The following is a 115,343-nucleotide window of genomic DNA, read 5'->3' as shown; positions in this document are numbered from 1 at the left end:
GGACATTGGACAACATCCCGCCAAAAGTGGTGAAATAAGCATTCTTATGGTCATCCGGTTCTCCTTCTACAATCAGGCCGTTATCCTGGTCGCTCCAGAGCGTAGCTTCCTGTCTGCCAGCGCTGCCAAATACAATAAAGGAATAGGCGCAGGGAGGCAGGCCGTAGCCCGCCTCCTTCATCTGCGCCTCACAAATGTTTACCGCCGTCTTAGCAATCAGATCGTGCATCGCGTTGACACGGTCCATCCATTCCTCAATTGGAATAACGTTCAACTGTTCCAGAAGTACTCGCTGGCAGGCCGTGCGCCTGCCCTTAAGTTCCTGCGGCGAACCGGCCGTTGCGATGGACAAGTATCGCTTATCTTCGTTCCAGTCTGTCAATTCCATCGAAGCCAATCGGTCCGCCCCCCCGTCAGTAATGTTATCCGTTATTTTCGGGTTTTGGATTCCGATTCAGCAATCAGTTTCATTTGCTCAGGATAACCGTAAGTACCATGCTCACTGATATCCAGACCCATCAATTCTTCCTCTTCTGTTACACGCAGGCCGATAACCAGCTTGATTACATACAGAATGATGAAGGACATTACAGCCACGAATACGAAGGTGCCGGCTACACCAAGCGCCTGAACGCCGAGCTGGTGGAATCCGCCGTCATAGAACAGACCAGCTTTACCTACAAGCGCACCTTTTTCAATCAGATCCGGATCAGCGAAGAGACCAGTGGACAATGCGCCCCACATCCCGGCAATACCGTGAACAGAGAAGGCATAAATCGGATCATCAAGACCAGCGCGTTCCAGCCATTGCGAGGTCATGAATGTGAATGCTCCTGCAACCAGACCGATGATGATAGCTGCCCAAGGCTGTACATATGCACAGGCACCTGTGATGGCAACAAGCGCAGCCAGTACGCCATTCAGCATAGCCGGAATGTCAGACTTGCCAAAGTACAGCCAGGAAGCAATCAATGCAGCCAGACCCCCGGCAGCCGCAGCAATGTTAGTTGTCAGGGCTACGTGTCCGAAGAACCCGCCCATTGGGGACAAAGCACTACCTGGGTTAAATCCGAACCAGCCGAACCAGAGGATGATTACACCGAGTACGGTGAACACTTGGTTGTGGCCTGGAATAATAACCGGTTTACCTTCTTTGTTGAACTTGCCTAGACGAGGTTTAAGCAAGATTGTAGCAACAACCGCTGCCGTTGCACCTGTAAGATGGACTACTGTGGAACCTGCATAATCCTGCATGCTGAGTTCAGCCAACCAGCCGCCGCCCCATACCCAGTGAGCTACGACAGGATAGATGACTACAGAGAACAGAATACCGAAGATAATGTATACGCTCAGCTTAGCACGTTCAGCCATACCACCGGATACGATCGCCAGGGAAACTGCTGCAAAAGCCATTTGGAACAGGAATTTAACGTTAAGGGTTACATCGGAGAATCCGAGGGCGTTATCAAACGATGCAGCTTGTGTATCCCCACCGTACCAGAAGCCTGTAGTTCCGAAGAAGCTGTTGCCGTTACCAAAGCCTAGACCGAAGCCGAGTGCCCAGAAACACAAACATGCAATTGCCAGTGTCAGTACCGTTTTACCGGCAACGTGACCGGCGTTCTTCATCCGGACCGAACCAGCTTCAAGCATTGCAAACCCAGCTTGCATAAAGAATACTAAGATAAATGCCAGAAACGTAAACGCCGTATCCAGACCGATCTGTAAATCCGGTGTTGCCGGTCCATCAGCAGCAAATGCACTGACAGGATAGATCATCAGCGTGATCATGGCCAGAAACATCATCAACATCTTTTTCTTCATCTTAACCCCACTCCCCAATGTTATATTTTCTAACAAATCGTGAAACTCTTAATGTCATTATAATCAGAAGTCAGGTAAATTGACAAGACTATTTTTTTGAATGCATTTAATTTATTTAGAATGAAGATGAACTCTACACTATTTGACCATATTTACACTTTATTGCTGATAAATGAATGATTTTCGCCCCATCCACAGACCACTTCCCTGCAAACGGATACAGTCACTTCACCTTCTTTAATGTATTTTTATTAGCTCTTCGTCTTAAACATGCTCCTCTATGTTAAATAATCTAATCCTTTCTTTCTAATAAAGTGAGTAACCAATATAAGTTAACAACGGCTACCAATTTTCATAAAGACAAGTCCGTCAAGAAAATGATTACCACCTAAAAATGTCACATAACATGTTATATTCATTCTGATACGAGCTTCATCCCGCTCTTTCATCTCCCAACTCGCACAGGTTCATTGGAATCCTGAAAGAAATTGTATCGCTATGCTGTATGCAGAATCTATCCGCCCCGCTTTGCATATACATAAAGTAAGTATGACGTTTGACTGTACGGTTCGTCATTTGGTATCATTTGATATAGAAGTATTTAGTCAAATAATTGCTGTCATTCGAGCTGAATGAATTCGCAAGCGAGGTGAAATAGCATGGGGATATGATCCTATACCGGATTGGAGAACTTGCCAAGGCTGCTAATATAAGTGAACGAACCATTGATTACTATACAAAACTGGGGCTTATCGCTCCGGAATCAAGAAGCATGAAGAATTACCGGCTGTATAGCCATGAAACTTTAATTGCCTTGGAACGTATTAATCAACTTAAGCAAGAGAAATATACATTGGAAGAAATTAAATCCATGATGACCAAATGGAATTCAGCTACTCCTGAAACTGATGTTTCGGACAAACTTGTCCTGCTGGAGCTTCAGATGCAGCGTCTGGAACGTGAAGTAAAAGCACTGGAACCGATGATCAGCGGTTTAAAGCCAGTACAAGCCAAACGTGCACTTGCCGCTCTGATTCCGCAAGGTGTTGCCTGCATGGAAGCGATCCGGCTTCTGCTGACACAGGGGCCGCCAATGTAACTTAACTCACTTACATTACTTGGAGGAATGAAAGATGGCTTTAATGTATCTATTAGTAATTATTGCATTTCTATTTTCGTTGTGGGCCCAGTTCCGGGTAAAGGGCAATTTTAATAAATGGGCTAAAGTGGCCAACATGAACGGCTTAACCGGATATGAAGCAGCACGTCGCATGCTCGATGCCCACGGTCTATATGACGTTCCCATCGAACCGGTCCGCGGAACATTGTCCGACCATTATGATCCGATCCACCGGGTCGTCCGGCTCTCCGAACCAGTCTATTACGAGAGCTCTATCGCGGCTGTCTCCGTGGCCTGCCACGAGATCGGTCATGCCATCCAGCATAAAGAACATTATCCGATGCTGGCACTCCGCCACCGGATGTTCCCGGTCGTTAATTTTGCTTCTGGCGTAGCCCCTTTCATGCTGCTTGCAGGTTTTCTGTTTAGCTCCATGAATCTGGTGGGTCTGGGGATTATCTTCTTCTCTGCTGCTGTCGCATTCCAGCTGGTAACACTTCCGGTTGAATTTAACGCCAGCAGCCGCGCCCGCCAGGTGATGGTCGAACAAGGCTTCATCCGTAACGAGGAGGAACGCGGTGTGGCTAAGGTGCTGAATGCAGCCGCCTTGACTTATGTCGCTGCCGCTTTGGTATCGCTGCTTGAGCTTCTGCGCCTGATCATGATGTTCCTCGGCAACCGCGACTAAGCTTTTTCCAGCTTTCACACATCACGGCACAAACAATACCCCGGAAGGCTACGAGCCTACCGGGGTATTGTTGTTTTTGTCTTTGAAATAAGTGAGCAGGAACGTAAGGAAGGATCTGGCTACCAGCGGCAGCTTCCCTTCACTCCGGTGAATGATACCCACGGTGCGGGTTATCGTCGGCTCCACCACCCTAACCTGGGCAGGCTGCATCGGGTTCGTCTGATACAGTGCCGTTTCCGGAAGCAGGCTTACCCCCATCCCCGCAGCCACCAACCCGCGGATCGTGTCCGTCTCTCCGCCCTCAAAGGCAATCTGCGGTTTAAACCCCGCCTGAACACAGGCTTGCCATACGATTGGCCTTAAGGAATATCCTTGGCTAAACAATACGAATTTATCATCACGCAGCTGTTCCAAGCGGATTACCTCTTCTCCAGCAAGCGGATGATGCTGCGGCAGAATTGCGAACAGCTCCTCGGTCATCACGATATCTCCGGCGACATGACCATCATTTTCCGGAAAAGGGGAAATGAACGCCAGATCCACCTCGCCCGATATCACATCTTTGATCAAAGAAGAATAAGTCCCTTGTTTGAAACGGAATCTGACATTAGGATACAGCCGCCGGAATTCCGCTACAATCGAAGGTATCAGATGAGTGCCAAGGCTGTGCGGAAAGCCGATGCGGATTTCACCGAGCTCCGGGTCCAAAAATTCATGTACCTCAGCCACCGAGCGCTCCAAATCCTTCAGCAGCGACTCTACCCGCTTACAAAAAAGCTGCCCGACCGGGGTAAGCTGCAGATTTCGGCCCTTTTGCATAAACAAGTCCACCCCAAGCTCCTGCTCGAGCTGATGAATCTGGCGGCTTACCGCAGATTGGGCTACATGCAGCTCTTCTGCCGCTCTGGTGACATGCTCTTTTTGGGCAACCTTCAAAAAATACTGCAGCTGTCTTAACTCCACTTCCCCACCCTCTCCTATCTTCTGCGTCTTTTGAAAATACGGATAATCAGACCATACAGGAAAAATCCGGCCACTAAACCGCCAAGATGGGCCATCCAATTAATATTCGGCGTAGCAAAAGACATTACAATCCCCACGACTAACAGCCCGTAGAGTGTTTTACGCGAGCCTTCATCCATCATCCCCCGCTGTATCGCGGCAATATATAAAAACGCACCATAGATCGCATAAATCGCCCCTGAAGCGCCGACAGATACCGTGGCCGTATACGGTTCAGGCGTACCGCCCAGAGCAACCGAAAGAATATTAGCCAGAAAACCGCCGATCACATAGAGAATTGCATACCGCCACCAGCCCAGCAGGCGCTCCAGCGGAGGAGCAAACACCAGCAGTGAAAAGCTATTAAAGAACAAGTGAGCAAACCCGTTATGTAAAAAGGTCGCAGCAAAATATCGCCACAGTTCTTCCTTCTCCGGACCGTTGTCCACTACAGCTCCGAACTTCACAAGTGTATCCAGGTTGGTTGAACCGCCGTTCAGTGAAACAATGACGAACATTAGTACATTTGCCAGCAGCAGAATAACCGTAACTGGATAATACCGCAGATAGCTTTTCCAATTCTCATAACGTATAAAGATCATCGCACCCATCCTTTATGTATGTTGTCCGTTGGACTTTAACCTTCTAAAAAGATTATAATTTATTCTGGCAGTAACAATCCAATAATGCAATTCAAGGAGGAAACAAGGACATGACGCAAGAAAGAACAGGCGTAGCCACATTTAAAGGCAACACGATTACTCTCGTGGGCCCTAAGCTGCAGGCCGGAGATGCCGCACCGGATTTCGTGGTAAGCAAGAACCTGCTGGAGGATAGCTCCCTCAGTGATTACGCCGGCAAAATTAAGCTGATCAGTGTTGTACCTTCCCTGGATACAGGCGTATGCGATGCCCAGACCCGCCGTTTCAACAGCGAAGCCGCGGAGCTCGGTGACGATGTGGTCATCCTCACCATCAGCATGGACCTGCCATTCGCCCAAGCCCGCTGGTGCGGCGCTGCCGGCATTGACCGGGTTATTACCCTCTCGGATCACAAAGAAGCGGCGTTCGGACAAGCTTATGGCGTGCTGATCAAGGAATTCCGCTTGGATATGCGCTCCATCTTCGTCGTCGACAAAAACGACAAATTAGCTTACGTAGAGTACCTGAGTGAGATGGCCGAGCATCCTAATTATGAAGCTGCCATCGCTGCTGTGAAGGAATTACTGTAATCACCTCAGCGCTCATTTTGACACATAACCATACTGTTATCTATAAAAAAGCGGCAGAAGGTCATCCTTCTCCCGCTTTTTGCTATAGGCAACCTTATTTATTATTTTTTTGTACAGTCTCAGCATTTTCCGAAACCGCATACAATCTCTGAACAACGAAGACCGGTCTGAACTTATTCGGTCTTGTATTTGCCCAGCTTCTTATCAAGCGACTCAAAGAGACGTTGAATGACGCGGTAATTGGCACCCAGATCGCCAAGCGATCCTCTGGAGGCAGAGTACATATCCACACCACAACGCACCGGCGAGGTGCTCAGGACGGATACGGTAATGTCCAGCGTTCGGCCGAATGCCGTTCTTTTCTCCAGGGTAATCTCCCCTACAGATTGCACTTCATGAAGCACCTTGAAACCAGGAACCTTCTTCAGCGTTGACGATACTTCATCCCACGCCTTGTCTTTAGAAAGATTGTAATAACGTGTCTTTAAGGCCGGGTCTTTCGCACGGTCGCTTGTTCCGTCATGACTGCGGAATAAACCGACCAAGGTTCTTTTGAGCGACAAAATATTTCCCCCTCTTCAAATCCCAAGTTCATTATTATCAGTGTAACATTCTTATCACAGGAACAAAAGAGCATAGCTCACTTTCCTGTCCTTCTATGTAGTAAGAGCAGTATCACATACCCTCTCAAAGAAGCCAAAAACCTCAAACAAAAAGGTACCCCGTCCCCGCGGATAAGCGGGATACAGGGCACCTTGTCAAAATCAGTAGAAAACCCGCTTATGCCGTCCGGCCACAGTGTCTTCTGAACCTGCTATAGCAGGTGGGTGACCGCAGAAGTCGTTTTTGAATTCCCCAAGTCGTATAGACAGGGCTGTTCAGCCGCGCTTCGTAATAAGTCTCCCAAGACATTATCATTGGTTCAAAACAACGAGCAACCGTAACGTACATCGCAGGATTTATAACTATTATATTGCGTTTTGACGAAAAAGTAAACCTGTATGCGCTTTAATTAACACTGGAATAATATTCTCGTCTCTTTTGCCGAAGATTGTTCAGAACATGTTAAATCCTCTTAGGCTCTTTATCCGTATCGTTGATATCGTCCATATCCTCATCGTCATCATCATCGTCATCGTCATCATCATGGTTCATGAGCCGTTCCGCCGCTTCTCTTTCCGCAGCCTCTTGTGCTTCCAGCTCCTCCTGCTTCTTCTTCTCCACCTGCAGCTGCAGTTTGTTATAAGTGGCGTAGAAGTTGAAGAAGGCGAACATGGCGATTAAGGTAGGAATACATATTGCGTATAATACCGTGTACCGCAGACCTATATAAACAAGCACCGCTGCACCGATTAGCGTAGAGAACACTCGGATCGGCCGGGCAATCGTCAACAGTACAGAATTAGTCACTACTTCTTTGAAGGTCATTTGATAATGAACTACGATGGAGAAGAAATTAAACATGGAGACGAACAAAATAATCATCAGCACCAGCATCAGGATCCCAACGATCTTGAAGTTGGCCATTTGTGTCATGTATACGGTCACATCGACGTACATCACAACAAATAGCACGGTATAGATGAGTCCCCCAAGCATGCTCTTGAAATAATTCTCTTTGTACCCCTGAAAAAAAGTACGGAACGTGCTGACATCCGTATTTCCCATAACCCACTTGCGTACAACTGTGAACAGGGCGGCCGTAGCAGGAAACACAGTGAACGGAGCCAGAATCCCCAGCGTCCAGTTCAGTGTAATCTGTTCATTCGGTCCACCTGCACCCGAACCTAACATAATCATTTTCATAACTGCCATAAACAGAAATGGAATCGAACAAATTGCCCATAAAATATTACTGAAAGCAATCCGTGAAATCCATTCCGTGATGCGGTATAAACCGCCCATAGCTCCCTTAAACTCCAATTCCCTTCCTCCTGTCTGTCTCGCGCATACTGCGTATCTTAACTATACCTTTTTGCCCGGAACTTTTCCAGCGCCCAATCCCAGGAATCTGGGTTAGAGTCTAAGCATCCCCGCCGATTCGTCCATATATTAGGATCGTAACCTTAATTCCACCCCATTCTAAAGGAGGTTGACCTCATGTCCACACCTGTCGGCTACGGCCTCTGGACTTCTACTGGTACTATTCTCGTTTTGTTCATTCTGCTTGTAATCATCACCCGTACTTTTGTAGTCTAACATCCGGAGCATTTAACACTACTCTTCATATCCGCACCAAAAAGAAGACGAGAGCCGCTAAACGGTCTCTCGTCTTCTTCTGTATTACCAAAGCATGCTGCTTAGATATCGTAATCTTCGCGTTTAGCCGGACGTGCACCTGTGCTGCTTGGACGTGACTGTGGCTTGCGGTCTGCGCTGCGACCTGCATCATCACGGTTGCCCTTGTAGCCGCCGGTGCTGCTATTGCCGCCGTAGCCGCTGCTGTATCCACCGCGGGTGCTGCTGCCGGTGCTGCTGTCACGGTTACCTTTATAGCCGCCGCCATAGCTGCTGCCGCCGTCACGGTTGCCGCGGTATCCGCCGCCGCTGCCGGAGCCGGTACGGTTACCGCCATAGCCGCCGCTAGGCTTGCGTCCGCTGCGAATATCGTTCTTGCCGCCGCGGCGTTTAGCGCGGATTGGATCTTCCGGAGTCAATTCAACCTGTGCATCCTTACTGTCGCCGGTAAGCAGCTTCATTGCTGCAGACAGCAATTGTACAGAATCATATTGTTCCAGAAGCTGAATGGCGATGCCTTTGTATTCGTTCAGTTCTCCAGCTTCAACCATTGCCAGCAGGCGTTCTGCTGTAATGCGTTGTTTACCTTCAATGGCTTCAGCCATGGTAGGCAGCGGTTTACGGGTAATCCGGTGGCGTGTAACACGCTCAATTAGATGCAGGTGATCCATTTCGCGAGGTGTCACGAAGGACCATGCTGTACCTTCTTTACCCGCGCGTCCGGTACGGCCGATACGGTGTACATAGCTTTCCGGATCCTGCGGAAGGTCAAAGTTGATAACATGCGTTACGCCGGATACGTCGAGTCCGCGTGCTGCTACGTCAGTAGCTACCAGAACGTCGATGCTGCCATCGCGGAACTTGCGCATTACCGCATCACGCTGGTTCTGGGACAAGTCGCCATGCAATCCGTCCGCGGAGTAACCGCGTTTCTGCAAACCTTCAGCAAGTTCGTCAACCCGGCGCTTGGTACGGCCGAAGACGATTGCCAGTTCAGGGGATTCCATATCAATCAGACGGCTTAGTGCTTCAAATTTCTGGCGCTCAGGCACTTCAATGTAAGCCTGATCGATCAGCGGTGCACTGATCTGCTTAGGAATTACGGAAACATGCTGCGGGTTCTTCAGGAACTGCTGGGCAAGGCGTTGAATGTTGGGAGGCATTGTAGCTGAGAACAGCATAGTTTGGCGTTCTTCCGGAACAAGCTTGAGGATGGATTGGATATCTTCCATGAAGCCCATATCCAGCATTTCATCAGCTTCATCCAGCACGATGGTCTGAACATCATCCAGACGGATGGTCTTACGGTTAATGTGGTCAAGCAAACGGCCTGGAGTACCAATAATAATTTGCGGTTTTTTCTTCAGTCCGCGGATTTGACGACCGATATCCTGTCCGCCGTAAATTGCCAGCGAACGAAGTCCTTTGAAGCGGGTCAGTTTGCCGATTTCTTCTGCAACCTGAATGGCCAGCTCACGGGTTGGCGTCATAATAAGCGCCAGGATCTTTTCATCTTCACGGGCGATCTTGGAAATAAGAGGAATACCGAAAGCAGCTGTTTTACCTGTACCCGTCTGGGCCTGACCGATCATATCTGCTCCTGTCAGTGCGATGGGAATCGCCTGCTCCTGAATCGGTGTTGCTTCCTCAAATCCTAGCTCTGTGATTGCTTGTAGCACTTTTGGCTCCAAGCCGAATTCTGCGAATGTTTTCAAATTATTCATGCTCCTTCTATACAGTGGACATTCCACATGCTTGTCTGTATTCTTAAGTAGCGGTAAACACATTTATAGGCTGTCCAATCATGCCGTAATTTCTGCATGGTTTACGCGTATTGGGACGAAAAGATGTCCTAAGATCAGGTCTCTAACGGCCTGAACAATTGTAGCTTCACATCCGAAGCAATGCAAAAATACCATTGTAACGTTCTACTCAAGAATATCCTATACATTATATCACAAACCCAATTAGGAATACCAGTGTATTCCTTTCTTTCATTACTTACATTAGAAGTCAGAGGTGAACATGCTTGTTAAGACTAAGACAAATCGGGAATTACCTTGCCGTCATCTTGGGTTCTGCGATGATTGCATGCGGCTTTAATCTGTTTTTGGTGCCCCACCGGCTGCTCAGCGGCGGGGTTTCCGGACTGGCTATGTTAGTGGGATATTTCACCCCGTTTAACATCAGTCTGATGTATCTGCTCTTCAATGTTCCGCTGCTCGTTGCAGGCTGGTTTCAGTTGGGACGCAGATTCATTATCCTTAGTATCCTGTCCGTAGTTGCAACTACCTGGCTGATGGCGCTGATTCCAACAGTGACTGTAGCTTCGGATATGCTGCTGGCTTCCGTTTTCGGGGGAGTGCTAGTAGGCGTTGGTGCGGGTATCTCCTTCCGTATGGGCGGATCCTCCGGCGGATTTGATATCCTCGGTTCCATCATTACCCGTTATCGCGACTTTCCAATCGGGAGCGTACTGGTCGGCTTGAATGGTCTCGTCATTTTGGCCGCAGCTTATTTTGACAACAATTGGAACCTGGCGCTTGCTTCCATGGTTTCTATCTATGTCACCGGCAAAGTTGTAGATCTGATCCATATCAGCCATATCAAGGTCACTGTATATATTGTAACAACGCGGACCGACGAGCTGCTTCAGCAGCTTCTCCCGCTGCAGCGCGGCGTGACCAAGATCAAAACAGAAGGTGCTTATTCTCATGTTGAACGGGATATGCTAATGACAGTGACAACACGTTACGAACTCGCAGAGCTCAAACGTATCATTAAAACCAGCGATCCCCAGGCCTTCGTGAATATCGTGGAAACAGTTGGTGTCATGGGTTCATTCCGTAAAAGATCAAATTGAAAGAAATGCGCATACTTTAAAATTGTGATATATTAGACTCACGCAGGACCTAACAATTTCATGAAGATTGTGCTTTACCCCTCTTTTTTCCAGGCACTTCGCTTTACGGATGTACCCTGAATTTAAGTTCAGTACCATTCGAAAAAGGAAAGGGTGATTTTTGTGGAAATGGAAACGGTAAAACTGTCAGCAATCGTCATGAGGTGGTATCCTGATATGATGCCCTTTCTCAAGCAGAACGAATTGAATTCCGTAATCGTGCTGCGCGACGGCCTGAGTATTCTGGAACCGGCGGATGCCATGGATATCATCCATTACAGCATTTGCGAGCATCAGAATCCTGCGTATCTTCAATAAGCAAAACCGCTTGATGGCAAGTCTTCATAGTTGCCGCTTTGAGTCCGGCCCAGTGCCGCTCTGAGCGGCATTTACTTTTTAATGTGGAGGTTTAAAAACTGAACATCCCGTTTATAAACACAGGGAACGGTAAATTTTATGCACCCAAAAATTACAGGGATTGTTACAAGTCTGTTCTTTTTGGAAGCAGCCGTTCCATTATACTTTAAAGGAATGTACATAAAGGGAGAGAAAAACACAATGAACATCACCTGGGCATTACTCATGATGGCTCTGGGGGGCGTCGGCGTCCAGCATAACGGGCACGACGCCGATGTGGCAGCCGCCTTGCAGTCCGCTGTCAATCCACCCATTACCGCAGAGCACACCGGATCACCTACACAGAACGCCACAGGCGGCACTTCATCACCCGCTCCATCTCCAAGCGCTGCGCCGGGAGCTGCGGAAAATGTAATTCAAGCTGACCCCCAGCCGGATGCACCAAAAGTAAAAGGTATCTATGTAACAGCTTACAGCGCCGGAGGCTCACGAATGGAACAGCTGCTGGCCCTGCTTGACAAAACTGAGCTCAATTCCATGGTCATCGATATCAAAGACGATGCCGGATATATCACATATAAAACGGATAACGCCGAGCTTCAGCAAATGGGCAAACCCCAGAACTTCATCGGCGACATCAACAAGCTTATGACACGCTTACAAAAGCATGAAGTATATCCGATAGCGCGGATTGTTGTGTTCAAAGATTCCGTGCTGGCTAAGAAAAACCCGGAATTATCATTTGTAAATACTGACGGCAGTGTCTGGAAGAACAAAGGTGGAGACAGCTTCGTAAATCCGTATAATGAAGCGGTATGGAAATACAACGTGGACATCGCTAAGGAAGCGGTCAAACTCGGCTTCAAAGAAATTCAATTTGACTATGTACGCTTCCCTGAGGGCTTCGAAAAACGAGCGGATACTCTGAAATACACGAAGAGTAACAGACCCCGTGTCGAGATTATTGCTGATTTCGTCAAATATGCCAAAGCTGAGCTTGCTCCGCTAGGGGTCAGAGTATCCGTTGATATTTTCGGTTATGCGGCTTCTGTACCCGCTGCGGAAGGAATCGGCCAGGATTTCGTGAAGATCTCCAAGAATGTGGATGTGATTAGCCCGATGGTGTATCCAAGCCACTATTCCACCGGCTGGTTTGATGTAAAAGATCCGGATAAAGACCCGTACGCTACCATCAAAGGCTCCATGGTGGATACGCATAAGAAGCTCGACCCGCTGGGCAGCTACAAACCGGTTATCCGGCCTTGGATTCAGGACTTCACCGCCAGCTGGCTGGGAAGCGGTCATTATGTGAAATACGGCAAACAACAGGTTGAAGACCAGATCCGTGCCCTAAAAGATCAGAATGTGGATGAATACCTGCTCTGGAACGCCAACAACCGTTATACCTCAGGTGTAGATTACGAACAATAAAGCATCCAGCCATTATTCAGATTCATTAAACAGCATTCATTAATTCAACTTATTGATTAAGGACCCGGCGTCTGCCGGGTCTTTTATTGGGGCTATAGATCATTTCAAATTATAGATAACGAGGCATTTATCAATGAAACAAACCTATTCGCTCAAACAAAAGGCAGGACAGTTTCTGCATATCCTTTTTCCGATTCTAATCACACAAATTGCTTTATCTTCCATTACCTTCTTTGACACCAACATGTCCGGTAAATTCGGTACAAATGATCTGGCCGGTGTTGCGATCGGCACCAGCCTGTGGATTCCGATTCAAACCGGTCTTAGCGGTATTCTAATGGGTATTACCCCCATCGTCTCCCATCTGCTCGGCAGCAAAAAGAATAAGGATGTGGCCTACCAGGTTACCCAGGGCATGTGGCTTTCCCTGTTCATTTCTGTTCTGGTGCTATCCATCGGCAGCCTGATTCTGTCTCCGGTGCTGAATTTCATGAATTTGGAGCCGCAGGTGCGTAACATTGCTTTCCGGTTCCTTTGTGCGATTTCGTTCGGTATTATTCCGCTGTTCGGTTATACGGTATTGCGCAGCTGTATCGATGCCTTGGGCCAGACCCGCATCTCGATGCTGATTACCTTAATCGCCCTTCCGGTCAATGTCGGTCTGAACTATTTGCTGATTTTCGGGAACTTCGGATTTCCCCGGCTCGGTGGTGTAGGCGCAGGGGTAGCTTCTGCGATTACCTACTGGGTGATTTTTGGGATTGCCCTGTCCTTCATCTACCGGTTTGAGCCGTTCAAGAGCCTTCAGCTGTTCCGCAAGTTCTACTCCGTGTCGTTATCCAGCTTTAAAGAACTGCTTAAGATAGGCGTACCGATCGGCTTTTCCATCTTTTTTGAGACGGCTGTATTCTCGGCGGTGACGCTGCTAATGAGCCGCTTCGATACGGTGACGATCGCAGCGCATCAGGCGGCTATCAACTTTGCGTCCACTCTCTATATGATTCCGCTTAGTATTTGCATGAGCCTAACGATTCTCGTCGGATTTGAGAGCGGATCAGGCAGATTGAAGGATGCCCGCCAGTACAGCATCATGGGCATCGGTTCCGCGGCGGCACTTTCGCTTTTGACAGCTCTGGTCCTGCTGTTCGCCGGCAATTCTGTTGCAAGATTGTACTCGGATGAATCTGAGGTGATCACACTCATTCAACATTTCCTGATCTATGCAATCTTTTTCCAAATATCAGATGCTATTGCTACGCCTACCCAAGGGGTGCTCAGAGGCTATAAGGATGTCAACCCGGCGTTTATCATCTGCTTCGCGGCATACTGGGTTATTGGACTCCCTACCGGCTATCTGCTGGCTACCTATACGGATATGGGGGCTTACGGTTACTGGGTCGGACTGATTACAGGTCTGGCTATCGGAGCGATCCTGCTTCTCTCACGGCTGGTTAAGGTTCAGCGGAGCTTTACTGTTCAGTCCGTTGATATGACAGGATAAATACCTTTACTTCATATCTCCCAAAAAAACGGACCCGCTCTCCACACTAAGTATTGTGGAAAGCGGGTCCTTTTTAGAATCAGCGGCTTAGATAAATAAATTAACTCCGGAATCTTCAGCGGCTCCAAGATAACTTGCCACTCCGCCATAATCAACGCCTGTGATCAGCTCTTCCTGTTTGATTCCCATGATATCCATACTCATCGTACAGGCAATCAGCTTTACGCCGGCTTTCAGCGCCTCATTCATGAGCACCTCAAGAGAGTCCACATTTTTACGGCCCATCGTATGACGGATCAATCTGGCTCCTAAGCCGCCCATATTCATTCTGGATAACGGCAGCTTCCGGGTGCCTTGCGGCATCATCATTCCGAACATCTTGTCGAAACCCTTTTTCTTCACTCCTGAAGCCTCTCCCTTGCGCAAAACATTTAACCCCCAGAAAGTAAAGAACATCGTGACCTGCTTGCCCATAGCGGCTGCACCGGAGGCAATAATAAATGAGGCAATCGTTTTGTCCAGATCACCGCTAAACACGATCATCGTCGTACCGTCCTTGTCGGCAGATGCCGGAGCGGAGGGTTTTTCGCCAGTTTGTTGGCCTAAACCTTTGCGGAGCAGCGCCCTCACTTTGCCTTCGGAGACATCAACTGATTCCAGGGTGTTGTCCGTAGAAAGACACCACTGCTTAATATCCGCGGCAAACCCGAAATCCGTCGCTTCGATCTCCAGCTGCTGTCCCTCCTGCATGGAACTCACAGTCTCATAGACCTTGCGTATAGGACCGGGGCACTGCAAACCGCAGGCATCCACAAAAAGCTGACTCGCTGCACTATAATTCTCATTGCCACCGACAGCTGTAAGAGTGTCCGTTGCTTCAGTATCTGCTGCTTTTGCAGTTTCCCCTGATGCTTTTGGCTTTGAATTAGTCCCACTGCTGTCTGCTGCCATTACAGAATACGTTTTGTAGCCTCCGTCCACATTCTTCACCTTATAACCAAGCTGGGTTAACATTCTTGCAGCAATATAACCTCTCAAGCCTACCTGGCAGGATACAGCCAGTTCCCGGTCCCGGGGAATCTCATCCAGCCGCTCTCTAAGCTCCGGAAGCGGAATATTCACGGAACCGGGAATAGTTCCGGCCAGCAGCTCTACCGCATCTCTGACATCAATTAAAAGTCCCCCTCCGGCAGTGAACTTATCCACCTCATGCCATTGCATAAGAGAGACCAGTCCATCCATCACATTAGATGCTACATATCCGGCCATATTGACGGGGTCTTTAGCCGAAGAATATGGCGGAGCATATGTCAGTTCTATATCTGCCAGCTCGTTCACCAGCAGATTTCCGCGAATGGCGGTCGCTATGACATCAATTCGCTTGTCTACACCGGCTGCCCCCACAGCTTGAGCACCGTAGATTGCTCCTGTGTGCGGATTAAACAGCAGCTTCATGGCAATTGGAGTGGCTCCCGGGTAATACCCGGCATGTGAATTCGGGTGAATATGAACCGCCTCATACGGAACGTTAATCGATTTGAGCGTCTTTTCATTATTACCTGTAACAGCAGCGGTTAGGGCAAACGTCTTGATAATCGCGCTGCCTAACGCCCCGTCATAAGAGATTGCTCTGCCATTGATATGATCGGCTGCCAGCCGGCCTTGGCGGTTTGCTCCCCAGGCCAGAGAGACCATAGTGGCAAAACCATGGTTACGGTCCTTCACCTCGATAGCATCACCAACTGCATAAATATGAGGATCGCTCGTCTGCAGCGATGCATTTACCTTAATTGCTCCGGCGAATCCAAGATCGAGGCCGCAATCCCGGGCCAATCCGTTCTCCGGGGTTACTCCGATTGCCAGGATAATCATATCGGTTCTGAGCTCGCCGCCTGATGACAACCGCAGTAATTCCCCTGCCTGCTCAAAGGCCTCAACCCCTTCGTTCAGTCTGAGCTCTACCCCATTCAGCTTAAAGTGATCCTCTATTAGCCGTGCCATTTCCGGATCAAGCGGGTTCAGGAGCTGTCTCCCCCGGTCAATCAGCGTTACCTCAAGCCCTCTCTCCCGCAGATTCTCCGCCATTTCCAGCCCGATAAAGCCGCCGCCGATAACAGTTGCATGCTTGGGCTGCTTATCGTCTACATAGGCTTTGATCCGGTCAGTATCCGGGATATTTCTTAAGGTGAACAAATTCCCGGCTTCAGCGATACCCGGAATGGTCGGAACTACCGGTCTGGCACCCGGTGACAAGATCAGAATATCATAAGAGACTTCCCCTGCTTCTCCAGTACGCACATTCCGGAACCGTACAAGCTTCTGGTCACGGACAATCTCAGTCACTTCATGAAATACTCTCACATCGATGTTAAACCGTGCTCTAATTCCCTCAGGTGTCTGAAGAAACAATTTCTCGCGTGAATTAATGGATTCCCCAATATAATAAGGCAGGCCGCAATTGGCAAAGGATACATGCTCACCACGCTCCAACATCACAATCTCATCCTGCTCATTCAGTCTGCGCAATCTCGCAGCAGCAGAAGCTCCTCCCGCTACTCCACCTATAATGACAATTTTTCTGTTCATGTTTACCCTCCTAGTTATATACCCTATGGGGTTTATAGTATACCGGTGGGGGTATATTGTCAAATGTAAAAAACCGCCTATTTCTAGGCGGCTGCGGTTCAGAACTTATTTTATTGGGACAGGCGGGAAGCCAGCTCGTACAATTCAATATCGAAGCCCTTCTTCGTGTTAACAACCGTATCGATATCAGTAAGCGTTAATTCGCCTTTGATGATTCCGCAAGCTTTATCGGATTCGCCTTCAATCAGTTTGCGTACCGCGAAGTCACCTAAACGGCTGGCCAGGTTACGGTCTGCTGGAGTTGGCGTACCTCCGCGCTGGATGTGACCAAGAACGGTTACGCGTGCATCGAGTGTCGAGTGACGGTCTTTGAGGGCTTGCGCTACATCTTCACCTTTGCCTACGCCTTCAGCAACAATTACGATACTGTGGCGTTTGCCTCTGGCAAAATTGTCTTTCATCCGGTCTGCCACTTCGTTAAGATCGTATGGCATTTCCGGCACCAGAATCGTTTCCGCGCCGGAAGCCAGTCCTGCGTGCAGTGCGATATCTCCGCAGTGGCGTCCCATTACTTCGACAATGGAAGAACGCTCATGGGAGGACATCGTGTCACGGAGCTTATTGATTGCATCTACAACCACACCTACAGCTGTATCAAAGCCGATAGTATAGTCTGTGAAAGAGATATCATTATCAATCGTTCCCGGCAAAGCCATCGTCTTGATACCTAGCTTGCTGAGTTTGTTAGCTCCTTTGTAAGAGCCGTCACCGCCGATAACTACCAGGCCGTCGATTCCCATTTCATTCAGGATATCTGCGCCCTTCTGCTGTCCTTCCGGTTTCACGAATTCAAGACATCTTGCAGACTGCAGGATGGTTCCTCCGCGCTGGATAATATCGCCCACGCTACGCAGATCCATCGGGAAAATATCACGGTTCAAGAGGCCTTGGTAGCCGCGTTGAATACCGAATACTTCAATACCGTAATAGATTGCACTGCGCACAACCGCGCGAACGGCCGCGTTCATGCCCTGGGAGTCTCCTCCGCTGGTTAATACTGCGATTCTTTTTACATTTGCCATCCTGTTAGTTCCTCCTTAAAATTGTGTGAAGCTTAGGGTTCCGGAAATGGAATAGCCGCTTCACAGCATTTAATACATGTGTTTGCGTATCCAGCGGCTGTTAACGAAGAAGAACAGTCTGGTCAGCGGACTTCTTCTCATTAAACGCTTGGATACCGAACGAACTTCCCGCTGTTCGCTGACTTTTGGATCGGATAAATAAAGTGCCAGAAGCCCCTCGATGACCATACGATGCATTGAGGTCTCAGGTAAGTTCTGGACATCCTTGCGGGCCCACTCCACGATGGAAGCGATCCGATTCAGCATGGTATCAGTATTGTCATAATAATTGCAGAAATTGAGGTCACCGCCGGCCCGGTCTTCGTCCTGATCAATCAGATAATCGAGCATGATGTGCAATCCGCAAAGATGCGGAAAGTACGCTGCACGAATCGAAGCCGCTTTCGAAGTGCTTAGCCGGGGGTCGCAAGAGGCCAGGAAAAGCATGAACACTCCCAGTGTAGAACCGGTAGCCGCAGCAAATTCATTCCAGTGAAGATGCGGAGCACGCTTTCCTTCCACCGCCCACCATTCCTTCAGGGCAGCTTCCCTGAGTTCGGGGCGGATGTGCTTGTACACCTGCAAATCCGTATACAGTACGGCAAGATCATGAATCTCCGCAGCTGCCGCAGCATAGCCTGGTAAGCGCGCAGTCATCTCCTGGCATTTGCGGACAAGCCTGTGAAGATATCCGCCGTCATTCTGCTCACTGCGCAATGCATAATAATTGACGGGTTCAGCCTTAGGATTAATGGCGTCCAGCATGGATTGATGCAGCAGCCTGAAATCGGCCGGATCTAGTGAGGTACTGCGGTCACACAGATTGTCCAGATAATCACTGATCGTTTGATAAGCGACAATAAGCGGAATCAGTATATGTCTCATCGACAAATTGCCGGCAGCATAAATACCGCCGCCTTCACAATGAAACTGTTTGGTCTCAATGCTGGCAAGCGCTTGTTTCCGGAGTTCGGGATCGGGAATCCCTTCCGCATCTTGGCGCCAAAAGTGAAGACATTCCCGCACTTCCGGCAGCACGTACTTATAGACCCTGCTCATGAGCCCTATCGGGCTTCTGGGGCTTAGGTAACGGCCTTGCTCAAATTCATTCAATGACAGTGCCTCCACATTGTTGTCTCCTTATCCAAATCATCATTATTATAATATGCAGAGCGTATTTGTACAAACAACAAAATCACTTTCGCAAATCGTTGAAAGATTCAGAAATAGCATATTTTTAACAAGCTTTTAACAAACACCGTGACTTTCCTTTATGATATACTACTCGTATTTGAAACTTAAGGAGTGCAATTTCATGGAATCCGTACGGACCGGCGGGCAGTATAGTGATCAAAACTGGCTGCGTTCCTTTATGTTTACGCTATATGGCACAAGTGTGCTGGTAGTTTCTTATTTCCCGTTATTTTATACCCATCTCGGCTTTAGCAGCCCTCAGGTAGGCCTGTTGTATTCCCTTGGACCACTGATCTCAATTCTGTCCAATCTGTTCTGGAGCATGATGAGCGACCGGCTGGGAACCATCAAAAAGATTATGGCTATTCTGCTTGCAGGTCAGCTTGTTACCGCAATTATGCTGGCTAAAGCCACGGACTTTGGGTTGGTTATGCTTATTTTAACCCTTTTCTACTTCTTCTATTACCCTGTTTTTCCTCTCGCAGACACGATGGCCATCAAAATTGCACAGCGTCATGGGCGGAACTTTATTGCAATTCGTGTGTTTGGCTCGCTGGGATATTCCTTTTTTGCGCTTACGATCGGATATGTGCTGAGAGCACTCGGCTCTTCTTACAGTATTGGTGTATGTATTGTAATAGTAGTAGCTGCACTTTTCATCACCCTCGGACTGAAAGATGTAAAGCGGACCGAAGGAGAACCGGACAACAGTAAGGGTTCTGCCAAAATAAGCGCAAAGGGCGGCGGGCTTAAAGAAATTCTGCTGCAAAAAGAAGTGCTGTGGTTCTTTAGCTGCGTCTTTGTACTGGCACTTGGCCACCGGATGAATGAAGCCTTTCTTACGCTTAGTCTAAAGAGCATGAATGCAGGTGATGAGATCATCGGCTGGGCACTGCTTGCTTCTGCGCTAAGCGAAATCCCAATTTTCTTTCTGCTTAGCAAATACGGGGAACGGTTCAAGGAGCTTCCTCTGCTCGCTTTTGCCAGCCTGATGTATGGTCTTCGTTTTCTCTTCATGTCGCTTGCGGATGTGCCCGGTGCCATTATTGCCATCCAGGCCATGCACAGCATTTCGTTCGGCATTTTTTATGTAACAGCCGTCAGGTATATCACGCGTATTATTCCCGACCATCTCCGCGCGACCGGGTTGGCGATTTTCACAGTAGTCTGGTCCAGTGTGTCAGGATTGCTAAGCGGTACCTTCGGAGGGCTTATATATGAGGATTCCGGACGGAGTGTCTTTTATCTGGTCGCCATGGGCTTTTCGGTATTCGCATTCATCGGTTTTCTCATTAAGCATCTGATGGATATCGGCGGATCTTCAAGCCGTTATTTTAAGAAAAAGTCACTCCCGGAGGCGGCTCCTGCAGAAAAGGCTTCGCTCTAATTCTTAGCTGACAGATTAACAAAATAAGACCTGCACTGCTCCTTACGGGGCGGTGCAGGTCTTTATTCAAGTACAAAAAAACACAGTTCCCGAAAGAACTGTGTGCTGTGTAAGTTGCTGGTTACCACTCTTGCAAGTGCCTGCCATAAATCAAATATATATTGCAGCCGACAGATGATCTGTCCAGCCGTGTCTTATAATTTAACTACGTTAGCTGCTTGTGGACCGCGGTTACCGTCAGTGATATCGAATTCAACCGCTTGGCCTTCATCCAATGTTTTGAATCCGTCGCCCTGAATAGCTGAGAAGTGAACGAATACATCTTCGCCGCCTTCTACTTGAAGGAAACCATAACCTTTTTCTGCGTTAAACCATTTTACTGTACCTTTCAAATGAACAACCTCCTAAAAATACCGCCATATATGGCGTATGCTTACATTATACTCCAGCTAATTCTGCAAAGCAATCCATCATTTCCCTTTATTAATGAATTAATTTGCTTTTCACTTACCCGGTGCGTTATCATTGACCCAAAAGCCAAAAATCGCCAGGGTGGTAATGACAATGATCAAAAAACATGAAATATACAAAACAGACAAATGGAATATGATGACCGTTGAGGTTCAGGGACGCTACATTATCCTCCGGGAAATTTCCGATCAATGGGGAGAAGAAACGCATACTTTTATGAGCCGGCCGGCCATGATGCAATGGGTCAATAACCGGTTTAACAAAGAATCCTATAAAGATAACGAAGAAGAATACAAGAATATCATCGCAGCGTTCAAACAGGTATAGAGGGGCATGGATAACGAGAGTCTGGTCATATTCGTTATAGTAGTCCTCTGTCTTGGTGCCGTGCTCATTATGGGCAAGGAAAAAGTGCCGCCGCGCCTCAAGCGCGGCATGGCGCTAACCGCTGTAATTCTGATTGCTCTAGCTTTTATCTTCATTATTTATAGCTTGCTGGCATAACTCTCTAAGAAGCTCATACATCAGAATTTGGCAGGGCATACTAAGCCGACTTTAAGATCCAGGAGGCACAGGTCATGTCCTTAACCGTCAAATCTCTATCGCTTCTATTAGCGCTGTGCCTGCTTCCGGGTGATTTCGCAAGCGCTGCAGCACAGAACAATATGCCTGCTACATCTCATCATTTAAGGAGGATTTCTATGGAACAATTATTGAAGAGAAGTGAAGTGCCCGCCGAAAACCGCTGGAAGCTTGAAGATATGTTTGCATCGCAGGCGGAATGGGATTCTGAATACAGCGAAGTCAAAGAGCTGATTAAAAAAGCCGCCGCATTCCAGGGCAAGCTGGATACGCCGGAAGAGCTTAAAGCTTGCTTTGAGCTGGATGACCAATTGTCGCTGCTGACAGAACGACTCTATGTCTACGCACATATGCGCCAGGATGAGGACACTGCCGCACCGACCTATCAGGCACTTACGCAAAAAGCGAAAAAGCTGAGTGTCGAAGCTGGTGAAGCTCTTTCTTTTGTAACCCCTGAAATTCTGGCTTTGCCTGTGGAGAAGCTGGATCAGTTCATCGCTGACCCTGCCCTTTCCGCCTATACCTTTACCTTAACAGAAATGAAGCGTGAAAAGGCGCATGTCCTCTCCAAAGCGGAGGAAGCTCTGCTCGCTCAGGTGGGAAACATCTCCCAGGCACCGCAGAATATTTTTGGCATGCTGAACAACGCCGATCTCAAGTTCCCCAAGATCAAAAATGAGGAAGGCAAGGAAGTGGAATTGACTCACGGGAGTTATATTCAGTTCCTGGAGAGTCCGGACCGCGAAGTGCGCAAGAACGCTTTTAAAGCCGTCTACGAGACTTATGCCAAGCAAAAAAATACCATCGCCGCTACACTTAGCGCAAATGTAAACAAAAATGTTTTCTACTCACGGGTCCGCAAGTATCCGTCCGTGCTGGAAATGTCGCTCTACGGCGATAATATTCCCAAGGAAGTCTACACAAACCTGATCGACACCATTCACGAGAGTCTGCCGCTCATGCACCGTTACATGAAGCTTCGCCAGAAGCTGCTTGGCGTTGATGAACTACATATGTATGACCTGTTCGCTCCTCTGGTAGATGAATATAAGCTGGATATTACTTTTGAAGAAGCAAAAAAGATTACCAAAGAAGGTCTTAAGCCGCTCGGAGAAGACTACCTCAGTGTGCTGCAGGAAGGTTACGACAAGGGCTGGATCGATGTCTACGAGAATGAGAACAAACGCACCGGAGCTTACAGCTGGGGAGCCTACGGCACCCATCCGTATGTGCTGCTGAACCATAACGACAACCTGAACAGCATGTTTACACTAGCGCATGAAATGGGTCACGCCCTGCATTCGTACTATTCGGATAACGCGCTGAAGTACCGTGATGCACAGTACACGATTTTCCTCGCAGAAGTGGCGTCTACAACGAATGAAGCGCTGCTGATGGACTATCTGTTAAAGAAGTCAACCGATCCGAAGGAGAAAATGTATCTGCTCACCTACTACGCTGACCAGTTCCGTACAACGGTATTCCGCCAGACCATGTTCGCCGAGTTCGAAAAAATGATCCACCAGCGTGCAGAAGACGGCGAATCGCTGACTCCGCAGGATCTGTCGGCCATCTACTATGACCTTAATGTGAAGTACTACGGCAAGGACATGGTGGTTGATAAAGATATCGAAATGGAATGGGCACGGATCCCTCATTTCTACAACAGCTTCTATGTTTATAAATATGCTACCGGCTTCTCTGCAGCAACCAGCTTCTCCAAACAGATTCTGGAGGAAGGCAAACCGGCGGTGGACCGCTACCTCGGCTTCCTGAAGAGCGGCGGCAGTGATTATTCGATCAATATCCTGGCCAAAGCCGGTGTAGACATGTCTTCTCCGGAACCGATCCGTGAAGCAATGAGTGTCTTCGAGAGCGTTATTGAGCAGATGGAACAGTTGACCAAATAAAATAGACAGCTTAGGATTGAGGTAATCCCTTGCCCCTCGCGGGCAGGGGATTTATACTGTTACACTGTCAAAGTGGGAGGATATTATATGAAACTGCAATGGTCGCTAATTTTAGGTTTAATCTTTGCGCTGCTTACAGCTGTATTCGCAGTGATCAACGTAGATCCGGTTCAGGTGAATTTCGGCTTCGATCAGATCGAGCTCCCGCTTATTCTTGTTATTCTGGGCTGCGCGGTTATCGGCGGGGTCATCGTCGGCTCCTACGGTATTTTCCGCCAGTACAAGCTGCAGAAGCAAATTAAAGTACTGAACGCAGAGCTGTCCAAGCTGCGGGATGCGGGAAACGCGTTCGATCCCTTATCTCCTCAAGCCCAGCATGACAGCCTGGCTGAGGAACCGAATATGGAGCGCTAAGTTTTTTACCACCTATTCTAAACCAAGTATGAACTGGAGGGCTTAATCTTGCTTACAATTCAGCCAAATGAAGACTATATTCTATCCGTTCTCAAAAAACTGCTCGATACCCCCAGCCCCAGCGGCTTCACCGCTAAGGCTATGCGGCTCGTAGCCGAGGAAGCAGCTTCGCTGAACGTTCCGCTCAGCTGGAACGAGAAAGGCGGCATCATTCTCAGCGTACCCGGGCTTGATCCTTCCCGCACCATCGGCATTAGCGCGCATGTGGACACGCTGGGTGCGATGGTCCGCTCCATTAAGCCAAACGGCACGCTCCGCCTGACCTCTGTCGGCGGTTTTACAATGAACAGCATCGAAAATGAATACTGTGTCATTCATACCCGCAGCGGTCTGACTTATACCGGCACCATTCTAACCAGTCATCCCTCGGTGCATGTCTATGCCGATGCGCGTGACTTCAAACGGGCTGAGGAGAATATGGAAATCCGGATCGATGAGCTTGTCTCTACCAAAGATGATGTGCTCAAGCTCGGTATTGCTGTCGGTGATTTCATCTCCTTTGACGCCCGCGCGGTTATTACTCCTAGCGGCTATATCAAGTCACGCCATCTGGATGACAAAGCCAGTGTAGCCGCCCTGCTCGGCCTGCTGGAAAGCATCAAGCGTGAAGGCTGGAAGCCGCTTCATAACCTGTCCCTCCTGATCTCCAACTTCGAAGAGGTCGGCCACGGTACAGCATGGATTCCAGGCGAAATCAGCGAATTCATAGCGGTAGACATGGGCGCCATGGGGGATGACCTGAGCTGCAAGGAAACAGATGTATCGATCTGCGCCAAGGATTCCTCCGGCCCTTATGACTATGCTATGACCAGCCGTTTGATCGATCTGGCGAACAGCCTGGCGATTCCATTTGCGGTTGACATCTATCCGCAGTATGGCTCAGATGCCTCAGCTGCGCTGCGCGGCGGCAACAACATCCGTGCTGCACTGATCGGTCCGGGGGTGCATGCCTCCCACTCCATGGAGCGCACACATAAGCAGGCCGTCCTGAATACGGCCAAGCTGCTTGCCGCCTATGTCGGTGCAAACTGAAGCCGGAAGCGGTAAATTGCGGCGGATATGGATCCACAAGCGACGGCAGCTTAGCATTGCCCTGCTCGTCCTGCTTGTTCTGGTGATCGTGATACCGGCAGTTCTGCTGAACAAGCCGGAGAAACAAGTGCGTGAGGCCTTCAGCGGGCTCCCGCATGAATATGAATATCTCGAAGCAGTAAGCCCCGGTCAGGTTCAGATGCATATGATGGCAGTCGCTCCGGAAAACATCATTCTAAGGACCGCAGGTTCTGATTTGCGCAAGGTTCCCGCTTACGGTATTAACGGCGGCTTCTTCTATGGTACAGATCTCCTGTCGGTGGCGGTTATGAACGATGTCCCGGTTAATGGCGCCAAGGGCGCATATGGCTCCGGCTGGTTCAACGCCAAATATCCACGCGGCACGCTGGTCTGGGACGGAACTGCCGGCAGGCTGTCGGTGCAGATCGTCTCCTCGGGCGATGAGCTGTCTGTCAGCGACCGGAGTCATTACTGGGCCCAGGGCGGCATCAGCATGAATCTGCAGCAGGACGGGCTGTGGGCAGCCGCCAGTGCTGCCGAGCATTTGCCTTACGCAGACGAGCAGCGGATGCGCTCCGGACTAGTCTATGACGAAACCGGGAAGCTGTGGCTGATTGTCACGCCAACACTTTGTACGGCAGAAGAGTTCCGTACAGCTGTATTGCAAACCGTTCCCGGTAATGAACGGGAGGGCATCTTCCTCGACGGCGACGGCTCCTCACAGATGAATGCGGACGAAGCTGTCCTTACCGGAGACTCCCGCCCAGTCGTGCAGATGATTGCCGTGGCAGGTGGCAGATGAACGAATACAAAAGAAGCAGAATCAGCGGGATTCCCGTGCTGGCTCTGCTTCTTTTTCATATGAATGTTATCCTGGCCTTCCGCATCTGGCAAAACGCTCATCCTTCTTATTTCGGTCCAGGACGCGAAGCCCCGTTCCGGTTTTGCCGATCAGGTATTGAACCACCATAGTTTCCTCATCGTAATCCTCACTCATGGATAGGACAGCTGTAACACTAATTCTGGTTGCCGTACGGCTGGTCACCCTTACTCTTCTAGGGATCGTGGTAAATATACCAGGATCGCCCGCAATAACATACAATCTGTTATTTCGCTTAATCGTATACAAATTACAGAACATTCTATTGCTCATAGTTACTCCCCAGAAACGCCTGAAGTAAGTGATCACCTTTTCCTTTGTACTGAATTTGAACGGCAGAAGATAATACTCCCTATCGCCCACGGTAATCGCCTCATTTAAGTCCCCGGAATAAAACACCTCGAACCAGACACCTTCCGCTGCATCAATCAAAGCTTTTAGCTCACCGGGTGATTGTCCTGTTTGCGCCATTTATTCGCCTCCTCCGTACAGCGTATTGCGGCAGACAATAAATGCCCGGGTGATTGTCCACGGGGAGAGAACTTTTTTGCAGCATTAACTTGATTCAGTTTAGTGCGTTATTCCTGGAGTTTAAAGCTTGTTCTGATTAGATCAATGTACGAAACCAGTTTGTGATACTCCGCTGTCTGCTCTTCATTCTCCGGATCATATTGCACATCGCCCGGAAGAATAATCGTAAACACCTTGTTTCCCTGCTCACCGAGTTTCCAGATTTGCGCAACCTCCTGAGTCATCGCGCCTTGCTCTTTCCATTCTTGTTCAGTCCACACCAGGATTGAAAATATAATTCCGCCCTGATTGGTCACAAAATGAATGCTTTCCCGGTCTGAAGCTGCGTTTACGGAAGACTCTACCTTGTATCTCCCCTCCCAGTAAGCTGGAAGCTGCAGCGTAAAATTATATTTGGAATTCTTGTAGATGAAGGAGACAGGCTTGAGAGCAGGCTTGTCATTCACAGCATCGACATGCAGAATAGCCGTGGTATAGGCTCTGAAATCTCCCGTTCCTTTGGCTGTAAAGGCTTGGGCTTCGACTCCAAACTGATTCCCTTTAATCAGAACTTCACCTATCTTCCTGTTGCTGTCATTGTAAAATGAGAGTGTGGCAGAGATTTTATTCTTACTGTTGCCTACCCCGGCAAATATTAGCTGGCCCGTGACTATGGAATTCCCGCCCGATGGGGTCACAATGAGATTACCGGCTCTTATGCCTGCGTAATCCGGGTCTTTAAGATTCAGCTCCCTGTTCTTGACAATAATTCTCTGCAGCTCCGCATCATAGCCCACTGTAGCACCCAGATTCTCTGCGATAAAACGCAGCGGCACATAGGTGGAGCCGTTCACATGAAGCGCCTGGACACTGCTGCTTGGCGTCACCGTACTGCCGTTAATTTCGAAGCTTGCCGGGAACAATAAAGCCTTGATAGAGCCTGATGCGAAGGCAACGGATGAACTGGCAATAACCAGGCCGCATAGCAGGCCGAGTATAAATTTTCTCAAAATCCCACCTCTTTCCTGTATAAAAGTTTTACTCTATATATCCGGATTAGTTTCTATAATTTAGGAGGTTGATTTTTTTAATAAAAAAAGCAAGCCGACTCCCGGATTGCCCGGTTTCAGCTTGCTTATGAATGAAAGGTAGAGACCATTACGGCCAGATCTGATCCAGCTTATCCGAATAGAACGAGATCGCTTTGCTGTAATCTTTAATTCCCGGATCAGCAGAGGTTTCAGCAAGCAGCTTGAGCAGAATCTCCATCGCTTCATGATGCGCTCCCAGATTGTGCAGTGCCATCGCGAGAAATGCCGGGAACTCTTTGCGCTCCGGATATTCCCGGGCTCCTAGCTGGAGCACCTCCCTGGAACGGGAGTACTCTCCAAGCGTTCTATAGGTACTTCCCAGTCCTAGCAACGCTCCCGCCCGCTGATCCTGAGGCAGCCCTAATGCAAGGCTCTGTTCATAATAGGGAACAGCCTCCCGTTCAAGGCCCAGGACATCATGTGTCCAAGCCAGCTGGTACAGCAGCTCTGCATTCTCCGTGTCCTCTGTCAGCAGATTGAGCAGTATTACCCTCGCTTCTTCCGCTTGGCCCGCGCTGCGAAGTGCTACGGCATCCTGCATGGTATGTTTCAAAGGCCGCCACCTCCTGACTATGGATTGAATTCATGCAATTAAAGCTAAGCCTTGCCGGCAATCCTCTCTGCGAGCTCATTTAGATACGTCCAGCGCTCCATCAGACGTTCCAGCTCCGCTTCACCCTGCCGCTGCTGTTCGACCAGCTCCTGCAGTCTGCCCGAGTCGGCAAAGGCCGCTTCCATCTGCGCAGTAATATCCACGAGATGCTGTTCCGCCTGCCCGATCATCTCATCAATTGTTTCATATTCACGCTGTTCCTTGAAGGTGAATTTGACCTTTTCTCTGGCCGGAGGGGCTGCCGCAGCAGTCGCGGCCGGCTCCTGAACGGAGTTCTGTTTACTGTTCAGTTCTTTATCGGCGCTGCTCTGCGCAGTTACATTCTTAGCCAGCCATTCTTCATATTCACTGTAATCCCCGACATGTAACCGGATTTGGCCGTTCTCAAATGCGATCAGCTTATCGATGGTACGATCCAGAAAATAGCGGTCATGGGATACGGTAAAGACGACACCAGGGAATTCATCGAGGTAGTCTTCGAGTACGGACAGTGTGCCGATATCTAAGTCATTGGTCGGCTCATCCAGCAGCAGCACGTTCGGTGCGCCCATCAGGACGCGTAGCAGGTACAGACGTCTTTTCTCGCCGCCGGACAGCTTGGAAATCGGCGTCCACTGCATGGCCGGAGGGAACAGGAAGCGTTCCAGCATCTGGCCTGCCGTAATCACACTGCCGTCAGCGGTGCGGATCACCTCTGCCTCTTCCTTAACGTACTCAATCGCCCGCATACTGTCATCCATATCCTGATGCTCCTGGGTGAAATAGCCCAGCTTGACCGTCGCACCCAGCTGAACTTCGCCGCTGTCCGGCTGCAGCTTCCCGGCAATCAGATTAAGCAGCGTGGATTTGCCGCTGCCGTTCGGACCGACGATGCCCACCCGGTCCTGTGGTACCGCGATATAGGTCAGGTCTTTAATCAGAGTCCGCCCGTCCATGGATTTGGTCAGGTCCTTCAACTCGATGATCTTACGGCCCAGCCGTGTCGAAGCCACCGAAATGTCCAGTGATCCCGCCGAGCTTCCTCCTGTGCTTTCCTTGAGCTTCTCGAAGCGGTCAATTCTGGCCTTCTGCTTGGTCGAACGGGCCTTGGCTCCGCGCCGAATCCACGCCAGCTCGGTGCGCAGCAGGTTTTTGCGCTTCTGCTCCGCTGAGGCCTCACGCTCTTCGCGGTCGGCTTTCAGTTCCAGGAACCGAGAATAGTTTGCTTCGTACCGATAAAGGCGTCCGCCGTCCAGCTCCAGCATCACGCTGGCTACCCGCTCCAGGAAGTAGCGGTCATGCGTAACCATCAGCAGAGCGCCACGACGTTTCTGCAAATATTGTTCCAGCCAGGCCACCGAATCGGTATCAATATGGTTGGTAGGCTCGTCCAGAATCAGCAGCTCAGAAGGCGTAATAAGTGCAGCCGCAAGCGCTACACGCTTGCGCTGACCGCCCGATAGCGTTCCCATTTGTGCATCAAAGCGGGTGATGCCGAGCTTAGTCAGCACCGTTTTGGCTTCACTCTCCAGATGCCAGATGCCGGCCGCGTCAATCTTATGCCCGATCCGGACCATTGCTGCTTCAAGTTCTGCATTGCCCGGGCTCTTGTCCAGCTCAGCCAGGATCTCCATATATTCACGCATTGTACGAAGGTCCGGATCATCCCCGGCAAATACCTGCTGCAGTACGGTATTGCCCGGCTCGTACGGCGGATTCTGCGCCAGGTACTGCACCCGCACATCGTTGCCGATGGCGATTTGTCCTTCATCGGCAGTATCCAGACCTGCGATAATTTTCAAAAAGGTAGATTTCCCTGTTCCATTCACACCGATAACGCCGATCTTATCCCGGTCATCCATCCCGAACGATGCATCCTGGAACAGTGTTTTCTCTCCGTAGCTTTTGGATAGATGCTCCACAGTCATAATATTCATGCTTTGTCCTCGCTTGCCTTATATTTTAATAGCGGGTTACGCTTCTTCCTGATGATCTTCATGCAGAGTATGTACCGCCTGCTCATTCTGGCTACCTAATGCGCCGTGGATAAAGAGTCCAGCAGCAAATTCTGCCCGCTTATGCGCATCCGCCTCCGAAAAACCGGGACGCAGCATAATATCCATCTTCAGCCTGTCCAGCATGCCGATATAAGACTCTGCCAGCAGCTCCGGTTCGGCGGCACCGCTCTCCTGCATAACCTTCATTACAGACTGCATGTATTCTTCCATGAAGCGGGTCATGTAGGCCATCAGCTCCGGATTGTTATTCGGGGCCCGGAAGAACAGTTTAGTATGCTGCTTACGCTCATAATAGTACAGCAGGTGATGTCCGGCAATGGCCGACAGCTTATCCGCGAGGGTGCTGCAAGCCTGCAGAAGGTTTTCAAGCCGCTGGAGGAAGTCCTCACAGTCACGGCGTGTGACAGCCATGAACAGCTCTTCCTTGCTTTTGAAATATAAATAGACCGTGCCTTTGGCAATTCCCGCACGTTCTGCCACTTCCGACATCTTTGTCTCGTAGAAGCCTTCCGAACCAAAAAGTTCATACGCGGCATCCAAAATGGCTGTATGCTTGTGACTTACTGTGCCGCCCAAACGGTTCACCTCCAATTAATGACTCTATATATTGAACTTGTAATTCTTATTTTTGGGATAGGTCGTGACTACAGAGAATGTTTGGACTTTCGGACGCTAACGCTCCTACAGTTCCAAAATTCCCCTCCGCCACTTTTCCCTAAATGTGTATTTCAAGTTCAATTATGTGATTGATTGGCTCAGCCGCCTTCTTACAGCAAGCTAACCAGCAAGGCGGCTGCACCGCCAATGATGGAACTGACCGCATTGACGGCATCATTGTCCATCCAGCGCCAGCCTCTTGCGAATGCCGTAGGCTGACCGCAGTGCCGAGATGCCTCCACCTCGCGGCCGCATACGGTGCAGCGGTTCATCCGCTGCACCGTAGCACCAAGGATTGAGTCGGCGAATGCGCCGGCGAGTCCGCCGATAAGACCGGCCAGCGTCAGCAGCAGGAAGGAATGTTCTTCCATTCCGGAAAGCGCCCGAAGCAGCCAGGAGGCAGCGCCGATCAGCGCTCCACCCGCTGCAGCGGCAAGTGTGCCCGGCAGCGATACGCCGCCCGAGGTTCCCGCCGGCAGCACTTTGCCTGTCAGCACAGAACGGGGCGGTTTCTTCGCCAGGGTGCCGATTTCCGTGGCCCATGTATCTGAGGTTACGGTCGCCATTACGCCAATGAAAAGAAATCCCCAAAGCTCCAGCGGATAAACCGCGTTCAGCAAGACGAGCAGCATGCCCATTCCGCCGTTCGCGAAGACCTGCCCCGCATCACGCGTGCCGGTCTTATCATACGTCAGTTCAAGCTCTGCTTTGTTCTCGTGATGGAGCTTCGAGAGGAGACTTGAGGAAATAAAAAAAAGCAGAAGGATACCGAACCAGAAAGCATTGCCTGCTCCAAAATAAACGGTACCCATTACAAAAGCCGCGATCAGCCCGGAGAAGCTCAGCGAACGCTTCCGGTAAGCTGCTCCGGCAACCAGCAAGGCGCCGCAGGCGCCTAATATCCACAGCATATCATTCAGCTCCCGTTAACCGATGAGGCAGGTGCCTAAAAGCTTGTCGCCCCAGAACAGCTCGAAGGAGTCTCCTGAAACGACCGGCCCCACCCCTGCCGGGGTTCCGGTAAAAATCACATCATCTTTACCAAGCCCATACCGCGCAGCTATGAATTCGACGATTTTTTGCAGTGAAAAGATCATATCCTTCACATTCCCCCGCTGCACCTCGACACCATTCTTGAGAACAGTGAAGTCTGTAGCCTCAAGTTCTTCTTTTTCTGGAAAGGCAATATAAGGGGTGAGCGGGGCGGCGTTCTTGAAGCCTTTGGCCGGCGTCCAGGGCAGCCCCTTCTTCTGCAGGTCATTGTGCACATCCCGCAGTGTGAAATCGAGGCCCAGCGCCATGACATCCACCAGCTCATCGACACTCATGCCCGGCACATAATCCCGGGCGATACGCAGGACAAGTTCTCCCTCATAGTGGATCAGCCCGGCGTCCTGGGGAAGATGAATGATAGCTTTATCGAGCGGAACAGCAGCATGGGAGGGCTTCAGAAAAATCAGCGGTTCTGCAGGAACCTTGTTCCCCAGTTCCTCCGCATGCAATCTATAATTACGTCCAACACAGTACACATTATTTACATCAGCACACATCGAAGCTTCAGCTCGCTTTCCCGTCATATTTAAATGCAGTCAGACTTCCAAAAAAGTGTCACCCCATATATCCGGGCGGTTCGTACAGATCATGATATCCGAATGCATCTCAGCCAGGCGGCGCATCTCCTTCGCCTTATCTACGGTCCAGGCCATAGTCTTCACTCCGCGTTCAGCCAGCAGCTTGGCCAGCCCCGCATTGATTCTAGTAAAGCTGATTGACAGAAAGGAGCAGTCCAGCTCCTTCACCTTACGTGCAGGATCCCCTGAACGGGAGTCATAGATCAGCCCGGTACGAAACCGGGCATCCAGTTCTTTTACCCGTTGAAGCACCCCTGCATCGAAGGAGGTCAGCACTACCTCATCGCGCATGCCTTTGGCAGAGATCAGATCCATGACCGCCTTCTCCAGACCCGGATACATGTCGCCGCTCGTCTTCAGCTCAATATTCAGCTTCAGTCTCCCGGAAGCAAGATCCAGCACCTCTTCGAGTGAAGGAACCTTTTCCCCGCGGAAGGCACGGCTCTTCCAGACTCCCGCATCCAAGCGCCGCATAGGCTCAAAATCCATATTTTTCACTTTCCCGTGGCCGTTGGTTGTCCGGTCCAGTGTGAAATCATGAATCACAACCGGCACGCCGTCCCTGGTCAGCTGCACATCGATTTCCATCCAGCGGACATAGGGCAGCGCAAGTGCCATCCGGACGGCGGCGAGTGTGTTCTCCGGGGCTTTACCGGAAAACCCGCGATGGGCAACACATATATTTCTCATCATAACCACCTCCAGCAGAAGTATGATCCGTCTCGGGCTGCTTACAATTATAAAGCCCTGCTCCGGCTTATCTACCGGCTTTCGGTAACGCGGCCGTCACTGCCGATCTTGACTAAACCGGAGGATAGGGACTGAACCTTGTTCAGCAAAAGCTGTCCGTCAGCATCATTCATTGGCACCGGCTGGCCTAATTCCGCATCCATCGGATGCAGAGTAAGCGAACACTGGCCTGTAATGCCGCATTCCGCCTGAAAGACAGCCGTCTCCCAGGTGGCTGCAGTCGTTGAGCGTGTAAAAATGAAATTCCCAGTGCTGTAGGCAATCCACTTGCCTTTGTAAGGTTCGATCCCCTGCAGTACATGCGGATGACCGCCCATGACAAGATCTGCTCCGGCATCAATGAAGCTGCGGCCCAGGGTCTGCTGGGAAGCGTCATACTGTTCCACCCGCTCTTTGCCCCAATGGACAACTACGACAACCAGATCCGCTTTTTTCTTGGCGGCTGCAATGGTCTTCAGCGCTTCCATACTGTCATAGACGCTGGCTACCCCCGGCTTGCTTGCCCCCGCCATCCAATCACTGTGCGGAATGACACGGGTAAAGCCGAGGAGTGCGATCTTGATCCCGTTCCGTTCAAAATATTGGGCGGTGTATGCTTCTCGGCTGTTCTTACCTGCGCCTACATAAGGAATCCCCCGTGTGTTCAGGTTGCTCAGTGTATCCAGCAGCCCCTGCTCTCCCTGGTCCAGCGTATGATTGTTGGCCAGATTGACCGCATCCACACCTGCTGACTTGAGCGCATCCAGCGCTTCCGGGGCTCCCTTGAACACATACTGCTTGTTCTCTGCACCTACGCCACCAGTGGTAATCGGGGTCTCCAGATTTACTACGGTCAGATCATCCTTCTGGAACATGCCGTCCAGCGCAGAGTAGGAGTAATCATAGCCCTTCTTCTGAAGCAGATCGGCTACTTTACCCGAGAAAATGACATCCCCGGCAAAATTGAGCTTAACGGTTGCCCCTGAAACATCCCCGGGCAAGCCGGAAACGTCCTCTGAACTGTTATCACCTGTACCGCTGCTCTCAGGCGAAGAGGCTACAGCAGCCTCCTCAGATGGAGAAGGTGTTGGTGAAACCTCCGGAGTAGGAGTAGCGGAAGGCGACGGTTCAGGTGTAGCAGTAGCTTCCGGCTCAGGTGTCACCGTTGCGGAAGGCTGGGCAGCATTAACCGTCTCCGGGGATGGGGATGGCGAACCTGTTGTCTCCGTTAACTGTGGCTGCGAGGCCAGCCCGCCGCTAGAGTCTCCAATAAAATAATAGGTTAACATGGCAGTAATCATTAATAATAAGCTTACATTAATCCATGACCATACCGTTCTGCGTCGGCGTTTACTGCTGCGCTTATTCTTCTCTCTTTTGCGTGATCGCGGCGGATACATGGGTACTAAGAATCTCCTTTGTATTAAAAGTGTTTCTATTATAGCATAACTCACGCTCCCCCCTCCAAACCGCAGGGAGTATTGCTGCTGTTAACTTCACTATCCGGCAAAAAAAACGGTGAAGCGGGATCATCCCGGCTCACCGCTCTTTTATTAAATGAATACAGCTTCAGCTTCCGGCTGTTTCTTCAAGCCGGCCGCAGCGCTTTCGGCTGCTTCCTTAGCCTGCTTAATGCAGTCCGGCAAGCCAATAGCATCATAGCCTGCGCCAAAAGCATAAACGCCAGGCAGCTTCTGTCCCAGCTCACGGCGGAAACCGGCTATTCTGGCCGGATGCCCGACAGGATATTGCGGCATCGAATGCTTAAGCCGGGTAATTTCGGCAAACAGAGGTTTAGCTGTAATGCCCATGATTTCCCGCAGATCCTTCAGCACCAGTTCCGTCAGCGCCTGATCCGGCAGCTCCACATTCTGCTCATCACCGGAACGCCCGACGTAGCAGCGCAGCAGTACTTTGTCATCAGGGCTGGTGTGCAGCCATTTCGTGGAGGTCCACGTGCAAGCTGTAATATTGCGTCCTTCCTTACGTGGAACTAGAAAACCGGAGCCGTCATACTCGGTGACGATGTCCTTCTTGGCAAAAGCCAGCACTACATTCGCAACCGATACATAATTAACGTTCTCCAGCGGAGATACATCAACATACGGACGGAACAGCTCCGCTGCAGCAAAATCCTGTACAGTGACATAAATATCATCCGCCTGCAGAATTTCACCAGTCTCCAGCTTCACCTCATACCGCGGGGCATCAGTGGCAGTATTGTTCAGCACCGTAATCCCCGCTGCTGCCGTTCCAGTCCGCTGCTCCACATCATGCAGTTCACGGATTAAGGCCTCCACAAGGCTTTGCAGACCATTACGGAAGGTCAGGAAGGCACTTTTCTTGGTACCCGTATGCGTCTCGACGGGCTTGCGGCCGGTAGTCATTCCGCGGATCAGGCTGCCGTACTTGCGCTCAACTTCACCGAATTGCGGAAAGGTGGCCTGAAGGCTGATCTTACGCATATCGCCCGCATAAATGCCGGCGAGCAGCGGTTCTGTCATATTCTCCAGGACCTCTGTTCCCAGGCGACGCTCGATCAGCTCTCCGAGGGACTCATCTTCGCTGCTCCGGCGCGACGGAATCACGAAATCGAGCATCGCCCGCATTTTACCGCTGAAGGATACCAGGCCGCTCTTGAGGAACGGCTTCAGCTCGGTAGGAATGCCGAGAACCAGCCCGGCCGGCATCGGGTGAAGCTTGCCCCGCTGCAGTATGTACGTCTTCTTGGCATTCGGATTGGTTGTTACCAGCTCATGATCCAGCTTAAGCTCCTTGGCCAGATCACTCATCACTGTTTTGCGGGCCAGAAAGGAATCCGGCCCCTTCTCAATGACGAAGCCGTCGCGGTGCAAAGTTTCAATTTTGCCGCCGAGCGCAGTTTCCTTCTCGATCAGCACAATATCAGGCCGGTATCCGACTTCCCGGTAAAATTTACGGACATAAAACGCGGCGCTGAGGCCGCTGAGGCCTCCGCCGATAATAACGATCTTCCGGGGCATACCGGTCATGGCTGAATCACCTTCAGCTGACTTGACTTGGTGCGGACTACATCGCTTAGCACAGACATATACGCCGGATCACTATTTAACGAATCAATCCGCATCAGCCGCAGATCCAGCTCGGAAGCAAGCGCCTGGGCTTCGATATCAAGATCGTACAGCACTTCCAGATGGTCGGACACGAATCCGATTGGAGCAGACAGCACATACTTCACCTGGCTTGTGGACAGCTCACGCAGTGTATCCAGAATGTCCGGGCCCAGCCAAGGTTCAGCCGTTCTGCCTGCACTCTGCCAGGTGAACTGCCAGGAGGTGACTCCTGCCCTGTCAGCGATTGCCTTGGAGGTTTCGAGCAGCTGGTCCCGGTAAGGATCGCCCATGGCAAGAATCCGTTCAGGCAGGCTATGCGCGCTGAATAAGACCTGCACATCTCCGCGGGCTGCGCCGGTCTCTTCAAATTGATCCAGCTTTGCTGATACCCGTCTGCTGAGCACGTCTATCAGTTCCGGATGCAGGTGGTAGCTCTCCACGAATTCCATCCGGATTCCGCTGGCATCCGCTTTTTCTTTTGCCCGTTTGATGTATGTGCCTACACTCATTACAGAATAATGGGGGGCAAGTACAATGCCGACCGCCTGGGTAATGCCATCCCGCACCATAGCTTCAACGCCGTCTTCAATAAAAGGCCGGGCATGCTTGAGTCCCTGGTAGCACACATATTCCACATCCCCGCCGCTGCGGTTCAGCATCTCCTGAAGAGCCTCCACCTGATGGTCCGTATTCTCCCGGAGCGGGAACACGCCGCCGACAATCGCTTCGTAGCGGTCCTTCAGCTCTTTAAGCTGCTCCGGGGAAGGCGCGTTGCCGCGCCGGATATGAGTGTAATAGGCTTCCACACCCTCCAGACTTTCAGGCGTGCCGTAAGACATCACAAGTACACCAATTTTAGCTGTCACGGAATCCATCTCCTTTTGTGAATAATGTTCATACCAGTCCTTGCGGTATTATTATTTCTGTGCAGCTGCTTGTTTCAGAGCCTGCTCTGAATACGCATGGATGTACTCCGTCAGCTCTCTTAGCGTGTCCAGCGAAGCTTCCGGAAATAAGCCGTGACCCAGATTAAATATATATCCAGGCTCCTGAATGCCCTCATCAATCAAATCCTTCGCCCGTTCCTTGAGCAGATCCATTGGCGCTGTCAGCAGATAAGGATCGAGATTGCCCTGAATGGCAAAACCTCCGCCGGTTCTGCGTCTGCCTTCAGTAAGACTCACGCGCCAGTCCAGTCCAATGACATCAGCCTGCAATTTGGTAAGGCTTGGCAGCAGTTCCCCGGAGCTTACGCCCGGGAAATAAATCTTCGGTACATCAAGGTCCGACAATTCGGCAAAAATACGGGAAATCGTAGGCAGCACATACCGTTCGAAGTCACGCGGTGCCAGTGCACCCACCCAGCTGTCGAACAGCTGAAAGGCTTTGCCGCCGCTCTTCACATGGGCACGCAGATAAGCAATTACCATATCGCCCAGCTTATCCATCAGCTTCTCCCATACGCGGGGCTGGCTGAACATCATTTCTTTGGTACGGTGATAACTCTTTGAAGGCCTGCCTTCAATTAAATAACTGGCAATCGTAAACGGGGCACCGGCGAATGTAATCAGCGGTACATCCAGCTCCTTGTCCAGTATGGCGATAGTCTCCAGCACATGGCTGAGGTCGCCTTCTACATCAATCGGTTTCAGCCGATCCACATCGGCAGCTGTCGCAACCCTATTCTCGATAACCGGGCCAATATTCTTCACGATGTCAAACTTCACACCGATGGAAGCCACCGGGTTCATAATGTCGGAATACAGGATAGCCGCATCCACACCCAGCTTGCGCACAGGCATCAAGGTCACTTCCGCTGCAAGTTCCGGCTGGCTGCAAATTTCCAGCAGCGAATATTTTTCCTTGATTTTACGGTACTCGGGATCATAACGGCCGGCTTGCCGCATGTACCATACGGGAACGTGGTCCGTGTCCTGCTGTCTGCAGGCGCGGATAAAAGTATCATTGTAGGTCATGATAAGATCTCCATTAGTTTGATAGGATAGTTGCTGACGCATATAACTTATTATGCCCCTTTTAAAAGATGGTAACAACCGTTCTCAGGTCAACGGAATGACAATCCAATGACATTACTATGACAAGTGTTGCACCGGACAGCCAAAAATATATGATATACTGATAGAATGTCAATTTTTCGTGAATTTTTCAGAATAGAAATCTCTGAAAGGAAGTGAAAGCACTTTGAAGAATTGGGAGACTTGGAAGGTCAACCTCATGGTGCTTTGGTTTGGCCAATTTCTGGTAAATGCCGGCATGACGATGATTACCCCGTTCCTGTCTCTTTATCTCGCCAAGGATCTGGGTGTAACCGGTGATCACGCTATCGGAATGTGGGCAGGCCTTATTTTTGCCGCAAACTTTTTGACCTCGTTCTTATTCCAGCCGCTGTGGGGCAAGCTCGCCGACAAATACGGCCGCAAAATCATGCTTCTGCGCTCCAGCTTCGGTATGGCCATCGTCATGGTACTGATGGGCTTCGCGCAGTCACCGATGCAGCTCCTGCTGCTGCGTCTGTTAAACGGGACGATTTCCGGCTTCAACCCGGCCTCCATCGCGCTGGTATCCGGTACAACACCCAAACCCCGTATGGGCTTTGCCATGGGGCTGATGCAATCCGGGTCGGTGGCCGGAACGATTCTGGGACCGCTGATCGGCGGGGCGCTGGCTGACTGGATCGGCTTCCGCCCGATTTTTTATGTCGTCGGTGCACTGCTGTTCGTCGCTTCGCTGCTCGCTTTATTCCTCGTGAAAGAGAAATTCAACCGGGTCGAAGCCGCAAAAGTGCCTCAGGTCTCCGTCCTCGAAGGATTTAAAGAACTGGCCAAGGTACCGCAGCTGCCGGCACTGTTCGGTGTGACCTTCCTGCTGCAGTTTGCGATGATCAGCCCGATGTCCCTGCTGCCGCTGTATGTGGAGAAGCTGCATGGCTCAGCCGTAAATATTGCATTCTGGGCAGGGATGGTCAGCGCAGTTACCGGTATATCCAACATGCTGGCTTCTCCGCTTCTCGGCAGGCTGAGCGACAAGGTCGGCGCCCATCGTATCTTGACTTATGCACTGATCGGCGCGTCGCTGTTCCTTATTCCGCAAGCCTTTGTAACAAGCGTCTGGCAGCTGATCATCATCCGTTTCCTGATGGGAGTGTTTATGGGAGGGCTCCTGCCAAGCGTGAACGCACTCATCCGTTCCTATACTCCAGACGGCAAAGAGAGCAGGGCCTTCGGCTTCAACAGCAGCACGCTGGCCCTGGGTAATATGCTTGGAGCAGTTATCGGCGGATTCTTATCGGGTTATATCGGGATTGAAGGCTTGTTCATTATTTCCGGCGGATTCCTGCTAATCAATACAGTCTGGGTACGGCTCAAGCTGTACAAGCCGACGCGGCATCATTGGTTCCGCTGACACCCGGGGACTCCAGCTTACTTCACCATGGCTAAAGCCAGTCCATCGTACGCTGGCAGCAGCGTGCTGGTCAGCCGCTCATCGCTGGCGATCATCTCGTTGAACCGGCGCATCGCCTGTACTGCGGGTCCGTTCTTATCTGTATTCAGGGTGCGGCCGCGCAGGAAAATATTATCCCCGGCGATAATGGCCCCCGGTGATGCCAGACGGATTGCATACTCCAGATAATTCGGATAATTCTCTTTGTCCGCATCAATGAAAAAGAAATCAAATGTCCGGCCCTCCGCTTCGAGCCCCTTCAGGCTGTCCAGCGCAGGGCCGATTTTGTATTCAACGGCTTCGCCGAAGCCTGCTTTGGCTAAGTGGCTATGTGCCAGTCCGGCGTATTCTTCCTTCAGCTCAAGAGAGGTCAGCTGTCCGCCGGAGGCCAATCCGCGGCATAAGCATATACCGCTGTATCCCCCAAGCGCACCAATCTCCAGAATGCGGGTGGAGCGGGACAGACGGACCAGCATCGAGAGCAGCCGCCCGTACCCCGGAGCGATGGAGACCTCAGGCATCCCGTGATCTGCAATCGCCTGTTTGACCTCAAGCAATAATTCATCCTCTGTATAGAGCATTTCACTGTATTCTTCCTGATTAGGCATATGTATTCTCCTTTGATATTGTGAAGTCCCGCGCATTCACCTATACTTAGAAGGATCGGCTAGGCCAAGCTTTACTAAGCGCATGCACAGAATGAAGGCGATGCACAGTGTCGTTGTTACTTCTCTGCTTTTCTTATTGTACTGGCTAGGAGCAACCATCTACAAGCTAAACGGAGTTGAGCGCATTTGGGTAAATTACAATTGATCGCCACCGCCCCTATGGGACTGGAGGCTGTAGTAGCACGTGAACTAAACGAACTGGGTTATGAGACCACAACCGAGAACGGACGGGTCCTATTCAGCGGGGATTATATCGATATCTGCCGCTGCAATTTATGGCTGCGTACCTCTGACCGGGTCCTGGTCAAAATGGGCCAATTCCCGGCCAAAACCTTTGATGAGCTGTTCGAAGGCGTCAAAGCGATCAACTGGGAAGACTGGATTCCCGAAAACGGGGAGTTTCCGGTAGAAGGACGGTCCCACAAATCCCAGCTTACCAGCGTACCTGCCTGCCAGGGGATTGTCAAGAAAGCGATTGTTGAGAAGCTGAAGCAGTCATACCGCACCGAGTGGTTCCCGGAGAACGGCCCGCGCTACGTGGTTGAAGTGATTCTGCTGAACGACATCGCCCTGATTACTCTGGATACCACCGGTCCTGCACTGCACAAACGCGGCTACCGCCGCCAGGCGACAGAAGCGCCGCTGAAGGAAACCATGGCTGCCGCCCTCATCCAGCTTAGCCGCTGGAACGGCCACCGCCCATTGTTCGATCCGTGCTGCGGTTCCGGCACCATCCTGATCGAAGCGGCAATGATTGCCTGGAACATCGCGCCCGGACTGCGGCGTTCGTTCCCGTCTGAACATTGGCCGGAGATTCCGAAGCGTCTGTGGGAAGAAGCCCGTGACGAGGCCTTCGATGCCGTACGCGACGATTATCCGCTGCAATTGACCGGTACCGATATTGATCCGGCAGCAATTGAAATTGCCGAAGCAGCTGCCAAAAGCGCTGGGCTGGCCGGAGAAATCACCTTCAAGCATCTCGCGGCTGCCAAAGCCCGCCCTGAAGGCGATTACGGCTGCATCATCACGAACCCGCCTTATGGTGAGCGGATCAGCAATGACAAGGAAGTGGAAAAGCTGACCCGCCAATTCGGCGAGATGATGCTGTATTTGCCGACCTGGTCCTTTTTTGCGATCAGCCCCTACAAAGAATTCGAGCAATACTACGGCCGCAAAGCAGACAAGCGCCGCAAGCTGTACAACGGCCGGATTGAATGCCAATATTATCAGTATCTGGGCCCGCTCCCGCCGCGTAATCCGCAATAAGCAGCATGCAAATAGCCTTAAGCCCATACAGCAGCGCTGTAAGGAGCTTAAGGCTATTTATGTGTCTATACGTTCTAGAACAGCAGGTTATCCGGATTCGTGCCGATCCGCTCTCCGGCATCCAGCCCGCTAATCGCGCTAACTTCATCCGCTGACAGCTCAAAATCAAAAATCTCGCTGTTTTCTTTGATCCGCGAAGCCGTAACCGACTTGGGAATGATGACGATGGAGTTCTGCAGCCCCCAGCGCAGAATAACCTGGGATACCGTCTTGCCGTGTTTCCCGGCGATGCCCTGCAGCAGCTCGTTATCCTGCAGTCTTCCCTTCATCAGGGGTGCCCACGCTTCAATCTGGATCTGATGCTGTGCACAGTAGTCATGCAGCTCCTTCTGGATAAACCGCGGATGCAGCTCCACCTGATTGACTGCTGGAACAATACTGCTCTCCTTTTTCAATTCCTCCAGATGATGGATCTGGAAATTGCTGACCCCGATCGCCCGCACACGGCCTTCCTCGTACAAACGCTCCAGGGCACGCCAGGTGTCCTTATATAGGGTCTGGCCCGGCCAATGGATCAAATACAGATCAATGACATCCAGCCCGAGCTTTTTGCAGCTGGTTTCAAAGGCCCGCAGAGTTGTATCATATCCCTGATCGGTATTCCACACTTTGGTAGTCACGAACAGGCTGTCCCGCGCTACACCGCTTGCGGCTATCGACTGGCCGACCTCTTCTTCATTGCCGTACACGGCTGCGGTGTCGATGCTGCGGTACCCCAGCTCGAGTGCGGTTGCTACCGCCTTGGCCACTTCAGCCCCTTCCGCTTTGTAGGTCCCAAGACCAAACCAGGGCATATGCACACCGTTATTCAATATCGCCGTGTCTGTTAGATGCTTCATCTCATTTTCCCTCCTGCCTATGTATACGGTGAAACAATATGCACATTATACCATGTCCCTATTGCCAGACCCAAACCTGCTGGATGGCGGCATGCAAAAAAGCCTCCACACAAGTGCGGAGGCTGCTAAACCCGTTAATATGGTACACTGGCGAATACTGCTGCCAGGTATCTGATTTAGTCTTTGGCCACCGGCCGCTTTACAAAAGCTTCCGCCTTCGCCAGCACTTCATCCTCAGTTGGAGCACTGACATAACGTCCATTAATATAGATAAAGGCCCGTTTGCCGCAAGGTCCGCAGTAGGACTTACAGCCGACTTTGATCTCGGCGTCCGGCGCCATTTTGCGCAGCTTGGGCAGGATGGTTTTCATTCGGGTGTGATTGCATTGATCACAAATTTGTATTTCGTTAGCCATGGAGCAACCCTTCTTCTTGTCCGTTAGTTATCGGCGAATTTTTAGTGGTCGCCATGATTACCTTTTGACGGATTAGTAATGACAAAGCCTTCTTCCGGGAAGTACAAGTAGTCGATCTTCACACCGTCCAGCAGCGGCTGGTTCGGATCAAGAATGACATCGATATCTTTATCTGTAGAGATTACAACATCAGTTTCTTTAGGCGTGTCCAAATCCAGACCGTAGTGGGCATGGTCGCCGTGAGCATGTGTAATCGCTACGCGCAGCTTCAGTTCGCTGTTTCCCTCAAGCTCCATGGTTTTTTTTATCACTTTAGCCGCATTGCGGGTAATTTTGACGTTCATTCCTCATCCATCTCCCAGGCATCTATATTTTAAAACCTCAATAATTTATTTTAAGGAAAGTGGCATGTAAAAGCAACCACCCTGGGATAAATAGATCTGGAATCAAGTGCAAAAGATTCTTTAAACTTTCAACTTCCGCTCTTCAGTGCCGGATATTTGCGGTCCATGCGTGACACGAACCAGCCCATCAGCAGCATCGTAAAGCCAATATCGTCAATAGGCATAAAAGGCATGATATCAGGCAATACCCAGTACAGCAGCACCGGAATGGTAAAGAGCAGCTTGTCCGCAAGCGTTACAGAAGGTGAAATAACATATTGCCAGGAGCTGCGTAATATATGAGACCACCGCTTCAGCGACAGCAATTTTCTTAGTTTCATAGGTATCCTCCTCTTTACATAAGAAAAGGATACAGCCGCGAAGCAATTGCAGTTGTGGTTGCGGCCGTACCCTTTGCTGTTATATTACGCAAATTTGCAGGATGTGTTTCATTTTTATTTAAAATTCGAAAGAATCGTTGCTAAAATCCAGCCTGTTTCCAGGGCCATATCCTCATAATCAGCCAGCGGCAGCGGGTTCTTGCCAATTCCCAGCTCTGCCGTAAAGCCTGGCTTTCGGAACCGCTGGATGAACCAATCCTTATACCCGGCGTCACTGCCGGTCAGCTCAACCGCGCGGTAGCCGCTGGCCGCCGCCATACGGGCGGCCAGCTCTCTGCTCTCCGGCGGCTCATACCCGCGGTAGTTCCAGTAGATTTCACCACCCTGGCTGTGCAGCGACACTGCTGCCTCCCCGGGATATTGTTCAGCCAGCGCCGCGAGGGCTGCTGCTTCCGGCTCGCTTAGCGGGGAGGGGCCGCTGTAATCGCGGGGGGCCGGACCGGTTATTCTGCGCCGGGCAACCTCCTCCTCCCAGTGAGCCGGGAACTGGTCGCCGAGATCCACACCGCGGGCGTTAGCCTTCCAATGCCGGAAGCTATGCCTGCCGCTGTTCCATTTCAGGAGCTCTTCATAATAAGGATGCCCTGGCAGTACGCCTTCCTGTACCAGTTCAACACCATCGGGGTTAGCCATCGGCACCGCCAACATTGTCCAATTGCGGTACCAGAGTGAAGGATCATGTCCGTTCCAGTCTCTCCCCTCCGCGTAAGCTGAGGCATATTGTTCTATAAAAGACATCAGACAAGGTGATGTCAGCCATTCATTGGCGTGCAGAGCGGCGTTCACATGCAGATACCGGGGGCCGCTCCCAATTCGCAGAACATGCAGCGGTTTGCCGAGCACACTGGTTCCGATGCTGTTTTTTTGAATGAAGGGGTATTTATCCGTTAGCTGCCTGATATCCTCCTCCATATCCGCCGGTCCGTATTCACTGTTAACAGCCACCCTGCTGCTGGACAACGGCTGGGGGATGACCAGCACCTTACCCGGGATACATTGGCGTGCGGAGGTGACGCCGGGATTCAGAATTTCAAGCTCCTCAATGCTCACTCCGAATAGAGCGGAGATGGAAGCTGCATCGTCCCCCTGCTGCACGGAGTAACGCTTGCGCGGTGCAGAGGGCAGAAAAAGAATCTGCCCCGGGTACAGGTAAGGCTGTCTCCCTGCCCACGGATTCCCTTGGATGACATGCTCCGGTGTAAGTCCATGCCTGGCGGCAATGCGATTAACAGTGTCTCCCCTGCGGGTAATATATTGCTGCATATGTCTCATCCTCTCAAACCCTCTAGTTGCCGTCATCCCCTGCAAGACTCCGGGACACAGCCTCACCTTATTGTATGCAGCCCCTACTGCTCCGCATGAACGAAAAGAGCCTGCCCATGCCTGACTACACGAAAAAATGTAACCGCATACAAGTATAGTGAGGCTTGAATTCTGAGGCCCAACAGGTGGAGTAAAAACCAACGGGACTTTTCCCTTTGGTTTCACAGCTTTGCTCATTTACGCGAAATTCAACGGGACTTTTCCCTTTGATTTCACAGCTTTGCTCACTTACACCAAATTCAACGGGACTTTTCCCTTTGATTTCACAGCTTTGCTCACTTACACCAAATTCAACGGGATTTTTCCCTTTGATTTCACAGCTTTGCTCATTTACGCCAAATTCAACGGGATTTTTCCCTTTGATCTTACAACTTTGCTCATTTACGCCAAATTCAACGGGACATTTACCTTTGATTTCACAGCTTCACTCATTTACGTCAAATCCAACGGATTTTTCCTTTAATTCCGAGATTTTCTAATTATGCATACGCCGGATTCCGTGGTCTCCACCCCGCTCAGCGCTTGAATCACCATATTCAAGTTACATAATATACCCCTAATAAAAAAAGAAACCAGGAGCAACGCTCCCGGTTCCCGGACAATCCCCGTTACGGGGGTTGTCCCTATTCATCTCACCACAGTAAATCTACAACGAGGATACCTGCCAGACGACAGGCGTGCGTTTAAGCTGCTCACCAAGCCAGTCGCGGGCGATCCGCTGGAACATTTCGGCATCCCCGCTGCAGAAAAACTGGTGAATCGGGGTTTCATCCCCCTTGGCCAGCTGGCCTTTCTCGTAGAGGATGGTGCTAATTTCCCGCGCAGTCTCATCCGCCGAGCTGATCAGCTTCACTCCCGGCCCCATTACTTTGCCTATCGGCTCTACCAGAAACGGATAATGTGTACATCCGAGAATCATAGTATCGATGGGCTCATATTTGATTCCGTTGAGCGATTCAGCCACTGCGATATGGCTTTCCTCTGAGCGGAACATGCCTTGCTCCACAAAAGGGACAAGCGCCGGACAAGCCTGGCTGACCACCTCGACAAACGGGGACAGCTGCTTCAGCGCCGCTGTATAAGCTCCGCTCTTAATCGTTCCAATGGTGCCGATGACACCGACACGGCCTGTTTTGGTAGCACTGATGGCGGCGCGGGCACCGGGATGGATGACTCCGATTACCGGGATGGACACCTTTGCGGAGATATAGTCCAGCGCTGCCGCTGTTGCGGTGTTGCAGGCAATAACAATCATTTTAGGATTAAATTGAATTAAGTAGTCCACAATCTGTTCAGTGAACAATTTCACTTCTTCGGTTGAACGGGGTCCGTATGGGGCACGGGCAGTATCTCCAAAATAAATGATTTTCTCCCTGGGGAGCTGTCTCATTACCTCTTTGACAACCGTAAGTCCCCCCACACCTGAGTCTAGTATAGCTATAGCTTGCTGCACGAACACACCGCTTCCTTTAACTTGTTTTGTGTAGCTTATGTAAGGTCAAAACAAAGTGTACCTGACTTTGAGCCCCAATTGCAGATATTACTCTTTTTGCGGCCCCAATTCAAGGAAGTATTGAAAAAACCGCCTCCCGCCGGAAGCGGAAAGCGGCTGTATGCCTGCTAGAGCCTTATATATTCACCATTCATTCTTTATCCACAACAGCTTCCGCGCTGTTTCCTGCTTCACCGATACCGGCATCCGCCACATCCTGGGCATCCTCAATGGCTGCGGCAATAATTTCTGCCGTTTCTGCTTCGTCCAAGCTTACCGGAGCTTCTTCTGCGGCGATTCCGCTGACCACGGCAAGCTCCTCTTCCGTATCCGAATGGGTATACTGCTTGCTCCATTCCTTTACTTCACTCACCACAGACTCTACCGCGTCCTTGGCTTTGCCGTACAGCTCCGATCCTTTATCCCCTGCCTGGGCGGCAATTTCCTGCACTTTATCAATTGCGCTATTCGTTCCGTCAACAATATCCTTGCGCAGTTCTTTTCCCGGCTTGGGTGCCAGCAGCAGCGCCGTCACTGAACCCACTACGCTACCCGCCAGAATTCCCCACAGCAAGCTTTTGCTATCCTTTTTCATCGTCCATCTCTCCTTTGGATTCAAAGTGCCTCTGCCCGGCCATCCGGGCTATCGCCTAGTTCTGCTATATCATAAGCGCAGAGAGTTTGTCCTGTGATTACTTCAGGAAGTTTTTTCAGGAGGATTGTCCTGTCTGTTTGTCGGGTTAGGAGTGATGGCATACCGGCAGCATTGTCCGCCCTCCGCCATACATTCCGTGCGTGTCACCTTAGCCCCGAGCAGCTCCTCAAAAAGACTCTGTTCACATTGGCAGGCTTTGCGGTATTGGGTAGCCACCTGACGGATGGGACAATTATATTCCCGCATCACATATGAGCCGTCATCCCCCTTACTCCATTCAGCCATATACCCCCCGGAGTTCTGGATCGAGGACAGCTCAGCTACCCGCTCCTCCAGATTACGGTTCTCCATCATCGGGGTGTATTGGGCAAGCATCCGCCTCCGCCGGCCTTCAAACAACACATTCACAGCCTCCAGCCCGCTGGTGTGATCGAGCTCCCGCAGCAGCTCCAAGGCCAGATTGTGATACGTTTTGGGAAAATGCTCTTCCGCCCGCTCGGTCAGCGAATACACATGCAATGGCCTGCCCATCGCCTGGCGTACTACCTTGGTCTTGGCCAGCGACTCCTGCTCCAGCTGCAGCACATGACGCCGTACGCCCATCTCGGTAATCCCGAGCTCTTCTGCCAGCGCGCCGATCGTCAGCGGCCCTTTCATTTTGAGCAGCGTCATTATATTGCGTCTTGTCGATCCGCTCTCCTGACCCTTCTTCATGCTCTGGAACCTCCTCTCCTTACGGCTGCCGTCCGTGTAATGCCTCCGGTCTACCTGATTACCATTCTATTAAACCGGCTGCTCCGCTCCCAGCTCCTGATCCAGATACCGGTGCACCTCTGCGGCAAAACGCTCCAGAACGCCTGGAAGAACCTTCGTTAGCGGATGCAGCGTGCTGCGATCCCAGGAATAATAATCCTGCACAAGCGGCTTACGGAGTGCTACCAGGCTAATGAGCACATCGTAGATCCCGCTGTCTCCAAGCACCTTCTCCTCATGAATAATCGAGATGATATCTTCATAACTACCGGCATCACGCATAATGAACCCGTCGATCAGACAGCTCCCAACGTCGGTAACGACCTCTATAGCCAGATGTAGGCAGCGTTCCTGCACCAGACCCATGACAATGCTTCCATCCCAGGAATCCGCAGCGCCCCGCAGACCGGTCCCGATATCGGGAATCTGCCCCAGTATATTTTCAATTTGCTTCCGGTTAACATAGTACACAGCTGACCCTCCAAGTCTGGTAGTCTAAATGAACGGCAATGATTAAAATTTATTTGCCGCGCCTGCCGCGGCGTTTCAGCCAGAACAGCATGATGAAGCTGGCGGCCAGAAAAACGATCAGGTAGGTTAACGCTTCCATCGGATACTCAAGCTCACGCATTTACATCACCGCTTCCGGAATAGATTGGGAACTCCTGCCGCTCCCGGCAGCCTTAAATTTCGTAGTCTACGGCGTAGGACACTTCCTTGACCTCGTTGATGTGCGCTATTACTTCCTTATGGGCGGGATGCACCTGATATGCCTGCAAATCCTCCAGTGATGCAACTACAGTTACCAGCGCAATGTCAAAAGAACGGTCCGAACGAACGACATCGGCACCAACCTCGATGGAAATCAGCTGGGGGATCTTCCCTTCCATATTCCGCAGAACTGCTACTGTAGCAGCGATACTTTCCGGTGTCCGGTCTTTTAATTTGAAAAATACGATATGCTTAATCATCTATTTCGCTCCCTGCCCTGATTATTGTAATTTGTTTACTAAAAATATATCATAACGGCAAGACTTCTGAAAGAAACTTAAACCTCATGTCAGCAATTACAGCATTAACCATTGCAGCGTACCCGAAAGTATTGTAGTATAACGTTAAAAATTCGGAGGAAGTATGCCTAAGAATCAACAAGAATCTCATAAAATCCAGGCCTGGTCTCTGATCAACCGCAAATATCTTGGACAAGGCGTACGGGTCAAACGGTTCCGGAGGCCTAAACGCAGCCAGATCCGCAACCGCGTTCTGCTTGCTATCCTGATGGCTAAGGACATCAAATTATCCAAGCTTGCAGAAGAGCTCGCCGTATCCTCGCGCAGTGTGAGCGCCTGGGTATACGAAGGACGCATTCCTTCCAGGAACAATCTGGAGAAGGTCTGCCGCCTGCTAGGCTATCCGTCCCATATCCTGTTCAACGAGGCTCTCCTGCGGCAAAGTCCGATTGTATGCCAGCCTACACCTTCACGTTTTATGAAAAGAACACTCGCCCACTCACCGCAGAACAATGTGATTTTGACGGGGTTATGCATGGTGTATGACTTCTCTGTAACCGATGTCAGCGTCTGGATCGGTGTACATCCCGGCACATTCCGCAAATGGCTGCATCAATGCCATCTTCCAACCTTAGCCCTGCAGGAAAAAGCCGAAAGCTTCTTCCGTATTCCGCGGAATATTCTGTTCGCTGACTGCGATTTGAGATAGGCGGGCACGAAGTCTCACATGAACAATCCCCCACAACCCGGTTCGAACTATACTTAAGAGGCTGTCCCATAAGTAGATTTTTTCGAGTAGAGACAGACCCTTTTCATTATTCAAAACCGAAAAACGTCAACAATGTAGCGATTCTCCTGTTATTGGAGGATCGCTGCTCTGCGTTTTTGGTCGTTTGCAGCTTGCTTCAGTAGATTGTGGGCAAGGGAAAGCCATCCGACTTCAAGCGTCACTTTTTCCATGCCGCGAAGCAGAAACCGCCGGAAACCCCGGTTGTTCTTTAGTTGTCCAAATACACTTTCTGGTTCTGTCATTCGACGTACGGCCAAAGTGAAGCCTTCCTCGCTTTGCAAAATTGCCCGAGCTTGTTTCTGGTACCGCAGTCGTTCCAGACTGACAACCACTTCCCGATTTCCTTCGGCTTTCGTACATCTTTCCTTCAGTGGACAGCCCACGCAGCTCTGGCTACGGTAATGACGTTTTCGGATTTCATATCCACTCTCTAACGTTTCCTTGCTTTCTTTGCGAAAATGCAGCGTTTGTCCGGCGGGGCATGTCCATGTATCCACGGCTTCGTCGTACGTCCAGTTCTCAATCTTTCCGATATTCTCTTTCCACGCTTTGCTCTTTTCTTTGTGGTAGCTGCCGTATTTGACCACGGCCTTCACGTGTTCGTTTTCCAAATAGGCATAATTTTCTTCACTGCCGTAGCCGGCATCCGCGATCACCGCCCTCGGAAGTCTCCCTAGGATCTGCCGCACCTTTTCTAAGTGCGGCTGTAAACAACGCGTATCCGTCGGTCTTTGGTGTAGACTGTACGCCAAAATAAACTGGTTTTCGGTGCCGATCTGTACATTGTAGCCGGGTTTGAGTTGACCGTTTCGCATGTGATCTTCCTTCATCCGCATGAAGGTGGCATCCGGGTCCGTCTTACTATAGCTGTTTCGGTCCCCGAGCAGGTTTTGGTATCGCTCATATTTCAGCAGTCTCGGAAACAGATCCTTACGGAGCCTCCGAACCGCTTTTTTCAATGGCTTGTTCTTGGGCTTCTTCAGCAGTTGCGACTCTAACGACTGGGTCATTTGTTCAAGTTTCTCACTGTCGATCTCGGCGGACTCGCCAAGTTCGCTCAGGTCCTGGCCGCGGTGTTCTGTTCTTCTTGTTTCTCTGCAGCCTCAATGTCGGCAAACAATGCATGTACCTTTTCTTGCAGCTTGGCTTTATGCTTACTAACGGCTTTACCCCACACGAAGGTATAGCGATTCGCATTTGCCTCTATTTTTGTGCCATCTACAAAATAATGCTCGAAGGAGATGTATTTCTCGTCCGCCAGAAACTGAAGCACGGCGGTAAATACCATTTCTAGGACGTCCTTCATCCGCTGAGAACGAAAGCGGTTGAGCGTGCGGAAATCCGGGCGTTGTCGTCCCGCTAGCCACATGAAGAGAATGTTTTCTCGGACCGCTTTGGCGATTTGCCGGGAGGAATAAATGCGCTGCGTATAGGCATAGATAATGACTTTGGTGAGCATTTTAGGGTGGTAGCTGTCACGGCCGCCACCGGGATAGGCAGCGTCAAAGATGGTGTCGTCTAGCCGATTGACGGCTGCGTTAACGACACAAACGAGGTGGTTTTCGGGAATATCTTCTTCCAGATTCATTGGCAAGCAAAGTTAGTCCATAGTATATTGAATGTACATAAGAAACCTCTCCTTTGAAATGGTTGTGTGGTAACTCCATTTTACCAAAGGATGGTTTCTTTTTTGTGCGATTTTTAAAGATTGTAGATCCATTTCCCGCTTAAACAGCGGAGAGGACGGAACGATTGTGGAAAAGCGGCAGCGGTCGCCTTGGTCTCCAGATTTTCACCGCTAAGGGGAATGAAAAAAATCTGGAGAGCACAGCGATTGGAACAACGGTCCGTTCGCGGAGCGTCCACCCAAGTGCTCACGTTGATCCTACTTAAAAAAACAGGGGCTATCCCAAGCAGCCATTTCATGGCTTATGGGACAGCCCCTATTGACGTCTAATTAGCATCATTTTACTTTACGCGCAACAATATATCTCAGTATGTATTCGTGGATTCCTCCCTGTTCACTCTGCAGCCTCTCAGGGAATGATCCGGTCTGGATGATCTCTGCCCCGGAGAAATGACTTCTTAAATCAGCTTCACTGAAAAAGTGGGCATATTTCCCTGACTTGTATTCATATGTCCCCGGTTCGAGGCGTCTGCCGCAGCCGTTATTGCAGTCTTCATCGGAGAAACTCGTGAAATAAAGCAGCCCTCCGGTACGCAGCTGGGCAAGACTGGCGGCAATCAATTTCTTGCGCTCCTCTTCCAGAAACAAATGAAGCACGTCATAGCAGTATACGGCGTCAACCAGAACATCCAGCTGCCGTTCCAGTGCAGAACCGGCAATGAATACCGTTGCAGGGTCCCATTCTGCGGCAAGCTCTAGTGCCTCGGTGCTTAATTCAATCCCGTAGGTAGTGAATGCGCCGGAGAATACTTTGGTATTGCGCCCGTATCCTGCACCTGGAACCAGAACAGAGTTCAAGCCTGCATCCTCAAAAATACCTCTGGCCCATTCCGCTGAGGGACTGGGCTCTTTTCCCCAAATCATGCCTTCACGGGCAAAGCGTCCGCTCCAGTATTGTGACACTTCTGTTTCCCCATCTTCCCTTAGATTCAGTTTCGTTTGCTCCGCATAGCATTAAGCAGTGTTAGCCCATCATCCGCTCCGGAAGTAAACTGGTTATATTCCGGCGATTCTTTGGCGTACAGCGCAATTTTGCCATCTTCGTTATAATGGATGCCCCAGCCGAATCTCTTCGGCAGCATAGATGCCCGCAGACAGGGATGCTTCTTGGAGAACAGTTCTGCCCATATCTCATTCTTACGGGCGGTCCGTTCTTCCTCAGGAATTTGTTTATGACGCACATGAATTTCATACAGCAGCTCTTCGTGTGTGTACTTGTATGGCGCACCAGCAAGCAGCTCATACTGGATGACATGCGCAGGCGGCAGCGGCCGGGAAGTCACCGGAACTACTCCCGTTTCCACCGGGCAATCTGCTGAGACACGAATAAACGTATTGATATAGCTCATATCCTTCTGCCTCCTTCCGGCACAGCTTGTATAGTATTGTCTACTATCTTAATTCACCGGGCTTATTCACGCAAAACTTTAACGCACAGCGAAAAACGGCCGGTATCCGGTACCCCGGGACGCTGGCCGCTCTTGCTGTTTTTTATATGAAGCTTGTCTAACAGACTACCAGCTAGATTTGGTGACACCGGGAATTTGTCCTTTCAGTGCCAGGTCACGGAAGACGATCCGCGAAACCTTAAATTTGCTTAGATAGCCTCTGGGTCTTCCCGAGACGGCGCATCTGTTCTTTTGCCGGGTGGCTGAGGAATCGCGCGGGAGCTTCTGCAGTGCCATATAATCCCCCCGCGCCTTCAGTTCTCTGCGTTTACCCGCGTATTTGGCGACCAGTTCCTGACGTTTGAGCTCCTTAACTACTTTGGATTTCTTTGCCATGCCGTGTATCCACCCTTCCTATTGAATATAAGTAATGCCTACTCATTTAACGCCGACTTCAGTGCTTCAAGATTCTTGCGCATAATCGCCACATAATCCAGCTGATTGCTGCGGTCCTCATCCGTTAAGCCCTCAATCGGATTCAGCACAGCCGTTTTGGCTCCAATTTCCTGGGCAATAGTATCTGCTACACTGGAAGAGACAAGGGTTTCAAAAAAGATCGTCTTTACGTCATGTGCCTTCGCAAACTCAACGATTTCAGCCATTTGGGCGGCGGAAGGCTCCTGTTCCGGCGACAGGCCGCCAATCGGCACTTGTGTTAAGCCATATTCCTTAGCAAGATAACCGAAGGCTGTATGCTGGGTAATGAAATCCGTGCGTTTCGTACCCCCCAGTCCGTCTTTGAAGTCCTGATCAAGTTGTTCCAGCTTAGCGATATAGCTGTCGGCATTGGTTTGGAATGCAGCGGCATTCTCAGGAGAAGCAGCGGACAATGCAGCTTCAATGGTACGGACCTCTTTGATTGCCAGGGCAGGCGCCAGCCAGACATGGGGATCAAGTCCGCCATGGTCATGATCATGGCCAGGTTCTTCTTCGGCATGGGCTTCACCCGCATGATCATGATCTTCTTCGGCATGCGCCTCTTCCTCCTCTCTGCCTTCCATAATCTCCAGCCCTTTGCTGGCTTCCACCGTGACCAGCTTGCTGCCGGAGGCACTGTCCAGCACCTGCTCAGCCCAGCTCTCCATGCCCGCTCCATTGTAGATGAGTACATCGGCACTGGTAATTGCCGCCATGTCCCGGGCTGTCGGCTCCCAGTCATGCGGCTCGATTCCGGCAGGGACCAGCGTCTCCACGTCGGCGAGATCGCCAACGATGTTTTTGGTGAATTCGTACATCGGATAGAAGCTGACTTTAATATTCAGCTTATCCGGGGCAGCAGAGCCGGTCTCGACTGTAGACGGGCTAGGGTTAGCAGCTGTACTGCCGGCATTGTTAGCAGAGTTGCTGTTGCTGCTGCAGCCGGCGGCAATCAGCAGGGCAGACAGGGACAGAACAGCAAGATGACGGATTCGAAAAGTAAACATGAGGGATAACAGCTCCTTTTTCTTTAGTGATTACTATGCTTTGGAATGAATTTCAGGTTGCTTCAAAGGCCTTCTATATTTGCTGCGGCGGCGCTTCAGCCTGAGCAGCTTCTGAATTCCGATTGCTGTCAGCAGGAATAAAAGCAGAAAAAGGGCAATCGTGCCACCCGGGGGCGTATTGATGTAATAGGATGCGGTCAGACCGCTGAAAACGCCGATCAGCCCTGTCGACACTGCAATCAGTATTGCGGCGGTGAAGCCGGAAGCGATCCGCAGAGCGATCGATGCCGGGAGCACAATCAGTGCGGACACCAGCAGTACACCGACTACCGGCATTGCTGCGGCAACGGTCATTCCCGTAAGCACGGCAAACGAAAAGGATAGCAGCCCTGTATGTACACCGCTGATGCTGGCAGTTTCTTCGTCAAAGGTCAGGCTGTAAAGCGGCCTGCGTAAAACGATGAAATAGAGTAATCCGGCTGCAGCGACAACCGCGATAAGCTTAAGCTGTGTATCACTGACGGCGACGATGGAACCAAACAGATAAGAGCTGAAGCTCTTGCTCAGATTCTGCTTCAGGCTCATCAGTACAACCGCGAGCGCCAGCCCCGAGGTCATGATGATTGCTACCGGAAGCTCGCTGTATGTACGGTAAGAACGGCGCAGCTGCTCGATGACGATGCCGCCTGCAACGGCAACCGCAAAGCCGCTGAGCGCCGGATTCAGCTGCAGCACCGTGCCCAGCGCTACCCCGGCAAGCGATACATGCGACAGCGTATCGGCCATCAGCACCTGGCGGCGAAGCATCAGATACACACCAAGCAGCGGACCAATCAGGCCAATCAGGCCCCCGGCCCAAAATGCGCGCTGCATGAATTCGTAACTAAACATGTCCAGCCCTCCTGCTCCTTCCGCTCCAGACTGATAATGCTATCGAGAAAGGGGCTTGATTCTTCCAGGCCATGAGTGACCATAATTACCGTCCAGCCGTGTACATTTACATAATGCCGCATGAGTCCATAGAAGCCTGTACGGCTCTCCAGATCCATACCGGTTGCCGGTTCGTCCAGCACCAGTACCTGCGGCTGCTGGGCCAGCGCCCGGGCAATACAGATGCGCTGCTTCTGCCCGCCGGATAATTCACCAATTCTGCGGTCGCGGTATTCCCACATGTCCACCTGCCGCAGACAGCGCTCCACAAGCGCCTTCTGCTGCTGCGTAAAGCGCCGAAACAGCCCCAGCCGCCCGTAGCAGCCGGAACGGACCAGCTCAATGACTTTGCTGGGAAATCCAGCATTAAAGGCTGCAACCTGCTGCGGAACATAGCCGATTTCAAGCCTTCCTTCCGCAGCCATCTCCATGTTTAAGGTGACCGTTCCGCTCCATGGCCGGAGCAGTCCCAGCATCAGCTTTAGCAGTGTAGTCTTCGCTGCCCCGTTTGGGCCAGTGATCCCGATAAACTGACCGGCTTCAATATCCAGAGAAAGGCGGTCGATGACCGGTTCCTCACCGTAACCGAACACTACATCCCGCATCGATGACAAAATCATAGAGTCGCCCCCGAACTTAATCGTAATTATTACGCATTGACTCCATTGATATTATCGTAATAATTACGATTTGTAAACCCGTAACCGGATATTAATCGTAATATTTACAATTAACGTGTCGGTTAAGACAGCAAAAAGCCGGAATCCTATACTAACGATTCCGGCCCTACTCTGACTTCCTGCTGATCGAGCATTCCTAATCCTGAGCTGCCGCGAGCAGCTCCTCTGCCGGCCATGGCAGAGGATTATTGAACTGCTTCCAGTCCTGCTGCATCTCTTCCATGGTCAGCAGACATCTGTCGAGCTGTGCTTCCAGGACAGCTTGGTCCATGCCAACACCAATGAACACGATCTCATTCATCCGGTCACCCCACTGCCCGTCCCATTTGGCTTTTACATCCGGCTCGTTCTCCAGCACCTCAAGCTGCTGAGCTTCCGGCAATGTGGCCAGCCAGTAGCCGGCAGGCCCGAACTGGATCGAAGGTCCGGCCTGGCTTAATGTCGCGGCAAGGTCTCCACTGGCCGCAAGCCAGACTAGCCCTTTGGCACGCACAACCTCTTCCGGCCAGTTATTGAAAAAGAAGCTTAGTCTCTGCGGATGGAACGGCGTTCTGCGCCGGTAGACAAAGGACCCGATACCGTATTCTTCTGTTTCCGGCGTATGGCCGTCCTTATTCAGCTCGGCGATCCAGCCGGAGGACATGCTTGTTGTCTCAAAATCAAACAGCCCCGTATTCAAAATTTCCTTGGGATCCACCATACCTTGGACCGTGCGGATGATCTTGGCGGACGGCTGAAGCCTGCGGAGCACAGCCTCCAGCTTGTTCAGCTCCTGCTCTTCCACCAGATCACATTTGTTGAGCAGCAGCACGTCACAGGTCTCAATCTGGTCGATCAGCAGATCGACAATATCACGGCAGTCATCTTCTCCGGCGGTCATGTTACGGTCGATCAGACTGTCGCCCGAAGCAAAGTCATGCCAGAACCGGTTGGCATCAACCACGGTGACCATCGTATCCAGTCTGGCCAGCTCTGTAAGGTCAATATCCAGATCCGGATTGGCGTAGGTGAAGGTCTGCGCCACAGGAACAGGTTCGCTGATGCCGGAGGATTCGATCAGAATATAATCAAACCGGCCTTCGGCGGCCAGATTGCTGACTTCACGCAGCAGATCATCCCGCAGGGTGCAGCAAATGCAACCGTTAGACATTTCCACCAGCTTTTCTTCCGTCCGGGAGAGTGTGTTTCCGGATTTCACCAGATTGGCATCCACATTCACCTCACTCATGTCATTAACAATGACCGCCACCTTCAAGCCGTCGCGGTTATGCAAAATGTGATTCAACAGTGTGGTTTTGCCGGATCCAAGGTATCCGCTCAGCACAGTTACAGGTATTTTCTTCATCAGTTTGCTCCTTACCTTAGTGTATTTTCATTCTGATCGTCACTGAAACGCTCAGCGTGTCTCACGGTGCAGCGTAACGCGCTTCAGACGCGGACAATACTTCTTCATTTCCAGCCGTTCCGGATTATTTCTCTTATTCTTGGTAGTGGTATAGTTGCGGTCGCCTGTTTCTGTACAAGCCAAAGTTACAATTACTCTCATCGGATTCAGCTCCTTTTAATTAATCGTAATAATTACGATTTACACATCATACAGGTAATAATAACCGGATGTCAACCGTCCACGGCAGAAAATTCTAATGTTCATCACGGAAACTCTCTTAGAATTGTGGTCTTTCTGTCCGCCAAATGACGTATAGATGGAATTATGAAACTATGATTCTTGCAGTTACAAAAAAACAAAAGCGGGAGTGTGGACCATGAAGATACCGGTGATGATATTGAGCGGTTTTCTGGGGAGCGGGAAGACAACCCTCCTGCTCACCCTGCTGAAGGAGAGCAAGGCACGGGGGCTCAATCCGGGGGTGGTGATGAATGAGCTGGGGAAACGCGATGTGGACGGATACATTCTGCAGGAGCATACAGGCACAACGGTGGAAAAGCTGCTGGACGGCTGTGTCTGCTGCAGCCGTAAGGAGGACCTGCCGAGGAGCCTGAATGCCCTGATGGCCCGGCGGCCGGATATTATCTTTGTTGAGTTAACCGGGGTTGCCGACCCCGAAGAAATTGCCAAATCGCTGCAGGCACCTCCGCTAAGCGAGCGTCTCATGCTGCATTATACGGTTACGGTGCTGGATGCGGAGAATGTGCTGGAGTATAATAGCCGTTTTTCAGCCGATAAGCAGCTGATCCGCACCCTGCGCAAGCAGCTGAGTGGTGCCGACCTCCTGATCGTCAATAAATCCGATCTCGTGGAGCCGGAAACGTTATGGAAAATTGAAAAGACTGTCCGTAAGTATAACGCGGACTCGGAAATCGTCTTTACCCATTACAGCGAAATTAATCTGGCTCCGCTCCTGGCGGGAATCACCCCTCTGGCCCCCCGCAGCGCCGCGGCACAGCGCAGTTCCCGCAGCATTCATGGAGTTCCGCTTACCCGCATGAATTCAGGACACTCCCGGGGAGCAACTGCTGTACAGGAGCCCGAAACAAAAGAGGAAGCCTCCTATTCACAAGTCACTGCCGTTACGCTAACCTTCCCGCAGGCAGGGGGGCAGAGTATCAGCAGAGGGGAGCTGGAAGCCTTTTTCCAAGAATGGGGCAGCAGCCTGGTAAGGGCAAAAGGCCATGTCCGTCTATCCGGACAGGAACAAGAGCACCAGCCCGTTCAGCTGGTCCAATTTGCCGGAAACCGTGTAACCTGGGAAACCTCACGTTATCCCGGCTTGCCCTATATTGTATTCATCGGTCTTAATCTGAATGAGAAACGTCTGGCCGAGGGCTGGAATGCACTGTTCGCCTAAAGCAAAGAACGGGAAGGAGCCAATCCAGCCTTGATAACCTTTTTGCCGCTCAAAATATTGCCGCTGCTTGTTCCCGCCGTTTTCCTGATCATCTTCGGCATGGTCTGGCTGCCGGATCACCCGGAGCTGCTGGACAATGCGTATATCGACACCTTTAAAACAGGCTTTATCGGCATTTTGCTGGAAGCCCTGCCGTTTGTGCTGCTGGGGGCGCTGCTCTCCTCGCTGCTTCGCGTATTCGTGCCGGACGAATGGATCTCGCGGTGGATTCCGCGGCGGCCGGTTCCGGCGATTCTGTTCGGCTGTCTGCTCGGCATAATTTTCCCGGTCTGCGAGTGCGGGATGATCCCGCTCGTCCGCCGCCTGATGCACAAGGGGATGCCGCTATATGTAGCCGTCGTGTTCATTCTGTCCGGCCCCATTCTCAATCCTGTCGTCTACGGGGCAACACTGACCGCCTTCCGCTCTCATCCATGGCTGGCTTATGCACGGATGGGACTGGCTTTTGCCGTGGCTGCAGGGATCGGATTCATCATTTACGCCACGGTCCGAAAATCACCGCTGCGCCTGTCCATCAAACGGGAGACTGCCGAGCCCCATCAGCTCCGTACGAGCGGAGGCCGGCTGGTCTCGGTCCTCGTACATACCTCGGACGAGTTTTTTGAAATGGGCAAATATTTAATCATCGGCTGCCTGCTGACCTCCGGCATTCAGACTTTTATGAATCATGGCAGCCTGGCCACCATCGGAGAACAGCCGCTCGGCTCTTACCTGTTCATGATGGGACTCGCCTTCGTGCTCTCCTTGTGCTCGACTTCAGATGCCTTTGTCGCCGCTACCTTCCTGCATACGTTTCCTGCCGGTTCTCTGCTCGCCTTCATGGTGCTTGGTCCGATGCTTGATTTCAAGAATTCACTTATGCTGCTGTCGCTGTTCAAAACCCGATTTGCTGTATACCTGTTCTTCCTCATCTTCTCCGCTGTGTTCACCGGTTCGGTACTCGCTTCCTTGTGGCTGTGAAGACCTCGTTGTGCCGAAGTAGCTCGGGGAGGTTTATTCTTATTAACTTTTAGGAGGTCCACATGAATGACCCGCGAAGCATCCGCATTCATTATTTGCTCAGGGCGGTCATTCTGCTCGGTTTCGCATTGTATATCGGACATTTAAGCCAGCAGGATGCACTGCATTATTATGTTGCGCCCAAGCTGGCGCGCTGGATCAGGCTCTGTCCGGTGCCGCTCTCACTGATGGCTGCAAGTCTCGGTCTGCAGGCTTTATTCGGCAAAAGCAGCGCACTCTGCGACTGCGAGCACCAGCTGCCCCGTTCCCTCACGAGAAGCAGTGCCCTCTACGGCTTGTTCCTGTTTCCCCTGCTGCTGGGCTTTCTGCTTCCCGACCGGGCGCTAGGCAGCGAAGCGGCTGCAAGGAAAGGGATCTCCCTAACCTATGCCCTGCCTGAAACCGGGAGAGAAGAACGTTTTACCGCCGTTAATCCTTATCAGACTGAGTTCGCCGAACTGGCCGGCAAGCTGTATAAGCAGCCGGTAATCACCGTGCATCCAGAGATCTTCTCTGAGACATTCGGCGCGATTGATCTGTATAAGAAGCAGTTCGAAGGCAAGGAGATTAGCGTGTCCGGTTTCCTCTACCGCGAGCGGCGGGCGGACAGCGTTACCTATGCCGTAAGCCGCTTTCTGGTACAGTGCTGTACAGCAGACGCGACCCCTTTTGGTATCCTGCTTGACCCGCAAACGCAAATAAGCCTGCCCGCCGACACCTGGATTGAGGTACGGGGCAAGCTTCATGTTGCTGTATTCGAAGGTGAGGAGATTATGCAGATTACTCCGGATAGTCTGACGCCAATCCCTCAGCCTCCAACACCATATGTGTACACCAGCGCCGATTCCATAGCGGTTTGGGAGCAGCTCCCGGCTACCCCGGGAGAAATTGAGACTAAATAACGGCATCCAGTTCTTCGTCATCATCAACCGATTTGTGCGGATTGATCACCTCAACCATCAGGCGGGCCGGAATGCAGATAATCTGCTGTTTCGGCCTGGAAATGAACCCCATCTCCATAGCAATAGGCAGCGGCGCATCCGAATAAGTCATCTGAATGCCATAGTCATATACTTTCAGCGTGTTGTGGCCAAACTTGGTCTTGATCTCGATCGTTTGCTCTTCTTTGGTCAGTGCGATCGTTTTATAGGTTTTACCGTTCACTGTAATTACAGCCTTCAAATCCCCCTGTGCGTAATGCTCACCCCGGGTATTCATCCATTTGACCCCGTAGATGGAGCCTGCCAGCAGCAAAACTAGCACAATGATCATAAAATCGCCGCGTTTCATCGTATGCAAACCTATTCCCTCTCACCGGCTGAATTTATATATCGTAATAATTACGAATAATATAAATATAGTCAGCAAAGGCGTCTTTGTCAACGATGACGCAGCCGTTTCAGCACACTCCGCAGCCATAGCGTGATCAGCACATAGACCAGCAGCACCACAACCAGCGTTACCATCCGCTCTGCTGTAGAACCATCCGCGAACAATACCGGTCCCAGCCCGAAAAAGGTAACGATCAGGTACAGCAGAGCGAACAGTATATAAAGGATCCATTTCATGTTGAGGCCCTCCCTTCACAAGGGTAGTATACCCTATCTGCGGATTTGGGCCGACCATTCCCGCAGCACCCTGTCCAGCTCCTCCGTACGAATCGGTTTGGAAATGAAGTCCTGCATGCCTACTTTCAGGCACAGCTCCCTGTCTTCTTTTTGGGCAAAAGCCGTAGCCGCTACAATCACCGGATACAGCCCGTGCTCCTCCCTTATTTTCACGGTAGCCTCAATACCGTCCATCAGCGGCATTTGAATATCCATAAAGATCAGATCATAGTGATTCGAGCGTACCGCCTCAACAGCCTGCTGACCATTCAGAGCCACATCGGCGGCATATCCCCGCTTCTTCAGATAGACCTGTAAAATTTGCAGGTTCACCGGATGATCTTCGGCAATCAGAATCGAGAGCGGTCCAAATTCACCTGTAGAGTACTCTGTACGTCTGTTTTTTACTTTTATCTGTTTATCCCCGGTGCCTGCAGTAAGGATTCCCTGGGCAGACTGCTGGGGGATTAATGCTTCAATAGTGAAGTAGAATTCCGATCCCTCATCCTCCTGGCTGTCGACCCCTATGGCTCCGCCCAGCAGCTCGACCAGCTTTTTGCTGATCGCAAGCCCCAGTCCTGTCCCGCCATACTTGCGGTTAATAGATGGATGCAGCTGGGAGAAGGATTGGAACAGCAGTCCTTGGCTGGCTTGCGGAATACCAATACCAGTATCCTTTACAGTGAACTTGAGAATCGCCTGCCCAGGCTCCCTGAACGCTTCCAGCTTCACAGAAAGACTGACTGACCCTTCTTCGGTAAATTTCACTGCATTCCCTACGAGATTAATAAGAATCTGGCGCAGCCGCCCTTCATCGGTTACCAGAAGCTCCGGAAGCGCAGGGTCAATGTCTGCATGCAGTTTAAGGCCTTTTTCCTTTACCCGGGGGTAAAAAATTTCAGTGACATGGGTAACGACCTGGCGGAGATCGACCGCCTGCAGCTCGATGGACATCATCCCCGCCTCAATCTTACTGAAATCAAGCACCTCATTCAGAATATGCAGCAGTGATGCACCGCTTTTATTAATGATTTGCGTATAATATTGCTGCTCTTCACTCAGTTCCGTTCCGGCGAGCAAATCAGCCATCCCGATAATCCCGTTCATCGGTGTACGCAGCTCATGGCTCATGATCGCTAGAAACTCCGATTTTGCCCGGTCCGCCTGCTCCGCCGACTCCTTGGCTCGCACAATAGCCTTCTCCTCGGTAATGTCGCGGAATACCACAACAACTCCCTTGCGCTCCCCATTGTCGAACAGCGGGGTCATCCGGTATTTAACGAGAAAGCTGGACCCGTCCCGTCTCCAGAATACCCCTTCCTTCTCTTCATAGGACAGATGCTCGGAGAACCATTCCGGCAGTGTCTTGCCGCCTCCCGGGTACGGCTCGCCGTCCAGCCAGGTCTGCTGTATCGAGTGCAGCGCAATGCTTCCTCCCAGCTCCCCCGGACCATAGCCCAGCATCGCAGAGGCAGCAGGATTAATGAACACCGTCTCACCTTCAAGACTCATCCCGAAAATACCCTCGGTGACCGAATTCAGGATCAGCGCATGCTCATAGCTTAACTTCTCGATCTGCTCCAGATGGCGCTTGCGCTCCGTAATATCGCTCGTGATGGCAAATACCCCGACAACCCGGGAGTCCAGCAGAATCGGTACATAAATCATACTTACCTCAACAGCATGTCCGTCCCTGTGAATCAGCCGGCTCTCAAAGGTCTGAGCCACACCGCTGGCAGCGAGTTTGAACCGGTCTGACACAAAATCCAGTTCATCCAAATCAATAAGCTCACTATAGGATGAATGCAGCAGACTCTCGCGGGAATAACCGGTCAGATACTGCAGACTGGCATTGAGCGATTGAATGCAGCCCTCCAGATCCATCGCAATAATCGCGGAGGGATTGTATTCGAACAGGGATTTGTAACGGTTCTCACTTTCCATCATTTTAAGCTCATACTGCTTGCGCTCCGAAACATTACGTGTCACGCCGATGATCTCAGGTGCCCCGCCAGTCCCAGAGGGGATATGGCGAAGCGTTGTCTCCACCCACATATACGTGCCGTCCTTACACCGGAAACGGAAAACGATCGGTTCAAGCTGCTTTCCGTTCCCGCCTTCAATCCGATATGCCTGCACTCTGTCTTTATCCTCCGGATGAACATAACTCATCCCGGCGGTACCTATCAATTCTTCCGGGGTAAATCCGAACATCTGCTGGCATACCGGGGAAGCATACAGATAAGTGGCCTCCTCATCCGAGGCATTCCTTGTAATGAAATCCTGGGTATTCTCCGAAATCAGCCGGTAATTGTGCTCGCTTTCCCGAAGCTGCGCCTCCATCATCAGCTGTACGGTCACATCCTGAATCACCCCGCTGATATAACGCATGTTCCCTGAAGCATCCAGCGAAGTTTTCCAATGGGCATCAATAAATTTCTTCACACCGTCTGCTGAAGTAATCCGGAGCACCTTGCTTCCGCTTCCCCCATGCTCCAGACAATCCAGCATCGCCTGAATTACCCCGGGCAAATCCTCCGGGTCAATGCAGCTCATAATAAGCTTAGGGTCATATAAAGAATGGTTGCTGTTATCACCCGTATGTCCGAAAATATGGCGCATTTCCCTTGAAACGGTCAGCTGCTTGCCGGCATGATCCCACTCCCAGGAGCCCATCTTCGCCAGGAACTGGGCGTTGGCCAGCATCTCTTCATACTTCTTCCGCACAGTAATATCCCGGGCAACCGTAAGCACCTGCTCCACTTCACCCTTTGAATTACGCATCACCTGAAAAGAGCTCTCTATCCACAAATAATCGCCATTTTTATGCCGTACTCTGCGGGTAAACACATCGCTGTCTGAATAGAGCTTCCCGTGCTCCCTCATCTCATGTGCGTCTTCCTCATGATAGTACTCCGGCCTTTTTTTGCCGATCATTTCGGAGGCGGGATATCCCAGCATTCTCTCTACAGAGGGGGATACATAAAATATGGTGCCGTCAGGATAAGCCAGGGAGATCATATCCGGAGTATTTTGCGTAATCAGATTATAGAGGTTATGCTCCTCTCTGATCTTCTTTTCCGCCTGTTTGCGTTCCGTAATATCGGTCAATTCCGCAATCATATATGTAGGGGCTTCCGCATTCTCCTCAAAGGTTAGAAATAAATGCAGCGATACCCAGAACACTTCTCCGTTTTTACGCAAAAACCGTTCTTCGCTATCTACAGCCGCACCGGGGCTTTGCAGCAAAAGCTTCATCACCCGGTCCTGATCTGCCCGGTCCTTTTCTTCTGCACAAGCTATATCCATATACCGGAGACCTATAAACTCCTCCTCCGTATATCCGAACATCTTGCATAAGGCAGGATTGGCCAGCCGGATCATCCCGTCCTCCAGGGAAACGACGGCAAATCCTGTAGAAGAGCGCAAATATAGTGTTTTATAAAGAGTGTCGGACAATGATAATGCCTCCTCTGTAAAAGTCGGGGGGTCTTAAATTATAAACATTATACCTTTTTTTCGGCCAACACGCCCTAGATATGAAGTCCTGTAAACTGCAGCTGCTGAGGCGCAGAAAAAAACCGCTCCTTAGTCACTGGAATGACTGAAAGGCGGTTATCACATGCCAGTAAACATGAAAAAACCCTTCGTCAGAAGGGTTTAGTTGAAACTTTTGATGCGGTCGAGAGGACTCGAACCTCCACGATATTTCTACCACACGGACCTGAACCGTGCGCGTCTGCCAATTCCGCCACGACCGCATATTATGTACTTCAGTGATTCAATCACCGTAATTAAGAATATACTCTCTTTCCATTATAATTGCAACATGTATTTTAGTTACTTTATTTTAATTAATAAATGATGAATAATTCTGTTAATTATAAGGTTTTTGGAGAAAATCACCTTGTAATATGAATTTAAATAAGATATATTATCAAAAAACTTACTATAGAAAGGATGATAAGCATGGATTCTTCAGATCACAAGATTATCAAGGCACTGATGGCTAACGGAAGAATAACTTGGGCTGAGCTGGCCGGATTGCTGGGCCTCTCCTCACCGGCAGCGGCTGACCGCGTAAGGCGTCTGGAAGAACAGGGCGTTATCAAAGGCTATACAGCACTGATAGATGCAGAGTCGGCTGGTTACGGGCTGGCTGCACTTATTGCAGTAAGTCTTGAGCGCCCGGCACACCGGCAGGCTTTTCTGGCGCTGGTACAGAAGCTCCCGGAAATTCAGGAATGCCATCACACCGCAGGCGATGACGACTATATACTGAAGATCCGCTGCCGCGGAACGCGGGACCTTGACCGGATCATCAGCGAGGAGCTGAAGAGTCTGCCGGGGATTGTACGCACCCGGACAACCATTATTTTGGGTACAGTGAAAGAAACACCGAATGTTCCTCTTCCGCCCGGGGACCGTGAGATATGACCCTCTGGTCTGCACTGATCAGCGGCTTTAGCTTCGGCTTCATCATTGCCGCCCCTGTCGGACCTATGGGTATTCTGTGCATGAACCGGACACTTCGACAGGGCCTGCTCGGAGGTCTCGCTACCGGAGCAGGGATTGCTCTCGCCGATGCCTTCTATGCCCTGGTAACTGTCACAAGCTTCAGGATTGTTAATGAATTCACTTCTGATTTCGAATTCCCCCTCAAGCTGCTGGGTTCCTTGTTTATCGGTTACCTTGGAGTCAGAGGCTTGCGGAAAGGGGCCATAGAGGCCCGGCCGGATACCGGACACAGCGGAGTTCTTTATAGCGTGATCTCTTCCTTTCTTCTGACCATGGCTAATCCGGCGACGATCCTAAGCTTTATAGCACTCGCCGCTTCACTCGGAAGCACCATCGGCAGTTCAATTCTGCTCCCGGCCGGAATTGCCTTCGGGTCATTCTTCTGGTGGCTGCTCCTGACTTCGGTCATATTATGGATAAGCAGCAGGCTGCCTGAGTCCTTCACCCGTACCCTGAGTTTGGCCTCAGCCCTAATCCTGATGCTGTTCAGCTTATACGGAATTATATCTGCTGTATTCAGCCTGGGGAATGGATGACCCGAACTGCAACGCGTATCTGCAGGTTGAACAAGGACCTGATAGGCAAAAACAATAAAGTCTATTACATCTATATATTTCACTTATAAGAGCATCCTGTGTTACAACAATAGTATTCCTGTGTAACCCGAAAGGAGCTCCTGCATGAATCAGCAATGGAATACCGGAACCTATGATACGGATATGGCTTTTGTCTCACAATATGGCGAATCCCTTATTGAACTGCTTAAGCCGCTGCCAGGCGAACGAATCCTGGACTGGGGCTGCGGCACGGGGGATTTGGCTGCTGCCATCGCAGGTTATGGTGCAGCCGTCACCGGGATCGATGCTTCACCTGAGATGATCGCTGCGGCCCGCAGCAAGCACCCGGAGCTGGCGTTCATCCTCGCCGATGGCCAGGATTATACTGCCGACCCGCCAGCCGATGCTATCTTCAGCAATGCAGCGCTGCACTGGCTGAAGGATGCAGAAGGAGCTGCGGCGAGCATTGCTGCAAGCCTGCGCACAGGCGGACGCTTCATCGCTGAATTCGGAGGTCAGGGCAATATTGCTTCGGTCATTAGCGGACTGCCGGCAGCCTTCGAGGCTATCGGCTGCGCCGATAAGCTTGTGCTGCCCTGGTATTTCCCCGGCATCGCGGAATACACAACACTGTTGGAGCAGCATGGGCTGACCGCCAGCCTCGCGCTCTGCTATGACCGTCCCACCACACTCGCCGGCGGCGAGCAGGGCTTCGGACGCTGGCTGAATACTTTTGCCGATGGGATCCTCAGTGTGCTAACGCCTCCGCAGCGTGAAGAAGTGCTGGCATTCCTGGAAAAGGAGCTGAAGCACCGGCTGTTCTCTGACGGAGTCTGGGTAATGGATTACCGGAGAATCCGTGTATCGGCCACGAAACGTTAAAAATAAAAAAAGCGTACCGGAAGATTTCCTTCCGGTACGCTCTTCTTATGATTACGGGTTGCAAACTGCTATGTCTGTTCTCCTACATACCTGTCTCTTCCCGCTCCCATTCCTACAACGAAGAGCAGCAGGCTTGCTGCTGCCAGCAGGGCCAGCGGAGCATTCCAGCTATGCGTTGCATCATGCAGCAGCCCGAACAATGCCGGACCTGCAGCAGCCAGCAGATATCCGACAGACTGGGCCATCCCTGAGAGCTCACTGGCCTCCTGAGTCGTGCGGGTTCGTAGGCTGAAGAACATCATCGCTAGGCCGAAGGCGAACCCGCCGGCGATACCGATGCATACTGCCCACAGCGCCATCCACCCGTTGCCGCCTAGCCAGATTCCGAGAATACCAAGAATGAACAACATGGATGTGATCAGAACAAGCCCCCGCTGATTCTTCAATCTTCCCGCCCATAGCGGTACAAAAAATGTGAACGGCAGCTGGGCCAGCTGCATCAGCGACAGAATCCAGCCGGCATGACCGGAAGACATGCCGCGTTCATTTAAGATCACCGAAAACCAGGCAATCAGAACATAGTAGAGCAAGGATTGCAGTCCCATAAACAGCGTTACCTGCCATGCAAGCGGTGAACGCCATATGTTGACAGAGGCAGCAGCTGGACGGGTCCCGTTTCCTTGAACCAGGTTCTTCATTTGGGGAATCCAGAACACTGTAGCCAAAGCTGCGACAATGAACCACAGTGAGAGCGTTCCCCGCCACCCTAAGCCAGCAATACCGGCAAGCGGCACACTTAAGCCTGAAGCAGCCGCCGCACAAAGGTTCATTGAGACTGTATACATGCCGGTCATAAGGCCAATCCGCGCAGGAAATCTGCCCTTAATCAGCCCGGGTAACAGTACATTACAGACGGCGATAGCCAGTCCAATTAGCGCTGTGCCTGTAAAAAAAGTAACGACCCCCGCCGCTGAGCGGAGCAGAATTCCCATCGACAGCGTCAGCATGGCTAACAGTAGAGTATTCCCGAGTCCATACCTGCGGGCAAGCTGCGGCGCAAACGGCGACAATAACGCAAATGCCAGCAGCGGCAGTGTAGTGATGAACCCCGCGAGTGTGTTCGATAACCCGAGGCCGTCACGGATCTGCTCCAGCAGCGGTCCGACCGAAGTGAACGGAGCCCGCAGCGCAGCGGCAACAAAAATGATTCCCAGCACCAGCAGGAACCCGCCGGATCCGGCGGCCGGACGGGGCAAGTCCGTTTTCTGTGTACCAGGGTCTTGCGGTCTTGCAGTCATGATGTTCCTCCCGGTTGCAGCGCAAATCCCCTGTCAAAACCAGTCTTCTTAGGGGTTATTGCCGAGTTGAAGTAATGCACATTGTTTCATTATAACCTTACATGACTGCAATTGCATAAGATTTCAGCTTCTCTTCCGGCACTCCTATGTAAAGAAACTGCCGGCCTATAAGGACCGGCAGCTTCGGCGCAAGACCATCCAACTTTATACCCAGAGGGATTTAGTGATGATTACAAGCAGGATGAACAATACCAGAATCGCGCCAGTCGAAGTGAACGGGCTGTATCCGCCGACATTTTCGCTCATGTTATCTCCTCCTTTATACCTGAATACTGATAAAATATGTGGAAACAGCCAGCTTGGACTGGGTTAAACGGCATCAATTGCTGTTCATTCCCTACATTGTCTTCAAATATTTGTAAAAATACATGATGAACCAACAAACAACCTTCTGCTTCGCAGCTCATTAGCTGCTGGTGGAAGGTTGTTTGTTGGCGCGATAAGCAGACACAGCCTAATCCCCGGTAACTCCAAGGAAAGAGACGGCCAGCTTACGGTAGAAATCAATCGAATCCAGAAAAGCTTCAATATCGACCCACTCATCCGGCTGATGAGCAAGCCCGGGATCACCGGGGCCATAGATCAGCACGGGTAGTCTCCCGTGATCATGGAGTACAGAGGCATCCGTATAATAAGATACTCCGCGTACTGCAGTATCGACTGCGTTTGCAGCAGCCTCCCCCTGCACTTCTTCCGCGCCGACTTGTCCGCTTGCGCCGCCCGTCCTTCCGGCGAGCTCCAGCGCAATTCGGATTAATTCCTCACCGGGATCAGTATAGACAACACTCCGGTCCAGGAGCTCCTCCACCTGATAGCGGTAGCCGGAGTGCAGCCGCTGAATTTCTTCCAGCTTGGCCGTGATTTCGCCCCTCAGCTCAGCATGCCGTAGCGGCGGAACGGTCCGGATGTCCACATCGATGGTGCAGCGGTCGGGAATCACATTGGTCTGCACGCCGCCATCAATCTTGTTGACCGACAGGCTGCTTGAGCCCAGCACCGGATCATGGGCCTGCCACTCCAGCGCATGGCGGTGAAGCAGCGCGATTACTTCCATCATACCCTCCACGGCATTCAAGCCAAGCTGTGGCATGGAGCCGTGGGCGCTGCGCCCGAAGAGCGAAATCCGCAGCCATAGCGCACCTTTATGGCCGACAGCGACGCGGCTGTCCGTCGGCTCAGCGATGACCAGGCCATCCAGCTCTGCCAGGCTGTGCTGCTCCGCATATTGCCGTGCTCCGCAGCTGTCGACCTCTTCCCCGGCTGTCGCCAGAAAGATCAGATCGCCGCCCAGCCGGATGCCGTCCTGGTGCAGCGAGACTGCAGCAAGCAGCATGGCTGCGAGTCCGCTTTTCATATCGGAGGTGCCCCGGCCGTACATCCGGCCGTTCTCAATTACAGCACCATGCGGCGGGTAATTCCCCGCTTCAGCTGTCCAAGGACTGACGGTATCCAGATGGCCGCAGAACATCAGCTTCCGGCCCCCGCCGCCTGGAAACACCGCCTCCAGATTGCTGCGCCGCTGCTCAATTCCACCAATGCCGGTGATACGGCTATCAAGGCCAGCCTCCAACAAAAATTCCTGCAGCAGCTGTGACAAACAGTGCTCATTCCCCGGTGGATTGCAGGTATCCACCTGGATTAAGCTTTGCAAAAAGGGAACCGCGAATTCCCTGCTTCTGACATTCATCATCCTTGCATCCCTCCGGTAGGCATAATTCCTGAGTTTAAGTTGAAATGTACGCTATCCGTGAGCGGTTTGCAGCCGGAAAAGTCACGTCGCGGCCGGTTTCCGCCGCAAAAAAAGCCTCTATTCAGTCCATGAACGGAGTGCCCTTCATAGAAGAAATGAGACTTTCTCAGCTTTTACATCACATCACTTTTTTGCAATATGCACCTTAAGCAGCTTGCCTTTTACCGTAGTGTCTCTCATCGCCTGCAAGACCAGTGCGCCTTTACCGTTCAGAATGTCCACATAGGTTACGTTATCCTGAATGGTAATGATCCCGATATCATCGGCGGTGATTCCCTCAAGCTTCGCAATGGTGCCGACGAAATCCACTGCTCTGAGCTTCTTTTTCTTGCCGCCGTTGAAATACAGCTTCATGATGTTCTGGTTCATGACCTCAGTCTTACCAACCTTGCGCACCTGCTGCTTGCCAAGCTTCTGCTCAAAAGCCGGTTTGGCATACGCTACGGCATCCTCCGAGGGAGCCTTCATCACCGGAATGCTGAAGCCGATATAGCCTTCAATGTCCGCCACCCATTTGTGTTCATTTGGCGTAACAAACGTGATGGCTTTACCGCTTTTGCCTGCGCGGGCCGTCCGGCCGGTGCGGTGCACATAGCTCTCTTTTTCCATCGGGATATCATAGTTGATGACATGGGTAATGTTCTCGATATCAATGCCGCGGGCAGCAACATCCGTAGCGATCAAATAGCGGAACTGGCCTCGCTTAAAAGCGTTCATCACTTCAAACCGCTCGTCCTGCATCATCCCCCCGTGGATTTTGTCCACCGGAAGCTCCTGATCGGCCATCCCGCGGAACAACGCATTCACCTGATCCTGGGTGCGGCAAAAAATAATGCAGCTGTCCGGATTCTCTACCGTAAGCAAATCGAGCAGCAGCGCGAACTTGGCCGCTTGTCTCACTTCAATCAGGGCATGCTCAATGGATGCAGTAGTCATCCCGGCAGCCTCGATCTCAATATCTACCGGCTGAGTCATATATTTACGGCACAGGTTCTTTACAGCCTCCGGCAATGTCGCCGAGAACAGCATTGTGACCCGCTCCCGCGGAAGCTGCTGGATGATCTTCTCAATCTGCTCGATAAAGCCCATGCTGAGCATTTCATCCGCTTCGTCAATGACGAGCGTCTTGATCCGGTTCAGCGGCAGTGTGCCGCGTTCGATATGGTCAAACACCCGTCCAGGCGTGCCTACTACAACATGCGTTTTTTGTGTCAGCTCAATCTTCTGCGGGGCAAACGGCTGCTTACCGAATAAGGCCACCGCTTTGATCCGCTTGAAGCGTCCGATATTCGTAATGTCTTCCTTGACCTGTGCGGCTAATTCCCTTGTCGGAGTCAGCACCAAGACCTGCGGTTTGTTCTCCGCCCAATCCACCAGTTCACAGACCGGGATGCCGAACGAGGCCGTTTTGCCGCTGCCGGTCTGTGATTTGACGATCAGATCCTGTCCCTTCAGAGCGGCCGGAATGACCTTGCTCTGTACTTCGGTCGGGCTATGATAGCCAAGAACGTCCAGTGCCTTGATAATCTCTTCATTTAAATCATAATCTCTAAACTGTAACTCACTCATGTAGTTGTTCCTTCCGTGTTAAGCATGGTCTCATTATAGCAGCTTCTGGCTGCCCTGATTCCATTCCTTATAAAATTGCTCCAGATACAGCAGCATGAAATCATGCCGTTCTTCGGCCAGCTTGCGTCCATAGGGTGTATTCATCAGGTCTTTCAGCTTCAGCAGCTTCTCATAAAAATGATTGACCGCCGTACCCTTAGAATAATCACGGTATTCTTTCTGCAGCGATTCATCGCGCGGCGTAAGATCCGGATCGTAGACCGGCCGCCCTTTTGCCCCCGAAAAAACCATCGTTCTCGCAATGCCTATTGCCCCAAGCGCATCCAGCCGGTCTGCATCCTGTACACATTGTCCTTCCAGTGTAGACATGGGAGTCCCTCCGCCGCCACTGAAAGACATCGTCTCAATAATCAGCATTATATGTCTGATTCTCTCCTCATTTGCGAGATGCTCAACCAGCCAGTTATGTACTTTGTGCAGTCCCGCTTCCTTAGAAGAGTTCAGCTTCTCGTCAGCCACATCATGCAGCAGCGCGGCTATGGTGCAGGTTAGGACATCCGCACCCTCCATCCCGGCGATCAACGCAGCCGTATTGCGCACACGGTCTGTATGAAACCAGTCATGGCCTGTGGTATCCCGGCCCAGCTGCGCTTTGGCAAAGTCTTCGGCAGCTGCAATCCATTGTTGATTATCCATAAATAATCCCCTTTTCGTATGAGTCCATTCGGTTTGATGCTGAAAATGCTGCTTGCATGGATGATCTTCATCGTCTATAATGTGCAGTAATCTAAAGCTGAAGGGAGCTTTTTCCTGTGAACCTTATAAACAGCATTTCCATCATACAGAATCAGCTTCATCATCACAAGCAGCGTTAGCACACCTGAATGAGTTCAGGGAGGGCTAACGCATTTTGCGTTTGACCTCCCTGCGGGATACGAAACGCGCAGGACCACGAGGTCCTACGCGTTTTTTTTTCATTTCAAAACTGTAATTCCGGGGTCCCCGCAAAGTATTTGAGTTAACTTCCATGTGAGAGCGCCACTTTGTGGGGTTATTTTGTTTTGCCGGAATTACCGGAACCTAGATATAGCTAATGAAAAGGAGCTGCTGAAGATGCAAAATATTAAAGGAACCTATGATTATTTCGGACGGGAGCAGGCGATCAGACAAAAGGTACAGGGTACGCTGCGCGAACTGTTCGGGCTGTATGATTTTGAACCGATGGAGACCACCATGCTGAATGAACTGGAGCTGCTGACCTCCAAATATGCCGGCGGTGACGAAATTCTCCGCGAAATGTATCAGCTGACGGACCAAGGCGGCCGCACATTGGGACTGCGCTATGATCTGACGATCCCGTTCGCCAAAGTGATTGCGCTGAATCCGGGAATCGAGTTTCCCTATAAACGTTATGAGATCGGGAAGGTATTCCGTGATGGCCCGGTCAAAAAAGGCCGGCTGCGCGAGTTCCTGCAATGTGATGCCGATGTGGTCGGAATTGCCGGCCCGCAGGCCGAAGCCGAGCTGATGCAGCTGGCCGTGGAAGTCTTCCGCAGGCTGGAGATTCCCATCGTCCTTAAATGGAACAACCGCCGGTTCCTTGGTGAAATTCTGTCTGCGGTCGGCGTTCCTGAGGTTGACGGCCTGTCCGTAATGCTGACCTTAGATAAGCTTGCCAAAATTGGCAGCCAGGGTGTATTGGCAGAGCTCCGCCAGAAGGACTTGTCTGCGGAAGCGCTGCTCGCCATTACCAAGCTGCTGGAGACGGACAATACAGACTTCGGAAGTCTGGCAGACCGCTATGGTCTGACTGGTCAGCCCGGCACACTCGAAATACTGGCCCTGCAGCAGCTGATTGATGCTACGGGACTCTCCGCTGCTTGCGTATTCGACCCGTTCCTTTCGCGGGGTCTGTCCTTTTACACCGGAACGGTGTATGAAATTTTCGATGCCACAGGCAGCTATCCGTCCAGCCTTGGCGGCGGCGGACGGTATGATGATATCATCGGCAGGCTGGTGGGGCGGGATGATATCCCGTATCCGACAGTGGGCATCTCATTCGGGATGGAGTCTATTATGGCACTGCTCGGGGAGCGCCCGGTTCAGGAGGAGAATTCAGGAGTGCTGATCATTCCGATTGGTGAGACAATGCCGCAGGCACTGCTCGCCGCAGCAGAACTGCGAAATGCAGGCATCCGGGTCAGTGTAGACACAGGTAAACGCAAGCTCAAAAAAACGCTCGCATCAGCCTCTGCCAAGGGCACCCGGTATTGTCTGCTGGTCGGGGAAAGCGAAGCAGAGCAAGGCAAGCTGCGGCTGAAGGACATGGCGCTGCAAACGGAGCAGGTAGTAACGGCTGAAGGAGCGCAGAAGATTATTTTTGGTTAAGGCGGGCTGAAAACCTCTGATCACAAGGTCTGAACCAGAATACTTTCAACAAATTGGCTCTGTTCTCTGGTCCAATTACTCCTCATACTGAGTTCAAACAATCACCAACTAACCTTGAGGAGTGTATCCGTTATGACTATTTCTTACACAATAAATGCCCCGCTTGAGGCGTCGCAGGCTGCAGAGCTCTTCATCAGCGCCGGATTGCGCCGTCCTGTAGATGATCTGAGGCGGATCGGCCGGATGCTGGAGCATGCCGACATCCTCATTACAGCCTGGGACGGCGACCGCCTGGTAGGCGTGGCCCGTGCAATTACTGACTTCTCTCTCTGCTGTTATCTATCTGATCTGGCCGTCCGCAAGGAATACCAGCATCAGGGAATCGGCAAAGAGCTGATCCATGTGCTGCGCGGACAACTGGGAGAAGAAGTTATGCTGCTGCTCTTATCTGCACCCACAGCCATGGACTATTATCCGAAGATCGGGTTTGTGAAACTGGTGAATGCTTTTGAATATCCGCGCGCACAGTAAGCATGAACGCAGGACGATGTCCGCCCAAAAACAGCCGTAATCAGACCTTCGTCTGATACGGTGTTTTCAGTACTTTTTTGGCTGCTGTTAGCGGGTTCTCTGGAGCCGCTCGCGATACTCCTTGGGGCTTTTGCCGCTGAATTTTTTGAAGGCGCTGACAAAATGGCTCAGACTGGAATAGCCGACGAGCAGTGCCAGCTCCTGGAGCTTCAGACTGTCAGCCTGCAGCAGCTGTTCCGCTTTGGCCATTCTAATCTTGGCAACATAATCGGCCAGCGGAATGCCCACATGCTGTTTGAACTGGCGGGACAGGCTATGTTCCTCCAAGCCGAACAGCTGCGCTGCAGCAGCAAGCGACAGCTCACAGCCATAGTTTCTTTCCATATATCTTCTGACCGCTTCGGGTAGAGCGCTTATGCGGGAATTACGTGCCAGCGTAACTTCTTCCATTACCAGCAGTCCCAGTTCATGCAGCTGCTGCTTCAGTGCCTCATGTGAGGTGCAGGCAGCCAGTGTCTTGTGACTATTCCACATAAATTTCCCTAAGGCCGTCCCGCTGCATTCAAATTTACGGGCTATAGCTGTTAGGAGCAGAAGCAGCCGCATGGACTTATACATGGAGATGTCAAACGGTATTTGTTCCCGTTCACCAACCTCAAAAAGAAGATCCAGTTCCCCCGCATACATAGCTAAATCCGTTAGTTCTATCATTCGCGCCAGCCTGCGCTCTTCCTCAGGGGACAACCAGGTCATCATCACCATACTCGTCCCGGCTTCTATCCAACCTTCAGCGGCAGTCCTATTGGTTCTGTGTAAGGCACACAGGCAGGAAGCAAACGCATTTTCCACCCGCTTCAGGCCTTTCACTTCCAGTCCGGCTGCACAGGAGCAATCCAGCTCCATCATATCCTTAAGTTTCTGTAACAGCTCCTCTATGAAACGTTCAGCGCGGTTTGCATGCTCCACTCCCTCTTTCGAAGGAATCAGGAAATACATCCGCAGCGGATCAGCTTCATCACCGAACGGGTAAATATGCTTCCATCTGCCTGCCGTCTCCCGGCACACTTGCTGAAATAGCGTATGTGTTAACAGCCGGTCCTTGTGCCTGGAAGCCATGAGCTCTGACGGCACTTTCAGTTCGATTGCAGCATACCGCAGCTTCAAGCCCTCTCCTGCAAGCGCAGTCAGCTTGAGCTGGCGCAGCCGGTTTCTGACCGGTTCCGTACTGAGCCAATCCTCCTTGACCATCTGCTGCAAAAAGCTCTCCTGAAGCTGCCGCATCTGGTCGCTCCCCTGCGGTTCTTCCTCTACCTGCCTGATCTCAAACATAGCAGTATCACCCCCTATAACAGGAGCAGCAATAATCCTCTCTGTTCCCTTGTTCCGGCGGAAAACGCATTCCTTACTATCATTATGGACCAAAAAAACAGGAAGAACCCGCAAAAACCAAATTAATTTGACAAGAGAGGCGAAAAAACCCGCCGGATTCCCGGCGGGGTTAAGAATTGCTTATATTTTGAACTTTTCCACCAGTCCCTGCAGCTCTTTGGCGCTCTGGGTATTCTCGTCAGCCATAGCTGCTTCATGGAAGGTCTTCTCAACGATATCAGCAGTTTTTTCTGCAATATCCTGTACACCGATCGCTCCCTCATTCACGGTAGCCGCGACCTCATTGACCGCTATGGCAATACTGGACACGGTCTCGTTCAGATGATCGGCAGCTTCCTCGAACTGCCCCATCAGCTGATTGATCGTGGAGGCATCATCATTATACTGCTGGCTAACTTCGGTTAACCGTTCATAGTCGCTTAATACATTCTGATCTATAAATTCTAGCATAGCCTCCGAATGCTCTTTCATCTGCTCCACAGAAGAATACACATTTTTGACAACACCCTGGATGCCCGCAGCCGTCTCAGAGGATTTCTCCGCCAGCTTACGGATTTCACCCGCCACGACGGCGAAGCCCCGGCCTGCTTCTCCTGCCCGCGCGGCTTCAATGGCTGCATTCAGCGCAAGCAGATTCGTCTGGCTGGTGATAGAGAGGATGGTATCGGCGAGCACGTTAATTTCATTGATGGCCCCCGACTGCTCGATGGCTTTCTCCATTTCAACCCGCACGGATTCATAGATCCGTTTGGCATTGTCGGTGGATGTAAGGGCATCCTGCTGAAGCACCAATGCACGCTCTGTGATACCACTGGATACTCCAGCGCCTTCTTTGACGCGGCTGGAGATCATGCGCACATTATTCTCCACTTCATGGATAGCTGCAGTCATTTCCTGCGTAGATGCCGCTGTTTCTTCCATGCCTGCCGACAGCTGCTCTGTAGTAGCCGAATTGTCATGAGCATTCTCGCGTACATCAATGGAGAGCTTTTCAAGTGTCTCTGCATTATCCAGAACTTTGGCAGAGATCGTCACCAGGCTTCCGGCCATCTCCCGCAGTACCGCCCGTGTGTGGAACATCGCCTTGGCGATCGTTCCGGTCTCATCCTTATTTTTCACCAGATGCTCATACTGCTTATCGTATTTCAGGTCCAGCTCAGCAGTCTTGTTAATCAGCTCGGTCAGCTTAATAATCGGCGATGAGATCCGGGTTGCCACAATGATCCCGATGAGCAGGGTGACCAGCAGGCTCGCGATCCCCAGCAGAAGGATATAATTCGTCATGTTTTGAACCGGTTCTGTAATTTCGTCCAGGTCACCAGTCAGAACCAGCGTCCAATTCGTATTAGGCAATACGGTAAAGGCTGCTTTTTTCTCGGCGCCCTTGTAAAGATACTGCACGTTACCGTCTTTAACGGTTTTCCCGGCTTTTACCTGCTCTACAACCCCTTTAATCTGCGCGTTCTCTACCGGCGTTCCGATCTTGGCCTCATCCGGATGATAGAGTATGTTTCCAGTCTCATCCACCAGATAGGCATAGGAGGAAGGCGCATTCGCCACCTTGGCATCGGCCAGGTACTTGATAATACTGTTTGCATTCACCGCTGAAGCGACGAACCCGATCATCTTGCCACCGCTGGTTACCGGATGTACAAAAGCAAGTACATAGGCTCCTGTAGACTTGGACTTAAGCGTTTCGCTGATCACCGGTGCAGCCGTCTTTAAGACATTGACCGTATAATTCCGTTCACTGAGATCCGCGCCCAAAAGCTTGGTATCGCTATCCGCAACAATGATTCCTTTCATATTGACCACAAACATATGCTCCAGGTTGCCTGCATCCTTTACCAGAGTCTGCAGCTTGCTATTAACCTCGGTCTGAAGCTCATCGCCGGTGGCTAATGCGCCGGATTGTTCTTCTAGCAGCACTTCGGCGATTTCGGATTCCCCGGCAACCAGCTGAATGCTCCGCTTTTCTTTGTCGATCATCGCTTCAATCGTCTGTGCTTTGTTGGTATTGACCTGCCCCATGGAGGCATCGGTGAGATTGAGAATCGTACTGGTAGACTTGTTATACGTAAAAATCCCCATTAGTGCTGTTGAAATCATGGTAACAGCGATCATCATAACTGATAGCTTCATCCGAATCTTCATCTTCTCAACATCCTTCCGCCCTCGTCTAATCCTAGCTTGTTAAACACCCTAAAAAATGTAATATTGTTTAATTTTATTATCGGTTTATTCTTGTTGATAGTTAAGATGACATGGAGAAATTCAGTGAAAATTATCATACTTTGTCGAAATTTAAGTTTTAATTTTACACTCCGTTAACAAAACCTTGGCCGCGGCCCGGAAAACAGAGCAAAAAGTCCCTCTTCTCCTTAAGAGTAAGGGACTTAGGGTCAATCCGATGGCAGCCAGGAGAAGCCCCGGTCTGCCCCTCCCGCCGCGCGGTTTCAATCACCGCTGTTTCGTTTCATAGGGAGCGGGTAAGTTAACAATGCAACACCATACCACAACCTGATGAGGAGTGAATTTCGTAATGGCACAGAACAACCAGAATGATAAGATGAGCCGTGAAGAAGCAGGACGTAAGGGTGGAGAAGCAACAGCCAAAAACCATGATCGTGAATTCTACCAGGAAATTGGCCGTGAGGGTGGAGAAGCAAGAAGTGAGAACAACGACGGCAATGAAGGCAAAATGAGCCGTGAAGAAGCAGGACGTAAAGGCGGAGAAGCCAGAGCACGCCAGCGTAACAATGATAATTAATTTATATACAACGAGTTAAAATGTACACTAACAGGAACAAGGGCCAAACCTTATAAGGTTTGGCCCTTGTTTAATTATAAATGTGTTAGGCGGTATTAGGTTGGAGCCTCCGATAATAGCCTGACAGGGATTTTTCAATAATACTCTCTATAAAAAGCGGGTCACCATGACTCAGCAGATCCTGGGCATAACGCCATGCATTTTCTTCTATCTGCAAACAGATCTCCGCTTCCTCCCTATCCGAAAGGGGGCTATCGAGAAGAGCGGCAAGCTCATTCAGTTCCTTGTCTTCCGAGTGCCCGAGTTCATGGGCAAAAATGACCGCAATATACTCGTCCAGTCGGTCCAGAGACCCGAATAACCGGATGCATTGCTCGCTAATCTCTTCTTTATATAGGTAAACTGTGTGACTGCCCATATGATATTTGCCGCCGACCAGCCGTTTTCCGGGGAAGCAGGCCTCGATTTTCACTTGGACCCGGCTGTTAGAACGCATTAGCAGCTCATTTACTACCTGATGAAACGCTTGATCCTTCAGTTTATTCACCTTCTTTGCCTCATAGCTCGTGTACTCTGTACTTATTATTTCGGCAGCAGAACGATGAATCTGTATGCTTGTGTATTATAGTGGATGTGAATTCGAAGCCTTAACCTTCTTGCGGGAATAAAGCATCCAGAGCCGGGCAAGGCAGCTTCTCCAAAAATTGCGAAAGAGGTGCCGGCATATTGGTGTACAGCTCATTCAGCGAGGTTCCGTTATAGATGTTGCCGATAATGACCGGATGACACAGCTCGGAAATCAGGATGTCGCCATTACCATGCAGGTGCAGCTGTTTCTTGCCTTCAATGCAGTGCGGGAAATAAACCCCGGGCTGCTCCGCGAAACCCAGCTTATCCATAAACCGGTCCATACAGGTGAAGTAAAGTGTAGTATCCTCTTTCCGGTTAGCAATCAGCTGCGCAACGGCATTCTTCAATTGCTCCTGCGCGGCGATCGCCTTCCAGCCGGTGTGACCCATAATAATACTGTTCTGAATCTCATGCGTCCGTACACCCATTGCATAGACATGGTCGCTGATTTCCTGCATATTATCCTGGGTTTCATTGAACAGCAGGGTTTCCAGCACCACATTCACGTCTGTTTTGGCGAACATGGTGATGTTCTCTCTAATTTTGTCATAGACACTGGGATGAATATGATAATAATTCGAAAACGCCTCAGCGGTCGTAAAATTAAACGAAATATGTATGGTGGTCAGTCCGGCCGTTACCAGCTCCTGAATCCGGGCCGCATTCAGCAGACTGCCGTTAGAATTCAGCTGGGTCTGAATCCCGCGTGAGGAGCAGTAAGACACAATCTCCACACAGTCCTCGAATTTCAGTGTCACCTCGCCGCCGGATAACCGGACGCGCTTGAGTCCCGGCAGCTCCTCCAGGATGCGGATAACCTCTTTGCCGTTAATGCTCTGCCCGTCATTTCTATTGTATGCGCAGCAGTAATCACAGCGGAAATTGCAGTTTGAAGTTACTCCGACCTCAAGGCCCTCCAGCTCGTAAGTCAGCGGATTATCCAGCTCAAGTGCTTTATATTTAATGCTCATGCTCTATAGTCCTCCTGAAAAATATAATATTCTGCTTTAGGGTCAACCTTAAAAATTATAAAGGTTTCAGGCGGAGGTTAATGTGACTTTTGTTGTAATGGGCCTGTTTAGAATCGTCTGAGTGCACAAAAAAGAAGCAGCCCGCGGGCTGCTTCTCAACAATATCTTATTTTATAATTCCACCGATTTGCCCATTTCGTTCCATACTGGCTGTCCAATCAGTCCCAAACGCCAGATCGCTATACCTTTAAGCCCGTAACGTTTGGCCAGCCCGATCTTGGCATTTACAGAGGTTTCATCTTCGCTGTAAACGGAAATGCCGAGGATCAGCTTGTCTTTACTAACCTGCTCCAGTGCCAGACGAATGCCTTGATCCACCATGTTCAGCGGCTCGGGCTTGGATTCATCCTCATATGCGTAGGCCATAATGACCAGATCATCAGCGAGCGAAGCCAAGGTCTTGTAGTCGTACCCTTTAAAGGAGCCATTCAGCGGGGGCAGAATAACAGTCAGCTTGAGGCCGGCTGGCCTTGCCGCTGCCGCCAGGTTCTTGACGAATGTATTGAATTGGCCCTGTACAATTTTCTTGTCCCCGGTCAGACCGAGTCCCTCCAGATCCAGTCCGATGCCCTGAAACCCTTTCTCTGTAGCCAGCGATACGATGCTTGATATCGTCTGCTGCTGAAGCGCCGGGTCTTCCAGATTTTTGGTCAGTTCCAGCTCTTTATCACCTGAATAAACCATCAAGTAAGGAGCAGTTCCTCCGGCAGCCGCGTTCTGGACAATGGACTCCGGCGTGATGTCACCGTCGGCTTTCGGCCACCAGAAATCCGTGCTAGTTGTCGTGAACTGGCCGCTGCGGTCGATCCGGCTCCAGCCGAAGGCAACCGCATTAAAGTCCGGAATCAGCGACACCTCACTGTACGATTTCTGTGCATAGAAGCCAAGCGTGTACATATCCTTCTTGGGCGAGGTAATCGATACTGTCTTAGTTGCCTGATTCCAGCCTACTCCTGCCCCGAACTGCTGTCCGAAGAAGCTGAGCGGAATCATCGTTGTGCCGCGGATATTTTGCGGAGGCACAGCCAGCTGGACGACCGCTCCATTCACTGCTGCCTTTGCGCTGCCGAGTGTAAGAACGACCACTTTAGAACCTGCTGTATCACTTTTGGTGGCGGTAATTTTCTTGGCAGCCTGATCCCACTTCACCTGAATGCCGAGCGCTTCGGAGATGGCACGGAACGGCACCATCGTGGTCCCGTTCATCACCGCGGGCGGAACCGGGAACGGCAGCGGATAGCCGTCGAGCATAATGCTCACACTGCCTGCAGCAGCCTGTGTAGACTGTACGGGAAGTGCTGTAAAACCTCCTATTGAAATTGCTGCGCATAATAATAGTTTACTTAGGCTTTTCATATGTTGATTCTCCATTCTGCAAGATTCTGAATGATATAAAGTCACATGCTTAATCTGCACCCCAACAACTTTATAGATTAAATTAAATAGTTTTTTAGGGTAAAGTGATGGAGGGGAATTTTGGAACTGGAGGAGCGCCAGCGTCCGCCTTTGTCTGCAGATTTCTACCGCAAACAGCGGTATAATCGAGAAATCTGCAGACAACAGCGGCCGGAAGTCCAAATATTCTCTGTAGTCACGGCTAAACCTATTAAAATAGTGTAATTAATCTATATCACCTCTATCATTTTACCAAAATAGATATTTTTAGCAAATTAATAGAATGTAACTTTTGGAGATTGCAGCTTTATACCAGCCATAGTCCAGCAGCCCTGGAAAGGTTACATAAAAGCACTTAAGAAGACGCCAACAGCCCGCTCGGCATCCACATCGACCGCAACCTCAATGAACTCACCGATCCGGGGCTGCGCCCGCAAATCGGCAACAACCATTCCGGAGGTATGCTCCCCTTGATGCTCCACACGGACCTTCATCTGCCGGCAGGTCAGCAGGTCCGGATGCAGCGCAGCCATAAGAGCCAGCGGATCATGCAGCGGTGCACCGTTAATTACATAATTGGCGTCACGGTAAAATTTGAAATAGTGCTGGAGAGAATGGTCCATGAATTCAATAATCGCCTGATTGTCTTCCCGGCCATACCGTTTCAGCAGCTCCAGATGTTCCGTAGTGATCAGTGTCTTCAGCGTCACATCCAGACCGACCATCAGCACGGGCAGTCCTGAGGTGAATACCCTGTCTGCCGCTTCGGGATCCCCCCATAGATTAGCTTCCGCCACCGGGGTCACATTGCCCGGCTTAAAGATCGTTCCCCCCATTACAACTACCTTTTTCAATTTGCCCTTGAGGGCGGGGTCCAGATCAAGCGCGAGCGACAGATTCGTCAGCCGCCCGAGGGTCACCAGTACGATTTCGCCGGGATTGTCATCCGCCAGCCGTACAATAAATTCTGCCGCTGTTTCACTTATCAGGCGCTGGGAGGATGGCGGAAGCTGTACATCGCCGATGCCATTTTCCCCGTGCACATGCTGGGAGAAGCCGCGGAGTTCACGGACCAGTGCCCGTGAAGCACCGAGAGCCACAGGAATCTCTGCTTCGGGCCGGGCCAGGGCAAGCAGCCGCAGGGTATTATCCGCCGCCTGTTCGACACCAATGTTGCCAAACACTGTAGTAATCCCTTCCACAACAACATCCGGAGCGCGTAATGCATACAGTATAGCCAGTGCGTCATCGATACCGGTATCGCAGTCAATGATAATCCGGGTTTTGCTCATTTTGGTTTCTCTCCCATTCTTCTATGTGTTTAGGATCCCAAGCAAAAAGCCTGCCGCAGTTCTATGAACAACAAACGTTCAAAAGAACTGGAGCAAGCTTATCTGTAATCGAACGGGTCCTTATTACTCTGCGTATGAAGCAGCCGCTCTGCTGAACCGCAGCAGCGCTTCAGTGAGTACCGATCTCGGACAAGCCAGATTGATCCGCAGATGGCCTTCTCCTTCAGGTCCGAACACCGAACCTTCATTAAAAGCCACTTCTGCCTCTTTGTACATCAGATTTTTCAGTCCGGCTGCATCCAGTCCCAGCGCCCGGCAGTCCATCCATAGCAGATAAGTGGCCTCAGGGCGCATAACCTTGACCGCAGGAAGATGCTCTGCGAGATAGCTGATTGCATATTCGGCATTGCCCGCAATATGTTGACGCAGCTCGTCCAGCCATGTCTCTCCTTCATTATATGCCGCCTCTACGGCTTCGGGCGCAAAATAAGACGACATATGCAGGCTGAGCGCCTTCAGCTTACGCTCAAATTTACCCTGCATTTCAGGATTCCGGGCCACGATGAAAGAGGTCTGCAGGCCGGGCAGATTGAAGGTTTTGGTTGCTGCCAGCGTTGTAACTGTAATATCAGCCAGTTCTTCAGATAAAGAGGCAAACGGGATATGCTTGTGTCCGGGAAGCGTCAAATCGCAATGAATCTCGTCCGAAATGACGGTTACCCCGTAACGCAGGCATAAATCTCCAACCTGCTGGAGCTCCTCGCGTTTCCAGACGGTTCCTCCCGGATTATGGGGGTTGCACAGCAGCAGCAGCTTGGCGCCACCCTGCATAAGCGTTTCAAGGTGGGCATAATCCATCTCATACCGCCCATTGCGAAGAATCAGCGGATTCTTGGCCACCTTGCGGTCATTCATCTTAATTACATCATAGAAAGGATAATAGACCGGCGATTGCAGGATCACCTCATCACCCGGCTGGGTGAACAGCTCTACTGATAGGCTTAGTGAAGTGACAATTCCCGGTGAATCCGTGATCCACTCCGGCTGAATCGCCCAATTATGGCGCCGTCCGAACCAGTTTACAATCGCTTGTTTGTAAGAATCACTTGCTACGCTATAGCCATAGACACCGGCTTCCACCCGGCGCAAAATCGCTTCCTTCACCGCCGGAGGGCTCTCAAAATCCATATCTGCTACCCACAGCGGAAGAATATCCTTGTTCCCAAACAGCTTTTCATTCTGATCCCATTTGTAGGAGCGGGTATTGCGGCGGTCAATTATGCGTTCAAAATCATACATTCACTTCAATCCCCCATCATTTCGGCTTTTCAGATTATTGTATCACAGGGGTGGCATTCCGGCATCCTTCACTGTTTCAGCTCCCCTTACGCAGCCGTTCCAGCGACTGGCACACTTCCGTCTGAAATTCATTCTAGTTTGATAAAAAAACCTGGACGGTAAGTACCATCCAGGTTTCAGGAATTCAGATATGAAATTCATTGTTCTTCATGCAGCCTTTTACTTCGCCACCGCACTCCGGTTAATCGCCTTGCCCACCTGCCCCAGAATCGCAGACATCGAATCCGCATCATTCACATCGTAGTCATCAATGTTCAGCCGCAGTACCGGGCAGGCGCTGAACTCGTCAATCCACTGGGAATAACGGCCATGCATATGCTCCCAGTAGGAGACAACGGTCTGGATTTCCATCTCACGTCCGCGTTCATTGATCCGGGTGAGGATCGACGGCAGGCTACCTTCGATATAGATCAGCACGTCGGGATGCGGGAAATACGGTGTCATCACCAAAGCCTCGTACAGGCTGGTGTAGGTTTCATAGTCGGTTTTCGACATGGTGCCTTGATCGGCATGCATTTTGGCAAAAATCCCGGTGTCCTCATAGATCGAACGGTCCTGCACAAAGCCGCCCCCAGCTCGTACATCTTCTTCTGCTCCTTAAAGCGTTCCGCCAGGAAATAAATCTGCAGATGGAAGCTCCATCTTTCGAAATCATGGTAGAACTTCTCCAGGTATATTACTTTATGTGCTCACAATCTCTCTTTTGGGCACTCTTCCGTTACAGAATTGGATAACCTCCGATTGAGGAAGCCATTAAATCTATAGACTTGTTTTATCTACTTCTTTATCTATATCGGCATCCGTCATGTTTAAGAAACCATAATAAGTCGCAAACGGATAATATGCATAAACTTTATTATTATAAACATAGGACAATTTAGGTTTTATTATATAGAATTTGTCCTTGTTTTTTGTGCTAGTTTTTATATCAACTTTCTCTGTACCTTCTGGTTTAATGTTTATAGGTTTATTTTCCAAAGAAGTTTCATTTAAGTCTATTCCCAAATCGATAACCTTTATATCATTCGCAGTAGTATTTGTAAAACTAAAATTATATCCATTAAAATCATTGGAAACCAATGGAAAAGTGTCACTCATAACCAATTTCTCTTCATTCTTATCCTTAGAGACATTAAAGTTCCAAATACCTACCGAGTACTCTTCAACAGAATTATCATCAAATTTTATTTCTATGTACCTTACTTTTTCCTTTCCTGGTTTTTGAAAATATACATCTAATGTAATATTTCTAATATCATACTTTTTTGATGAGTCACTTTTAACTAATTTATAGGATTTGACTTGAGTAGTTACTGAATCCTTAAAGTTTATGGATACGATACTTTTAGTAGATATTTTATCTTTATGGTTTTTCTCAATAAAATAAGCTAAATCAAGAGTATAATTTGTTTTTAGTTCTGATGCTATGGAAGAATTGTATTGGATAAAGTGTGCTTCTGTAAATTTGTCTTTTGTTAAAGAAAAATATGTACCAAAAACCACTACTAAAATAATAAGTATAAATGTAAGAATTATTTTGAATTTTTTAATCATATACTCAAACATCTCCCAACGAATACTAATATCCATTATGTATATATTACCATTAATACCTTTATGTGAAAATAACTTTATATATACAGGGTAAAACATCCATCAATTCAATATAACTTTCTCGAAACTTTATGAGTTTTCCGAAAAAAAAAAGCAGCGCCCCTTGGCGCCGCGATTAAAACCATATAGTTCTAGTCTAAACTCAACATTCGATAAAGGGCCTTACTGATATTACTCTGGAAAATCAGTTAAAAACCTCGTTCCGATAAGCACCGGCAAGCTAATCAGTCCCAACCGTTACTATCCCTCTTATTCCTGTGCTGTCCTCGCTAGAATTACTTCCATCCCAGGAATGTTCATAGGAGGGACCAGGATAATAGCAACTATATTATAATGAACAATCGAAGTTAGTAGTCAAATAGAAACCCTTTACTTCGCCACCTCGCTCCGGTTAATCGCCTTACCCACCTGCGCCAGAATCGCAGACATCGAATCCGCATCATTCACATCGTAGTCATCAATGTTCAGCCGCAGCACCGGGCAGGCGCTGAACTCATTTATCCACTGGGAATAACGGCCGTGCATATGCTCCCAGTAGGAGACATCGGTCTGGATTTCCATTTCGCGTCCGCGTTCATTGATCCGGGTGAGGATCGACGGCAGGCTGCCTTCGATATAGATCAGCACATCGGGATGCGGGAAATACGGTGTCATCACCATTGCCTCATATAGACTGGTGTAGGTTTCATAGTCGGTCTTCGACATGGTGCCTTGATCGGCATGCATTTTGGCAAAAATCCCGGTATCCTCATAGATCGAACGGTCCTGCACGAAGCCGCCGCCCAGCTCGAACATCTTCTTCTGCTCCTTGAAGCGTTCCGCCAGGAAATAAATCTGCAGATGGAAGCTCCATCTTTCGAAATCATGGTAGAACTTCTCCAGGTATGGATTGTGGTCGACCTGCTCCAGCGACGTCTGGAAATTCAGACGCTTCGCGAGGGCTGCAGTCAGCGTTGATTTGCCGACACCCACTGTTCCGGCTACAGTAATAATGGCGTTGTCCGGGATGTTGTATGTGTTCATTTCATAAGCTCCTTTAGTTGTGCGGCGATAGCGCTGAAATCTTCCTGATTCTCTACAAAATCAACCTTGTTCCCATCAATCGTTACAATGACGGTCGACGGTTCGCGGACAGCGAGTGAGGCCATAGCATCATCATAATCTTCTATTAATTGCTGCATATACGCAGGTGAAATTTCCTCTTCGAACGGGCGGCCGCGTTTGGCGATTCTGGCCATAAGAGTATCCAGATCCGCACGGATATAGAGAATAATATCAGGCTTCGGCAGATCATCGGTGAGCACATGGTAAATCTCACGGTATTTGTCCCGTTTCGATCCTTTGAGCGTCCGCTCGCCAAAAATCAGATTTTTATAAATATGATAATCGGAAATAACCGGTTTATCCTTATTGATGTACTCGTTCACGGTATCCTCAAGCTGCTTGTAACGGTTGCAGAGAAAGAACATTTCGAGCTGGAAGCTCCAGTCATCCATATTCTGATAGAACTTGTCCAGGAACGGATTCTCTTCAACAATCTCTTTAATTACCGGAAGCTCAAGCTCAGCTGCCAGCATGGTAGCAAGGGTGGTTTTTCCGGCCCCGATCGGGCCTTCCACTGCAATAAAAGGTGCATGTTTCATTAACGCTGATTTCCTCCTCAGATACGGACAAAACTAAAAAAACAGACTAGGATATTGTATCACAGGTCAGCCGACAATGAGCGACATTTTTCTGCAGAAACTTTTTGCGGGGGGAGCGCGTCTAATTGTAAGTTAATGGAATTCAAATACTAAGGAGACCTCTTATGAAAAAATGGACAAAATTGCTCGGCCTGGCGCTAAGCCTGGCTACAGCAGCCGGCTTTCCTGCAGCCTGCAACGGAGGAGCGGCTGCCGCGGCCGACACTGCAGCTGCTGTTTCCAGTATCGCCGACTACGGGCCGGATCACCTGATCAAAAAGGACGGCAGCCTGTGGGTCTGGGGCGACAGCCGCTCGGTGCCTACACGTGTACCGGGACTTGCTGAGGTTAAAGCTTCCTTCGGCCTGGCCGGGGGCGGAGGGCTTGCAGTTAAGCAGGATTACTCCGTCTGGCAATGGCAGACCAATGCCAAGACTTTAGCAATGGAAACTGTACAAGTACCGGAAATGACTGGCTTGACGGACCTTGCACTGGTGCAGGGTACATACCTGGCTGTAAGCGGGGCCGGTGCGGTCTATCAGGCAGCGTTACCGGAGGACGATACCTCGCGGATCTCCTTATCCCCTGTTGGCGGAATAGAGGGAGTAACTGCCGCCGGGGGGTATTTTGAGGACAATGAAAAGGGCTCCTGGAAAAGATTCCTGTTCCTCAAGCAGGACGGGACGGTCTGGACCTCAACCGATCAGCTTACCTCCTTTCAGCCTGTCCGGAAGCTGAGCCAAATCAACCAGCTGGAGAATAACTTTGCGCTTGCCGGAGACGGCACGGTCTGGACCTGGCCCGTCGAGTCGATTTATAATCCGGTTGCCGGCAGCGATGTAATGAATCCGGTACCTGTAACCGGACTGAAGGATATCCGTATCCTTCGTGATAACGGGCGCAGCACACTTGCCATCGACAATAGCGCTAACCTCTGGTTCCGGGGAATGACCATTACCGGCAGCTCCGACGGCACAACCTTCCATGAGCAGACGGTACCGCTGCGCTTCACCGGAATCAGAATTGTAACGGACGCCTATATTATGGAACGATCTATCGTGGCTTTAACAGCGGACGGCAAGGTATACACAACCTCCATCGGAGAAGAAACGATTACTGCAGAGGCAGTGTTCACTTTGCTGGCCTCCAATATTACCTCCATAAAGGGCGGCGGACGCCACATCGTTATGCAAAAGAGTGACGGCACCCTCTGGGGCTGGGGCGTCAACAAAAACGCTCAGCTCGGCTACGCCAACTATGATTTCAACTTTGACCAGCCGGTGCCTATGCAGAAGCCGATAGCCGTTACGCTGAACGCAGAGCCGGTCAATCTGACGAATGGTGTGATTACCCGCGGCGGCCAGAACTTCGTTCCCTTGCGGTCGCTATTTGATAAACTGGGAGCCATCGTTGCCTATAAAGAGAACCATACGACCACTCCCACCAGTAACGGCGGTACAGCTTCCAAGGTTGAGAAAATAGTAACCATCACCCGAACCGCCGTGAGTAAACCGTCTCTCTCTATCTCCATTAATACTGTAAGCGGGGAGACAACGGTCAACGGTACTGCAGTCACCCTCGCCACACCGCCGTTTATTGTGAACGGTACAATCTATCTCCCGCTGCGCTTTATCAGCGAGCAGCTCGGCGCCACCGTCAACTGGCTGCCGCAACAGGAGGAAATTGCGATTAGTATGAAGTGATGCAGCCTTGCTCTGATGTAGCTATGGTGCAGCTATGGTGCAGCTAAACAATAGTGTCTTCACTCAAAGCAGCCCCGTGTCCCGCCTAATAGGCGTTGATGCGGGGCTGTTTTTTCATCCTTATGTAAAATATGCTTCAAGGGGGTGCTATAACTGCACTTTCTGCAACTATCCGGCGCGAAAAGAGGCTATTTTTCATTTTAACTGCAGTCTGTGCAATTAAAAATCCCCATTTTGCTTCTCAGAGCCGAAATTGCCACTTTTAGTTGTATGAAGTGCAGCTAAAGCCGTGGCGACAGCAAAAATGAGCATAATAAGTGTACAAAGTGCAGCTATCACTGTTCACTATTATCCATTATCCACGAGAAATCAAAAAAAAGCGCCCCGTAAGCCAACTCCAGCCGGCTTGCGGGGCACTCTATTATAAAAAAGAATTAAGACAAACGGCCGCTGAAGTCGCTGTATTCAAACTCGCGGATAATCTTCAGGCCTTCTTCATCGTTGTAGGAAGCAATAGCCGGCAGGTTCACGCCGTTAAACATATGGTTCTTGACCATGGAATAAATCGCCATGTCGAGGAAGACCAGCTTGTCGCCGTATTTCAGCGGTTCCGGGAAGGAATAATCCCCGATGATATCACCCGCCAGGCAGGTCATGCCGCCAAGTCTGTACGTATACGGAAACTCTCCAGGCTGTCCTGAACCGATAATGTTCGGCCGGTAAGGCATCGCGAGCACATCAGGCATATGGCATTCAGCCGAAGTGTCGAGAATGGCAATATCCATGCCGTTGTGCATTGTATCAAGCACAGTTGCTACCAGATATCCGGTGTTCAGCGCCACCGCTTCGCCCGGCTCCAGGTAAATCTGTACATTGTAGGTTTCTTTCATATGAAGGATACACTTGATCAGCGTCTTCAGGTCATAATCGTCGCGGGTAATATGATGGCCGCCGCCGAAGTTGAGCCATTTCATGCCGTGCAGATACTGACCGAACTTCTCTTCCACAACCTTGAGGGTACGCTCCAGTGTGTCGGAGTTCTGCTCACACATGGTATGGAAATGCAGCCCTTCAATGCCTTCAAGCTCTTCCGGACGGAAGTTCGGCAGGGTTACGCCCATACGGGAGTAGTTGTAGCAAGGATCATAGAGCGGCACTTCAATCTCGGAATATTCCGGATTTACACGGATTCCGCAGCTGATTGGCTTGCCGGCATTCTGTACGCGGTCCTTGAACCGGTTCCACTGGTCAAACGAGTTGAACACAATGTGATCGGTATAGCGCAGCAGCTCGTCGAATTCACGGTCCATGTAAGCCGGTGCGTAGACATGCACTTCCTTGCCCATTTCCTCAAAGCCCAGCCGGGCTTCGAACAGGGAGCTGGAAGTCACGCCATGCAGGTATTTGCCGACCAGCGGGTACAGAGCGTGCATGGAGAAGCCTTTTTGCGCCAGAAGAATCTTCGCTCCGGTACGCTCCTGCACGTAATTCAGGGTCTCCAGGTTCTTCTTAAGCAGCCGCTCATCGACAAGATAGGCAGGTGACGGCAGCGAGCTGATGTCGATATCGATTTCTTTCATTGCCTTACGCCCTAGTCCAGCAGCGTCGGCGAGAAATCTTCTTGCCAAGGCAGCCCGTGTTTATTGAGTGCATCCATGAATGGGTCCGGATCGAATTCTTCGATATTGTGTACGCCCGGTTTGTTCCAGATGCCTTTGATAATCATCATAGCCCCGATCATGGCAGGAACGCCGGTTGTGTAGGAAATGGCCTGGGAGCCCACTTCTCTGTAGCATTCTTCATGATCGCAGACATTGTAAACATAATAGGTTTTCGGCTGGCCGTCTTTAGTACCCTGAATGATACAGCCAATGTTGGTTTTACCCTTGGTTCTTGGTCCGAGGGATGCCGGGTCTGGCAGGATAGCCTTCAGGAACTGCAAAGGAATAATCTCTTTGCCTTCATACATAATTGGCTCAATCGAAGTCATGCCGACATTCTCCAGCACCTTCAGGTGAGTCAGGTAGTTCTGGGAGAAGGTCATCCAGAAGCGGATTTTCTTCACGCCTTTGATATTTTTGGCCAGGGATTCCAGCTCTTCATGATACAGCAGGTAAATATCCTTAGGACCGATCTCCGGGAGATCGTAGACTTTCTTCTCGGACAGCGGAGCCGTTTCAATCCACTCGCCGTTCTCAAAGTAGCGTCCGTTCGCAGTAATTTCGCGGATATTGATTTCAGGATTGAAGTTGGTAGCAAACGGATAACCATGGTCGCCTGCGTTCGCATCCACAATATCAATCGTGTGAATTTCGTCAAAATAATGCTTCTGTGCATAAGCGGTGAACACACCGGTTACGCCTGGATCGAAGCCGCTGCCGAGCAGCGCAGTAATTCCGGCCTTTTCGAATCTTTCTTTGTAGGCCCACTGCCAGGAATATTCAAATTTCGCAGTATCCTGCGGTTCGTAGTTAGCGGTATCCACATAGTGCACTCCCGTTGCCAGGCAGGCATCCATAATGGTCAGGTCCTGATATGGGAGAGCGACATTAATCACGACATCCGGCTGGAAGCTCTTGATCAGTTCAATGACCTCTTCCGTATTATCCGCATCGAGCTGAGCAGTAGAAATCTTCGTCTGGCCTCCGGCCAATTTATCTTTCAGAGCATCACATTTCGCGAGGGTTCTGCTCGCTATGCAGATCTCTTCAAATACATCCGGGTTCTGGCAGCACTTGTGCACGACAACACTAGCTACACCGCCAGCGCCAATAATTAACGCTTTTCCCAAAATAGATAACCTCCTAATATAAGAAATCCGTAGTTCAGATCTGACTTATAACGTACAAGCCATTTCCAGTTGCAAAAATCAACAAGGCTGATTATACATAAAGCACAGCAATAAATCAATAAAAAACGACAAAAATTGATACGTAGTCTGTAAAATCTTCGGTTTTTCCTGTTAATACTCTTGAACGCATGTAAATACACTGTAATGCTGCGTTTTTCTTAGCTTTCTAGAAGAAACATTGCCAGATGGCCCGGCTACTTGAAACCTAAATCCCCATAAGAAGGACAACTAGATTATTGTATCACAGCAGCGCCTTTCTTCATACGTATTATTTGAAATCAATGAACAGGCTCACCTCCGGAAAATAGGCACACTATGTATTCTTACCCGTTTTCACCTGTTCGCTAACTGCTTAGGGAGCCGCCGCAGCAGATACACTTAGGTGTAGTATGTGTAACAGCCGAAATCCAATACCTCGATTATCCAGCGTTACATCCGCTGTATCCTGATGCCTTATAACAGACACAGAAAAAAACGGCATTGCTGCCGTTTCTGTAAAGTTTTTTATTATGTTCTCCAGATTCAGCCGAACATCCATTTCAGAGCCGCGGAAGTGTGCTCAGGTCCCGGGAGCGTTAGGTAGCCGCTGTCGGCCGCGAGACCTTACTGTCCGAAGCCCACCCGCGGCCGCTCGCGCTCCTTGGTCTCCAGCGCTACTGCACGAATTGAGGTGACCGGAATGTACAGCACCTGATATTCTGTCCGGTATTTCACGAAGCGCTCGTCAAGCTCTTCCAGAACACCGTCCCTTACACTCGTACCATCCAGAAAATGTACCGCGACTTTCTGCCCTTTCAAATCTGCCAGCATGGTTCATCCGCTCCTTTACTTATAGGTTCGTGATTACTTTGTCGATAATGCCGTATGTCATTGCCTCATCCGCGGACATGAAATAATCCCTGTCCATATCCTTCGCGATCTTGTCAGCCGGCTGGCCGGTCCGGCCTGCAGTGATCTGCACGACCTTTTCCCTAATCTGCAATATCCGTTTGGCGCTGATGGCAATATCGCTGGCTTGCCCCTGGGCACCGCCATGCGGCTGGTGGATCATAATTTCACTGCTTGGCAGCGCAAATCTTTTGCCGGGGGCTCCGGCCAGCAGCAGCAGTGATGCGAAAGAAGCCGCAAAACCGGTGCATATCGTGCTGACCTGCGGTTTGATTACCTGCATCGTATCATAAATTCCGAACCCTGCGGTAGTTGAACCTCCCGGACTGTTAATAAACATTTGGATATCTTTATCGGGTTCTTCCGCCGCAAGATATAAAAGCTGGGCAATAATGCTGTTCGCCAGCTGATCATCGATCGCCGCACCGACAAATACAATCCGGTCTTTCAGCAGCCGGGAATAAATATCGTAGGACCGCTCGCCTCTGCTCGTCTGTTCAATTACATAGGGGACAATACTCATGATCCATACCTCCTGGGATATAACTTGATTTGATATCCTGTAAACGGATCAGGGGCGGCAAAGGATACGGAACCAAGCCAACAAAAATAGCAGCAGAACCCGCGTATCTTTTAATAAGGGCTGTTCGTTTATATAATAAGGGAATATGCCAAAGGAATAGCTGAAAAGGAGTTGTGTGAGCATGATGATCCTTGAAGAATACAGCACCCTAAAGCTTGAGGAGGACCACAGCCTGCAGTCGCTTAGAGCTGCGTTAAACCGCTACTGTCTGACGCTTACCCGCTCCGGGCATGAGGCTGAAGATCTGGCCCAGGACACCTGGATGAAGGTGCTCAGCTACGGAAAATTCTCCGCAAGCCCCAATCCGGAAGCCCTGCTGCTGCGGATTGCTAAGAATACCTGGATCGATACCGTCCGGCGCAAGGCTTCCTTGATGCGTGTAATGGGCCGTGAACGGAACGGGGCAGAACCTGAGGCAGCGCAGAGCAGCCTTTCGGAGATCGAAACAGCTTTTCAAGCCTTGATCAAACATCTGTCGCCGGTGCAGCGGATGGCATTCCTGCTGCGTGATGTGCTCGGCTACTCCGCAAACGAAACGGCGGTTCAGCTGGATACTACAGAGGGGGCGGTCAAAGCTGCGCTTTACCGGGCGCGGCAAGCGCTCGTAGCTGTGCGGAAGGAGCTCGCCGCGGATGGGCCTGCCCTCCCGCAGGATGCGGATTTCAGGCTGCTGCTGGCTGCGCTGGCGGATGCCTATGAACAGGGGCAGATTCCCGTCATGCTGGAACTTCTGCGCCAGGACCGAGCAGCAGAGCTCACCACGGCGGTCAGCACATCCGCTGTGCAGGCCCAGTTTGCGGGCTGCCGCTTCACCGCAAACAGTACCGTCATCTATTCCGGAATGCGGATGGCGGCCTAACAAGAAAATATTAAAGGAGGCAGAAGGATGAGGAACATACTTGTGCTCGGGGGAACCCGTTTTTTTGGCAAGAGGCTGGTGAAACGGCTGCTTCAGGATGAAAATACACAGGTGACTATACTGACCAGGGGCATGGCAGAGGATGATTTCGGCGATCAGGTGACCCGTTTAACCGTTGACCGTTCGGATTCAGAAGCGCTGGCCACGGCGGTGCATGGCCTGCAATTTGATGTCGTCTATGACAATATCTGCTACTCCCCCGATGATGCAGCTGCTTCAGCCCGGATTTTTGCTAACAGAACGGGGCGCTACATCCTGACCTCCAGCTTATCTGTATACGATCCAAGACCGGAAATACTGAGTGAAGCGGACTTTGACCCTGAGACTTATCCCATGCGGCTGGGTTCCAGAGAGGACTTCAACTATCAGGAAGGCAAAAGACTGGCTGAAACTGTGCTGCTGAAACAGGATTCTTTTCCTGTGGCAGCCGTCCGCTTTCCGATCGTCCTAGGGACGGATGATTATACGCGGCGGATGCATTTTCACATCGAGCATATCGCCAGCGGCAAGCCGATCGGGCTTCCGAATCCGGATGCTCTGATCTCGTTCATCCGATCCGATGAGGCTGCGGACTTCCTTTACTGGCTGGGCTTCTCCTCGTTGGCCGGACCCGTGAATGCCTGCTCAGACGGTGCAATCGCCATCCGGGATATTCTCTCGATGATCGAAGCTGTTACAGGCAAGCAGGCCATTATTCTAAGCGAAACAGCCGAAGAGGATAGTTCTCCCTTTGGCATTGAAGAGTCGTGGGTTATGGATACAGCAAAAGCCCGCGCAGCGGGCTTCACCTTCCTGTCTCTAGCTGAATGGCTGCCGGAGCTTATTGCCTTGCTCCATGCCTCACTCAGCCATCGCGAGTAACGGTACACTTGTCTCCTCCGGCGGTTTCCGGGCATCGTCTATGGTCAGCAGCTGTCCGCCGCCGGGGTTCACAGTTTGACTCTCTCCAATCTTGAAGACATTGATTTCCCTGAACAACCGCCGCGAGATTTCACTAATCTCCTGTGCCTGGCGGGCGATATCGTGAATGGCCTGATCCTGCTGTGTGCTGGAGGCATTCACTTCCTGAACGCCCGCCGCTGTCTGTTCAGCTACGGATGCTACCGAGTGGATCGATTCCCCCAGCCGTGAATTGATCTTCCGGGTCTGCTCCACCTTGCTGTGGATCTGCCCGATCTGCCGGCTGATGCCGGCAATCGAATCGTCAATCGCCGTGAAGGAAGCAAGGGTTTCCGCAACCTGGGTATCCTGCTCCTCCAGGCTTTTTTTCGATTCCAGCATGTATGCCTGAAAGTCCGCCATGCTCTCCTGCAGCTCCCCGATTATCCGGCTGATCAGAATCGAGGAATCGCTTGTCTGTACCGATAAATGCCGGACTTCATCCGCAATCACCCCAAAGCCTTTCCCAGCCGCCCCTGCCCGGGCCGCTTCAATTGCCGCATTCAAGGAGAGGATATTGGTCTGCTTGGAAATCTCTGTGATGGAATTCGTAATCCGCGAAATATCTCCGGACTGCTCCACCAGCTTCTCAAGTGCCTGATACACCTTGCCGATGGAAGCACGGGACTTCTGTGATCTGCGCTGCAGCTCACTGATGGTTTCCGAGCCTTTGCGTGCATTCTGGTCAGCGCTCTGGCTTGTCGCAAGCATAACATCGGTATAAACCGTAATCTCCGCCACTTCCCGCTCCAGTTCCTGCAGCAATAGTGAACTCTGTTCAGACTGAACGGCCTGCTGATCTGCTCCTACCGAAATTTCCTGAATGGTCTTGACGATATCTTGATTGGTATGGGCAGTAACCGATGAGGACTGCTGAAAGGACTGGGAGTAATCGGCCAGCGTTGAGGCTACCTGCACCGTCTGGCGCAGCATCTCGCGGACCCGTGTGACCATATGGTCAAAATGGAAGCTCAACCGCCCCAGCTCATCATTATACGGTGAATTGATCTGCTGGCGCAGATCGCCTTCGGCGATTTTCCGCAGAGCAGTCTGCAGCTTGTCCACCGGAGACAGGAACGAACGGATCAGCAGCAGGGCCAGCACCAGCGTGAACGCGAATACTGCGATTGCAGCATACATCACTATAGATACGGTATGGTCCAGCAAAGTAAAAGAATGGGCCTGCGCCGCTTCCGCATTATCCGCTGCTGCCGTATATAGCTTCGCATTCCGCTCCAGCAGCGTTTGATTCAGTGCAAGCGCCTGCGTATGCAGCCCATCAATCTGCTCCAGGACAGTTAGCGGATCCAGATCGGTATTCTCCAGCGTATTTACCAACTCATTAACATAACCTGTATATTCATCCGCTTCAGTACGCAGCTGCTGCAGATCTTTCCACGCGGAGGTTCCCTTGTCAAAATCCACTTTGGCCATAGCTGCCGCAAGCCGCTGCTGCTTATCCTTAAACGGCCCGGCCAGCTCTGCGTCACTGGACTCAGCCAGGGAAGTCTCCAGACTGTTCAGCTCCTGCAGCAGCTGAGTGATTGTAGAGACGGTGATTCTTTTTTCCATCTCGGTCTTCTGCCGTTCCATCGACTGCTCCACCTGATTAATCTTCTGCCCCTGAAGCAGTGCAACCCCCAAAAAGATAAGTGAAATTGCTGTAAAGCTAAGAATCAGCTTCCATTTCATAGATAAGTGCAGCCTACTTCTTTCCAAGCTTATCATCCCTTCTGCTAGATCTCGGACTTATGTATGTATTTCATGTCATGTTTTCATTGTAGAAGCTGGATATTAACTATTCTCCAGTGTTATGTATGCGCATCGTAAACTAATTGCTGCAATGCTGTTAACGAGGGCTAAAGGAAGGCCGACAAAAAAAAGACAAGCACCGCAGGCGGCACTTGTCTTCGGAACAATTATGAGGGCATTATAGCACGGAAGCAGCAGTATCTGAAATTTGAACTGTAGGCAGCAGACAGCAGATACAGCTCTTATTGTACAGCCTTCAGCAGCTTAGCCAGCATATGTGCAGCCTCTTCACGGGTAGCCGAAGCTTGCGGGGCAAAGTTAATTTTGCCTGCAGCTGAAGCCTGACCGGATAGGATACCGGCCTGCTGGACAGCACTCACGGCCTCTCGCGCATAGGGGCTGATAGCCGTCTGATCGGCGTATACAGCAGGGCCGCTGCTTACAGGCAGATTCCAGTTCATAGCATCCGCGAGACGAAGGATCATGACCGCCAGCTGCTCACGTGAGACTTCAGCCTTGGGATCAAATTTGCCGCCTCCTGTTCCGTTGACGATGCCATTAGCATTCGCCCAGGACACAGCCGCCGCATAATAATCCTCCGGCTTCACATCAATGAAGCTGCCAGCCGGGCTGCCCGGCTCCGCTCCTGCCAAACGGGCCAGCAGCAGGGCTGCATCCCCGCGGCTTAACTGGTGCTTGAGGCCGAACTGCTCGGCTGAGGTTCCGGAGATGATTCCACGGGCTGCCAGATACGTTATAGAATCCTTCGCATAGCTGCTTGAAGTATCCGTAAACACCGGCTTGTTATAGCCCACAGCATAAACGGAGAAATGAGGGGTACGGAAGGTCAGCTGACCCGCCACTGGATTGTAGCTGCTGGCAGGAAGCACGACCAGTCCACCTGTTGCCGTCACTTGATAAGCTGCTACTGCATTGACATCTTCACCTGCCGGGAGTGTATATGGGATGCTGACCGACACGCCCCCGCCACCGAAGCTGGAAATGTCCTTGCTTCCTGCCTGAACTGTAAGGCTCAGCACCGGCCGGCTGCCGATGAGGCTGCCTGCCGCAGCACTGGCTCCGGCTGCCGCTGTAGGGAGATCCGTTCCGGCAATCGTCAGGCTGACCGCCTCCCCGCCTGCAGCCATGTGAATTGCCGAAGCTGCAGTCCGGTCGAATGAAACGGTTCCCGCCCCTCCCGTGAATGTCACCGTCTTCAAGGAACTACCGGCAAGTTCAGCCCAGACTGCTGCAGGAAGCTTAACGGTAAGATTCCGTCCAGCTTCTCCTGAAGGCGTGCGGAACTCCAGCTCCGCCCCGCCTGAGCTCTTGAGCGCCTCAAGTGCGGCAGTCACGGCTTCAGCGCCTACAGAGAAGAATTGGCTCCCGGCTGCATCAGCTGCTGCCTTCACTTCCACAATCGCCTTGCCGCCCGTGACATTAACTGCTGTTTCCGGCTTGGTGACAACCGCTGCCGATCCGCCGGAAGGCGCCGAACCCGGATAACTAATAACCGGATCGGCTGCCGTTACCGTCACCTGCGCCTGGGCGATACCATACCCATCCGCACTGTATACGGAGACTACTGCTGTTCCCGCCGCGAGCGGACTAACCTTTCCGTTCTGATCAACCGAGGCTACAGAGGAGTTGGAGGAGCTCCAGCTCAAGCCTTGCCCTGCTTCGCTTACGGGTTGCACCGTTGCTTGTAGTTCTGCTGCGCTTCCGCCCGCCTGGAGCGACAAGGAGGTCTGATTCAAAGTCACCTTTGTCACATTTAATTGATAGACCGCCACTGTTCCGCCGACTTCATTGGCTACCAGCACCAGCGGAAGCCCTGTCGGGCTGTCCGTTGCCGGGATGAATTCGATGCCTTCCGGACCTGTGTCGGTTTCCAGATTATTTTTCGGCGTAAACTCACGAGAGTTGATATAGTTTACAAACTGCGGCTGCTCCGGGTTCGTCACATCATAGGTCATCATACCGCCGACGCGTTCCAACCCGACAAACGCCAGTGCCCTTTGCCCCACCTTGCCGATTTTGACATATTCGGGCTCCGGCCCTTTTTTGGTGCTGCGGCTGTCCAGGGTAGTGTTGCTGTTGCTGGCATTGAAGTACGCCGGCAGGCGCTCCGAAGTGATCTGCTCGAATTCACTGCCGCTGTCATACACCTGCTTAAGAGACCCGGCATCCCATACGGAGAAGGAACGGCCGCCATACAGATAAATGCCCTCATGCCCCATATCTGACATCACCTCTACGCTGTCATATTTCTTCTGTCCGTTCAGGAACTTTGCAGCAGCCGAATCCGGCTTGAGTGAATTCTTCATGGAGCCGATGGTGGTGGCATTTTCCTTGCTGTCCCAATCAGTAGCATCCCCTTCATTAGCCGTGAACAGATAGGTTTTTCCGTTCACCGTGTACTGGCTGATGCCGTCCGGCATGTATACACCATAAAATGGAACATTCTCGAGGTGAATCTGATTGTCCTTTACCAGATCAAGCGCATTGCGCGGATCGCTCAGATCCTTGAATCCCAGACCTTTCACCCACAGCAGCTTGCCTGAGATTACATCAACCGCCGCCACTGCATTGTTCTCCTGAAGGGAAACATAAGCCGTCTCCTGATCATCGGACAGCTCAATGAATTCCGGCTCCAGATCACGTACGGCGTCTTCCTTAGTACCTTCACCGGTGATTAACTTGCTTACAGGGTCCACCGCACCGCGGATATGCACGAGATCATCAATGAGGCCGGGATTATCGAATTTAACGGTTGTGGCCGTTCCGGTGACCGTATCGATAATCGTCACGCTGCCCTCCGGATCACCTGCCAGTGTACGCGGCTCGGCTTCATCTGCCGTAAGAATATACCGGCCATCCGCCGTATATTTAATCATATCTGGCTGGATGCCGGCTTCATAGGTTTTCAGCAGCTTGCCGTCATAATCAAGGACAAGAATCTTGCCCTTCTTCATCGCATCTGCTTCCTGGACAGCCACAGCAATCCGGCCGGTCGCCGTGTTAATATCGACGCTGGTCAAGTCTCCATAGCTGAAGCCCCCGGCTTCGGATAGTGCCTCTACATTAATGCTTGCCTCCTTCTCCGGATGTACGCCATCCTTCAGATAAACGATATCTACAGTCGCCGGATGAGTTGAGCCATTGACCAGATAGAACTTCCCGTTGGCCGGGTTGTACTTGACGATCTCCGCCACGCCGCCGTCTTCGTTCGTGGTTCCCACAGAATATCCGCCGATCTTCGTAACCTGGATGACATCTTTTATCGGCTCCGAAGCCGCCTGACCGACAACCAGTGAAAGGCTGCCTTCCGCCTTCACCGGGGGAACCGCGCTGTCATACACCGCGTAGCTCACCGTTGCCGTGCCTGCCGCAAGCGGAGTTCCGCTGATGATCCCCGAGGCCGCGTCAAGGCGGAGGCCTTCCGGCAGACCAGTTGCCGCGAAGGAATAGGGCTGCACCCCACCATATACAGAGAGTGACACCGTGTAGGGTGATCCTGCTGTTACAGCCGGGAGTGAAGCCGTGGCTACGCCAAGAGCGGGAGCTGTGACCCCCCAGCTTCCATCGCTGCTGCTGTGCGGCTTCATCAGATTCAGTGCTACAGCATCCAGCGAATCAAAGCTGATCTGCCTCAGATCCTCCTTGTTATTATCCGTATCCGTGAATTCTGCCCGGCGGACCGACTTTTGCTTCGAGGTTCCCCCGGTTTTGCCTGTCGGATAATCCAGTTCATAACCGTCTATCACGGAACCGCTGTCATTTCCGGCCGTACCGATCATATCCACATAGGCTGCCGGCTTATTCTGGAACGGGTTGGGCGTATCCAGCAGGTCGGTGCTGCTAAGCAGCACAACCTTCATCCCTTTATTATTAAAAAGGATATCCTTCCACGTCTGGTCAGCTTTACTGCTGATATCACTCTTAAAGGACGGATTGGCCTTGCTGTCTATGATTAAATAGGAAGAGTGCGCTTTAATCGTGCCGTTCAGATTCAGCTTACTCCAGGCCCCGTTCATAGCCGGATCAGAGTATTGCAGGGACCAGCCGCTTAAATCAACAGCGGAATCAGTAGGATTATAGAGTTCAATATATCCGTTAGAGAAATAACCGCCCGTGGTTGCCGCATCCCCGCCGCCATATACCTGGTTTACGATAATATGGGGAACGCTCACATTATAATTGCCGTCAGTAGTATAAGGAGTACCCGGCAGAATCGCTGCAGTAGCTGCCGCCGGGCCTGCGCTCCATGCGGGAACGAGCGTCAGTTCAGCTGCAAGCAGCAGGGAGAGTAGGGTTATGCCTGATCTTTTCAAGTCGTTGTCACTCCTATAGATTATTTTTAACAACTATAGTGGACGAGTATTTGCTGATATGCAGAGTTACATCAAATGAACGTAAACTGCAGAAACAACCGGGGCCTTCATTTGAAAAACGGCTAACATTCCGCTGACCCGAGGCAAATATTCGCCTGCTATGATCAGGGCAACAAGAGTCCTGGAGGGGATATTGATGCGTCTAGCTTTGTTTACGGACACCTATCTTCCGCAGACCAATGGGGTTGCCCGCACACTCCACCGCCTGACCGGCCATCTGAACCGCCGCGGAATCGAGCACCTGCTGTTTACCCCGAAACCGGCCTCTGGACACGACGACAACGACCCGGTCCGCAAAATTGCCAGCATTCCATTTTTTCTGTATCCCGAATGCAGATTAGCGCTGCCCCATATGTCCTCCATTCACAATGAGCTGCGGGCCTTCAACCCGGATCTGGTGCATATAGCAACCCCCTTTAACCTCGGCCTCTGCGGCCTCCGCTATGCCCAGAAGCAGAACCTTCCGCATGTGGCTTCCTACCACACCCACTTTGACCGTTACCTTCAATATTACCGGATGCGCAGAATTGTCCCGCTGTACTGGAAATACATGAAATGGTTCCACCGGTCCTGTGATGCGATTCTGGCACCCTCCCAAGAGACCATCGGCTCGCTGCGTGCACACGGATTTTCCGGGCTGCGCCTGTGGTCCAGAGGCGTTGACTGCGGTCTTTACACTCCAGAGAAGCGTTCAGCGGATGTACGGGAGCGTTACGGGATTGAAAACCAGCTGCTGCTTATTTATGTAGGCCGAATCGCCCCGGAAAAAGATATTACCACCCTCCTTGCCGCCATGCGGCTTCTGCCGGATTCCATTGCCTCGGCAGTACACCTGCTTATTGTAGGCGATGGTCCGCAGCTGCCGGAGCTGCGGGCGGCAGCACCTCAGAATGTCACCTTTTCCGGCAGCAAATATGGGCAAGAACTGGCTGAGCTGTACTCCGCAGGCGATCTTTTCGTCTTCCCTTCCTGTACGGAAACCTTCGGCAATGTCGTGCTTGAAGCCATGGCTTCGGGTCTTCCTGTTATCGCGGCGGATGCCGGTGGATCGCGGGATCTGGTCGTGCCAGGCCGAAGCGGCACACTGTTTGAGCCGCATCAGCCGGCGGCAATAGCTGAGGCGATAGGCAGGCTGGCGGGGCAGCCAATGCTTCGTATGGCTATGGGCCAGGAGGGTCGGCGATTAGCGCTTGGCCGGTCCTGGGAGCATATTTTTGACAGGCTGATCAGCGATTACGAGGAGGTTATTGAAGGCCGGCGGATAAAAAGCCCGGCAGGGATTTTTACAGCCTAGAAAATTAACTCCTTTCAAAAAAACAGCGCTCTCCAAGCATCCTTACGGCAGGATGCTTGGAGAGCGCTATTACACATTACTATTGGTGCTATGAGTTCAGATTATCATTCTTATACCTCTCGGAAATCTCCTGAAACTTATAGCTGCATTTTACGAAGATATCTACAATATCGGGATCAAAATGCCGGCCGGCATCGGCTACGATAATCTCTACAGCCTGCTTGTGAGGCATTGCTGCCTTGTACACCCGCTCGCTGGTCAGCGCATCGTACACATCGGCAACAGCCATCAGCCGGGCTGACAGTGGAATCTGCTCGCCGGCGAGCCCTTCCGGATACCCTGTGCCGTTCCATTTCTCATGATGGGAATAAACAATCTCCTTAGCGAACCTAAGGAACGTCTCCGGACGATCCATCAGCTGCTCGGCACGCAGAACCGCATCTCTGCCCAAGGTGGTATGCGTCTTCATCACTTCGAATTCCTCATAAGTCAGCTTGCCCGGCTTCAGGAGGATGTGATCAGGAATGCCGACCTTCCCGATATCATGCAGCGGGGCAGACGTAACGATCAGGCCGATATGTTCGGGGCACAGCCTGCCAGCATATTTGTCCGTCCGGCTCAGCTGTGTGGCCAATTCCTCAATATACAATTTGGTTCTTTGAATATGGTTGCCGGTCTCCGTATCCCGCATTTCGGCCAAGGCGGCCATCGCCATCACCGAAACCTCCTGAATTAAGGAAATCTCCTTCATCCGCCGGGAAATCTCCGCCTCAAGATATTGATTTTTGTCCACAAGGAAATCCTTCGAGCGCTTCAACGTTAAATGGGTCTTCACACGCGACAGCAAGACCGGTGAGCTGATGGGCTTAGTAATATAATCTACTGCTCCGGAATCAAAGCCCTTATTCTCATCCTCTACCTCTTCCTTCGCCGTCAAAAAGATCACCGGAATCTCCCGCAGCGTCTCGTCCTCCTTCAATCTCCGGCAAGTCTCATAACCGTCCATTCCCGGCAGCATAATATCCAGCAGAATCAAGTCCGGCGGTGCAGCCTTGGCTATCTGCATCCCTTTCTCGCCGTTTGTGGCAACCTTGACCTTGTATTGTTCTTTTAACAAACCGCTAAGCAGCGTAATATTGTCCGGCGTATCGTCTATGACAAGTATAACAGGTCTGGAATCCAGCATATCTACATCAACCTCAGTTCATAATTTCGATCTCTTATGGCCTGCCGGGTAAGGGAGAGGGCTTCCTCATATTCAAACATGCCCAGACTATACTCCAGCTGTCTCAGCTCATCTGGTGTCATCGCAAGCGCTAGTACGCTCCTTACAGATGCAAAATAGTCGACAGCTTCACTATCACTGTCCTTCAGCATATCCTCTAACCGGCTGAGCAGCTTTACTGGCGGTTCATTCTGCTGCTCAGGTATGAACTTTGCTGCATTATAGTGATCAGAGCCGCCCAGCTGACTGAGGATTTCCTCAGTGCTGGCATAAAACGCCGCTTCGAGCCTGTTCAGAAGCTGCTCCAGCTCTTGCGGCTCAGCAGGGCTGTCTAGCATTTTACCAAGGATGCCGGCCAGCTTCTGGACTTCCGTAACTCCAATATTGCCGGAGACCCCCTTCAGATTATGAGCAAGCCTTAAGGCTGCTGCAGTATCCTTTGCCCCTAGCGCCTTACGCAAGCTTGCTACCGTTTCACGCTGATTCCCGGCATATTTCAACAGCAGGCTGATGTACAGTTCCCGGTTGTGTCCGGCACGGCTGAGCCCCTTTCCGGTTTCAATACCCTTCAGCTTCAGGAATGGCAAGGTTTCTGTAGAGGACCTGAACTCAGCTGCCTTTCCGGCACCTTCAGCTGATTCCTGATTGTTCCCATGTGAAACCCATCTGCCGATCGTAGTGAACAGAATATCCGGATCAATCGGTTTGGCAACATGGCCGTTCATCCCGGCTGCGAAGCAGCGTTCCCGCTCTTCCTGCATGGTACGTGCTGTCATAGCAATCATAGGCAGGTCAGGAACCAATTCCCGGATTCTTGCCCCCGCCTGAAAGCCGTCCATTTCCGGCATCTGCAGATCTATGAGTACAATACTATAAGGTCTTTCCGCAGACATGGATTCCACCATGCGCACCGCTTCTGCCCCGTTGACAGCTATATCCGGCAGCAGCCCCCGGCTTCTCAGCAGCTCAGCAGCAATCTGCCGGTTAATCTCATTGTCCTCCACCAGCAGAACACGGGTGCCGGACAGCCTGTAGTCTTTTTCCTGCACATCAAGTGTCGTTACCGGAACAGGTCTTGCTGGTAAGTCTGTGACCGGAACAATATCGAACCATGCCGTGAACGTAAAGGTACTGCCTCTGCCTTCCTCACTGTCTACCCAAAGACTGCCTCCCATGAGCCCCACCAGCTTGCGGCTGATCGCCAGACCCAGACCCGTTCCCCCAAACTTCCGCGTAGTGGAGCTGTCCGCCTGTGTAAAGGCCTGGAATACCTTGGTTTCCGTCCCTTTGCTCATGCCAATCCCTGTATCACGTACACTGAATTGAAGCTTCACCTTACTGTCGATTCTGCTGTGTAGCTCCACTACAATCGAAACTTCACCCGCCTCGGTGAACTTAATCGCATTGCTTAACAGATTGGTCATGATTTGGCCCAGCCGAAGCGGATCGCCGTTAAGACGAGAGGGGACTTCTGGAGGGATTTCACACAACAGCTGCAGCCCCTTCTCGTGAGCTGTCTGGCCCGCTAAATCTAGTGCCCCTGAAATCACATCGGTTAAGACAAATTCCGCATTCTCCAGTTCCAGCTTGCCTGACTCCACCTTTGAGAAATCAAGGATCTCATTAATAATGCCAAGCAGCGAAGTACCGGCATTATGAATTTTGGAGAGATAGTCCTGCTGTTTCGGATTAAGTTCTGTCTTAAGCGCCAGATAAGCCAGGCCAATAATGGCATTCATCGGCGTCCGGATCTCGTGGCTCATATTCGCCAGAAATTGCGATTTGGCGGCAGTCGCCTCTTCCGCCAGATTCAGAGCATGCTTCAGCTCCGCTTCCTTCCGTCTCGCCTCTGTGATATCTTCGGACACAATGAGCAGATACAGCGGCTGCCCCTCCACATCCAAAATAGGCAGCTTCGTGGTCCGAACATAGCGCAGATTGCAGTTTTCGCTGTCATCGGGAATGATATCGATCTCACTGAGGACCTGTCCTGTTGCAATTACCTTTTTGTCCGATTCAATCATCCTCCGGGCAATTTCCTCAGGGAATACCGATTTAAGTTCCAGGTCGCCCAGCTCCTCAGGTGTAAGGCCCAGAAAGTCCGCGCTGGCCTGATTCCCCATGAATACCTTCAACGTCCGGACATCCTTGACCGTAATCATTACCGGAATATGGCTGATAATGGCATTGAGAAAATTCCGGTTATCAAGGATCTCCTTCTCTTTGTGCTTCAGATCGCTAATATCGGTCATAATCCCAAGGTATCCGCCCACTGAATCATCCGACAGACGGTAGGCAGACAGCGTATAAAGAATGTGGTGCGTTTCACCGCTCGCAAAGGTTCTCTGAATCTGGCGGATCGAAGACTGGCCGCTCTCCGTTACCTCAGCCATCATCTCACGAAGATTGTGGTAAGCGTCCATAGGCAAATGGGGAAGATCGCGTATCGGAATGCCGGCCAATTCGCAGCCAGACACTTCAAATGCTTGCTCATAGGCGGTATTACAGCCCAGAAAACACTGCTGGTCATCGATATAAAAAAGCGGATGCGGCAGGGAATCCATCAATTGGGAGGTGAAATAGAGCTGATCCGACAGCTCCTTTTTGATCCGCTTATACTCGGAGACATCTTTCTTTTTATTTTTGAATGCAGCGAAATATAAGATCAAAATAAGAATGACGAAATTGAGGAACACCTCTATCGAGAAGCCTTTAAGCAGCACAGCCAGTATGTAGATTGCTATAACCATCCCTAAGATGCTTGCTTTGCCTTTATCCATCCGCCGCCAACCACCCTTGAATTCAATAGTTTATCTCCTGCCGAAGTTAATTGTTCTGTAGTGTTCCATTCTAACCTCCTATGCTGAGGTACTACTACTCTTTTTTTCGACATTATTTAGCAAAACGATTAGCCCGTCCAAGTCTCCAAATAGGGAGATCAGACGGGCTGATAGGGGAAACAGTATGAAAATGTAACGAACCGGTTACGATCCGGTGTTTATTTCTTTTATGTAGTAGTCATCATACGGTAAATCGGAGCTTTGCTCTATCCTCTGATAACCCAGACGATGCAGAACGCTGATTCTTGCCGCAGCCTGGGGCACTGCCTTAGTCAATATACTGGAGAATGCAAAATACTCGCCAAACTGCGACTCTATCAGCTCCAGAATCTCGCAAAGCGCTGCTTCCCGTTCATAAACGGATTTAAGATCAAGCCGCAAAATTCCGGCTTCATGCTGTCCGTCTGCGGATTGCACTGCCCTGGTAAAAAACTCCACCGTCCCGATCACCTTGCCAAAAGTCTGCTCAATAATGCTGAACCGTACAAATCCCCGTGCCTGGTATTCTGCGAGCCAGGCTTCAATAGTGGCCTTCATATCATCCAGCAGGTGCATGCTGAAGCCGTAAAGACAGTTGTCGCTGTTAAACAGGGGGATGGACTCCGGGTCCGAATAGCACCCGAGTAAATCTTCAGCATCCTCCTGCTGTACCAATCTTAGCAAAAAGCTACCGGTATCAAATATAGGACAAACGGTGTAAGGGTCCAGTAACTTAATCTCCATCTCAAGCCCTCCTTATAGTGTGGATATCTCCATTATAAACGGGCAATCCGGACAACTGTCTGTCGTCATTACCTTCATACTTCTGTAAAATCATCCGGGCATGGCTTTGCAGCCTCAGCCGCAGCGATTCCGGTTCAAGTACAGTACATTGGCCTCCGAGCAGCAGCAGGGTAGCAAACCAGCCGCTCTCTTCTTCAGGAACCGTAAATTCCATCACCAGTTCAGTGCACCTTTCATCCAGCAGCCTTGCTTTTGGAAAAGCCTCCTCCAGCTGTACTCTCCGATCTGCCGGACAAGCAAGCTTAACTGTGATATTGGGCCGACGATCCTGATGAGCGGCAAGCAAACGCGCTGCATTCCCGTGATCCTGTGCAAAAGCTTCACCGGTGTTCTGAATCTCCCTGATCCGCGAGAGCCGGAACAGCCGGTAATCCCTCCGGTCACGGCAATATGCGAACAAATACCACGCGTACCATTTATACGACAAAAGCAAGGGCTCTACACTCCGGCTGGAAACCGTCTGCCGGGCATTCGTATATTGAAACTGAATCGTACATTTTTGGCGTATAGCTTCCTCAATGATCTCAATGTACTGTACGGTCCCGCTTCCCTCTCGCAGCACTTCCAAATCCAGCTGTAACGGCTGTACTGCCTCACTGCCTTCAGGGGATAAGGACAACATCTTTTCTACCGTTTCCTCTGCGCGTCTGCTGTTATATCCGGAGATGAGGCCTCTCAGCGCGGCTACAATGTAATTATAATCCTCCGGCTGGAGCAGCTGCCTGTTCATTTTGAAGCTGTCCAGAATATAATACCCCCCATTAACGCCCTGGATCGAACCTATGGGGATTCCGGCAAGACCGATCGATTCCATATCACGCTGGATGGTGCGCGGGGAGACTTCAAATTTCTCCGCAAGCGTACGGGCGCTGACTACCTCCCGGTTAAGCAGATACACCACAATCCCGAGCAGCCGGTTAATTTTCATTTTTTTCACCACTCTTGATGATTTCCACTCTTTTACCAGCACTCCCTATAGTCTTCTTTAATTATGAGGAGATCTTCAACTGTAATTCCCTGTCGATAATACCTCTGATATTGTTGACCACATTGGCGATGCTGAATTTGCCCACTGACTCTTTAACAAATTGCGGATCCGGCAGCTGGTCCGGATGATTGATAATATGCTGCATATTCGCGGCGAGGCCGTCAACATCCCCCACGGAGACCAGCCAGCCGTTGCTCTCCGGAATGATGATTTCCGCAGGACCGTGCTGGCAGTCTGTACTCAAACAAGGAATCCCTCTGGCCATTGCTTCCAGCAGAACCAGCGGGAAGCCTTCGAAGTTAGAGGTCAGAACCAGAGCCGACGCACGGGGGATTTCCGACCAGGGATTTTTAAGCCAGCCCATCCACTCGATCCGCTCATTAATCCCATAGGATCCGGCCAGGTTATAGACCTCCTCCCGGTTCGGGCCGTCACCGACAATAACTGCTTTCCATTCTCCCTCAAGCTTAGCCAGGGCTTCAATTAAATCGCGCACTCTTTTCTGCCGGTTCTCCAGCCTTCCAATGTAGAGAAATGTAGGGACTTCAGGCCTTGCCACCTCCCGCACCTCAACATCAACAGGATTATGGGTTACGAAGATTTTATTGTTCAACCCGCTGCCTACTACATTTTGAATCTGCTCAGCGATCCCCTTGCTGATCGAGAGATGAAAATCGGCGTATTTCAGCAATTGGACCTTCCAGAGCGTGGACAGTTCATTATGAACCCAGCTTCCTACTGGAGTTTTGCGGTTCATAATCCGCATCATCCATTTGCAGTAACACACTACATTGGGATCACAGCCAATGATAACATCCGGCTTGTACTGCCTAATCTGCCTGAATAGCGGAAGCGTGAAGCTGTACCTTCTCTTAAGGGCATTGTCCGTCCGCTGATCACCAATCTCCACATGATCAATATCCTGCAGCCAATCCTTGTCCAGCGAGCCGCCCATGAGAAACATCTTGACCTCATCCTGATTTCTGCCCAGCTCCTGCATTACAGTTCTAAAGACAGCCTCCATACCGCCTAACCCTGAGCGTTTATTACTGACAATCGCGATTCTCATTTCCCAACCTCCTAAAAGTTCTGATAGCACAACTTAATTTACAGAAACATACAAATCGGAGCGCGGAAGCAATGATCCATTTTTTCCCTTTTAAAATCTACATGGATTATACATTATTTTCTATATATTTTCATTTTTAAATTGATTTGCAGTAAATGAATCTCGCTTCCAGCGCTATACAATATAATCGCTCCTACAGTTCCAAAATCCCCTTCTGTCACTCCTTTCTTTATCTCAAGTTTTCTCGTTCAATCTATAATCAACCTAAAAAATGCCCCTCCTATTAAAGCGAGGGACAGCTTGTAATCTATCGTGAATAGCAACATAAAGCCTGTAACAGCGTCTTACCAAGGAGGTGATCTCATTCATGAAAAACAATTTCTCCACCACGTTCAAGTCGGGCAGCTATTTGCGGATGCCGCTGAGGCTCCCGCCTTGCACGAATAACCGTTCAATATTGCGCTGCACTGCCGGATCAGGGATTAACGGCGGCGCCTGATGCGGCTTCACGCGGGCATCGATAATGACATTGTCACAAGACCAGTGCTTAAACTGTACCGTGCTGTTCACGCCATATATATCGTGGGAAGGGTTGCTGCGTGTAAAAGTTGCCCACAGGAAATTGCTCAGATCTCTACTTATAAAGCCGCTGTCATCACAAAGGATGATCATCGGACAATCTGTAAGCGGCCCCTGCTCTTCTATAGCTGCGCTTAAGCGGCGCATTTCCAGTTCAGCTTCCCCATAAGTACTAAACGCCGGGCCTTGCAGCGCAACGATGCCCGGCAGCACAAGCTTAGCCTCACCGAAGTTTTCCAGCATCGTCAATGACTGCGGCACCACTGTGCATAAGCTTCTTTTCTGTTCACCTACTGCTGCAAAAATCACCTTGCTTCCGCTGTTGATCCCCGTTCCCGAATAATCCAGTGTATCAATCGTTGTATTGGTCTGGAAATGAATATCACGACGCAGATCTATCCGTTCCAGAATATAAGTCAGGAAATCAGCAATGTTATGCGTGCTAATCGGCCGGTCTTCTTCCGCAGTGATGAACAGATATTTGGCCAGACTAAGCTGGCCTGTCCCAAGTACCCGGTTGGCGATAGTCAGAAGCTCCGCAGGCTGCTTCAGCTGCTGGTACGGAGTGTAGCGCTCACTGCCGATTGCGAATAACAGGGGATGCACCCCTGCAGCATCGACGGCATGTACTTCTTTTACGCCCGGCACCTCATTCTTGATCGCATTGCCGGTCAGCTCATGAATCAGCTCCCCGAAGGCTGTATCCTCCTGCGGTGGACGGCCGACGACTGTGAAGGGGAAGATAGCCCCTTTTTTGGCATAGACCTTATGTACCTTCATCACCGGAAATGGATGGATCAGGCTGTAGTACCCCAAATGATCGCCAAACGGGCCTTCCGGCTTCGTCTCACCGGGATAAATCTCACCCGTAATGACAAAATCGGCATCGGCGCTGATGCAGAAGCCATCGACGTAGCTGTAACGGAAGTGGCGTCCGCCCAGCAGGCCGGCGAAGGTCATCTCACTTAGGCCTTCCGGGAGCGGCATGACAGCCGACAGCGTATGAGCCGGAGGACCGCCGATAAAGCAGCTGACCTTGAGCGGCTCGCCCCGCTTCGTAGCATGGGTCTGATGGATTCCTATACCACGGTGAATCTGGTAATGGACCCCAACCTCTTTGTTCATCTCATAGTCATTGCCGCTGAGCTGGATCCGGTACATTCCGAGATTCGAATTCATAATGCCCGGCTTGTCCGGGTCCTCTGAATACACCTGCGGCAGTGTTACAAATGCTCCGCCATCCCCCTGCCAGTGCTTGATCTGCGGCAGATCGGAGATTTGAATTTCCTCGAAGCCGGACGGAAGTCCGCCGGGCATCTTAAGCGGCAGCGCCTTCCGGGCTGCAAGTCCTGTACCGATATATTTAAACGGTGCTTTAAGCGCCTTCACCGGGTCATCGCGCAGGGCAATGACGTTCTGGGAAGACTCCCATGTGTCACGGAAAATAAACTTGCTCCGCTCGATCGTCCCGAAAAGATTCGACACCGCCCGGAACCTTGAGCCTTTAACCTTTTCAAATAATAATGCAGGCCCGCCTGCTTCATATACCTTCATATGGATAGCTGCCATCTCTAAGTGAGGATCGACTTCCTCCCAGATCCGGATCAAATGCCCGTGCTTCTCCAGGTCTGTAATGCACTCTTCCAAATTGCGATATGTCATTGGTCTTACTCCAATCTGCAGAAGAAATGTGAACCTCTATATTATCAATGAGGCCGGACTTAAGGTCAACGTTAAAAGACCTTCTTGATTACTCAAGAAGGTCTCGGTACGACCGGCAGCCATTCGCCGGTAAACTCAATCTCATTATAATTGTAAAAAGAGTGCAGAATCGTCTCACGGTCATCCGTAAACAGCTGATCCGCAACCCCGCCGACCAGCTTCGGAATTGCGTTCCTGATTCCTGATATGGCTGAGGCGGACAAACCGTTGCTCGCCAATGCCGAATAATTGAAAACGAACAGACCGTGCAGCAGCTTCTTCCCTTCCTCATCCCTGCTCTGGAGTGCAAAGCCGGGACTGAGGTATGGATGGGCATCCAGCAGCGGATTAGCGATCTCTGCAGGAGCCTGATAGCAGTCGCTCCAGCGCGCGATATGACTCTCGACCAGCCGCAGCTCGGGGCGCAGGCCCGGATCGCTAAGCAGCCCGGTGCTGACGATCAGGAAGTCAAAAGCGAACTCTCCCTTAGGCGTGGTCACCACCGCCTGATTCTCCACCTCTTCCACCTTCAGCCAGGGGGAACCGAGATGCAGACTGAATCCCGGCCACGCGGCTGCGCGGGCAAAGGTATCATTCGTCGGCGGCTGATTGTACTTGAAGAAATGCGAGATTACCCCGTATTTATCAGCATCTCCAAGCGTATGGAACCGTTCGATCATCCCCGAGAGTTCCATCTGGCGGATTGGATTCACATTCGGCAGCTGCTCCCGGCGGACGAACACATGGGCTTCTGCCGCACCTTCCGAGAGCACATAGTTGGCATTGTCAAATGCCGAAGCGCCGCCCCCGAGAATGCCTATTCTTTTGCCAGCCAGTGCATTGAAATCAATGGTTTCGGAAGTGTGAGCATACAAGTGCTCCGGCAGATTGCCGGCAATCAATTCGGGCACATGCCATTCGCCGCCGCCCTGGATGCCGGTAGCCAGCACGACCTTACGTGCCAGCAGCTGGCTGGACGGTGCCCCCGCCCCGCCAATATGAAGCCGGTAGATTCCGTCCTCCCCGGGTTCAATCAGCTTCAGTGTCACTTCATTGATGACCGGCAGTCCGAGCACCCGGCGGTACCAGCGCAAATAATTCATCCAGTCCCCGCGCGGAATTTTGTCGATGGCTTCCCAGCCCTGCGGACCGGCTTGTGCCTCCCACCAGGCACGGAAGGTCAGGGAAGGAATCCCCAGATCAATGGACGTCAAATGCTTAGGAGTACGCAGCGTAACCATCCGGGCATAGGTTTCCCAAGGTCCTTCGAGGCCCTCAGGATTCTCATCAATAATCACAATATTGGAAATCCGTTCACGCAGGAGGCCAAAGGCCGCACCCAGTCCGCTTTGCCCGCCTCCCACAATAACGACATCATAGACATGCCCTTCCGGATGCTCCAGGGGAATCACCCAATCCGCGCCGCCGTAGGCGAGGTAGGAAAGGTCGGTTTTCACACGTTCGTTTAAAGTTTCAAGGCTCATCATTCCTCAGACCTTTCGCTGGCATCTTTAGGAACCTTAACGATCCAAGCTGTTCCCATGCTCCACACTTACATCATTGGCCATATTATATCCGGTATGGTTCACCTTTTAAATATTTATGTCAGGTTTATTGTCATTATAGCTAAAATGGGCTCAGATGATTGTACATATTAACTAACATTTCATGTTTCGGGGTCAAACTGTATTGACAAACCCGATTCCAGTGGAATAAAACCTTCCATATTTACTTCAATTACTTCCTTAGTATTTCTCCGCCATTATATTTCCTGGGAATAGTATACTTTTTCTACTTTATACAATGTATTCTCGATAATTTGGCAGAGATCAGCATCTTCTTTGTAAAATTTAACCCGAAAGTATAAGCTTTTTAAAAAGTTCTTTATATTATTTTTTTGCCTAAAGGCAGGAAGAAATTCTGAACTCTTCTCCACCTCACCAAACCTTTGAATCCATTGTTCTAGATAAGTCTTACTAAGTTTTTTTCTATTTAAAACACTAATTACGGGTCTTACCATTCTCTCATCTTCCCCATCGGAATAAATTCGGTCTGCTATGGTCATCTTTTCGTAAACCAAATCGAGAAGGGTTAGGAGGTCTGTTTCATCCAGTTCAGAACATTGAGCCAAATCGTCTAAAGCATCTGCTGCATGGGCTATGGCATGAGCCCAGCCTTTTTCATCGTCATATCCCCGGTAATCCCGCTCTTCTTGTACACTATAAAATACTTTTTCTTTTATTTGATGAATTTGCTCTTTGGAGAGAAATGGTGATTCACTATGCTTCATAAAGAGGAGCGGGATGACTAGCATAGAGAACGATCGGGTGAAGACAGAGTCTTTATTGGTTTCACCAAGCTTAAATAGCAAATGGTTGTTATCCAATACAATCGGCAGAAGTTGCTCCAGTTCGTTTGGAGTTAGAGAATTACCTGGAATCCAGTGTGATAAGGTTGTATAAATTAGCTCATCCCTAAGCCCTGCATCCAAAGTACCGATGTTATTTATCATTTCTTGTACCAACTCGAATGTATCAGGAGGTGCTTGGTAGCCATTTTCTTTGATTAATAACAACTTTTCTTTTAAACTCATTTCACACGCTCCTGCCAGATCTTTTCCGAAGAAGGCCTCCATCCACTTTCTGACTTCCCTGATATACTTCTCCTGCTCCTCATCTGGGATCATAT

General features: G+C 50.9%; 106 protein-coding genes, 1 tRNA gene, 1 other RNA gene and 2 pseudogenes (2 of these 110 cut by a window edge). 32 read left to right on the top strand and 78 right to left on the bottom strand.

Going from position 1 to position 115,343, the window contains the following annotated elements; genetic code table 11:
- A protein-coding gene (locus tag JRJ22_RS09760; protein WP_232381176.1) for a DUF294 nucleotidyltransferase-like domain-containing protein crosses the window boundary here: on the bottom strand, positions 1 to 388 show its start. 686 nt of this gene lie to the left of the window's left edge; 388 of the gene's 1,074 nt are visible here — the first part of the coding sequence; it begins with the start codon at positions 386 to 388; the stop codon falls past the left edge of the window.
- A gap of 41 nt (positions 389 to 429) precedes the next feature.
- Positions 430 to 1,824 (bottom strand): ammonium transporter, encoded by a 1,395-nt coding sequence (locus JRJ22_RS09755; RefSeq protein ID WP_206104269.1) that lies wholly within the window; start codon positions 1,822 to 1,824, stop codon positions 430 to 432.
- 667 nt (positions 1,825 to 2,491) lie between these two features.
- On the opposite strand from JRJ22_RS09755, the gene JRJ22_RS09750 reads away from it, so the two are divergent.
- The gene (locus tag JRJ22_RS09750) at positions 2,492 to 2,923 is read left to right on the top strand and encodes a MerR family transcriptional regulator (protein WP_206104268.1); all 432 of its coding nucleotides are present in this window, start codon (positions 2,492 to 2,494) and stop codon (positions 2,921 to 2,923) included.
- 34 nt (positions 2,924 to 2,957) lie between these two features.
- Positions 2,958 to 3,632 carry a zinc metallopeptidase gene (locus JRJ22_RS09745; RefSeq protein ID WP_206104267.1) on the top strand — a complete coding sequence of 225 codons (675 nt, stop codon included), beginning with the start codon at positions 2,958 to 2,960 and terminating at the stop codon, positions 3,630 to 3,632.
- Positions 3,633 to 3,680: 48 nt separating this feature from the next.
- On the opposite strand, the gene JRJ22_RS09740 is transcribed toward JRJ22_RS09745, so the two are convergent.
- Positions 3,681 to 4,595: a glutamate biosynthesis transcriptional regulator GltC gene (locus JRJ22_RS09740; protein WP_206104266.1), complete on the bottom strand. Its 915-nt coding sequence runs from the start codon at positions 4,593 to 4,595 to the stop codon at positions 3,681 to 3,683.
- Positions 4,596 to 4,609: 14 nt separating this feature from the next.
- A complete protein-coding gene (locus tag JRJ22_RS09735; RefSeq protein ID WP_206104265.1) occupies positions 4,610 to 5,236 on the bottom strand; it encodes a rhomboid family intramembrane serine protease in 627 nt (208 codons plus the stop codon).
- Positions 5,237 to 5,346: 110 nt separating this feature from the next.
- Between JRJ22_RS09735 and tpx the strand changes: the two genes are divergently transcribed.
- On the top strand, positions 5,347 to 5,865 hold the full coding sequence (tpx, locus tag JRJ22_RS09730) for a thiol peroxidase (RefSeq protein ID WP_206104264.1): 519 nt from the start codon (positions 5,347 to 5,349) through the stop codon (positions 5,863 to 5,865).
- Between the two features lie 173 nt (positions 5,866 to 6,038).
- On the opposite strand, the gene JRJ22_RS09725 is transcribed toward tpx, so the two are convergent.
- The 3 genes from JRJ22_RS09725 to JRJ22_RS09715 all read right to left on the bottom strand — a co-directional run bounded on the left by JRJ22_RS09725 (position 6,039) and on the right by JRJ22_RS09715 (position 7,788).
- Positions 6,039 to 6,428, bottom strand: coding sequence for a DUF1499 domain-containing protein (locus JRJ22_RS09725; protein WP_206104263.1), 390 nt, complete (start codon positions 6,426 to 6,428; stop codon positions 6,039 to 6,041).
- 206 nt (positions 6,429 to 6,634) lie between these two features.
- Positions 6,635 to 6,827, bottom strand: a non-coding RNA gene (gene ssrS / locus JRJ22_RS09720) — 6S RNA.
- A gap of 103 nt (positions 6,828 to 6,930) precedes the next feature.
- Positions 6,931 to 7,788 (bottom strand): YesL family protein, encoded by an 858-nt coding sequence (locus JRJ22_RS09715; RefSeq protein WP_206104262.1) that lies wholly within the window; start codon positions 7,786 to 7,788, stop codon positions 6,931 to 6,933.
- Positions 7,789 to 7,965: 177 nt separating this feature from the next.
- On the opposite strand from JRJ22_RS09715, the gene JRJ22_RS09710 reads away from it, so the two are divergent.
- A complete protein-coding gene (locus tag JRJ22_RS09710; RefSeq protein WP_206104261.1) occupies positions 7,966 to 8,064 on the top strand; it encodes a YjcZ family sporulation protein in 99 nt (32 codons plus the stop codon).
- A 101-nt stretch (positions 8,065 to 8,165) separates the two neighbouring features.
- On the opposite strand, the gene JRJ22_RS09705 is transcribed toward JRJ22_RS09710, so the two are convergent.
- The gene (locus tag JRJ22_RS09705; protein ID WP_206104260.1) at positions 8,166 to 9,818 is read right to left on the bottom strand and encodes a degradosome RNA helicase CshA; all 1,653 of its coding nucleotides are present in this window, start codon (positions 9,816 to 9,818) and stop codon (positions 8,166 to 8,168) included.
- 314 nt (positions 9,819 to 10,132) lie between these two features.
- Between JRJ22_RS09705 and JRJ22_RS09700 the strand changes: the two genes are divergently transcribed.
- From JRJ22_RS09700 to JRJ22_RS09685, 4 genes are all read left to right on the top strand, one after another.
- Positions 10,133 to 10,966, top strand: coding sequence for a YitT family protein (locus tag JRJ22_RS09700; RefSeq protein WP_206104259.1), 834 nt, complete (start codon positions 10,133 to 10,135; stop codon positions 10,964 to 10,966).
- Positions 10,967 to 11,134: 168 nt separating this feature from the next.
- Positions 11,135 to 11,323 carry a hypothetical protein gene (locus tag JRJ22_RS09695; protein WP_187388763.1) on the top strand — a complete coding sequence of 63 codons (189 nt, stop codon included), beginning with the start codon at positions 11,135 to 11,137 and terminating at the stop codon, positions 11,321 to 11,323.
- Between the two features lie 240 nt (positions 11,324 to 11,563).
- The gene (locus JRJ22_RS09690; RefSeq protein ID WP_206104258.1) at positions 11,564 to 12,793 is read left to right on the top strand and encodes a putative glycoside hydrolase; all 1,230 of its coding nucleotides are present in this window, start codon (positions 11,564 to 11,566) and stop codon (positions 12,791 to 12,793) included.
- Between the two features lie 133 nt (positions 12,794 to 12,926).
- Positions 12,927 to 14,294, top strand: coding sequence for an MATE family efflux transporter (locus tag JRJ22_RS09685; protein WP_206104257.1), 1,368 nt, complete (start codon positions 12,927 to 12,929; stop codon positions 14,292 to 14,294).
- An 87-nt stretch (positions 14,295 to 14,381) separates the two neighbouring features.
- Here JRJ22_RS09685 and JRJ22_RS09680 read toward each other — a convergent pair whose 3' ends face one another.
- The 3 genes from JRJ22_RS09680 to JRJ22_RS09670 form a co-directional block, all read right to left on the bottom strand.
- Positions 14,382 to 16,880 carry a CoA-disulfide reductase gene (locus JRJ22_RS09680; protein ID WP_206104256.1) on the bottom strand — a complete coding sequence of 833 codons (2,499 nt, stop codon included), beginning with the start codon at positions 16,878 to 16,880 and terminating at the stop codon, positions 14,382 to 14,384.
- 110 nt (positions 16,881 to 16,990) lie between these two features.
- Positions 16,991 to 17,962, bottom strand: coding sequence for a 6-phosphofructokinase (gene pfkA / locus JRJ22_RS09675; protein ID WP_206104255.1), 972 nt, complete (start codon positions 17,960 to 17,962; stop codon positions 16,991 to 16,993).
- Positions 17,963 to 18,031: 69 nt separating this feature from the next.
- Entirely contained in the window at positions 18,032 to 19,114 is a 1,083-nt protein-coding gene (locus JRJ22_RS09670; RefSeq protein ID WP_206105070.1) for a tetraprenyl-beta-curcumene synthase family protein, read from the bottom strand.
- Positions 19,115 to 19,316: 202 nt separating this feature from the next.
- Between JRJ22_RS09670 and JRJ22_RS09665 the strand changes: the two genes are divergently transcribed.
- The gene (locus JRJ22_RS09665; protein ID WP_206104254.1) at positions 19,317 to 20,582 is read left to right on the top strand and encodes an MFS transporter; all 1,266 of its coding nucleotides are present in this window, start codon (positions 19,317 to 19,319) and stop codon (positions 20,580 to 20,582) included.
- A 194-nt stretch (positions 20,583 to 20,776) separates the two neighbouring features.
- On the opposite strand, the gene JRJ22_RS09660 is transcribed toward JRJ22_RS09665, so the two are convergent.
- On the bottom strand, positions 20,777 to 20,974 hold the full coding sequence (locus tag JRJ22_RS09660) for a cold shock domain-containing protein (RefSeq protein WP_019911834.1): 198 nt from the start codon (positions 20,972 to 20,974) through the stop codon (positions 20,777 to 20,779).
- A gap of 172 nt (positions 20,975 to 21,146) precedes the next feature.
- Here JRJ22_RS09660 and JRJ22_RS09655 point away from each other — a divergent pair, with 172 nt between their 5' ends.
- The 6 genes from JRJ22_RS09655 to JRJ22_RS09630 all read left to right on the top strand — a co-directional run bounded on the left by JRJ22_RS09655 (position 21,147) and on the right by JRJ22_RS09630 (position 25,874).
- Positions 21,147 to 21,380, top strand: a complete 234-nt coding sequence (locus tag JRJ22_RS09655; protein WP_036702226.1) for a hypothetical protein — start codon at positions 21,147 to 21,149, stop codon at positions 21,378 to 21,380.
- 6 nt (positions 21,381 to 21,386) lie between these two features.
- Positions 21,387 to 21,557 (top strand): hypothetical protein, encoded by a 171-nt coding sequence (locus JRJ22_RS09650; protein WP_206104253.1) that lies wholly within the window; start codon positions 21,387 to 21,389, stop codon positions 21,555 to 21,557.
- A 197-nt stretch (positions 21,558 to 21,754) separates the two neighbouring features.
- The gene (gene pepF / locus JRJ22_RS09645; RefSeq protein WP_206104252.1) at positions 21,755 to 23,545 is read left to right on the top strand and encodes an oligoendopeptidase F; all 1,791 of its coding nucleotides are present in this window, start codon (positions 21,755 to 21,757) and stop codon (positions 23,543 to 23,545) included.
- 87 nt (positions 23,546 to 23,632) lie between these two features.
- Complete coding sequence (locus JRJ22_RS09640; RefSeq protein ID WP_232381091.1) at positions 23,633 to 23,959, top strand: LapA family protein; 327 nt, start codon at positions 23,633 to 23,635, stop codon at positions 23,957 to 23,959.
- Between the two features lie 48 nt (positions 23,960 to 24,007).
- Positions 24,008 to 25,051, top strand: a complete 1,044-nt coding sequence (locus JRJ22_RS09635) for a M42 family metallopeptidase (protein ID WP_206104251.1) — start codon at positions 24,008 to 24,010, stop codon at positions 25,049 to 25,051.
- On the top strand, positions 25,035 to 25,874 hold the full coding sequence (locus tag JRJ22_RS09630; protein ID WP_206104250.1) for a hypothetical protein: 840 nt from the start codon (positions 25,035 to 25,037) through the stop codon (positions 25,872 to 25,874). The genes JRJ22_RS09635 and JRJ22_RS09630 overlap by 17 nt, the downstream gene beginning before the upstream one ends.
- A gap of 66 nt (positions 25,875 to 25,940) precedes the next feature.
- Here the strand turns inward: JRJ22_RS09630 and JRJ22_RS09625 are convergent, their stop codons facing one another.
- The 12 genes from JRJ22_RS09625 to hemE all read right to left on the bottom strand — a co-directional run bounded on the left by JRJ22_RS09625 (position 25,941) and on the right by hemE (position 38,248).
- Positions 25,941 to 26,423: a DL-endopeptidase inhibitor IseA family protein gene (locus tag JRJ22_RS09625; RefSeq protein ID WP_206104249.1), complete on the bottom strand. Its 483-nt coding sequence runs from the start codon at positions 26,421 to 26,423 to the stop codon at positions 25,941 to 25,943.
- Between the two features lie 107 nt (positions 26,424 to 26,530).
- A complete protein-coding gene (locus JRJ22_RS09620) occupies positions 26,531 to 27,472 on the bottom strand; it encodes a stalk domain-containing protein (protein WP_206104248.1) in 942 nt (313 codons plus the stop codon).
- A gap of 148 nt (positions 27,473 to 27,620) precedes the next feature.
- Positions 27,621 to 28,094 (bottom strand): tetratricopeptide repeat protein, encoded by a 474-nt coding sequence (locus JRJ22_RS09615; protein WP_206105069.1) that lies wholly within the window; start codon positions 28,092 to 28,094, stop codon positions 27,621 to 27,623.
- Positions 28,095 to 28,150: 56 nt separating this feature from the next.
- Entirely contained in the window at positions 28,151 to 30,082 is a 1,932-nt protein-coding gene (locus JRJ22_RS09610) for an ABC-F family ATP-binding cassette domain-containing protein (RefSeq protein WP_206104247.1), read from the bottom strand.
- A gap of 36 nt (positions 30,083 to 30,118) precedes the next feature.
- Positions 30,119 to 30,739: a TetR/AcrR family transcriptional regulator gene (locus JRJ22_RS09605; RefSeq protein WP_206104246.1), complete on the bottom strand. Its 621-nt coding sequence runs from the start codon at positions 30,737 to 30,739 to the stop codon at positions 30,119 to 30,121.
- A 191-nt stretch (positions 30,740 to 30,930) separates the two neighbouring features.
- The gene (locus JRJ22_RS09600) at positions 30,931 to 31,731 is read right to left on the bottom strand and encodes a DUF92 domain-containing protein (RefSeq protein WP_206104245.1); all 801 of its coding nucleotides are present in this window, start codon (positions 31,729 to 31,731) and stop codon (positions 30,931 to 30,933) included.
- Between the two features lie 15 nt (positions 31,732 to 31,746).
- Complete coding sequence (locus JRJ22_RS09595; RefSeq protein WP_206105068.1) at positions 31,747 to 32,370, bottom strand: fumarylacetoacetate hydrolase family protein; 624 nt, start codon at positions 32,368 to 32,370, stop codon at positions 31,747 to 31,749.
- Positions 32,371 to 32,409: 39 nt separating this feature from the next.
- Positions 32,410 to 33,141, bottom strand: coding sequence for a glycerophosphodiester phosphodiesterase (locus JRJ22_RS09590; protein WP_206105067.1), 732 nt, complete (start codon positions 33,139 to 33,141; stop codon positions 32,410 to 32,412).
- Positions 33,142 to 33,212: 71 nt separating this feature from the next.
- Positions 33,213 to 34,580 carry a CapA family protein gene (locus tag JRJ22_RS09585; RefSeq protein ID WP_206104244.1) on the bottom strand — a complete coding sequence of 456 codons (1,368 nt, stop codon included), beginning with the start codon at positions 34,578 to 34,580 and terminating at the stop codon, positions 33,213 to 33,215.
- Between the two features lie 153 nt (positions 34,581 to 34,733).
- The gene (gene hemG / locus JRJ22_RS09580) at positions 34,734 to 36,191 is read right to left on the bottom strand and encodes a protoporphyrinogen oxidase (RefSeq protein WP_206104243.1); all 1,458 of its coding nucleotides are present in this window, start codon (positions 36,189 to 36,191) and stop codon (positions 34,734 to 34,736) included.
- The gene (hemH, locus tag JRJ22_RS09575; RefSeq protein WP_408637876.1) at positions 36,188 to 37,147 is read right to left on the bottom strand and encodes a ferrochelatase; all 960 of its coding nucleotides are present in this window, start codon (positions 37,145 to 37,147) and stop codon (positions 36,188 to 36,190) included. Before hemH ends, hemG begins: the two co-directional genes overlap by 4 nt.
- A 42-nt stretch (positions 37,148 to 37,189) precedes the next feature.
- On the bottom strand, positions 37,190 to 38,248 hold the full coding sequence (hemE, locus tag JRJ22_RS09570; RefSeq protein ID WP_206104241.1) for a uroporphyrinogen decarboxylase: 1,059 nt from the start codon (positions 38,246 to 38,248) through the stop codon (positions 37,190 to 37,192).
- Between the two features lie 226 nt (positions 38,249 to 38,474).
- On the opposite strand from hemE, the gene JRJ22_RS09565 reads away from it, so the two are divergent.
- Positions 38,475 to 39,695: an MFS transporter gene (locus tag JRJ22_RS09565; protein WP_054940005.1), complete on the top strand. Its 1,221-nt coding sequence runs from the start codon at positions 38,475 to 38,477 to the stop codon at positions 39,693 to 39,695.
- 17 nt (positions 39,696 to 39,712) lie between these two features.
- Here the strand turns inward: JRJ22_RS09565 and JRJ22_RS09560 are convergent, their stop codons facing one another.
- Complete coding sequence (locus JRJ22_RS09560; RefSeq protein ID WP_206104240.1) at positions 39,713 to 40,342, bottom strand: O-methyltransferase; 630 nt, start codon at positions 40,340 to 40,342, stop codon at positions 39,713 to 39,715.
- Between the two features lie 186 nt (positions 40,343 to 40,528).
- Here JRJ22_RS09560 and JRJ22_RS09555 point away from each other — a divergent pair, with 186 nt between their 5' ends.
- Positions 40,529 to 41,668, top strand: a complete 1,140-nt coding sequence (locus tag JRJ22_RS09555; RefSeq protein ID WP_206104239.1) for a THUMP domain-containing class I SAM-dependent RNA methyltransferase — start codon at positions 40,529 to 40,531, stop codon at positions 41,666 to 41,668.
- A gap of 74 nt (positions 41,669 to 41,742) precedes the next feature.
- Here the strand turns inward: JRJ22_RS09555 and JRJ22_RS09550 are convergent, their stop codons facing one another.
- The 5 genes from JRJ22_RS09550 to JRJ22_RS09530 form a co-directional block, all read right to left on the bottom strand.
- Positions 41,743 to 42,567, bottom strand: coding sequence for an aldo/keto reductase (locus tag JRJ22_RS09550; RefSeq protein ID WP_206104238.1), 825 nt, complete (start codon positions 42,565 to 42,567; stop codon positions 41,743 to 41,745).
- A 176-nt stretch (positions 42,568 to 42,743) separates the two neighbouring features.
- Positions 42,744 to 42,983 (bottom strand): YuzB family protein, encoded by a 240-nt coding sequence (locus JRJ22_RS09545; RefSeq protein WP_206104237.1) that lies wholly within the window; start codon positions 42,981 to 42,983, stop codon positions 42,744 to 42,746.
- Between the two features lie 41 nt (positions 42,984 to 43,024).
- Positions 43,025 to 43,327, bottom strand: coding sequence for a HesB/IscA family protein (locus JRJ22_RS09540; RefSeq protein WP_206104236.1), 303 nt, complete (start codon positions 43,325 to 43,327; stop codon positions 43,025 to 43,027).
- Between the two features lie 128 nt (positions 43,328 to 43,455).
- The gene (locus tag JRJ22_RS09535; RefSeq protein WP_206104235.1) at positions 43,456 to 43,707 is read right to left on the bottom strand and encodes a hypothetical protein; all 252 of its coding nucleotides are present in this window, start codon (positions 43,705 to 43,707) and stop codon (positions 43,456 to 43,458) included.
- Between the two features lie 114 nt (positions 43,708 to 43,821).
- The gene (locus JRJ22_RS09530) at positions 43,822 to 45,030 is read right to left on the bottom strand and encodes a M14 family metallopeptidase (protein WP_206105066.1); all 1,209 of its coding nucleotides are present in this window, start codon (positions 45,028 to 45,030) and stop codon (positions 43,822 to 43,824) included.
- 215 nt (positions 45,031 to 45,245) lie between these two features.
- Between JRJ22_RS09530 and JRJ22_RS09525 the strand changes: the two genes are divergently transcribed.
- The gene (locus JRJ22_RS09525) at positions 45,246 to 45,569 is read left to right on the top strand and encodes a DUF1720 domain-containing protein (protein WP_408637875.1); all 324 of its coding nucleotides are present in this window, start codon (positions 45,246 to 45,248) and stop codon (positions 45,567 to 45,569) included.
- A 167-nt stretch (positions 45,570 to 45,736) separates the two neighbouring features.
- Here the strand turns inward: JRJ22_RS09525 and racE are convergent, their stop codons facing one another.
- The 5 genes from racE to JRJ22_RS09500 all read right to left on the bottom strand — a co-directional run bounded on the left by racE (position 45,737) and on the right by JRJ22_RS09500 (position 48,961).
- Positions 45,737 to 46,543 carry a glutamate racemase gene (gene racE, locus JRJ22_RS09520; protein ID WP_054939998.1) on the bottom strand — a complete coding sequence of 269 codons (807 nt, stop codon included), beginning with the start codon at positions 46,541 to 46,543 and terminating at the stop codon, positions 45,737 to 45,739.
- Positions 46,544 to 46,733: 190 nt separating this feature from the next.
- Positions 46,734 to 47,177 (bottom strand): YtxH domain-containing protein, encoded by a 444-nt coding sequence (locus JRJ22_RS09515; RefSeq protein WP_206104233.1) that lies wholly within the window; start codon positions 47,175 to 47,177, stop codon positions 46,734 to 46,736.
- Positions 47,178 to 47,279: 102 nt separating this feature from the next.
- A complete protein-coding gene (locus JRJ22_RS09510; protein WP_206104232.1) occupies positions 47,280 to 47,951 on the bottom strand; it encodes a helix-turn-helix transcriptional regulator in 672 nt (223 codons plus the stop codon).
- Between the two features lie 69 nt (positions 47,952 to 48,020).
- Positions 48,021 to 48,461, bottom strand: a complete 441-nt coding sequence (locus JRJ22_RS09505) for a DUF86 domain-containing protein (RefSeq protein ID WP_206104231.1) — start codon at positions 48,459 to 48,461, stop codon at positions 48,021 to 48,023.
- A gap of 212 nt (positions 48,462 to 48,673) precedes the next feature.
- The gene (locus tag JRJ22_RS09500; RefSeq protein ID WP_206104230.1) at positions 48,674 to 48,961 is read right to left on the bottom strand and encodes a Dabb family protein; all 288 of its coding nucleotides are present in this window, start codon (positions 48,959 to 48,961) and stop codon (positions 48,674 to 48,676) included.
- A 163-nt stretch (positions 48,962 to 49,124) separates the two neighbouring features.
- Between JRJ22_RS09500 and JRJ22_RS09495 the strand changes: the two genes are divergently transcribed.
- On the top strand, positions 49,125 to 49,709 hold the full coding sequence (locus JRJ22_RS09495; RefSeq protein WP_054939993.1) for a helix-turn-helix domain-containing protein: 585 nt from the start codon (positions 49,125 to 49,127) through the stop codon (positions 49,707 to 49,709).
- 149 nt (positions 49,710 to 49,858) lie between these two features.
- Here the strand turns inward: JRJ22_RS09495 and JRJ22_RS29710 are convergent.
- From JRJ22_RS29710 to rpmG, 9 genes and pseudogenes are all read right to left on the bottom strand, one after another.
- Positions 49,859 to 51,378, bottom strand: a pseudogene (locus tag JRJ22_RS29710) (IS1182 family transposase).
- 375 nt (positions 51,379 to 51,753) lie between these two features.
- Positions 51,754 to 52,380 (bottom strand): class I SAM-dependent methyltransferase, encoded by a 627-nt coding sequence (locus tag JRJ22_RS09485; RefSeq protein ID WP_206104229.1) that lies wholly within the window; start codon positions 52,378 to 52,380, stop codon positions 51,754 to 51,756.
- A gap of 26 nt (positions 52,381 to 52,406) precedes the next feature.
- A complete protein-coding gene (locus JRJ22_RS09480) occupies positions 52,407 to 52,826 on the bottom strand; it encodes a DUF6157 family protein (protein ID WP_206104228.1) in 420 nt (139 codons plus the stop codon).
- A 165-nt stretch (positions 52,827 to 52,991) separates the two neighbouring features.
- Positions 52,992 to 53,261, bottom strand: a complete 270-nt coding sequence (rpsN, locus tag JRJ22_RS09475) for a 30S ribosomal protein S14 (protein ID WP_206104227.1) — start codon at positions 53,259 to 53,261, stop codon at positions 52,992 to 52,994.
- Between the two features lie 38 nt (positions 53,262 to 53,299).
- On the bottom strand, positions 53,300 to 54,349 hold the full coding sequence (locus JRJ22_RS09470) for a metal ABC transporter substrate-binding protein (RefSeq protein ID WP_206104226.1): 1,050 nt from the start codon (positions 54,347 to 54,349) through the stop codon (positions 53,300 to 53,302).
- 33 nt (positions 54,350 to 54,382) lie between these two features.
- Positions 54,383 to 55,246, bottom strand: coding sequence for a metal ABC transporter permease (locus JRJ22_RS09465; RefSeq protein ID WP_206105065.1), 864 nt, complete (start codon positions 55,244 to 55,246; stop codon positions 54,383 to 54,385).
- A complete protein-coding gene (locus JRJ22_RS09460) occupies positions 55,192 to 55,899 on the bottom strand; it encodes a metal ABC transporter ATP-binding protein (RefSeq protein ID WP_206104225.1) in 708 nt (235 codons plus the stop codon). The genes JRJ22_RS09465 and JRJ22_RS09460 overlap by 55 nt, the downstream gene beginning before the upstream one ends.
- A gap of 196 nt (positions 55,900 to 56,095) precedes the next feature.
- Positions 56,096 to 57,304 (bottom strand): GTP-binding protein, encoded by a 1,209-nt coding sequence (locus JRJ22_RS09455; RefSeq protein WP_206104224.1) that lies wholly within the window; start codon positions 57,302 to 57,304, stop codon positions 56,096 to 56,098.
- A gap of 51 nt (positions 57,305 to 57,355) precedes the next feature.
- On the bottom strand, positions 57,356 to 57,505 hold the full coding sequence (gene rpmG / locus JRJ22_RS09450) for a 50S ribosomal protein L33 (RefSeq protein ID WP_206104223.1): 150 nt from the start codon (positions 57,503 to 57,505) through the stop codon (positions 57,356 to 57,358).
- 217 nt (positions 57,506 to 57,722) lie between these two features.
- On the opposite strand from rpmG, the gene JRJ22_RS09445 reads away from it, so the two are divergent.
- The 3 genes from JRJ22_RS09445 to JRJ22_RS09435 all read left to right on the top strand — a co-directional run bounded on the left by JRJ22_RS09445 (position 57,723) and on the right by JRJ22_RS09435 (position 60,727).
- Entirely contained in the window at positions 57,723 to 58,766 is a 1,044-nt protein-coding gene (locus JRJ22_RS09445; protein WP_206104222.1) for a CobW family GTP-binding protein, read from the top strand.
- A gap of 30 nt (positions 58,767 to 58,796) precedes the next feature.
- Positions 58,797 to 59,786, top strand: a complete 990-nt coding sequence (locus JRJ22_RS09440) for a permease (RefSeq protein WP_232381087.1) — start codon at positions 58,797 to 58,799, stop codon at positions 59,784 to 59,786.
- Positions 59,787 to 59,848: 62 nt separating this feature from the next.
- Positions 59,849 to 60,727: a TIGR03943 family putative permease subunit gene (locus tag JRJ22_RS09435; RefSeq protein ID WP_206104221.1), complete on the top strand. Its 879-nt coding sequence runs from the start codon at positions 59,849 to 59,851 to the stop codon at positions 60,725 to 60,727.
- Here the strand turns inward: JRJ22_RS09435 and JRJ22_RS09430 are convergent.
- From JRJ22_RS09430 to JRJ22_RS09415, 4 genes are all read right to left on the bottom strand, one after another.
- Positions 60,720 to 61,115, bottom strand: a complete 396-nt coding sequence (locus JRJ22_RS09430; protein WP_232381174.1) for a NusG domain II-containing protein — start codon at positions 61,113 to 61,115, stop codon at positions 60,720 to 60,722. The two genes, JRJ22_RS09435 and JRJ22_RS09430, sit on opposite strands and share 8 nt — an antisense overlap.
- Positions 61,116 to 61,204: 89 nt before the next feature.
- Positions 61,205 to 61,393: a DUF6954 family protein gene (locus JRJ22_RS09425; protein WP_206104219.1), complete on the bottom strand. Its 189-nt coding sequence runs from the start codon at positions 61,391 to 61,393 to the stop codon at positions 61,205 to 61,207.
- A 33-nt stretch (positions 61,394 to 61,426) separates the two neighbouring features.
- Complete coding sequence (locus JRJ22_RS09420; protein WP_206104218.1) at positions 61,427 to 64,891, bottom strand: PAS domain-containing hybrid sensor histidine kinase/response regulator; 3,465 nt, start codon at positions 64,889 to 64,891, stop codon at positions 61,427 to 61,429.
- Between the two features lie 218 nt (positions 64,892 to 65,109).
- A tRNA-Leu gene (locus JRJ22_RS09415) sits at positions 65,110 to 65,193 on the bottom strand.
- 208 nt (positions 65,194 to 65,401) lie between these two features.
- Between JRJ22_RS09415 and JRJ22_RS09410 the strand changes: the two genes are divergently transcribed.
- The 3 genes from JRJ22_RS09410 to JRJ22_RS09400 all read left to right on the top strand — a co-directional run bounded on the left by JRJ22_RS09410 (position 65,402) and on the right by JRJ22_RS09400 (position 67,389).
- Positions 65,402 to 65,869: an Lrp/AsnC family transcriptional regulator gene (locus JRJ22_RS09410; protein WP_206104217.1), complete on the top strand. Its 468-nt coding sequence runs from the start codon at positions 65,402 to 65,404 to the stop codon at positions 65,867 to 65,869.
- Positions 65,866 to 66,486 carry a LysE family translocator gene (locus JRJ22_RS09405; RefSeq protein WP_206104216.1) on the top strand — a complete coding sequence of 207 codons (621 nt, stop codon included), beginning with the start codon at positions 65,866 to 65,868 and terminating at the stop codon, positions 66,484 to 66,486. The genes JRJ22_RS09410 and JRJ22_RS09405 overlap by 4 nt, the downstream gene beginning before the upstream one ends.
- A 144-nt stretch (positions 66,487 to 66,630) precedes the next feature.
- Positions 66,631 to 67,389, top strand: coding sequence for a class I SAM-dependent methyltransferase (locus JRJ22_RS09400; protein ID WP_206104215.1), 759 nt, complete (start codon positions 66,631 to 66,633; stop codon positions 67,387 to 67,389).
- A gap of 68 nt (positions 67,390 to 67,457) precedes the next feature.
- Here the strand turns inward: JRJ22_RS09400 and JRJ22_RS09395 are convergent, their stop codons facing one another.
- The 5 genes from JRJ22_RS09395 to JRJ22_RS09375 form a co-directional block, all read right to left on the bottom strand.
- The gene (locus JRJ22_RS09395) at positions 67,458 to 68,687 is read right to left on the bottom strand and encodes a CynX/NimT family MFS transporter (RefSeq protein ID WP_206104214.1); all 1,230 of its coding nucleotides are present in this window, start codon (positions 68,685 to 68,687) and stop codon (positions 67,458 to 67,460) included.
- A 204-nt stretch (positions 68,688 to 68,891) separates the two neighbouring features.
- Complete coding sequence (locus JRJ22_RS09390) at positions 68,892 to 68,993, bottom strand: sporulation protein YjcZ (RefSeq protein WP_197071419.1); 102 nt, start codon at positions 68,991 to 68,993, stop codon at positions 68,892 to 68,894.
- 208 nt (positions 68,994 to 69,201) lie between these two features.
- Positions 69,202 to 70,437, bottom strand: a complete 1,236-nt coding sequence (locus JRJ22_RS09385; RefSeq protein ID WP_232381086.1) for a M20 family metallopeptidase — start codon at positions 70,435 to 70,437, stop codon at positions 69,202 to 69,204.
- 183 nt (positions 70,438 to 70,620) lie between these two features.
- The gene (locus tag JRJ22_RS09380; protein WP_206104213.1) at positions 70,621 to 72,066 is read right to left on the bottom strand and encodes a DEAD/DEAH box helicase; all 1,446 of its coding nucleotides are present in this window, start codon (positions 72,064 to 72,066) and stop codon (positions 70,621 to 70,623) included.
- 33 nt (positions 72,067 to 72,099) lie between these two features.
- Positions 72,100 to 72,762 (bottom strand): HD domain-containing protein, encoded by a 663-nt coding sequence (locus JRJ22_RS09375; protein ID WP_206104212.1) that lies wholly within the window; start codon positions 72,760 to 72,762, stop codon positions 72,100 to 72,102.
- 417 nt (positions 72,763 to 73,179) lie between these two features.
- On the opposite strand from JRJ22_RS09375, the gene JRJ22_RS09370 reads away from it, so the two are divergent.
- Both JRJ22_RS09370 and JRJ22_RS09365 read left to right on the top strand, forming a co-directional pair.
- A complete protein-coding gene (locus tag JRJ22_RS09370; protein ID WP_206104211.1) occupies positions 73,180 to 74,454 on the top strand; it encodes a histidine--tRNA ligase in 1,275 nt (424 codons plus the stop codon).
- Positions 74,455 to 74,586: 132 nt separating this feature from the next.
- On the top strand, positions 74,587 to 74,985 hold the full coding sequence (locus tag JRJ22_RS09365) for a GNAT family N-acetyltransferase (protein ID WP_206104210.1): 399 nt from the start codon (positions 74,587 to 74,589) through the stop codon (positions 74,983 to 74,985).
- A gap of 87 nt (positions 74,986 to 75,072) precedes the next feature.
- Here JRJ22_RS09365 and JRJ22_RS09360 read toward each other — a convergent pair whose 3' ends face one another.
- Entirely contained in the window at positions 75,073 to 76,314 is a 1,242-nt protein-coding gene (locus JRJ22_RS09360) for a helix-turn-helix transcriptional regulator (protein WP_206104209.1), read from the bottom strand.
- 180 nt (positions 76,315 to 76,494) lie between these two features.
- On the bottom strand, positions 76,495 to 78,528 hold the full coding sequence (locus JRJ22_RS09355) for a methyl-accepting chemotaxis protein (RefSeq protein WP_206104208.1): 2,034 nt from the start codon (positions 78,526 to 78,528) through the stop codon (positions 76,495 to 76,497).
- Positions 78,529 to 78,916: 388 nt separating this feature from the next.
- Between JRJ22_RS09355 and JRJ22_RS09350 the strand changes: the two genes are divergently transcribed.
- Positions 78,917 to 79,144, top strand: a complete 228-nt coding sequence (locus JRJ22_RS09350) for a KGG domain-containing protein (RefSeq protein ID WP_206104207.1) — start codon at positions 78,917 to 78,919, stop codon at positions 79,142 to 79,144.
- Between the two features lie 85 nt (positions 79,145 to 79,229).
- Here the strand turns inward: JRJ22_RS09350 and JRJ22_RS09345 are convergent, their stop codons facing one another.
- From JRJ22_RS09345 to JRJ22_RS09305, 9 genes and pseudogenes are all read right to left on the bottom strand, one after another.
- Complete coding sequence (locus JRJ22_RS09345) at positions 79,230 to 79,691, bottom strand: hypothetical protein (RefSeq protein ID WP_232381085.1); 462 nt, start codon at positions 79,689 to 79,691, stop codon at positions 79,230 to 79,232.
- Positions 79,692 to 79,791: 100 nt separating this feature from the next.
- Positions 79,792 to 80,745 carry a radical SAM protein gene (locus tag JRJ22_RS09340; protein ID WP_206104206.1) on the bottom strand — a complete coding sequence of 318 codons (954 nt, stop codon included), beginning with the start codon at positions 80,743 to 80,745 and terminating at the stop codon, positions 79,792 to 79,794.
- A gap of 171 nt (positions 80,746 to 80,916) precedes the next feature.
- A complete protein-coding gene (locus JRJ22_RS09335) occupies positions 80,917 to 82,161 on the bottom strand; it encodes a stalk domain-containing protein (RefSeq protein ID WP_206104205.1) in 1,245 nt (414 codons plus the stop codon).
- 380 nt (positions 82,162 to 82,541) lie between these two features.
- On the bottom strand, positions 82,542 to 83,492 hold the full coding sequence (locus JRJ22_RS09330; protein WP_206104204.1) for a nucleoside hydrolase: 951 nt from the start codon (positions 83,490 to 83,492) through the stop codon (positions 82,542 to 82,544).
- Positions 83,493 to 83,615: 123 nt separating this feature from the next.
- On the bottom strand, positions 83,616 to 84,791 hold the full coding sequence (locus tag JRJ22_RS09325) for a MalY/PatB family protein (protein WP_206104203.1): 1,176 nt from the start codon (positions 84,789 to 84,791) through the stop codon (positions 83,616 to 83,618).
- 219 nt (positions 84,792 to 85,010) lie between these two features.
- Positions 85,011 to 85,525: pseudogene (locus tag JRJ22_RS09320) on the bottom strand (deoxynucleoside kinase); the annotation flags it as partial.
- Between the two features lie 85 nt (positions 85,526 to 85,610).
- Positions 85,611 to 86,405, bottom strand: a complete 795-nt coding sequence (locus tag JRJ22_RS09315; protein ID WP_206104202.1) for a hypothetical protein — start codon at positions 86,403 to 86,405, stop codon at positions 85,611 to 85,613.
- Positions 86,406 to 86,834: 429 nt separating this feature from the next.
- Entirely contained in the window at positions 86,835 to 87,488 is a 654-nt protein-coding gene (locus tag JRJ22_RS09310; RefSeq protein WP_206104201.1) for a deoxynucleoside kinase, read from the bottom strand.
- The gene (locus tag JRJ22_RS09305; RefSeq protein WP_206104200.1) at positions 87,485 to 88,108 is read right to left on the bottom strand and encodes a deoxynucleoside kinase; all 624 of its coding nucleotides are present in this window, start codon (positions 88,106 to 88,108) and stop codon (positions 87,485 to 87,487) included. The genes JRJ22_RS09310 and JRJ22_RS09305 overlap by 4 nt, the downstream gene beginning before the upstream one ends.
- Positions 88,109 to 88,272: 164 nt before the next feature.
- On the opposite strand from JRJ22_RS09305, the gene JRJ22_RS09300 reads away from it, so the two are divergent.
- Positions 88,273 to 89,850, top strand: a complete 1,578-nt coding sequence (locus tag JRJ22_RS09300; protein ID WP_206104199.1) for a stalk domain-containing protein — start codon at positions 88,273 to 88,275, stop codon at positions 89,848 to 89,850.
- 434 nt (positions 89,851 to 90,284) lie between these two features.
- On the opposite strand, the gene nspC is transcribed toward JRJ22_RS09300, so the two are convergent.
- From nspC to JRJ22_RS09280, 4 genes are all read right to left on the bottom strand, one after another.
- Positions 90,285 to 91,421, bottom strand: coding sequence for a carboxynorspermidine decarboxylase (gene nspC / locus JRJ22_RS09295; RefSeq protein WP_408637890.1), 1,137 nt, complete (start codon positions 91,419 to 91,421; stop codon positions 90,285 to 90,287).
- A gap of 20 nt (positions 91,422 to 91,441) precedes the next feature.
- Entirely contained in the window at positions 91,442 to 92,641 is a 1,200-nt protein-coding gene (locus JRJ22_RS09290; protein ID WP_206104198.1) for a saccharopine dehydrogenase family protein, read from the bottom strand.
- 663 nt (positions 92,642 to 93,304) lie between these two features.
- Entirely contained in the window at positions 93,305 to 93,511 is a 207-nt protein-coding gene (locus tag JRJ22_RS09285) for a hypothetical protein (protein WP_206104197.1), read from the bottom strand.
- Positions 93,512 to 93,530: 19 nt separating this feature from the next.
- Positions 93,531 to 94,112 carry an ATP-dependent Clp protease proteolytic subunit gene (locus JRJ22_RS09280; RefSeq protein ID WP_206104196.1) on the bottom strand — a complete coding sequence of 194 codons (582 nt, stop codon included), beginning with the start codon at positions 94,110 to 94,112 and terminating at the stop codon, positions 93,531 to 93,533.
- Between the two features lie 181 nt (positions 94,113 to 94,293).
- On the opposite strand from JRJ22_RS09280, the gene JRJ22_RS09275 reads away from it, so the two are divergent.
- Both JRJ22_RS09275 and JRJ22_RS09270 read left to right on the top strand, forming a co-directional pair.
- Positions 94,294 to 95,031 (top strand): RNA polymerase sigma factor, encoded by a 738-nt coding sequence (locus tag JRJ22_RS09275; protein ID WP_206104195.1) that lies wholly within the window; start codon positions 94,294 to 94,296, stop codon positions 95,029 to 95,031.
- 27 nt (positions 95,032 to 95,058) lie between these two features.
- Positions 95,059 to 95,952 carry an NAD-dependent epimerase/dehydratase family protein gene (locus JRJ22_RS09270; RefSeq protein WP_206104194.1) on the top strand — a complete coding sequence of 298 codons (894 nt, stop codon included), beginning with the start codon at positions 95,059 to 95,061 and terminating at the stop codon, positions 95,950 to 95,952.
- Here JRJ22_RS09270 and JRJ22_RS09265 read toward each other — a convergent pair.
- Both JRJ22_RS09265 and JRJ22_RS09260 read right to left on the bottom strand, forming a co-directional pair.
- The gene (locus JRJ22_RS09265) at positions 95,932 to 97,722 is read right to left on the bottom strand and encodes a methyl-accepting chemotaxis protein (protein ID WP_206104193.1); all 1,791 of its coding nucleotides are present in this window, start codon (positions 97,720 to 97,722) and stop codon (positions 95,932 to 95,934) included. The genes JRJ22_RS09270 and JRJ22_RS09265 overlap by 21 nt on opposite strands.
- A 302-nt stretch (positions 97,723 to 98,024) precedes the next feature.
- Entirely contained in the window at positions 98,025 to 102,116 is a 4,092-nt protein-coding gene (locus JRJ22_RS09260; RefSeq protein WP_206104192.1) for a choice-of-anchor I family protein, read from the bottom strand.
- Between the two features lie 196 nt (positions 102,117 to 102,312).
- Here JRJ22_RS09260 and JRJ22_RS09255 point away from each other — a divergent pair, with 196 nt between their 5' ends.
- Entirely contained in the window at positions 102,313 to 103,470 is a 1,158-nt protein-coding gene (locus tag JRJ22_RS09255) for a glycosyltransferase family 4 protein (RefSeq protein WP_206104191.1), read from the top strand.
- A gap of 88 nt (positions 103,471 to 103,558) precedes the next feature.
- Here JRJ22_RS09255 and JRJ22_RS09250 read toward each other — a convergent pair whose 3' ends face one another.
- From JRJ22_RS09250 to JRJ22_RS09215, 8 genes are all read right to left on the bottom strand, one after another.
- Positions 103,559 to 104,656 carry a response regulator gene (locus tag JRJ22_RS09250; RefSeq protein WP_206104190.1) on the bottom strand — a complete coding sequence of 366 codons (1,098 nt, stop codon included), beginning with the start codon at positions 104,654 to 104,656 and terminating at the stop codon, positions 103,559 to 103,561.
- 2 nt (positions 104,657 to 104,658) lie between these two features.
- Complete coding sequence (locus JRJ22_RS09245) at positions 104,659 to 107,475, bottom strand: ATP-binding protein (protein ID WP_206104189.1); 2,817 nt, start codon at positions 107,473 to 107,475, stop codon at positions 104,659 to 104,661.
- Positions 107,476 to 107,679: 204 nt separating this feature from the next.
- Positions 107,680 to 108,258 (bottom strand): GNAT family N-acetyltransferase, encoded by a 579-nt coding sequence (locus JRJ22_RS09240; protein WP_206104188.1) that lies wholly within the window; start codon positions 108,256 to 108,258, stop codon positions 107,680 to 107,682.
- Between the two features lies 1 nt (position 108,259).
- Entirely contained in the window at positions 108,260 to 109,246 is a 987-nt protein-coding gene (locus JRJ22_RS09235; protein WP_232381173.1) for a helix-turn-helix transcriptional regulator, read from the bottom strand.
- Positions 109,247 to 109,307: 61 nt separating this feature from the next.
- Complete coding sequence (locus JRJ22_RS09230; protein ID WP_206104186.1) at positions 109,308 to 110,375, bottom strand: glycosyltransferase; 1,068 nt, start codon at positions 110,373 to 110,375, stop codon at positions 109,308 to 109,310.
- A 405-nt stretch (positions 110,376 to 110,780) separates the two neighbouring features.
- Complete coding sequence (locus JRJ22_RS09225) at positions 110,781 to 112,616, bottom strand: UbiD family decarboxylase (protein ID WP_206104185.1); 1,836 nt, start codon at positions 112,614 to 112,616, stop codon at positions 110,781 to 110,783.
- 92 nt (positions 112,617 to 112,708) lie between these two features.
- Positions 112,709 to 114,139: an FAD/NAD(P)-binding protein gene (locus JRJ22_RS09220; protein ID WP_206105060.1), complete on the bottom strand. Its 1,431-nt coding sequence runs from the start codon at positions 114,137 to 114,139 to the stop codon at positions 112,709 to 112,711.
- A gap of 278 nt (positions 114,140 to 114,417) precedes the next feature.
- Positions 114,418 to 115,343 carry the 3' portion of an alpha/beta fold hydrolase gene (locus JRJ22_RS09215; RefSeq protein ID WP_206104184.1) on the bottom strand. The gene runs 658 nt beyond the window's last position, so 926 of the gene's 1,584 nt are visible here — the last part of the coding sequence; the start codon falls outside the window, past its right edge; it ends in the stop codon at positions 114,418 to 114,420.

The sequence above is a fragment of the Paenibacillus tianjinensis genome, from assembly GCF_017086365.1.
Taxonomy (GTDB): Bacteria; Bacillota; Bacilli; order Paenibacillales; family Paenibacillaceae; genus Paenibacillus_AQ; species Paenibacillus_AQ tianjinensis.
The sequence above is the reverse complement of the archived record's forward strand: the minus strand, read 5'-3'. Positions and strand labels throughout refer to the sequence as shown.

Excerpts from the sequence above, each read along its gene's own strand:
- JRJ22_RS09335 (WP_206104205.1), bottom strand. The coding sequence starts at position 82,161 with ATGAAAAGCCTAAGTAAACTATTATTATGCGCAGCAATTTCAATAGGA.
- JRJ22_RS09710 (WP_206104261.1), top strand. The coding sequence starts at position 7,966 with ATGTCCACACCTGTCGGCTACGGCCTCTGGACTTCTACTGGTACTATT.
- JRJ22_RS09515 (WP_206104233.1), bottom strand. The coding sequence starts at position 47,177 with ATGAAAAAGGATAGCAAAAGCTTGCTGTGGGGAATTCTGGCGGGTAGC.
- JRJ22_RS09590 (WP_206105067.1), bottom strand. The coding sequence starts at position 33,141 with ATGAGAAATATATGTGTTGCCCATCGCGGGTTTTCCGGTAAAGCCCCG.
- JRJ22_RS09400 (WP_206104215.1), top strand. The coding sequence starts at position 66,631 with ATGAATCAGCAATGGAATACCGGAACCTATGATACGGATATGGCTTTT.
- JRJ22_RS09500 (WP_206104230.1), bottom strand. The coding sequence starts at position 48,961 with ATGATTAAGCATATCGTATTTTTCAAATTAAAAGACCGGACACCGGAA.
- JRJ22_RS09690 (WP_206104258.1), top strand. The coding sequence starts at position 11,564 with ATGAACATCACCTGGGCATTACTCATGATGGCTCTGGGGGGCGTCGGC.
- hemE (WP_206104241.1), bottom strand. The coding sequence starts at position 38,248 with ATGACCTACAATGATACTTTTATCCGCGCCTGCAGACAGCAGGACACG.
- JRJ22_RS09355 (WP_206104208.1), bottom strand. The coding sequence starts at position 78,528 with ATGAAGATTCGGATGAAGCTATCAGTTATGATGATCGCTGTTACCATG.
- JRJ22_RS09325 (WP_206104203.1), bottom strand. The coding sequence starts at position 84,791 with ATGTATGATTTTGAACGCATAATTGACCGCCGCAATACCCGCTCCTAC.
- JRJ22_RS09430 (WP_232381174.1), bottom strand. The coding sequence starts at position 61,115 with ATGAAACGCGGCGATTTTATGATCATTGTGCTAGTTTTGCTGCTGGCA.
- JRJ22_RS09280 (WP_206104196.1), bottom strand. The coding sequence starts at position 94,112 with ATGAGTATTGTCCCCTATGTAATTGAACAGACGAGCAGAGGCGAGCGG.
- JRJ22_RS09585 (WP_206104244.1), bottom strand. The coding sequence starts at position 34,580 with ATGTATCCGCCGCGATCACGCAAAAGAGAGAAGAATAAGCGCAGCAGT.
- JRJ22_RS09615 (WP_206105069.1), bottom strand. The coding sequence starts at position 28,094 with ATGCAGGATGCCGTAGCACTTCGCAGCGCGGGCCAAGCGGAAGAAGCG.
- JRJ22_RS09265 (WP_206104193.1), bottom strand. The coding sequence starts at position 97,722 with ATGAAATGGAAGCTGATTCTTAGCTTTACAGCAATTTCACTTATCTTT.
- JRJ22_RS09240 (WP_206104188.1), bottom strand. The coding sequence starts at position 108,258 with ATGGAGATTAAGTTACTGGACCCTTACACCGTTTGTCCTATATTTGAT.
- JRJ22_RS09230 (WP_206104186.1), bottom strand. The coding sequence starts at position 110,375 with ATGAGAATCGCGATTGTCAGTAATAAACGCTCAGGGTTAGGCGGTATG.
- JRJ22_RS09350 (WP_206104207.1), top strand. The coding sequence starts at position 78,917 with ATGGCACAGAACAACCAGAATGATAAGATGAGCCGTGAAGAAGCAGGA.
- JRJ22_RS09250 (WP_206104190.1), bottom strand. The coding sequence starts at position 104,656 with ATGCTGGATTCCAGACCTGTTATACTTGTCATAGACGATACGCCGGAC.
- JRJ22_RS09595 (WP_206105068.1), bottom strand. The coding sequence starts at position 32,370 with ATGTGTGCTGATGTAAATAATGTGTACTGTGTTGGACGTAATTATAGA.
- JRJ22_RS09245 (WP_206104189.1), bottom strand. The coding sequence starts at position 107,475 with ATGGATAAAGGCAAAGCAAGCATCTTAGGGATGGTTATAGCAATCTAC.
- JRJ22_RS09220 (WP_206105060.1), bottom strand. The coding sequence starts at position 114,139 with ATGAGCCTTGAAACTTTAAACGAACGTGTGAAAACCGACCTTTCCTAC.
- JRJ22_RS09470 (WP_206104226.1), bottom strand. The coding sequence starts at position 54,349 with ATGTTTACTTTTCGAATCCGTCATCTTGCTGTTCTGTCCCTGTCTGCC.
- JRJ22_RS09640 (WP_232381091.1), top strand. The coding sequence starts at position 23,633 with ATGAAACTGCAATGGTCGCTAATTTTAGGTTTAATCTTTGCGCTGCTT.
- JRJ22_RS09535 (WP_206104235.1), bottom strand. The coding sequence starts at position 43,707 with ATGAAACTAAGAAAATTGCTGTCGCTGAAGCGGTGGTCTCATATATTA.
- JRJ22_RS09370 (WP_206104211.1), top strand. The coding sequence starts at position 73,180 with ATGCAAAATATTAAAGGAACCTATGATTATTTCGGACGGGAGCAGGCG.
- JRJ22_RS09445 (WP_206104222.1), top strand. The coding sequence starts at position 57,723 with ATGAAGATACCGGTGATGATATTGAGCGGTTTTCTGGGGAGCGGGAAG.
- JRJ22_RS09410 (WP_206104217.1), top strand. The coding sequence starts at position 65,402 with ATGGATTCTTCAGATCACAAGATTATCAAGGCACTGATGGCTAACGGA.
- JRJ22_RS09480 (WP_206104228.1), bottom strand. The coding sequence starts at position 52,826 with ATGAGCTATATCAATACGTTTATTCGTGTCTCAGCAGATTGCCCGGTG.
- JRJ22_RS09365 (WP_206104210.1), top strand. The coding sequence starts at position 74,587 with ATGACTATTTCTTACACAATAAATGCCCCGCTTGAGGCGTCGCAGGCT.
- JRJ22_RS09460 (WP_206104225.1), bottom strand. The coding sequence starts at position 55,899 with ATGATTTTGTCATCGATGCGGGATGTAGTGTTCGGTTACGGTGAGGAA.
- pepF (WP_206104252.1), top strand. The coding sequence starts at position 21,755 with ATGGAACAATTATTGAAGAGAAGTGAAGTGCCCGCCGAAAACCGCTGG.
- JRJ22_RS09545 (WP_206104237.1), bottom strand. The coding sequence starts at position 42,983 with ATGGCTAACGAAATACAAATTTGTGATCAATGCAATCACACCCGAATG.
- JRJ22_RS09275 (WP_206104195.1), top strand. The coding sequence starts at position 94,294 with ATGATGATCCTTGAAGAATACAGCACCCTAAAGCTTGAGGAGGACCAC.
- rpsN (WP_206104227.1), bottom strand. The coding sequence starts at position 53,261 with ATGGCAAAGAAATCCAAAGTAGTTAAGGAGCTCAAACGTCAGGAACTG.
- JRJ22_RS09340 (WP_206104206.1), bottom strand. The coding sequence starts at position 80,745 with ATGAGCATTAAATATAAAGCACTTGAGCTGGATAATCCGCTGACTTAC.
- JRJ22_RS09310 (WP_206104201.1), bottom strand. The coding sequence starts at position 87,488 with ATGAACACATACAACATCCCGGACAACGCCATTATTACTGTAGCCGGA.
- JRJ22_RS09745 (WP_206104267.1), top strand. The coding sequence starts at position 2,958 with ATGGCTTTAATGTATCTATTAGTAATTATTGCATTTCTATTTTCGTTG.
- JRJ22_RS09255 (WP_206104191.1), top strand. The coding sequence starts at position 102,313 with ATGCGTCTAGCTTTGTTTACGGACACCTATCTTCCGCAGACCAATGGG.
- JRJ22_RS09685 (WP_206104257.1), top strand. The coding sequence starts at position 12,927 with ATGAAACAAACCTATTCGCTCAAACAAAAGGCAGGACAGTTTCTGCAT.
- JRJ22_RS09435 (WP_206104221.1), top strand. The coding sequence starts at position 59,849 with ATGAATGACCCGCGAAGCATCCGCATTCATTATTTGCTCAGGGCGGTC.
- JRJ22_RS09405 (WP_206104216.1), top strand. The coding sequence starts at position 65,866 with ATGACCCTCTGGTCTGCACTGATCAGCGGCTTTAGCTTCGGCTTCATC.
- tpx (WP_206104264.1), top strand. The coding sequence starts at position 5,347 with ATGACGCAAGAAAGAACAGGCGTAGCCACATTTAAAGGCAACACGATT.
- JRJ22_RS09680 (WP_206104256.1), bottom strand. The coding sequence starts at position 16,880 with ATGAACAGAAAAATTGTCATTATAGGTGGAGTAGCGGGAGGAGCTTCT.
- JRJ22_RS09495 (WP_054939993.1), top strand. The coding sequence starts at position 49,125 with ATGCCTAAGAATCAACAAGAATCTCATAAAATCCAGGCCTGGTCTCTG.
- JRJ22_RS09330 (WP_206104204.1), bottom strand. The coding sequence starts at position 83,492 with ATGAGCAAAACCCGGATTATCATTGACTGCGATACCGGTATCGATGAC.
- JRJ22_RS09270 (WP_206104194.1), top strand. The coding sequence starts at position 95,059 with ATGAGGAACATACTTGTGCTCGGGGGAACCCGTTTTTTTGGCAAGAGG.
- JRJ22_RS09600 (WP_206104245.1), bottom strand. The coding sequence starts at position 31,731 with ATGCTGTGGATATTAGGCGCCTGCGGCGCCTTGCTGGTTGCCGGAGCA.
- JRJ22_RS09380 (WP_206104213.1), bottom strand. The coding sequence starts at position 72,066 with ATGAGTGAGTTACAGTTTAGAGATTATGATTTAAATGAAGAGATTATC.
- rpmG (WP_206104223.1), bottom strand. The coding sequence starts at position 57,505 with ATGAGAGTAATTGTAACTTTGGCTTGTACAGAAACAGGCGACCGCAAC.
- JRJ22_RS09650 (WP_206104253.1), top strand. The coding sequence starts at position 21,387 with ATGGATAACGAGAGTCTGGTCATATTCGTTATAGTAGTCCTCTGTCTT.
- JRJ22_RS09755 (WP_206104269.1), bottom strand. The coding sequence starts at position 1,824 with ATGAAGAAAAAGATGTTGATGATGTTTCTGGCCATGATCACGCTGATG.
- hemH (WP_408637876.1), bottom strand. The coding sequence starts at position 37,147 with ATGGATTCCGTGACAGCTAAAATTGGTGTACTTGTGATGTCTTACGGC.
- JRJ22_RS09455 (WP_206104224.1), bottom strand. The coding sequence starts at position 57,304 with ATGAAGAAAATACCTGTAACTGTGCTGAGCGGATACCTTGGATCCGGC.
- JRJ22_RS09540 (WP_206104236.1), bottom strand. The coding sequence starts at position 43,327 with ATGAACGTCAAAATTACCCGCAATGCGGCTAAAGTGATAAAAAAAACC.
- JRJ22_RS09530 (WP_206105066.1), bottom strand. The coding sequence starts at position 45,030 with ATGCAGCAATATATTACCCGCAGGGGAGACACTGTTAATCGCATTGCC.
- JRJ22_RS09235 (WP_232381173.1), bottom strand. The coding sequence starts at position 109,246 with ATGAAAATTAACCGGCTGCTCGGGATTGTGGTGTATCTGCTTAACCGG.
- JRJ22_RS09375 (WP_206104212.1), bottom strand. The coding sequence starts at position 72,762 with ATGGATAATCAACAATGGATTGCAGCTGCCGAAGACTTTGCCAAAGCG.
- JRJ22_RS09610 (WP_206104247.1), bottom strand. The coding sequence starts at position 30,082 with ATGAATATTATGACTGTGGAGCATCTATCCAAAAGCTACGGAGAGAAA.
- JRJ22_RS09630 (WP_206104250.1), top strand. The coding sequence starts at position 25,035 with ATGTCGGTGCAAACTGAAGCCGGAAGCGGTAAATTGCGGCGGATATGG.
- JRJ22_RS09655 (WP_036702226.1), top strand. The coding sequence starts at position 21,147 with ATGATCAAAAAACATGAAATATACAAAACAGACAAATGGAATATGATG.
- JRJ22_RS09550 (WP_206104238.1), bottom strand. The coding sequence starts at position 42,567 with ATGAAGCATCTAACAGACACGGCGATATTGAATAACGGTGTGCATATG.
- JRJ22_RS09300 (WP_206104199.1), top strand. The coding sequence starts at position 88,273 with ATGAAAAAATGGACAAAATTGCTCGGCCTGGCGCTAAGCCTGGCTACA.
- JRJ22_RS09510 (WP_206104232.1), bottom strand. The coding sequence starts at position 47,951 with ATGAAGAAGGGTCAGGAGAGCGGATCGACAAGACGCAATATAATGACG.
- JRJ22_RS09425 (WP_206104219.1), bottom strand. The coding sequence starts at position 61,393 with ATGAAATGGATCCTTTATATACTGTTCGCTCTGCTGTACCTGATCGTT.
- JRJ22_RS09665 (WP_206104254.1), top strand. The coding sequence starts at position 19,317 with ATGGAATCCGTACGGACCGGCGGGCAGTATAGTGATCAAAACTGGCTG.
- JRJ22_RS09395 (WP_206104214.1), bottom strand. The coding sequence starts at position 68,687 with ATGACTGCAAGACCGCAAGACCCTGGTACACAGAAAACGGACTTGCCC.
- JRJ22_RS09225 (WP_206104185.1), bottom strand. The coding sequence starts at position 112,616 with ATGACATATCGCAATTTGGAAGAGTGCATTACAGACCTGGAGAAGCAC.
- JRJ22_RS09385 (WP_232381086.1), bottom strand. The coding sequence starts at position 70,437 with ATGATGAATGTCAGAAGCAGGGAATTCGCGGTTCCCTTTTTGCAAAGC.
- JRJ22_RS09560 (WP_206104240.1), bottom strand. The coding sequence starts at position 40,342 with ATGCCTAATCAGGAAGAATACAGTGAAATGCTCTATACAGAGGATGAA.
- JRJ22_RS09750 (WP_206104268.1), top strand. The coding sequence starts at position 2,492 with ATGATCCTATACCGGATTGGAGAACTTGCCAAGGCTGCTAATATAAGT.
- JRJ22_RS09360 (WP_206104209.1), bottom strand. The coding sequence starts at position 76,314 with ATGTTTGAGATCAGGCAGGTAGAGGAAGAACCGCAGGGGAGCGACCAG.
- JRJ22_RS09315 (WP_206104202.1), bottom strand. The coding sequence starts at position 86,405 with ATGATTAAAAAATTCAAAATAATTCTTACATTTATACTTATTATTTTA.
- hemG (WP_206104243.1), bottom strand. The coding sequence starts at position 36,191 with ATGACCGGTATGCCCCGGAAGATCGTTATTATCGGCGGAGGCCTCAGC.
- JRJ22_RS09390 (WP_197071419.1), bottom strand. The coding sequence starts at position 68,993 with ATGAGCGAAAATGTCGGCGGATACAGCCCGTTCACTTCGACTGGCGCG.
- pfkA (WP_206104255.1), bottom strand. The coding sequence starts at position 17,962 with ATGGCAAATGTAAAAAGAATCGCAGTATTAACCAGCGGAGGAGACTCC.
- JRJ22_RS09735 (WP_206104265.1), bottom strand. The coding sequence starts at position 5,236 with ATGATCTTTATACGTTATGAGAATTGGAAAAGCTATCTGCGGTATTAT.
- JRJ22_RS09285 (WP_206104197.1), bottom strand. The coding sequence starts at position 93,511 with ATGCTGGCAGATTTGAAAGGGCAGAAAGTCGCGGTACATTTTCTGGAT.
- JRJ22_RS09305 (WP_206104200.1), bottom strand. The coding sequence starts at position 88,108 with ATGAAACATGCACCTTTTATTGCAGTGGAAGGCCCGATCGGGGCCGGA.
- JRJ22_RS09695 (WP_187388763.1), top strand. The coding sequence starts at position 11,135 with ATGGAAACGGTAAAACTGTCAGCAATCGTCATGAGGTGGTATCCTGAT.
- JRJ22_RS09625 (WP_206104249.1), bottom strand. The coding sequence starts at position 26,423 with ATGGCGCAAACAGGACAATCACCCGGTGAGCTAAAAGCTTTGATTGAT.